This is a genomic window from Kitasatospora sp. NPDC058162, assembly GCF_042884005.1.
In the GTDB taxonomy this organism is placed as follows: domain Bacteria; phylum Actinomycetota; class Actinomycetes; order Streptomycetales; family Streptomycetaceae; genus Kitasatospora.
Genome location: NZ_JBHVUS010000023.1, coordinates 57,672 through 148,646 on the forward strand (window position 1 = coordinate 57,672; position 90,975 = coordinate 148,646).

Consider the following 90,975-nt stretch of genomic DNA (forward strand, 5'->3'; position numbering starts at 1 on the left):
GGGATCCGGGCGCGCCCGACCGCGGCTATCTGGTCGCCCTCCGGGGCGAGGGGCTGGTGGGGGTCACGCTCCGCGCGCCGAACGTCCGGCGCAGCCTGACCAAGACCAATGTGTGCTCGCTCTGCATCACCATCCACGGCGGCAGCGGGGTGGCCCTGCTCTCCGCCCGGCGGGCCGGCGCCGCCGGGCGCGAGGGGAACACCGTCGGCACCTACATCTGCGCGGACCTGGGCTGTTCGCTGTACGTGCGCGGCAAGCGCCGCTCGGCCTCGGTGAGCCGGCCCGAGGAGTCGCTGACGCTGGAGGAGCAGGTCGCGCGCACGGTCGCCAACCTGGACGCGTTCGTGGCCCAGGTGCTGCGGGCGGCCTGACCGCCGGCGGGCGCGCCGGCCCCGCGGGTGCGCGGGGCCGGGCGGGGCTCTCAGCCCGCCGTGGGGCCGTCCTTGAGCACCCGGGCCACGATGGCGACGGCGGCGGTGACGTCCTCGGCGCTCACCCCGTGGTGCACCACCGCGCGGATCCGGCCGTGGCCGAACTCGGTGACCGCCAGGCCGTGTCGCGCCACCGAGCCGACGAAGCTGCGCCAGTCGAACCGCTCGTCGGTGACCTCGAAGATCACGATGTTGGTCTCGACGGTGTCCACGTCCAGCTCCACGCCGGGGAGCAGCGCCAGCCCCTCGGCCAGCCGCCGGGCGTTGGCGTGGTCCTCTGCCAGCCGGGCCCGGGTGTCCAGCGCGACCAGGCCGGCCGCCGCCAGCAGCCCGACCTGGCGCATCCCGCCGCCGAGCATCTTGCGCAGCCGGCGGACCTTCTCGACGAACTCCGCGCTGCCCGCCACCATCGAGCCGACCGGTGCGCCGAGGCCCTTGGAGAGGCAGAACTGCACCGAGTCGACGTGCGCGGTGATCTCCGCGACCGCCACCCCGGCGGCGATCGCCGCGTTGACCACCCGGGCGCCGTCCAGGTGCACCGCGACGCCGCGCTCGTCCGCGAAGCGGCGCACCTCGGCCAGGTAGTCGAGCGGCAGCACCACGCCGCCGCAGCGGTTGTGGGTGTTCTCCAGGCAGATCAGCGCGGGCAGCGCGAACTGCGGGTCGTCCGGGTCGCTCGGGAAGGCGGCGGCCAGGTCGGCCAGCGCGATGGTGCCGTCGGGCCGGTTCGGCAGCGGCTCGTAGACGACCCCGCCGCAGACCGCGGCGCCGCCCGCCTCGTACAGCCAGATGTCGCTCTCGGCGCCGACCAGGGCCTTGGAGCCGCGCGGGGCGTGGGCCATGATCGAGGCGAGGTTGGCCATGGTGCCGCTGGGGAAGAAGCAGGCGGCCTGCTTGCCGGTCAACTCGGCGGTGCGGCGCTCCAGTTCGTTGACCGTCGGGTCCTCGCCGTAGACGTCGTCGCCGAGCTCCGCCTCGGTCATCGCGGTGAGCATCTCGGGCGTCGGCAGTGTGAAGGTGTCACTGCGCATCTCGATCACGGCAGGAAGGTCCTCTCGTTCCGGGTGGTGCGGGGTGGTGCGGGGTGGTGCGGGGTGGTGCGAGGGTGGTTCAGCTCGCGTCCCGGGCGAGCTGCCGGTCGGCGCCGGGGCGCAGCCGGGCGGTCACCGGGAGGTGCTTGATCCCGGCGATGAAGTTGGAGGCCAGGTGCTCGACCGGGCCGGCCGGTTCGAACCGCTCCACCAGCTCGGTGACCTCGGTGAAGAACTCGGCCAGGGCGATCCGGGCCAACGGGGCGCCGACGCAGTAGTGCGGGCCGAAGCCGAAGGCGAGGTGCCGGTTGGGGGTGCGGGCCAGGTCGAAGCGGTACGGGTCGTCGAAGACCGTCTCGTCCCGGTTGGCCGAGCCCAGCCAGGCGACCACCGCCTCGCCGGCCCGTACCGGTTCGCCGCCGAGGACGGTGTCCTCGGCGGCGTAGCGCATCGCGTGGGTGGCCGGGGAGGCCCAGCGCAGGCCCTCCTCGACGGCGGACGCGACGGTGGCCCCGCCGTCGAGCAGCCTCCGGTACTGCTCCGGGTGCTCCAGCAGGGCGTTGACGGTGGTCGCGATGACGTGCGGCGCGGTGACGTTGGCGCCGAGCAGCACGTTGTAGCAGTTGTAGATGACCTCGTCGAGCCGGATCGTCCGGTCCCCGACGGTGAGCTGCTGGAGCAGACCGACCAGGTCATCCCGCGGGGTGCGGTCGGCGGCCACCTCGGCGAAGTAGTCGAAGAGTTCGTGGTGGGCGGAGACCAGCTGGTGGCCGCCGGAGTCGTCCCGGGAGGACGGGTCGGCGGGGGCGATCGCGACGGTGGTGAGCCGGGTCAGTTCGGGCCAGTCGGCCTCCGGCAGGCCCATCAGGGCGCCGGTGAACATCATCGGGAAGGCGGTCATCGCGGCTGCCAGGTCCCAGGGTTCGCCGCTCGCCAGCGGTGCGAGCAGCAGCCGGGCCATCCGGCGGATGGCCGGGCGGCGGGCGGCGAGTTCGCGGGCGGACAGCGCCTGGGCGACGGGGCGGCGCAGGTAGCCGTGGACCGGCGGGTCGCTGGCGACCATCATCCGGTCGGCCGCCGGGTCCTGTTCGCCGAGGACGGAGAGCATGTTGCCGCGCCGGGAGGTGTAGAGCGCGTGGTCGCGCAGCACGGTGCCCGTCTCGGCGTGCGCGGTGACGGAGACGTAGCCGCGGCCGCTCGGCACGGTGAGCCGGGTGACCGGGGCCTTGTGGCGGTAGTGCCGCCAGACCGCGTGGGGGTCGCCGGTGGCGTAGAAGTGCGGGTCGCTCAGGTCGACGCGTTCGGGGTCCTGCTCCGGTTCCGGGTCGTCGCCGGAGACGGTGGCGCCGGGGACGGTGATCCTCACTGCGCGGCCTCGGTCGGGGCGGCGGCAGTCGGCGCCGCGACCGGCCGCTTGGCCCTGATGTGCTCGGCCAGTCCGGCGACGGTGGGGTTGAGGTAGAAGGCCCGGGCCCGGATCACCGTCTCGAACTCGGCGGTGATCTCGCGGGTGATCCGGCTGGCGGTCAGCGAGTGGCCGCCGAGGTCGAAGAAGTCGTCGTCGACGCCGACCGGTTCGACGTCGAGGATCTCCTGCCAGAGCACGGTGAGGCGGCGCTCGACCTGGTCGGCGGGCCCCCGGTAGGGCACCTCACTGTCCGGGCGGGTCCGGCCGCGGCGGGCGGCCAGGGCGTCCCGGTCGACCTTGCCGTTGGCCTTGAGCGGCAGCCGGTCGACCCAGACCAGGGCGGAGGGGATCATGGCGGCCGGGAGGTCCTCGGCCAGGGACCGGCGCAGTTCCACCGAAGAGACGGCGTACGGGCCGCTGTAGAAGGCGACCAGCCGGCGGTCGCCGGGGCCGTGGTCCTGGAGGACGACGGCGGCGTCCTGGACGTCGGGGTGGCGGCGCAGCCGGGCCTCGATGTCGTCGGACTCGATCCGGACGCCGTTGACCTTGAGCTGGCCGTCGGCGCGCCCGGCGAACTCGTAGGCGCCGTCGGGGCCGCGCCGGGCGAGGTCGCCGGTGTCGTACATCCGGGTGCCGGGGGCGGTCGCGTACGGGTCGGGGAGGAAGCGGTCCGCGGTGAGGCCGGGTTGCCTGAGGTAGCCGTGGGCGAGGCCGCTGCCGTTGACGAAGAGCCGGCCGACGGTGCCGTCGGGCACCCGGTCCAGCCGCTCGTCGAGGACGGCCATGCCGGTGCCGTCGATCGGTCCGCCGATCGGGACGCCGCGGTCGCCGAGCGGTCCACGGACGGGGTGGGTGCTGGTGAAGGTGGTGTTCTCGGTGGGGCCGTAGGCCGCCGAGACGAGGGTGCCGGGCAGCGCGGCGGCCGCGCGGTCGACGTGTTCGGCCGAGAGCACCTCGCCGCCGGTGAGCAGCAGGCGCAGGGCGGGCAGGTCGCCCAGGCCCGCCTCCACCGCCTGGTGGAACAGGGCGGTGGTGAGGAACAGCACGGTGGTGCCGGTGTCGCGGACGGCCTTGACGATCTCGGCCGGTCCGAGCCGGCCGGCCGGGGCGAGGGCCAGGCAGCCGCCGTTCAGCAGCGCGCCCCAGATCTCCAGGGTGGAGGCGTCGAAGGCGACCGGGGCGAGTTGGAGGAAGACGTCGTCGGGGCGGGCGCCGAGGTAGCCGGCGTCCAGCACCAGGCGCAGCACGGCGCGGTGCGGTACGCAGACGCCCTTGGGGCGGCCGGTGGAGCCGGAAGTGTAGGCGACGTAGGCGAGGTCCTCGGGGGTCTGCCCGACCGGCAGCGCGGAGGCGTCGGCGGGTGCGGGCCCAGTACCCGCATCGAGCACGTCGAGGTGCTCGAACTCCCCGTCGAGCTTGGGACGTTGGGCCTCGTCGGTGACCACCAGCGGCACCTCGGCGTCGCCGAGGATGGTCCGCAGCCGGGCGATCGGGTCCCCCGGGTCGACGGCCACGTACGCGGCGCCCGCCTTGAGGATGCCGAGCAGCGCGACGACCAGCCGGGGCGAGCGCTCCAGCAGCACGCCGACCCGGTCGCCGCGGCGCACCCCGCGGCCGCGCAGCCGGGCGGCGAGGGCGGTCGCGGCGGCGTCGAGTCCTGCGTAGTCGAGGTCGCCGGCCTCGCTGCGGACCGCGGTCGCGGTCGGGGCGGCCGCCGCGACGGCGGCGAAACGGCTCGCAAGGGTCCACCCCGACAGGGGATCCGACTCGGTCATGCCCGGTGATTCCAACATGGTGCGGTCGCGGATCCCTTCGCGCGAAACCTTGCCCTTGTCAGTGCCCTGGTCAGTTCTTGACGAGAAGTCAGTGAATGGAGTTCGGATACCCGGTGACGAACTCTTTTGCCGAGTCGATGACTTGGGGTACGGCTATGCCCCCACCTCGAACGCTTCGGATGCTATTCAGCGTGACGACACGCCGTCAAGAGTGGATCGGATCCCTTCTCCACGACAACGCCAACTCACCACCGGTGATCGGGATTTTCCCCTTTTGCTTGCACAGCCGGTGGGGCAGCTCCTACTGTCATGGAGTGATCAGGAGCCGCGGCAACGTGCTGCCCTGAACACCGTCATCGGTCGACCGGACTCGACGTCGACCCAGACAGGCCATCCCCAAAAGGGAGAGAGCAGGGAAGTCCGTGGGAGAGCGGCAACGTTCCGGCGTGGTCGCCGGAACCGGCATCGTCGACGTGGCCGGAATCGGCTTCGGCCCCTCGAATCTGGCCCTCGCGGCCGCCATTGCGGAGATCGCCGACGGAGCGCCGGTCACCGCGCGCTTCTTCGAGGCCCAGCCGCGCTTCGGCTGGCACCGGGGCATGCTGATCGAGGGCGCGACCATGCAGGTCTCGTACCTCAAGGACCTCGTGACCATGCGGAACCCGACCAGTCCGTACTCCTTCCTGTGCTATCTGCAGGCCAAGGGCCGGCTGGCGGACTTCATCAACACCAAGTCCTTCTACCCGCTGCGGGTGGAGTTCCACGACTACCTGGAGTGGGTCGCGGAGAGCTTCGCGGACCTCGTCTCCTACGGTTCCCGGGTGGTGTCGGTCGAGCCGGTCGCCGGCGAACAGGGGGTCGAGTTCCTCGACCTGGTGTACGTCGGCCCCGACGGCGCCCGGCAGGTCCAACGTGCCCGCAACCTGGTGGTCGCCGCCGGGATCGAGCCGCGGCTGCCCGCCGAACTGCCCCACTCCCCGCGGATCTGGCACACCTCCCGGTTCCTGTCGGAGGTCGCGCGGATCGAGCCGCAGGACCCCCGCTCCTTCGTGGTGCTGGGCTCGGGCCAGAGCGCGGCGGAGGTGATCGAGCACCTGCACGCGCGCTTCCCGCGGGCGCAGGTGCACTCGGTGCACGCCCGCTACGGGTTCAGCGTCGCCGACGACAGTCCGTTCGCCAACCAGGTGTTCAACCCCGAGGCGGTGGACCGTTTCCACACCGCGCCGGACGAGGTCCGACAGCGCCTGATCGATTATCACGCCGGCACCAACTACTCGGTGGTGGACTCCGATCTGCTGCAGTCGCTGTTCCGGCAGGCGTATCTGGAAAAGGTGGCCGGAAATCCCCGGCTGAATTTCCACAACGTCTCCCGGGTGCGCGAAGTGACGGAAACTCCGGACGGCCTGCGGGTCGACGTCGAATCGCTCTCCTCCGGCACCAGCACCCTCATCGAGGCCCAGGCGCTGGTCTGCGCGACCGGCTACACCCGCACCGACCCGGCCAGCCTCCTGGACGGCCTGCTGCCGTACTGCGGGCTCGACGACCAGGGCCGGCTGCGGCTCGACCGGGAGCACCGGGTGGTGACCGACGAGAGCGTGCGGTGCGGGATCTACGTCCAGGGCTTCGGCGAGCACAGCCACGGCCTCTCCGAGACCCTGCTGTCCCTCTCCGCCGTCCGCGCCGGGGAGATCGGCGACATGCTCGTCAAGGCGCTGTCCGGCTGACCCGCCCGAACGCCTGCCGCCGGGGGCAGACGCCGCTGCGCCGCACCACCGATACCGAGGAGAACGAGTGTTCACGCCGAAGCTCTACCAGGTGGACGGGGACGACTGGCCGCTGGGGGTCATCGAACGGCACCCGCTCGCCGTGCTGACCAGCAACGGGGACCCGACCCCCCACGCCACCCACGTCCCGGTGATCGCGCCGCCCGACGCCGCCGGCGACCCGCTGCTCGGCATGCGGCTGTGGACCCACATGACCCGGGTGAACCCGCACTGGCAGCAGCTCCTCGCCGACGGCGGCGGCCCGGCGAAGCTGGTCTTCCACGGCCCGAACGGCTACGTCACCCCGACCCTCTACTCGGCCCCGATGGTCGCGCCGACCTGGAACTACGTGGCCGTCCACCTGGAGGGCGTGATCGGGCTCGCGCAGGACGACGAGACCCTGACGATCGTCCACACCACCGCCCAGACGCTGGAGGACCGGTTCGGGGACGGCATGCCGCTCGCCCCCTCGCTGGAGTACCACCGGCAGATCGTCGGCGCGGTGGGCGGGATCCACTTCACCGTGACCAAGGTCGAGGTGATGTTCAAGCTGAGCCAGGAGAAGGACCCCGAGGTCCAGCAGCGGGTGATCGACCGCTTCGCCGGCAGCGGCTCCGGGCTGCACCGGGAGGTGGCCGACACCATGCGGGCCCTGCGACTGGGCGCCGACGAGCGCTGAGCTTCGAAGGTCCGGAACGCCGGAGGCCCGGGGCGATACCACCGCCCCGGGCCTCCGGCGTTCCCGCCGAGCCGGTCAGCCCTGGCCGGCGTCCATGGCGCGCCGCAGGCTGAGCGGGCGCATGTCGCTCCACACCTCGGCCACGTGCGCCAGGCACTCCTCGCGGGTCCCCGCGAAGCCCTCGGCCCGCCAGCCCGCCGGGACGTCCCGGTCGGCCGGCCAGACGGAGTACTGCTCCTCGTCGTTGAGGACCACCAGGTACCGGCGGTCGTCGTCGAGCTCACTCATCTGCGGTTTCCTTCCGGAAGGGGCGGGCGGCTAGCTGGTTGCGTAGCCGGGCAGGGGGAACTTGGCCGCCAGCTCGGCGACTTGGGAGGACACCGCGTAGCGGACGTCGTCGGAGAGCTGGTAGCTGCGCGGCCCGAGCGCGGTGACGGCGGACAGCACGGTGTCGATCAGCTCGGCGCAGCGCGACGCCTCCGCCCCGGCCATCCCGCGGTGCGCGGCGCTGTTGGAGCCCAGCCGCACGCCGCCGCCGACCAGCGGCGGAGTGGTGTCGCCGGGCACCCGGTTCTTGTTGACCACGATCCCGCACTCCTCCAGCGCCTCCTCGGCCACCAGCCCGCTGAGGCCGCGAGCCCGCAGGTCGACCAGGACGGTGTGGTTGTCCGTCCCGCCGGAGACGATCGGGTAGCCACGCTGGCCGAGTTCGGCGGCCATGCCGCGAGAGAAGGAGACGATCCGCTCGGTGGTGGCCGCGAAGGCCGGGGTGGCCACGATCGCCAGCGCGCGGGCCTTGGCGGCGATGCTGTTGAGCGCCGGGGCGCCCTGGTAGTACGGGAAGATCGCGCGCTGCAGGAAGGCGCTGAGGTCGCCGTTGCCCTTCGGCGCCGGGGCGTCGTGGTCCCGGCCGACCAGGATCAGGCCGCCGCGCGGGCCGAACAGCTGCTTGTGGGTGCAGGCGGTGGTGATGTGGGCGTGGTCGACCGGGCTCGGGTGCAGGCCGGTCGCGACCAGTCCGGCGACGTGCGAGATGTCGGCCAGCAGGTAGGCGCCGACCTCGTCGGCGATGACCCGGAAGCGGGCGAAGTCGACGATCCGGCTGTACGCGGTGGCCCCGCAGATGATCACCCGGGGGCGGTGCTCCCGGGCCAGCTCGGCCACCTGGCCGTAGTCGATCAGCCCGTCCGCGTCCAGCCCGTACCCGACGGCGTCGAAGTACTGCCCGGCGTACGCGGCCGGGCTGCCGTGGGTGAGGTGGCCGCCCTCGGCCAGGGTCATCCCCAGCAGGGTGTCCCCGGGGTTCAACAGGGCGGACAGCACCGCGTAGTTGGCGGTGGTCGCCGAGTGCGCCTGGACGTTGGCGTAGCGGGCGCCGAAGACGCTCTTGGCGCGGTCGATCGCCAGGCTCTCGATGTCGTCGATGACACCGCAGCCGGCGTGGTAGCGGCGGCCCGGGTAGCCCTCCGCGGTCACGTTCACCGCGGTCGAGGCCTGGGCGGCCAGCACCGAGGGGTCGACCACGCTGGAGGAGGCCACCAGCGACAGGGTGGCGTTCTGCCGGGCCTGCTCGCGGGCCAGCACCCGGTGGAGCTCCGGGTCGTCGGCGGCGAGCCGCTCGGCGCCCGCGACCAGCAGGTCGCGCACGGTGTCCTCGGTGTCCTCGGCGTCCTCCGGGGCGCGGCCGGGGGCGGGTGAAACTGACATGGGACCGTCCTTCGTCAGAGCGGCCGGGCGAGTTCACGTGCCAACTCGGCCACGGTGGGGAAGTCGAACAGGGTCCAGACGTCGAGGTCCACTCCGAGCGCGGCCCGGATCCGGGTCGCCAGCTTCACGGCGGCCAGCGAGTGGCCGCCCAATTCGAAGTAGTCCTCGTGGAGGCCGACCTCGGCGACGCCCAGCGACTGGGCGAACAGCGCGCGCAGGGTCGTCTCCAGGTCGGGCCCGATGTCCTCGGTGTCCTCGGCGTTCCCGGCGTTCCCGGCGTTCCCGGCTTCGTCGGCGGGGGCGGGCACGGAGGCGGGAGCGGGAGCGGGGGTGGCCCGGGCCGGATCGGCCGGGCGGGCCGGGCGGGCGAGCTCGGCCAGCGCACGCCGGTCGAGCTTGCCGTTCGTCGAGGTGGGCAGCGCCTCGAGGGCCGTGAACTGCTTCGGCACCATGTAGGCGGGCAGCGCCCGGGCCAGCGCGGCCCGGCAGGCCTCCGGGTCGAACGCACCCGGATCGAAGGCGCCCGGGTCGATGGCGCCCGGCCGGTCGGGCACCACGAAGGCGGCCAGCCGCCGGGCGCCGTCCTCGCCGACCGGGAGCACGGCGGCCTGCCCGACCCCGGGCAGTCCGCGCAGCACGGTCTCGATCTCGCCCGGTTCGATCCGGAAGCCGCTGATCTTGACCTGGTCGTCGAGCCGCCCGAGGTACTCGATCTGCCCGTCGGTGCGGTACCGGGCGAGGTCGCCGGTGCGGTACAGCCGCCCGCCCGGGGTGAAGGGGTCGGCGACGAACCGCTCCCGGGTCAGCTCCGGCTGCCGGTGGTAGCCGAGGGCGACCTGGACGCCGCCGATGCACAGCTCGCCCGCCACCCCGACCGGCACCGGCTCCAACTGCTCGTCGACCACGTACAGCCCGGTGTTGGCGATCGGCCGGCCGATCGGCACGTCCCGCCCGGCGAAGTCCGGCGCGGCCTGCCAGTGCGAGACCTCGATGGAGGCCTCGGTGGGGCCGTAGAGGTTGTGCAGTTCACAGTCCAGCTCACGGAAGAAGGCCCGGACGGTGGGCGGGGCGAGCGCCTCGCCGCTGGCGAAGACCAGCCGCAGGCTCCCGCAGTGCCCGGCCAGGTCGTCCTCCTCCAGGAAGGCGTCCAGCATGGAGGGCACGAAGTGGACGACGGTGACGCCCCGGTCGCGGATGGTCCGCTTGAGGTAGCGGGTGTCCCGGTGGCCGCCGGGGCGGGCGACCACCAGGCAGGCACCGGAGACCAGCGGCCAGAGGAACTCCCAGGCGGAGACGTCGAATCCGAACGGGGTCTTCTGCAGCACCCGGTCGGCCGGGCCGAGCGGGAAGCGCCGCCGCCGCCAGTGGACGGTGTTGAACACGCCCGCGTGGCGGTTCAGCACGCCCTTGGGGCGGCCGGTGGAGCCGGAGGTGTAGATCAGGTAGACCGGGGTGTCGCCGGTGATCTCCGGGCGCTCCGACTGCTCCCCCGACTCCTCCCCCGGTTCCTCGACGGCCTGTTCGACGGTCAGCGCGACAACTCCCGGGCGGGACAGGGCCTCGACGTCCTCCGGGCGGCACAGCACGGTGGCGGCGCCGGAGTCCTCGACCATGTACCGGACCCGGTCGGCGGGCAGTTCGGGATCGAGCGGCACGTAGGCGAGCCCGGCCTTGAGCACCCCGAGGATCGCCACCACCAGCTCGACCGAGCGCTCCAGGTGGATCCCGACGAAGCCGGAGCCCGCCGTCGCGTTCAGCCGGCGGCTCACCAGCCCGGCGCGCCGGTCGAGTTCGGCGTAGCCGATCACCTCGCCCTCGAACTCCACGGCGGGGGCGGCCGGGGTCGCCCGCACCTGCTCCTCGAAGGCGGCCACCACGGTCGAGTCCGGGTACGGCGTGCGGGTGCCGTTCCAGTCCGCGAGGATCCGCTCGCGCTCCTCCGCCGAGCCGAACCGGGCCAGCCGGGCCGGTCCTTCGGGGTCGGTGACCAGCGCGGCCAGCAGCCGGGCGGCGTGCTCCAGGACCCGGGCGGCGGTGGGCTCGTCCAGCAGCGCCGGGTCGTACGCGGCCTCCAGCAGGGCGCCGGGCCCGGCGTCGGCCGGGCGCAGCCGGATCGTCAGCGGGGCCTCGGCCTCTGAATCGGAATCGGCCACCCCGCCTTCGCCCAGCGCCACTTGACGCCCCAGCTGCTGCCGGATCCGCCGCAGGTCGGCGCCGTCGTCGACGGTGACGCGCACCGGCTCGGGCCCGCCCAGCGTCAACTGGACGTCCTGCTGGCCCGCGTAGTGGTGCAGCAGCACCGCGAGCACGGCCGCGAGCACCGCGTCCGGCCCGCCGTCGGGTTCCTCCGCTTCCTCCGCGAGGCGCAGGAATCGGGCCAGGACCGGTTCCGGAACCGGATGCGTACGCGAACTGCCGCGATTGACGGGCTGATTGGCGAGCCACCGATCGCACGGCAACCGCACCAGGCCCACGGCCGCCGTCGTGACGAGGCCGCCGGCCACGTGTGTGCCGGTCATTCGCGACTCCCGGGAAGTGAGCATGCACCGGACAGGTTCGAGATCAAGGGATACCGCACCCGCCGATGTATGACAACCAACTCCTTTTCCCGCTGGAGTTTTCCGGCCCACCCACGGGGAGGATCTTCCGCAGAGTGCGTACGGCTGACAGACTGGACCGTGATCGCCCGCCGGCCGGCGCAACTCCTTCCCGGCGCGGGCCGGGATTCCCGGGCACCGATGTCCCGATCCCGTCCGACGTCCCCGGCCCCTTCGGACGTCCCGACCTCTCCAGCGAAGCGATGGGAGCACGATGCCCGGTTCCGTCGGCGCGACCGACCCGGCCGAGCGGTACGAACTGTCCTCCGGTCAGGAGGCGTTGTGGATGTTCGAGCAGCTGGCCCCCGGCACCGCCGCCTACCACGTCCCGCTCGCCTTCCGGCTGCGCGGCCCGCTGCGGGCCGACCTGCTGCGGGCCGCGCTGACCCTGGTGGTGCGCCGCCAGGAGGTGCTGCGCACCGCCTTCCGCGAGGACGACGGCGACCCGTACCAGCTGGTCCTCCCGCCCGCCGAGGCCGATTTGCCGCTGCACGAGGTCGCCGACGGGGCCGAACTCGCGGACGCGCTGCACCGGGAGGCCCGCGAGCCGTTCGACCTCGCGGCGGGCCGACCGTTCCGGCTGCGGCTGTTCCGGCTCGGGCCCGAGGAACACGTGCTCAGCCTGGTGATGCATCACATCGCCACCGACGGCTGGTCGTTGCGATTGCTCATCGACGAACTCTCCGCCGGGTACGCCGCGCTGCTGGCCGGCAAAGACCCGGAGACGGTGCTGCCCGAACTGCCGGTCCCGTACCAGCGGTACGCCCGGTGGCAGCGGGAGTGCTTCCAGGGGCCCGAGCTGGAGGAGCTGCTCGGCCACTGGGCGCAGGAGCTGCGGGACCTCCCGGCCGTCGACCTCGCGCCCGGGCGCAGCCGCCGCGGGCGGCCGTCCTTCGCCGCCGACCGCCTGGTGGTACGGCTCGACCCGGGGCTGCACAGCGCGCTCACCCAACTGGCCCGGGCCGCCGGGGTGTCGCTGTTCTCCCTGCTCGGCGCGGCCTTCGCCCTCGCCCTGACCGAGCGCACCGGACGCCGCGACACCGCCTTCGCCACCCTCCTCGCCGGCCGCGGCGAGCCGGAACTCGAACCGCTGATCGGCTACTTCGTCAACATGGTGGTGCTGCGCGCCGACCTCTCCGACGACCCGGCCTTCTACGAGGTGTCCGCCCGGCTGAACGCCGCCACCCTGCGGGCCATCGACTACGAGGTGCCCTTCGGCACCGTGGTGCGCCGGCTCGCCCCCGCGCGCCGGCCCGGGCGCAACCCGCTGGCCCAGGTCACCATGCAGCTGCGCACCGGCGGCAGCGCTCCGGGCCGCCCGGAGCTGCCGGGCGTGACCAGCGAGGACATCGACCTGTACCCCGGGCAGCACGCCTTCGACGCCACGGTGACCTTCATCGAGGACGGCCCGGACTTCCTGCTCAGCATCGAGTACTCGACCGAGGCCTTCGACGCGCCGTGGGCCGCCGGTCTGGCCGACCAGCTGCGGGGACTGCTCCGGATAGTCGTGGACCGTCCCGGCACCCGCGCCCGCAAGCTGCTCGCCGCCGTCGCCCGCCCCCCTCACGAACCCGACCAGGGAGCCTCCTGATGACCGAGCACGCCGATCCCGTCCTCCCGGTGCTGTGGAGCGACCGCACCGACGCCGTCGAGTCCGAGCCGCTGACCGGCCTGCGGGCGGCCGCCCCGGCGGACCTCGCCGCCGCGTTGGGCGCGCTGGTGCTGCGCTACGGCGGCCTGCGGCCGGTCACCGTGTGGGGCCGCGCCGACGGGCAGCGGGAGTGGACGGCCTGGCGGCTCGAACCCGCAGAACTGGCCGGAACCGGATCCTCCACCCCCACGCTCGGGGACTGCCGGGCCGCCTTCGCCGGGCGCGCGGTGACGTCCGGGGACGGCGTGGAGCTGTCGGTCGACCCGCAGACCTCGCCCGCCGTGTTCGCCCTCTCCCCGGCCGCCGACGGCGGCTGGACGCTGCGCGTGCGCTCCGCCGCCCGGCCGGACGACGAGCGGGCGCTGGACCGGGTCGCCGCCCACCTGGCCGCCTACCTCGGCGCCCCCGACGAGCAGCGGATCGACCTGGTCGAGCACCTCACCGCTGCCGAACGCGAGCTGGTCGCGGAGGTGAACCGGCCGGGGCCGGCCCTGGCCGAGCCGGTCTGCCTGCACCGTCGGGTGGAGCAGCAGGCGGCCGCCGCCCCGGAGCGGATCGCCGTGGTCCAGGGCGCGCTCAGCCTGACCTACGGCGAACTCGACGCCCGGGCCGAGGCCCTGGCCGCCCGGATCGCCGGGCTCGGGGTGGGCGTCGGCGGCCGGGTCGGCGTGGCGGCGACCCGCAGCGCGGAGCTGGTGGTGGCGGCGTACGCGGCGCTGAAGACCGGCGCGGCCTTCGTCCCGCTGGACCCGATGCTGCCCGCCCACCGCCGCGAGGTGCTGCACCGGCTCGGCCGGGTGGACGTGGTGGTCGCCGACGCGCTGGGCGCGGAGAACACGGCCACGGACGTACCGGTGATCGCCCTCGGCCCGGCCGGGGGACTGCCGACCGCCCCGAGCGCCCCACTGGTCGACGTTCAGGTGACCGGCCGGGACCTCGCCTACGTGATCTTCACCTCCGGCTCCTCCGGCGAGCCGAAGGGCGCGCTGCTCGACCACGTCGGCCGGACCAGCATGATCCTCGACCTCAGCGCCCGCTACGACCTCGGCCCCGGCGACCGGATCCTCGGCGTCTCCTCGCCGAGCTTCGACATGACGGTCTACGACATGTTCGCCGCGCTGATGACCGGCGCCACCCTCGTCCTGCCGGAGCGCGGCCGGGAGAACGACGTCGAGCACTGGGCCGAGCTGGTCGAGCACGCCGGGATCACCGTCTGGCACTCCGTGCCGTCCTCGCTGGCCCAGTTCCTGCGCACCTGGGGCACCGGCCGCACCGGCGCGCTGCGGGCCTTCCTGCTGGGCGGGGACTGGATCCCGCTGGCCCAGCCGGAGGCCGTCCGCAAGGCCTTCCCGCAGGCCCGCTTCATCAGCCTGGGCGGCGCCACCGAGGTCTCGGTGGACAGCACCTACTACGACGTCGCGGCCGTCGACCCGCGCTGGCGCTCCGTCCCCTACGGGCGGCCGATGACCAACCAGAGCGCCTACGTGCTGGACGCCTTCGGCGCACCGGCCGCGGTGGACCAGCTCGGCGAGCTGTTCCTCGGCGGGCTCGGCGTCGGCTGGGGCTACCAGGACCGGCCCGCCTTCACCGCCGAGCGCTTCCTGCCCGACCCGTTCTCCGCCACCCCCGGCGCCCGGCTGTACCGCACCGGCGACCTGGCCCGGCTGCGGGCGGACGGCGAGCTGGAGCTGATCGGCCGGGTCGACCACCAGGTGAAGATCGGCGGGGTGCGGATCGAGCTCGGCGAGATCCAGTCCTGCCTGCGGGAGCACCCGGCGGTGGCGGACGCCGTCGTGGTGCCGGTGCGCGACTCGGCGGGCATCGCCCAGTCGCTGGCCGCCTACGTGTCGGTGACGGGCGAGGCCTCCGTCGAGGAACTGCGCACCCACCTGCGCGAGCGCCTGCCCGAAAGCATGGTCCCGGCCCGGGTCTTCGCCCTCGCCGAGCTGCCGGTCAACCAGAACGGCAAGATCGCCCGCCCCGAACTGGAACGCCTCGCCGCCGAGGCCGCCGCCCCGCTACCCGATTTCGACCCGGCCGTCCGCACCGCCGTCGGCGAGACCTGGCACGAGGTGCTGGGCCTGCCCGAACTCCCCGGCGCCGCAGATTCGTTCATCGACCTCGGCGGCAACTCCCTCGCCGCCATCCAGGTCGTAGGCCGGCTGAACCGCCGCTTCGGCACCGCACTAAAGGTCGCCGACCTGATCACGGCGGACACCGTAGCCGCAGTCGCCGCCATCGTCACCCAACGCCGCGGCACCAGCAAGCGGCCCTCGCTGCGCTAATGACGGAGGCCCGCCTCACTGAGGCGGGTCTCCGTTCTCCCTGAATCAGCGCAGGTAGGTCTCCCGCCACTCCAGCGTCGTCATGGTCAGCGCCGCCTCCGCCAGGGCCTGCGCGGACGCCGTCTTCAACTTGGCCAGGCTGGAATCGATCCACGACTGAACGTGGGGGTATCCGGACTCCCGGTACTCCACGGCCTGCACCAGACACTCCAGCTTGTCCGCATCGTGGGCGCAGATCACTTCCAGGCTGTCGCCCTGCTCGTACTCCTCCACGATCCGCTGCACCCCTGCCCGCACCGCCGGATGCGCGGTCGCCACCTGGTCGGCAGTGACCGTCTCGTTGGGGGACGCCGAGAGATACCGCCGACCGATGTGCGGAATGTCCCCGATCCGGGTCTCCTGGCTGTCATGAAACGTCGCCAACAGCGCGGCCTTCCCCGGATCGGCGCCTTCCATCATCGCCAGCACCGCCGCAATCACCGACGTGCGCCACGAGTGCTCAGCGATCGACTCCGGATCCCGCACCCCCGCATGCCACCAGCCGGTACGGCGCACCCGCTTGAGCACCCCCATCTCCGCCACGAAGGTCGCCGTGCCGGCCGCGTCCTCCGCGGTGATGTCCTCTGCCATCAGGTACTCCTTCGTACGGATTGCTCGTGCACAGCGTTGGCATCCTCCCCACCCTGAAGGACGGGGACTCCTCCGCCCGTTCAGGCCTCCGCCCTCGCCTCCTGGCCGTTCTGGTCGCCCTCGAGGGTCGGGGAGAGCCGCAGGTGAATCGCCAGGACGCCGAGCGCTTCCTTCTCCGGCGGATAGATCTCACGGCAGGCCGCGAGCAGTTCGAGCCGGTCCATGCCCTCGCTGCCGATCGCCTCGTTGTCCTCGGCATCGAGCATCTCCTCGAAGGACTCGTACTCGGCCACCTTGACCACCTGGGTGCGGCAGCGGGTGTCAGCGGACTCGAAAACGAGCGCCTGGCCAGGGTGGATCCTGCGCATGCTCGGGTAGCCGACACGAACCTCGATCGTCTTGGTGCCGTCCACGATCAGGTCGAGGTAGGGACGGCGGATCTGGATGACGCGGTCATGCTCTGGCACGGGGATCTCCTTCGACCCAGGCCTGCCCGGGCGTGTAGTCGGCGGCCAGCCCGAGTTGGATCGGGCCCGTGGACAGGAGGCGGCACAGCAGGTCCTGGTACTCCCGGCTCAACGCCCTTGCCCGCCTCCCGGTCCTTCCAAGAGCGTTCGGTGAGCCCGACCTTGCGCAGGTTCTCCCGCTCGACCAGGTCGTGCGCCACCTGGACTGCCTCGGCGATGATCCAGCTCATCGCCATCCGGAAGGCCTTCAGCGGGCGGTGGCCGCAGTGCGCCGCGATCTCGTGGGCGGGGTCACCGTCCGGACGGCCCTACGCCGAAAGTTCGCCCTCACGGACGGCCGCTACGAAGGCCGCCCACGCGGTGGCCGAGAAAACGAGGGCCGGACCGTGCGGGTCCTTGGAGTCACGTACGGGGACGAGGCCGGGGAATCCGGGGGCCACCTCGATGCAGTCGCCGCCGTTCGTACCGCTGTAGCTGCTCTTGAGCCAGCTGGCCGCATCGAGCTCGTTGCTCATCATCTCTGAACCCCTCCAGCGCCTCGGCGATCAGCGCAAGCGATTCGGCCGCCGTGAGCGCATCGCCACGCAGCCGATCATAGCGCCGCCGGTGCCCGGACACGATGGCCGGATCGTCGCTGGGACTCCCCATGTCAAGGCTCTCGGAGTACACCGAGTGTCGCCCATCCGGCATCTCCAGAAGAACCATTGACGTGTTGATAATCGTCGCCCGAGCCGCGAACGGCACCACCTGGATGACGATGTTCCCTCGCTGGGCGACGCGCAGCAGGTGCTGCATCTGATGCGCCATCACTCGCGGTCCGCCAACCACCGACCGGATGGCACTTTCATCCAGGAGGACGACCAACTGCGGCCCACCCTCCGCGAGGAACCGCTCCTGCCTCGCAAGCCTCGCCTCGACTCGCTCCTCGATCACTTCAGGGCGTTCATCAGTACCGCCCGCCTCGAACATCGCCCTGGCGTACTCCCTGCACTGCAGCAGCCCATGCATGTAGTTGGCCTGGAACGCCTGGAGCCCAACCGCCTCGGCCTCCGTATCCGCATGGGTCTGGAACCAATCCGGATGCTCCACGCCGGCGTTCCAGTCCACCCGGTCCCAGAGTCGCTTGAGCGACCCGCCGGTATCGAGCAGCACATCGGCTTGCTTGACCATCTCCGGCGGCATGCGCCTCTGGCCCGACTCGTACCTGGTGACATTCGGCCGAGTGCAGTGCAGAAGCTTCGCCAACTGCGCCTGCGTGTAGCCGGCCAGCTCCCGGTAGAACCGGAGCTCTTCGCCGAACATCCTCGCCGAACTAGCCGTCACTTCGCTCTTGAGTCGCCGGTGTGCCATGCCAGACCCCCTGACGTACCACGTGTGCCTGGTACCAGATTTCGGCCATCACCGTACCTCTGCAGCCCCGATGATTGACACCAGAACGCAATCATTTGCATGCATAGCGTGATTGCGCACTACTCCCGCACTCCCCCATCCGCCCCCCGAGGAACTCCCCCATGCCCATCTCCCGCCGCCCCCGCGCGTTCGCCGCCCGCCTCGACTCCCGCGTCGAATCCACCCCCCTGGCCCGGCACTTGCTCCGCGCCTACCTCGCCGCCCTCCCCGCCGGCGACCGCTACCGCGACATCGCCGAACTCCTCCTCGGCGAACTCTTCGCCAACGCCGTCCAGCACACCGACGCCCCCGACGACCGCCTCATCGAAATCCGCTTCGCCCTCACCAACGGCCTCCTCCTCCGTCTCGAAGTCCACGACGCCGGAAGCGGCCGCCCCACCCTCAACTCCCCCGCTTTCGATGACGAACACGGGCGCGGGCTGTTCCTCGTCAACGAGCTCTCCGCCCGGTGGGGCTGCTGCCCCCGCGCCGGCGGCATCGGCAAGTTCGTCTGGGCCCTCATCGCCCCCACCCCCTTCCCCCTCGCCGCCTGAAAGCCACCCCATGCACCTGCCCACCCTCGCCCGCCAGACCCTCTCCTCCGGCCGCACCCCCGCCGAGACCTACGCCCTCCTCGTCCGCCGCACCGGCCAGCCCCTGCCCTCCGCCCGCGCCGTCTGCGAAGCCCTCGACATCCCCACCGCCGAAGCCACCATCCGCCTCAACGACTGCTACGACGCCCTCCTCGCCAACCCCCGCCCCGGAACCGAGACCGACACCGGCGAACTCCTCGAAGCCCTCGGCGTCTTCGACACCCCCAAGCAGCTCACCCCCACCGAACTCGCCATCGTCGACCACTTCCTCACCGCCATCGACGCCCACGGCGGCATCCGCGCCGGCCACCAACACGGCCTCACCCGCTGGTTCACCACCGGCAACCTCACCACCGCCTACCTCTCCCTCACCGCCACCCACCCCAACCCCACCACCGGCAACCCCACCCAGTACTGGACCACCCTCATCACCGCCGGCGAACTCCTCACCACCACCCCCGCCCCCGACCCCCGCATCAAACCCGCCCTCGCTCACTGCCGCACCCAAGCAGCCCGAGCCGCTCCCGCATAGGAAGTCGACCCCGCCGACTTCCTATGCAACACCCCCCGCTATCCGCGCCACCGACTGCCGCCTGCGGCACATCCCCCTCACCGGCGTCGAACCTGGCCACCCCTGGTGAACGGGGTCTGTGGGCGAAGCCTCCAGGAACTCTCTGTTCCCTCATCTCAGCGGAGCTGCTCAGGTCCTGTTGAGGCGGGCGGCGGCCGAGGAGACTGGTCCATCGCCGCCCCGCTTCGGGCTGGTCTTCGGTGCTTTCGACTTCGCGGTGGACCAGCAGGGTCGATGGTGGTTCCTGGAGTGCAATCCGTCCGGCCAGTGGTACTGGCTGGAGCCCGAGACCGGCCTGCCGATGCTCACGGCGATGGCCGACCTGCTGGAGAGGAAGACCGGATGACCCGGATCGACGGCGACAGCGCCCACGTGCGCCGGGCACTCGCCGACAGCCTGGTCGAGCGCGGGGTCCTGCGGACCGAGCCGTGGCGCGAGGCGGTGGAGGCCGTGCCCCGTGAGGCGTTCCTGCGCGGCGGATGGTTCGATGCCGTCCCCGGCTCCGCGCCGACGGCCTGGCGTCCCGTCATGCCCGGCTCGCCGGATTGGCTTGAGCAGTGCTACCGGGACGAGTCCCTGGTCACGCAGGTCGCCGGGACGATCGTGCCCGGCGACCTGCGGGGCGAGATCATGCGGACCCCGACGTCCTCCAGCACCATGCCGGGACCTGGTGGTGCGCATGTGGGAGGACCTACAGGTCGAGGACGGCCACCGGGTCCTCGAAGCGGGCACCGGCACCGGCTACTCGACCGCGCTGGGCTGCCACCGGCTGGGCGAGGACCAGATCGTCTCCATGCGTCGGCACGCACGGTCTTCCACTCGGGTCACGGGGCGTAGAGAACTCCATGATCTTGGAAGCCGTGCCTGCCTTCTTCACACACGCCGCTTCGCGCCCGCGTACGATCACCAGCCGTCGCCGATGAAGTGAGGCTGGATCGATGCCCCGTACCCCAACGCCGATACACCTGACCGCTGTCACCCTGGCCTTGACCGCTCTGCTGGCTTGCGCAGCCTGCGCTGGACAGACGAATGTCGTGTCGTCCGCTCCCGTGTCGTCCGCTCTCGTCCCGTCCGCTCCCGTGCCGACGAGTGCCGCCGCGTCCGCCGTCGCCGCAAGCCCGCCGTCGAGCTCGGGCCGACCGGATCAGCAGCAGCTGGACACGGCCGCGGATGCGGTCTCACACCTCGGCGGCTCCTACCAGGATGTCTTCACTGGCCTGATGGTGGACGTTCCGGGCGGTTGCGTCATCGTCTACCGGAAGAGGGGCGGTGGCGGCTTCGACGCCGCCCTCGCCCACCTGGGTCTGGGCGTGCGCGTGGACCTGCGCGACGCGCCGCGCTCGATCAGCGAGCTGGCCGCCACCCGCAACCGGGTCGCGGCACTCATAGGGCACACGAGCGACTACAGCATCGTCAGTGTGGGCGACGGCTCGGAGGTGAGCTTCACTCGCGGCGTGGTGGAGGTCGGCGTCAGCGGAAATCTGGCCAGCGCCCAGGCAGACCTGCGCGGCCGCTTCGGTGACCGGGTCACTGTCTCAGTCGCCCAACCGCTCTACGGCTGACCGGACCCTCCGCCCCGCGTTCGGCTGTCAGAGCTGCACTCCTCGGCCCTCTGGTGATCACAAACCGGACGCCATCCGACTACGCCGAAGCCCTGGGCCGGAACTGGGTACGGTTTGCCGCATGACGAATCGTGACTTCATCGTCGTTTCGACCACCCATGATGCCGAGCACAAGGCACGGGAGCTGGCTGCCCTGGTGGTCCGCCAGCGGCTGGCGGCCTGCGCGCAGGTGTACCCGGTGCGGTCGGTGTACTGGTGGGACGGCGAGGTGCAGGACGCGGAGGAGTGGCGGGTCGATCTCAAGACCCGCGCTGATCTCGCCGACAAGCTGGCCGAGTTCATCGGCGAGAACCACAGCTACGACACCCCGGAGATCATCGGCGTACCGGTGGTCACCGGCTCGACCGCCTACCTGGACTGGGTGAACACGGAGACGCGCACCGGCTGAGTGGCTACGCGACGCTAGCCCTGAACTCTTCTCGTTGTCCCGACCAGGTCCAAGGCCCCTGTCCCGCGCCAACACATAACGCCCCAAGGGGGTTTCCTGTGTACGTCGCAGCACCCGCACTACGCACTCTGTCCGAGATCATCGTCAGCCCGAACGTCGGCGCCGTACACCTTCGCCGGGTAGGCGAGGTTCTGGTCGCCTGGGCCGAGATGAACGAGAGAATCCTCGGCACGGACAAGAGCCCGATCCGGGGTGATGATCTCGATGAGCTGCTGTTCAGTATCGCCGACATAGAAGACGCCTACGTCGAGGCATGGCACGCGTGCGAAGAAGGAACCAACGACTGGCGTACAGCCGAGGGCCTGTCCGCATTGGAGGCCACACTGAGACGTGCCGCCGAATACTTCCTCGAAGTCGCGTCGCGGCGCGGCTGAATTCCTTCCCGGCCGGCCGTTCAGCGGAACAGCCGGCCGGATCACCCAGGGTTCAGCGTTGCTCGGCGAGCGTCCGGGCCACCGCGTCCCGGTCGACCTTGCCGCTGTGGGTGCGGGGCAGGGTGGCGACGGTGGTGAAGGTGCGGGGGATGTACGGGTCCGGGAGGTGGCGGCGGAGTTCGTCCGCCGCGCGGGCCGGGTCGAGTGGGGCGGCGCCCGCGTCCACGGTCACCGCGCAGTGGAGGGAGCGGGAGCCCTGGCCGTCGTCCAGGGCGACGCAGACGGCGGCGGAGACGGTCGGCAGGTCCAGCAGGCGGACCTCTATCTCCAGCAGGTTGACCCGGTAGCCGCGGATCTTCACGTCCTTGTCCCGGCGGGCCAGGAAGGTCACCGCGCCGTCCTCCAGCCGGACCAGGTCCCCGGTACGGAAGGCCGCGGTGTGCCCGTGCGGGGTCGGGTCGACGGTGACGAAGCGCTTGGCGTTCAGCTCCGGCTGGTTGAGGTAGCCGGGCGACAGCGGCGCCCCGGCCACCAGCAGTTCTCCGACGTTCGGCTCGGCCGCGTCCAGCGGGTCGATCAGCAGCTCGCAGCCCGGCAGCGGCACCCCGATCGGCGGCAGCGCGGGCCAGGAGTCGCTGGGGCCGGTCAGGGTGTGAGCCGTCACCATCGCGGACTCGCTCTGCCCGTAGTGGTTGTTCAGGCGGCACTGCGGCAGCCGGGCGAACAGCTCGCGGATGTCGGGCGTGCAGACCAGCTGCTCGCCGGCCGCGTTGACCTCGGCCAGCGCCAGGTGGTCCAGCGACTCCTCCTCGGCGGCCGCCACGGCGAGCATCTGCAGGGCGACGTACGGCAGGAACAGCCGCTCGATCCGGTGCTCCGCCAGCCACTCCAGCAGCTCGAAGGGGTCCTGCCGCAGCTCCTCCGGCACCACGACCAGCGTGCCACCGCCGCACAGCGTACCCAGCACCTCCTGGAAGGAGACGTCGAAGTTGAGCGGGGCGAACTGGGCGGTGCGCAGGTCCCGGCGGACGGAGTGGTCGCGCTGCCAGTCGGCCATGGTGTCCAGGCAGCTGTGCGGCACGGACACGCCCTTGGGCAGGCCGGTGGAGCCGGAGGTGTAGATGATGTACGTCCACAGCTCGGGGCGGCAGTCCACCTTCGCGGCCGTGCCGGTGGTCGGCAAGCCGGCGATCGGCAGGCTCGGCACCGGCACCTCGAACTCCGGCGGCGCGTCCGCGTACAGCACCAGGCCAGCGCCGCTGTCCTTGAGCATGTGGGCGAGCCGGGCCGCCGGGTACTCGCGGTCCAGCGGGAGGTAGGTGGCACCCGCCCACATGGTGCCGAGCAGCGCGGCCACCACCGCGGCGCTGCGCCGCCCGGTGACCGCGACCCGGTCCTCGGGGCCGATCCCGGCCGCGGCCAGGCCGTCGGCGATGCCCTTGACCCGGGCCAGCAGCTCGCCGTAGGTCAGGCTCAGCTCGCCGTCGACCACGGCGGTCGCGCCGGGCGTGGCGAGGGCCTGCTCCTCGAACGCGGCCAGCAGGCAGGGCGGGTGGGACTCGCCGCCCCAGAGCGAGAGTGGAGCGGGACTCATGCGGTTCCTCCAGATAAGGGGGTCAGAACTGGTCGTCCTCGTCGAAGTCCTCGTCAAGGAAGTCGTCGTCGAAGAGTTCGTCGATGGAGAGCATCCCGGCGACGACGGCGAAGTAGCGGCCGGTCAGTTCGGGGGACGCGCCGATGGTGCGCAGCAGCTCCAGCCGGGTCGGCGTGACGGTGAGCCTGGCCAGCTCCAGGGTGCTCTGGTACGGCTCGGTCAGCTCCTCGTCCCGGCGACGGGTGAACCGGGCCAGGGCGGCGTCCAGTCGGGCCCGGTCGGCCGTCCCCGCCGTCAACTCCTCGGCCAGGAAGGCGGCCTGGAGCAGGGCGTTGGTGATGCCGCGGGCGCTGATGGTGTCCAGGTGGTGCCCGGCGTCGCCGACCAGCACCCAGCCGGGGCCGTGGGCGCGGCGGAAGTAGTTCTGCTGGTCGCCGGTCCCGACGATCGCCTCGATCTGGTCCGCCTCGTCGACCTGCTGGTACAGCTCGGGCGCGGTGGAGCGGACGGCCGCCAGGTGGTGGCGGAACGGGTCCTGCTTGATCTCGGCGAAGCGGTCCTGCGGGAAGTAGGTGGAGATCAGGGTGACGTCGTCGTGGGTGGGGATCCGGACGATCCAGTTGCCGGGGCTCTCGTGGAAGCCGAAGCCGGTGCTGATGCCCGTCCAGCCGGTGTAGTACACGCAGCTGGCCCGCGGATCGCTCACCTCCAGTGGCGCGTCCACGAGTTGGGCCACCCGGGAGCGCATCCCGTCGGCCCCGACCACCAGCCGGGCGTGCTCGGTGCGCAGGCCGGCCGCGGTGCGGAAGCGGACGCCGGTGACCCGTCCGTCGGAGTGCACCAGCTCCTGGAGGTTGGCCCGGTCGACGAACTCGACGCCCGCCTTCACCGCCGCGTCGACCAGCAGCCGGTCCAACACCTGGCGGCGCGGGGCGAAGGCGGCCGGGGCGCCAGGCATCACCGGTGCCGGGGCGGCCAGCCGGACGCCGCCGACCTCGTAGCTGATGGTGTCCAGCGCGGGGCAGCCGGAGTCCAGCAGCGCCGGGAGCACGCCCCACTCGGAGAGCTTGGCCACGCCGGGCTGGTGGATGAACAGGGTGGACATGGTGTCCGAGGGGAAGGCGGCCCGGTCGATCAGCAGCACCTTGTGGCCGGCCCGGGCGAGCAGCAGCGCGGTGGCGGCGCCCGCGACCCGGGCGCCCACCACCACGGTGTCCCAGCCGCCGGTCACGCCTGAGCCTCCACCGGCGTCGCGTCGGCCGCCGGGCTCTCGGCCGCCAGCTTCTCGGCGACCAGCTCCTCCAGCGTCCGCGCCGTGGCCCGTACCGTCGGCTCCGAGTAGAGCGTGACCAGCGGGAACTCCACGCCCAGCCGCTGGCGCACCCGCGCGGTGAACCGGGTGGCGATCAGCGAGTGCCCGCCGAGCGTGAAGAAGCCGTCCTCGGCACCGATCCGCTCGACGCCGAGCAGCTCCCGCCACACCCCGGCGACGAACTGCTCGGAGGGCGTCCTCGGCGCCTCGCCGCCGGAGGCCTGCGAACCGGCCGGTGGCGCGGGTACCTTGAGCGCCTTGCGGTCCACCTTGCCATTGGCGTTCAGCGGGAAGGCCCGTTCGACCACCAGCTGGGCGGGGATCATGTACTGCGGCAGCCACTCCTTGGCGTGCTCGCGGACCGCGTCCAGGGTCGGCGGGTCGGCCGGGTCGGCGGCGGTGACGAAGGCCACCAGCCGCTGGTCCTGGCCCTCCGCCGCGATCACCACCACGGCCTCCCGCACCTGCGGGTGGCCGTGCAACGCCGTCTCGATCTCGCCGAGTTCGACCCGCATGCCGCGGATCTTGACCTGGTGGTCGCTGCGCCCGACGAAGCGGAAGCCGCCGTCGGGGTGCAGCAGGCCCTGGTCTCCGGTGCGGTAGAGCCGCGCGCCGGGGCGGAACGGGTCGGGCAGGAAGGCGCCGGCGGTGCGGGCCGGGTCGTTGAGGTACCCGCGGGCCAGGCCGAGGCCGCCGATGTACAGGTCGCCGACCACGCCGACCGGCACCGGCCGCAGCTCGTCGTCCAGCACGTGCACGGTGTTGTTGTCGAACGGGCGGCCCAGGTCGACCGGTCCGGCGGCGGTCTCGTCAGCCGGGCCGCAGGTGTGGCAGGTCGAGTCGATCGACACCTCGGTGGCGCCCCAGGTGTTGTGCAGCGCGCCCGGCATCAGCCGGTGGAAGCGCTCGACGGTCGCCGCGGTGAGCGCCTCGCCGCTGGAGGTGGTGTTGCGCAGCAGCGGCGGGACCCGCTCGGGTGCCTGCTCCACCAGGTCGAGCACCGCGTTCAGCATGCTGGGGACGACCTGGAGGTACACCGACTCGTAGCGGGTGGCGGCCTCCAGCACCGCCACCGGGTCCCGGTGGCGGCCCGGCTCGAGGACGGCCACCCGGCCGCCGACCGACAGCGGCCAGAAGATCTCCAGGGCGGAGTCGTCGAAGGTCAGCGTGGTCTTGTGCAGCACCGTCTCGCCCCGGGCCAGCCGGTGTCGGCGCTGCATCCAGACCATCCGGTTCACCCAGCCGCGGTGCCGGCTCGCCACGCCCTTGGGCATGCCGGTGGAGCCGGAGGTGTAGTAGACGGAGACCAGGTTCTCGGGGTGCGGGCGCAGGCCCTCTCCCGCACCGGCCGCTCCCGCACCGGCCGGACCGACGGCCGTGAGGTCGAGGTCTGCGGGGTCGACAGTCACCGTGCCCACCGAGGCGGCGTCGATCTCCTCGGCCAGGGCCCGGTCGGCCAGCAGCACCGGCGCGGCGGCGTCGTCCAGGATCTGCCGGATCCGGGCCGGCGGGCTGGCCGGGTCCAGCGGCAGGTAGGCGCCGCCCGCCTTGAGGATGCCGAGCAGCCCCACCACCAGCTCCACCGAGCGTTCCAGGCAGATGCCGACCGCCCGCTCGGGGCCGACGCCCCGGGCCCGCAGCTCCCGGGCCAGCGCACCGGCCCGCTCGTCCAGTTCGCGGTAGCTGAGCCGGGCCGTCCCGGAGACCACCGCGACGTCGTCCGGGGTGCGCGCCGCCTGGGCCTCGAACAGCTCGTGCAGACAGGCGTCGGCCGGGAACTCAGCCTCGGTCGCGTTCACCTCGCGGTCGATGAGGATTTCCGCCGCGGAACGCAGTTCGATTCGAGCCAGCGGTGTCTGCGGATCGGCCAACGCCCCCTCCAGCAAGGCGTGGTAATTCGCGCCGAGCCGGGCGATCGTCGCCTCGTCGAACAGGTCGCTGTCATAGGCGATGACGCCGCTCACGGAACCGTCCGCGGCCCGTGCGAGGTCGAACTCCAGGTCCGTCTGGACGAATCCGGTCGGCACGTTCCAGCGGCTCGTCCGCAGGCCGTCCAACGGGAGGGGGGCCGGGGACTCCTGGTGGTATCCGAATACCGCCTGGACCAACGGGGAGTGGCCGAGCGAACCCTGACTGTCCGTCACCTTGACGATTTCATCGAAAGGCACCGACTGGTTGCGGAATCCCCCGATGAAGGTGGATCGGCAGCGCTGGAGATACTCCGAGAAGCTCTCCCCGCGACGGCTCCGGCTGCGCAGCGGCAGGATGTTGACGAAGAATCCGACGGTCTCGTCGAGGGCGGAGTCGTCCCGGTTGGTGACGGGTGCGCCCACCACCACGTCGCGCTCGCCGCTGTAGATGTGCATCAGCAGGGCGAAGGCGGCCAGCAGCACCACGTAGTCCGTGGTCCGGTGGCGGGCCGCGGTCCGGCGCACCAGCTCGACCAGGTCGGCGTCGAGCGTGAAGTCCAGCAGTTCGCCGCGGAAGCGCTGACGGGCCGGGCGGGGCCGGTCCAGCGGGAGTCGCAGCAGGTCGGGGGCGCCGGCGAGGTGCTCGGCCCAGTAGGCGAGTTGGCGCTCCGCCAGGCCGCCGGCCAGCCGCTCCGCCAGGGCGGCGCCGTACGCGGCGTAGTCGCCGGCCTCCCCCTGGGCGGCCTCCTCGGCGCCGGGCGGGCGGCCGGCCAGCGCCTCCGCGTAGCCCCGGCCGATCTCGGCGGCGATCACGCCGTTCGACCAGCCGTCGGTGATGATGTGATGCAGGTTCAGCAGCAGCGTCCACTCCGTGTCCGCCGAACGGAACAGCCGGAAGTCGAAGACCCCGGGGCGTTCCAGGTCGAACGGCGCCGCGGCGGCCTCGCGCACCCGGGCCCGGAGGGAATCGGGATCCCCCCTCAGGTCGTGCACGGGAAGGCTGAACTCCAGCCGGTCGACGACCACTTGTACGGGCTGGTCGTCGACCACGGAAAAACCGGTCCGCAGGGCGGCGTGCCGGGATATCAGTGCACGGATTGACTGTTCCAGCGCCGGGACATCGAGTTCCCCCCGGATCTCGTGCGCCACCGGGCCGTTGTAGAGCGGGAGTCGCGGATGCAGACTGTGCAGGAGCCACAGCCTGCGCTGTTGCGGCGAGATCGGAACGACACGCTCGGGCATGGGTTGATCCCCCGCTCTCATCACTGCAAGACGCCGCGAGACTACCCTACTCGATGCGATCATGACAGAGGTCAAATCCCTTACGGACGAGGCAAGATCTCCCCCTTGCCGTGGCATTTCCCGCCTGTATGCTGACGTTCCCGGGGACCCGGTGGTGTCTCCGTACCCAGGAGGAAAGGCGTCTACGAGCCGTGGACATCGAGTTCCCCGCACAATCGGACGCAGCGGACGACGATTCGTTCCCGGCGTCGAAGGTCCAGGAGCAACTCTTCCTCGCACAGCAGACCGTGGGCGACGCACCCGCCTTTCACATCCCGTGCTTCTGGGAAGTCCGCGGGCCGGTCGACATCCCCGCGCTCCGGAATGCCGTGACCGCCGTGCTGGCACGGCACGAGGCACTGCGCACCACTTTCCGCATTCACGAACAAGGGCTCCTCCAGGTCGTCCATCCGGAACCCCGGCTGGATTGGCGCCTGGCCACCTGCCGGGACGCGGAGGAGCGCGACGAGCGGATGGCGCGCGCCTCCCGCGCCCCCTTCGACCTGGAGCGCGGCCCGCTTGTACGGGCGGGCCTGCTGCGCTGCGCCGACGGCAGCCACGTGGTCATGCTCTGCTGCCACCACGCGGTCTTCGACGGCTGGTCGGCCAAGCTGGTGCGCGACGAACTCGCCGCCCACTACGCGGCGTTCAGCACCGGGACGGAACCCGGGCTGCCCGAGGTCGAGTACCAGTACGGCGACTACTCGCTCTGGCACGACGAGTGGCTGGCGAGCCCGGCCGGCGAGCGCGCCCGGCGCGCGTGGACCGAGCTGCTCGCCGGAGAACTGCCGGTACTGGAACTGCCCGGGGACCTCCAACCGTCCGACCCGGCCGACCCGACCGCCCCCGGCGGCACCGCCGACGTCCCGCTGCCCGGCCCGGTGGTCGAACAACTCGCAGCACTGGCAAGCGAGTTACGGACCACCCTGTTCACCGTGCTGCTGGCCGCCTACGACCTGCTGCTCGCCGACCGCACCGGGCTGCGCGACATCATCGTCGGCACCCCCGCGCTCAACCGCAGCCGGACCGAGTTCCAGCGGACGGTCGGCTGCTTCGTCAACATGGTCGCCGTCCGCACCGACCTCACCGGCCCCCGCACCTTCCGCGAGCTGGTGGAGCGGGTGCGCGCCGCCGTCCTCCGGGCCCAGGACCTCCAGGCGGTGCCCTTCGAGACGGTGGTCAAGGAGGTCCGGCCGCCCCGGCACCCCGGACACCCGCCGGTCTTCCAGGTCGCCTTCACCGTCGGCGAGGACTTCTTCGAGCCGGTCCGGGCCGGGGAGTTGGAGTTCCGCCCGGTCGAGGTCCCGTCGGTCACCGCCAAGTACCAGCTCGCCCTCCAGGTCAACCGGACCGGGGCCGGGCCGGTCGCCGAGTTCGAGTACCGGGCCGACCGGTTCTCGCCCGCATGGATCGCCGACTTCGCGGCGCGCTACGCCCGGGTGCTGGAGCTCGCCGCCGAGCGGCCGGACCGCCCGCTGACCGACTTCCTGACCGACTTCCTGGCCGCCGACGCCCCACCGGTCGCCGTCCGCGCCGTCGCGGCCGAGCCTGCGGAGACCGAGCCCGCCACCACGTCCGGCCCCACCGCCGACACCGCCCCCCGCGACGACACCGAGCGGGTGCTCACCGAGGTCTGGGCCGAGGTGCTGGGCCGCCCCGCCGTCGGCATCGACGACAACTTCTTCGAGCTCGGCGGCGACTCCATCAGCAGCGTGCAGATCGTCGCCCGGGCCGCCGCCCGCGGCCTCGGCTTCCGGGTCCGCGACCTGCTCCGCAACCAGACCGTCCGCGAACTGGCCCCGCTGGTCCGGGCCGTGGGGCCCGCCGCCGAGCCGGCCGCCACCGGACCGTTCGAGCTGGTCCCGGCCGAGGACCGGCCGCGGCTGCCCGCCGACGCCGTCGCCGCCTACCCGCTGACCGCCCTGCAGTCCGGCATGCTCTACCGCAGCGGCCAGCAGGCGCACACCGCGATGTACCACGACGTGCTGCTGACCAGGCTGCGGGTGGCGTTCTCCGCCGAGGCCTGGCGCACCGCCGTGTCCCGACTGTTGGAGCGCCACGAGCTGTTGCGCACCTCCTTCGCGCCCGGCGGCTTCTCCGAGCCGCTCCAGGTGGTGCACCGGCGGATCGCCCACCCGCCGGTCGGCTTCGAGGACCTGCGCGGCGTGCCGGAGCCGGAGCAGCGGGCCCTGATCGACCAGCGCACCGACTGGGAGGCCCGCAACCTCTTCGACTGGGAGCACCCACCGCTGATCCGCTACCACCTCGCCCGACTGGCCGAGGACGAGGTCCAGTTGTGGACGGTGGTCCACCACGCCGTGATCGACGGCTGGAGCGAGCGGATCCTGTTCGGCGAGCTGCTCTCGCTCTACCTCGCCGCCCTCGGCGGCGGCCCGGCCGCCCTGGCGCCGCCGCCCCGCGCCCACTACCGCTCCTTCGTCGCCCTGGAGCGCGCCGCTGTGCGCGACCCGCAGCAACTCGCCTTCTGGCAGGCCCAGCTCGACGGCCTGGCGCTCGGCTCCGTCCCGGCCGCCCCTGGCACCGGGGTGCCGGACATGGCCGTGGTGCCGCGCACGCTGCCCGCCGAACTGTCCGCCGGGCTGGTCGCGTTGGCCGCCCGCTTGCGGGTCCCGGTGCGGATCGTGCTGCTCACCGCGCACCTGCGGGTGATCGCGCTGCTGACCGGCAGCGCGGATGTGGTCTCGGGCGCCGTCTACAACGGCCGGATAGCCGAGCCGGACGGGGACCGGGTGGTCGGCCTGTTCCTGAACACCCTCCCGGTCCGCTGCCGGACGGCCGCCGAGAGCTGGTCCGCGCTGATCCGGCAGGTCGCCGCGACCGACCTCGCCATCCAGCCGCACCGGCGCTTCCCGATGCCGGAGCTGCGCGGCCGGGTGGCGGGTGCGGCCGCCTTCGAGACCTTCTTCAACTACACCCACTTCCGCAACGAATCGGACGTCCCCACCGGCGAGTTGGAGGTGCTGGACGAGGACAGCCGCACCCCCACCGACTTCCTGCTCGGCTCGGAGTTCTCCCGCGACACCGCGACCGACCTGATCGGGCTCGGCCTGCGCTACGACGCCGACCGGATCACCGCCGCCGACGCCGACCGCTACTTCGGCTACCACGAGGCCGTGCTCCGGGCCATGCTGGCCGATCCGGCCGCCTCCCCCGCCGCCGCCCCGCTGCTGGCCGCCGCCGAACTCGCCGAACTGCGGGAGTGGAACCGGACGGAGCGCGCGTACCCCGGCCCGCACCTGCTGCACGCCGCGATCGCCCTTCGGGCCGCGGACGCCCCGGAGGCGCCCGCCGTGCTGTTCCGCGACCGGGTGCTGAGCTACGCCGAACTGGACGGCCGGGCCGACGCGCTGGCGCACCGGCTGGCCGCCCTCGGGGTGCGGCCCGGCGACCACGTCGGGATCGTCCAGGAGCGCTCACCGGAACTGGTGGTCTCGCTGCTCGCCGTGCTCAAGGCCGGCGGCGCCTACGTCCCGCTGGACCCGGCCGATCCGGCCGAGCGCACGGCCGACCTGCTCGCCGAGTCCGGCTGCCGGGTGGTGCTGACCGCCGCCGGCACCGAGAGCGTCGAACTCGCCGACGTCCAGGTCGAGTTCGTCCCGGACGACCTCGCGGTGAGCGCCCGTCCCCCGCAGGTCGAGGTCCGACCGGGCGACCCGGCGTACGTCATCCACACCTCCGGCTCCACCGGTCGACCCAAGGCCGTCGTGGTCTCCCACCGGGCGATCGCCAACCGGCTGGACTGGATGGCAGAGGAGTTCCGGCTGACCGCCGGGGACCGGGTGCTGCAGAAGACGCCGTACACCTTCGACGTCTCGGTGTGGGAGTTCTTCTGGCCGCTGCGCGAGGGCGCCCTGCTGGTGGTCGCCGAGCCCGGCGGCCACTGGGACCCGGGCTACCTCGAACAGGTGCTGGCCCGGCAGGCCATCACCGTGGCGCACTTCGTCCCCTCGATGCTGCGGGCCTTCCTGGACGCCGCCGACCTCTCCGCGGCCACCGCGCTGCGCCAGGTCGTGTGCAGCGGCGAGGCGCTGCCGGCCGACCTCGCCCGGGACTTCCTGGACCGCTCCAAGGCCGCCCTGGCCAACCTGTACGGCCCCACCGAGGCGGCCGTGGACGTGACGTACTGGCACTGCGCGCGCGACGGCGCGGACACCGTGCCGATCGGCCGGCCGATCGCCAACACCCGGATCCACCTGCTCGACCCGGCCGGCCACCCCGTCCCGGTCGGCACGGCCGGCGAACTGCACGTCGGCGGCACCGGCCTGGCCGAGGGCTACCACGGCCGGCCGGCCCTCACCGCCGAGCGCTTCGTCGCACACCACTGGCCGGACGGCACGGTGGAACGCCTCTACCGCACCGGGGACCTCGCCCGGCGCCGCCCGGACGGCGCGATCGAGTACCTGGGGCGGACCGACGCCCAGGTGAAGATCCGCGGCATGCGGGTCGAGCCCGGTGAGGTCGAGGCCGTGCTGTCCGCACACCCGGACTGCGGCGCGGCCGCGGTGGCCTTCGACGGCGAGCGGCTGATCGGCTACTACACCGCCCGGCCCGGCGCCGAACTGCCCGCCGGGGAGCTGCGCCGGCACGCCGAACGGCTGCTCCCCGGGCACCTGGTGCCCGCCGCCTGGGTGCCGCTCGCCGAACTGCCGCTGACCGTCAGCGGCAAGGTCGACCGCAAGCGGCTGCCCGCCCCCGGCCGCACCGTCCGCCGCACCGCGCCCGCCCGGGCGCTCGACGCGGCCGAACGCCTGGTCGCGGCCGCCTGGACGGACGTGCTGGGCAGCGCGGACTTCGCCGTCGACGAGGGCTTCTTCCGGGTCGGCGGGCACTCGCTGGCCGCCGTCCGGCTGATCGGGCGGCTGCGCCGGGACTTCGACCGCCGGCTGACCGTGGCCGAGCTGTTCACCCACGACACGGTGGAACGGCTGGCCGCCCTGCTGACGGCGCCCGCCCCGGAGGCGGCCGGGAACGGCTGGGCGGTGCTGCCCCTGCGCCCCGCCGACGGCGCGCCGCTGTGGCTGTTCCCGCCGGTCGGCGGCAGCGCCCTGGGCTACCTGGCGCTGGCCGGCGCGCTCGACCCCCGGCTGGCCGTACACGGGCTGGACTGCGCCGAACCGGCCGGGAGCACCGTCGAGGAGCTGGCCGCGGCCGCCGTGGCGCGGATCGCCCGGGAGCACCCGACCGGGCCGCTCCACCTGGCCGGCTGGTCCTTCGGCGCGGTGCTGGCCTTCGAGGCCGCCGGCCGGCTGACCGCGGCCGGACGGGAGGTGACGCTCGGCATGGTCGACGCCGCCTTCCCCGCACCGGAACAGCTCTACGGCCTGGACGACGACCGGACCACCGCAGCGCTCCTCCAGGACACCCTGGCCCTCACCGGCGCCCCGCCGGACGCGTCCGACAGCGAGGCCTGGCAGGCCCGCCACCGGGTCTTCGCCACCAACCTCCGGGCGCACCACGCCTACCGGCCGCGCCGCCACCCCGGCGACGTGGTCTACCTGGAGAGCCGGGACGGCCGGGCGCTGGGCAGCGCCGAGGCCTGGCGGGCGGTGGTGGCCGGCTCCTTCCGGCTGCACCGGTTCGACACCGACCACTACGGCCTGGTCCGCCGGCCGCACGTACAGGCCGTCGCGGACGCCCTCGGCGCCGCGGCACTCAACAACTGACCGGCCGCGCCCCCAGCACCGCCCCACACACCGCCCCACCACCGATCCGACGGGAACAAGGAGTTCACGGCGCCATGCAGACCGACGCGGGCAAATGGCTGTTCCGCCCACCATCCGAGGACGCCCCGGCACGGATCTTCCTCTTCCCGTACTCGGGCACCGGTGCCTCGATGTACCGCGCCTGGCCCGAGCGGATCGGCGAGGTCGAGGTGTGCCTGGTGCAGCTGCCCGCGCGGGAGAACCGGCTGCGCGAGCCGCACCCGGTCACCTACCAGAACCTGGCGGTAGCAGCGGCGGCGGCGCTGGCCCCGCTGGTGGACCGTCCGACCGGCTTCTTCGGGCACTGCGGCGGCGCGCTCTCCGCCTTCGCCACCGCGCTCGAACTGGAGCGGGTGCACGGCCGGGAGCTGACCGCGCTCTTCATGTCCTCCCAACTCGCCCCCGACGAGGACCCGTTCGGCCGCTGGCTGTGGCTCGGCCGGGACGACCTCGCGGTCGAGCTGAACGTCCTCGCCGAGGCGGCCGGGACCAGGATGGACCCGGACTTCCTCGACGTGGCGCTGGACGTATTGGAGGAGGACCTCGCGGCCCAGCGCCGCTACCGGCTCGACGCCCCCGAACCGCTGGCCTGCGCGGTGCACGCGGTCGGCTGGGAGCACGACGTGGAGATCCGCCCGGAGCAACTCGGCGGCTGGAGCCGGTACGTGCCGCCGGCCCGCCACCACGAGCACCTGCTGGACGGCGGGCACCACGCCTTCCTCGGCGCCCCGCAGCCGCTGCTCGACCTGATGGGCCGCGCGATGACGCAGGAAGGACCGGCGGCATGAAGCTCACCGGACTGTGGGACCACCCGGACTTCCGCCGGCTCTGGGCCGGCCAGACGCTCTCCATGCTGGGCACCAACATGGTGGCGGTGGCCGTCCCGCTGATCGCCTCGGTCAGCCTGGGCGCCTCGGTGTTCCAGATGGGCCTGCTGCTGGCCACCGAGTTCCTGCCCTACCTGCTGATCAGCCTGTTCGTCGGGGTCTGGCTGGACCGCCGACCGAAGAAGATGATCATCGTGGCGGCGGACGCCGTCCGCTCGCTGATCCTGCTCTCGGTGCCGCTGCTGTCCTGGGCGGACCTGCTGAGCGTCCCGCTGCTGTTGGCCGTGGTGTTCGGCACCGGCGCCTGCAGCACCGTCTCGGACATCGGCAACGCCTCCATCCTGCCCGCCCTGGTCGAGCGCGAGGACCTGGTCGAGGGCAACAGCAAGCTGGAGATGAGCAGTTCGGTCTCCAACATCGGCGGCCGGACCTTCGGCGGCCTGCTGGTGCAGTTGCTCACCGGCCCGGTGGTCATCATGGTCAACGTCTTCGCCTTCGGGCTGGCGGCCGCCTGCACCCTGCGGATCCGCAAGAAGGAGCCGGTGCCGGAGCGGCCCGCCGACGGCGAGCCGTCCTCGATGTGGAAGGAGATCGGCGAGGGGCTCGGCTTCATCTTCGGCAACCCGACCCTGCGCACCCTGGTGCTGGTCACCTTCCTGATCAACTTCTCCGCCATAGCGATCGACCCGGTGTTCCTGGTGTTCATCACCCGCACCCTGGACCTGCCCGGCATCCTGGTCGGCGCGCTGCTGGCCGGCACCGGCGTGGGCTCGCTGATGGGCGCCCTGTTCGCGGCCCGGCTGGGCAAGCTGCTGCCCTTCGGCCGGATGGTGATCTGGACGACGGTGGCGATGACCGGCGTCGAGCTGGTCATCCCCGCCGCGACGGTGATGCCCACCGGCGTCGCCTTCGCGATGCTGATGTTCGTCCAGGTCGCCTATGCCGTGCTGGTGATCGCCAGCGCCGTCAACATCCGCAGCTACCGGTCGGCGATCACCCCGGACGCCATGCAGGGCCGGATGAACGCCTCCACCCGGATGATCGTGATGGCCGGCACGCCGTTCGGCGCGATGGCCGGCGGCGCGCTCGGCTCCCTGCTGGGCACCCAGTGGGCGATCGTGGTCTGCGCCGGCGGCATCGGGATCTCCGCGGTCCTGCTGGCCCTGTCCCCGGTCCGCAGGGCGACCGGCATCCCCACCGAAGTCCCCACCCCGGCCGTCGCCCCGGCCTGATCTGACGGTCAGTCAGAACCAGTCAGAACCGCACCCACCGCAAGCCCCCACGAACCAGGAAGGCCAGGAAGGGTCACGTGAACGACACCGACGCGGTCGGCCGCGCCGCACTGGACGCCGTCTTCGCCCGCGCACTGGCGGAGGAGGCGGACCCCGCCGCCCCCGCGCCCGCCGCCGCCCCGGCCGCCCGCCCGGGCGACGGGCGGGAGCCCGCGTCGCTGGCGCAGAAGCGGCTCTGGTTCCTGGAGCAGCTGAACGGCCCCAACAGCACCTACAACGTCCCGTTCCGGCTCCGGCTGGCCGGCGCGCTCGACACCGAGGCGCTGCGCCTCGCCGTCGGCGACCTGGTGGCCCGGCACGAGGGTCTGCGCACCACCTTCGCCGGGGACGAGGACGAGGTCTTCCAACTGCTCCTCGACCCGGACGAACTGCCGTGGGAGCAGCTGGACCTGACCGAGCTCGGCGAGCCGGCCGTGATCGCGCTGATCGACGAGGAGAGCCGGATCCCGTTCGCCCTGGCCGGCCGGCCGCTGTTCCGGGCGAAGCTGATCCGGGCCGGTGTCCAGGGACCGGCGGCGGTGCCCGTCCACCACCTGGCCGTCACCATGCACCACGCGATCACCGACGGCTGGTCGGAGGGCCTGTTCTTCCGGGAGCTGGGCGCCTGCTACACCGCCCGGGTCGGCGGCCCGCCGGCCGACCTGGCGCCGCTCCCGGTGCGCTACGCCGACTACTCGGCGTGGGAGGCCGAGCCGGCCACCGTGGAGCTCTACCGCGGCCAGCTCGCCTTCTGGCGCGAGCAGTTGGCCCGGCTGCCGGAGGAGGCCGGGCTCCCGGCCGACCTGCCGCGGCCGGTGCTGCTCAGCGGTGCGGGCGCGACCGTGACGGTGCCCGTCCCGGCGGACCTCCAGCGGCGGCTGGCCGCCTGGGGCGCGGGCCACGAGGCCTCGCTGTTCGCCACCGCGGTGACGGTGCTCGCCGCGCTGCTGCACCGGTACAACGGCGAGGAGCGGGTGGTCGTCGGCGTGCCGGTGGCCAACCGGCCGCAGGCCGAGTGGGAGCCGGTGATCGGCTACTTCGCCAACACCCTGGCGCTGCCGGTCGACCTCGCCGGTGATCCGACCCTGCGCCAACTGCTGGGCCAGGTACGGACGGTGGCGGCGGAGGCACTGTCGCACCAGAACGTCCCGTTCGACCGGGTGGTGGAGGCGCTCGGCGTGGTCCGGGACCCGTCCCGCAACCCGGTGTTCCAGGTGATGTGCAGCGTCAACCAGGTGGTGCCGCCGCCGGAACTGCCCGGCCTGGCGGTCGAGATCGTCGAGATGCGCAACGACTCCGCCAAGTTCGACCTGGAGCTCGCGGTGAGCTACACCGCGGACGAGGTCGGCTTCGCCTTCGACTACGCCACCGACCTGTTCGAGCGGGAGACGGTGGAGCGGCTCGCCGCCGACTACCTGGCCCTGCTGGAGGCCTTCCTGGCCGAGGGCACGGCGGGCGTCGGCGCGGCGAGCGTCGGCGCGGTGGCGCTGGGTGCGCACGGCCCCGCCGAGGCGGACGGCGCCGAGGCGGAGGTCCGCGACCGCTACGGCAACCGGGCGCCCACCGGGGTGTACGGCGAGCTGCTGCTGGCGGGCGCGCCGAGCGGGCGCCGGGCCCGGGTGCTGGCCGACGGCCGGGTCGAGCACGCCGCCGAGCACGCCGCTGAGCACGCCGCCGGGCCTCGGTCCCGGGCCGAGCGGTCCCGCCCCGCCGCCGACGGTCCGGCCGCCCCCGCCACCGCCACCGAGCGCGCCCTCGCGGCGATCTGGTCCCGGCTGCTGGGCACCGAGTCGGTCGGCCGGGACACCGACTTCCTGCGCGACGGCGGGGACTCGCTGCTGGCCACCCGGCTGGTCGCCCGGATCCGCCGCCAGTGGTCGGTCAAGCTGTCCGTCCGCCACATCCTCAAGACCCCCGTCCTCGCCGACCTGGCCAAGCTGCTGGACGAGACCGCCGCGGCCACCGCCGAGGCCCCCGCCCGCAGCGCGATACCGGCCGCCGCCGGGCGGCCCGAGGTCCTGCCGCTGTCCATGGCCCAGCGCGGGATCTGGATCGTCAACCGGCTCGGACAGCAACAGGCCTTCTACCACATGCCGTTGGCGGTGCGGATCGAGGGCGGACTGGACCTCGACGTGCTCGCCGCCGCCGCCGCGGACCTGGGCCGCCGGCACGAGATCCTGCGGACGGTCTTCCCCGCCGACACGGGCGCGCCGCGCCAGTCGGTGCAGCCGCCGGAGGCCGTGGCCCGGGTGGTCCGGGCGAGCGCCATCCACCCGAACGGCCTCCAGCAGGCGCTGCGCGAGGCGCTGGAGACCCCGTTCGACCTGACCACCGAAGTCCCGCTGCGGCTGCACGTGTTCAGCACCGGCCCGCGCTCCCACGTGCTGCTGGTGGACGTCCACCACATCGCCTGCGACGGCCTCTCGCTGGCCCCGCTCTGCCGCGACCTGGCCGCCGCCTACGCCGCCCGGTCCGCCGGGCGCGCCCCCGACTGGCACGAACTGCCCATCCAGTATGCCGACTTCGCACTCTGGCAGGCCCAGCAGCTGGGCCGGGCGGAGGATCCGGGCAGCCAGTTCGGCCGGAGCCTGGAGTTCTGGACCAAGGCGCTGGCCGGACTGCCCGAGGAGCTCGCCCTGCCGGGGGCCCGCCCGCGCCCGGCCGCGCCGACCTTCCGCGGCCTGCCCACCCGGGTCGAGGCCGGCCCCGAGCTGTACCGGCGGATCACCGCGGCCGCCCACGAGCACGGCGCCAGTGTGTTCATCGTGCTGCAGGCCGCGCTCGCCGCGATGCTCACCCGCCTCGGCGCCGGCACCGACATCCCGCTCGGCACCCCCACCGCGGGGCGCTCCGACCAGGCGCTGGACGACCTGATCGGCTGCTTCATCAACACCGCCGTACTGCGCGCCGACACCTCGGGCGACCCGAGCTTCCGCACCCTGATCGCCCGGGTCCGGGAGACCAACCTGACCGCGCACGACCACCTGGACCTGCCCTTCGACGAGCTCGTCACCGCCCTCAACCCGCCCCGCCAGTCCGGCCGCAACCCGCTGTTCCAGGTGATGGCCAGCCTCAACGGCGAGCCCGAGCCGGTGCCCGCGCTCGGCGGACTGCCCACCGAGCCGTTCGACCTCGGCACCCCCGCCACCCCGTTCGACATCACCGTGGAGCTGACCGAGGACCGCGCCCGCGCCACCATCAGCGGCGTGCTGACGGTCAGCGCCGACCTCTTCGACGAGGCCGCCGGGGCGGCCCTGGCCCGGCGGCTGCTGCTCGCACTCGACCTCGCGACCGACCGGCCCGACCTGCCGATCTCCCAGTGGGAGCTGCTGCTCCCGGGCGAGCGCGAGGCCGTCCTCGACACCTGGGGCACCGGCGCCCCCGCCCCCGGCGCGGCCACCTTCGCCGAGCTGTTCGAGCAGGCGGTGGCCGCCGCGCCGGACGCCCCGGCCCTGGAGACGGACGACGACCTCACCCTGACCTACGCCGAACTGGACGAGCAGGCCAACCGGCTGGCCGCCGAACTGGTCGCCCGCGGCGTCGGACCGGAGAGCGTCGTGGCGCTCGCCCTGCCGCGCAGCGGGGAGCTGGTGCTCGCCGTCCTGGCGGTCGCCAAGGCCGGCGGCGCGTTCCTGCCGCTGGACGTCCGGTTCCCGGTCGAGCGGCTGTCCTTCATCCTCGCCGACGCCCGGGCCGCGCTGGTGGTCACCGACTCGGACGGCGCCGCCGCCCTGCCCGTCGACGCCCCGCCGACCCTGCTGCTGGACGACCCCGACCTGCTGGACGCACTCGGCGAGCACACCGGCGACCGCCCGGCCACCGCCCCGGTGCACCCGGCGAACGCCGCGTACCTGCTGTACACCTCCGGCTCCACCGGGCAGCCCAAGGGCGTCGTGGTCACCCACACCGGACTCGCCCCGCTGGCCGAGCAGTTGCAGCGGAGCGTGATGGCGGACGGGGACGGGGAGCAGCCCCGGATGCTCCAGCAGGTGTCCCCCACCTTCGACATGTACGTCATGGAACTCCTGACGGCCTTCCGGGCCCGGGCCGTCCTGGTCGTGGCGCCCGCCCACCCGGTGCTGGGCGAGGAGCTGGCCGTCCTGCTCGAACAGCGGCGGATCAGCCACGCCGTGCTGACCCCGACCGCCCTGGCCGCGCTGCCCGCCCGCCCCTACCCCGCGCTGCGCGCGATCGTCAGCGGCGGCGAGGCGATCGGCGCCGACCTGGTGGCCCAGTGGGGGCGCGGGCGCCGGCTGCACAACGCCTACGGGCCGACCGAGACCACCGTGCTCGGCACGCTCTCCGGCCCGCTGCGCCCGGCGGCCGGCCCGCCGCTCGGCGAGCCGATCGCCGGCTCCCGGCTGTTCGTGCTGGACGAGGAGCTGCGCCCCGTCCCGCCGGGCGTCACCGGCGAGCTGTACCTCGCCGGGCCCAGCCTGGCCCGCGGCTACCTGGGCCGCCCCGACCTGACCGCGGACCGCTTCCTGCCGTGCCCGTACGGCGCGCCGGGCGAGCCGATGTACCGCACCGGCGACCTGGCCCGGTGGACGGTCGACGGCGAGCTGCAGTACCTGGGGCGGAGCGACGGCCAGGTGAAGATCCACGGGGTGCGGATCGAGCTCGGCGAGATCGAGTCCGTCCTCGGGGCGCACCGCAAGGTCGCCGACTCGGCGGTGGTGGTGGACCGTTCGGCGGCCACCGGACCACGGCTGGTCGCCTTCGTCACCCCGGTGGATCCGGCCGACCCGGCCGCCCGGCCCACCCCGGCCGAACTGCGGGCGCACTGCACCCGCTCGCTGCCCCGGGCCATGACGCCCGCCCGGTTCGTGGTGGTCGGCGCGATGCCGACGCTGCCGTCCGGCAAGACCGACCGCAAGGCGCTGCGGATCCCGCCGGAGGAGGGCGCCGCGGGCTTCCGCACCCCGCCGGGCACCGCCACCGAACGGGCGCTGGTCGCGATCTGGCAGCAGCTGTTCGAGACCGAGCGGATCGGGGTGGATGACGACTTCTTCGTCCTCGGCGGCCACTCGCTGGCGGCGATCCGGATGCTCGCCGAGATCCAGCACGGCCTCGGCGTCGAACTGCCGCTGAGCGCCTGCTTCGAGCACCCGACGATCGCGGCGCTGGCGGCCCTGATCGACCGGACGCCCCGGCCGGACGCCGCGGAGCCGCCCGTGGTGCGCCGGCGCCGTCCGGCTCCGGGGGCCTGACGGGCGGGAGCGCCGGCGGACCACTCAATTCGGTCCGTCGGCGCTCCCCCACCCGCGCTACTGCCCCGTTGCGACCACGACCGCCAGTTCGGCGATTGCCGCGTCCAGGGCCTCGACCACCTGCTCGGGGCCGTCCCCCACCGCGATCACGTGCCCCAGCCGGTCGTACGCCTCCCGGACCGGCCGCACCGCGCGCCCGGCGGCCGCCGTCACGGTGACCCGCTCCACCCCGGCGACCGCGGCCGCCCGCTCGACGCCCTCGACGGCCGTCAGCCGGCCCTCCTCGGCGGCGATCAGGAAGCGGATCCCGGCGGAGCGGGAGCGCTCCGGGGTCAGGTTCAGCGGCAGCCCGGCGGCGGCGCGGATCTGCTGGTCCAGCAGGTCGATGCCGGTTGCGGGCCGGATCAGCTCCGGGATCATGCCGCCGGCCAGCCGGGCGTTGATCTCGATCACGGCCGGGCCGTCGGCGGTCAGCCGCAGCTCGACGTGGGCCGGGCCGCGCTCCAGGCCGACCGCCGCCAGGGCGCGCCGGGCGGTGTCGGCCATCGCGGCCGCCGTCTCCTCGGGCAGCACCGCCGGGAACAGGTGCCCGGTCTCCACGAAGTACGGCAGCTCGCTGACGGTGCGCTGGGTGACGCCGACGCAGTGCGTCCGGCCGTCCGCCCGGAACATCTCGGCGCTGAACTCCGGCCCGTCCAGGAACTCCTCCACCAGCACCGTCCGGGCGCTGGCCTGGCCGCGCACGTTGCGGGTGACGGCCAGCAGCTTCCGGACCTGCTCGGTGACGGTGGCTACGTCCGCGCACCACAGCACCTCGTGCGAGCCGGACTCGTCGACCGGCTTCACCACGCAGGGCAGGCCCACCGCCGCGACCGCCGCCCCGACCCCGTCCGGGTCGCGGACCTCGGCGAACCGGGGCTGGCGCACCCCGTGCTCGAGCAGCGTGCGCCGGGTCGCCGACTTGTCCCGGCAGGCCGCCAGCGCCGCCGCCGGGTTGGCCGCCACGCCCAGCGCCTCGGCCAGCGCGGCCGACTGGACCAGGTAGTACTCGCTGGTCGTCGTCACGCCCGCCACCGCGCGGTCGCCGGCCGCCACCTCGGCGGCCTTGCGCAGCGCCTGCGGGTCGTCGGTGTCGCAGACCACCACCCGGGCGCCGGTCTCCGCCAGGCCCTGGTAGCGGGCCGGGTCCACCACGAACAGCACCGGCTCCAGCCCGAGCCGCACCGCCGTGGTCAGCGCGAGCATGCCGGTGCCGGTGGTGTTGGACTCCACGAAGAACAGCAGCGGCCGCTCCCGGCGGGATATCCGCGCGTACGACCAGCCGCTGACCAGCTCGCCGTAGCGGACGGCGGCGGGCTCGGTCGCCACGGGGGCCTCGGGCGCCCCGGTGTCGGCGAACACGGTGTCCACGTAGCGGTCGCCGCGGTCCGGCATGATGCCGACCAGCCGGGTGCCGGGCGCGGCGTGCGCCGCCAGGTGGGTGAGCACCCGGTAGACCGAGCCGGAGGTGTTCCCGGCGAAGATCTTCTGCTCCCGGGCCAGCGCCCGGGTCGCGGCGAAGGCCTCGTCGTCGGAGAGCCAGTGCACCTCGTCGATCAGCCGGTAGTCGATGTTGTCCGGGTAGAGGCTGTTGCCGAGGCCGGACTGGCGCCGGGTCGGCACGTCGGGCTGGCCGAACAGCACGCTGCCGACGGCGTCCACGCCGACCACCGTCAGCTCGGGGAACCGTTCCAGCAGCGCCCGGGACGTCCCGCACAGCGAACCGCCGCTGCCCACCGAGCCCACCACCACGTCCACCGTGCCGAGGTCGGCGGCCAGTTCCTCGGCCAGACCGCGGTAGGCCGCCGGGTTCTGCGGGTTGGAGTACTGCTGCGGCCAGAACGCCCCCGGCAGACCGGTCATCAGCTCGGCCAGCAGGTCCAGCCGGGCCGACTGCCAGCCCTGGTCGCCCATCGCCGACACCACGTGCACCTCGCAGCCCAGGGTGCGCAGCTTGGCCAGCGTGATCGGGTCGATCCGCGGATCGGTGACGATGTGCACCGGGTGCCCGAGGTGGGTGCCCACCAGCGCCAGGCCCAGCGCCATCGTCCCCGAGGAGCTCTCCACGATCGGCGCCCCGGGCTTCAGCGCCCCCGAGCGACGGGCCTCGGTGACGACCTGCCGGGCCACCCGGTCCTTCATCGCGAAGGCGTTCGCCAGCTCCAGCTTGGCGTACACCTCGACCCCCTCCGGCGCGGGCACCCGCAGCCGGACCAGTGGCGTGTGGCCGATGGCGTCGACGATCGATTCATGCCGCATCAGAAAGCTCCATGTCCTGAAGGGTGAGCGCCCGGACCGTGGTGGTGGTGCCGGGCAGGGTCGAGCAGGCCGCCAGGGCGGCGGCGAGCCGGGGCCCGTGGTCGGCGTCGTTCTCGTCCAGCAGGACGCCCAGCAGGGTGCCGCTGTGCGCGCACACCACCCCCGCGGCGCCGACCCGCTCGGCGATCGCCAGCACCGCGTCGAGGTTGCGCTTGGGCGCCAGGCGCTGGTTCAGCACCGCGCTGCGGGTCGTCACCGTCCCCACCCGGGCGAGGTCCCCGGCCCGCACCGCCGCGCCGAGTTCCGCCAGCAGCTCCGCGTACTCGGCGCGCTGCGCCGGGGAGAACGCCTTCGGCATCCGGTTGAACGCCACGGTGTCCAGCAGCCCTCCCTCGTCCACCCCGACCACGGTCGCCGCCGGGAGGCCGCCCAGGCGCTCGCGCAGCCGCACCTCGCGGTGGTCGAAGGCCACCACCCCGGGGTGCATCACCCCGTCGGTCGGCTCGATCGGGCGCAGCCAGCGCTCCACCTCGGCGGGCGAGGTGTCCAGGCCCACCGCGGCGCCGACCGCCCGTACGGTGGCCACCAGGTCGGCCGAGGAGCTGGCCATCCCCTTGCCGACCGGCAGGTCGCCGTCCAGCAGCAGCACCCCGCCGGCCGGGCGCCCGCAGGCGGCGAGCATCGCCTCGGCCACCCGCCGGGTCTTGGTCTTGTGCGAGGGGAACACCCGCAGCGGGCCGCCCGGGTCGAGCCGGAAGCGGGCCCGCGCCCAGCGGTCGACCGGCAGCGTCACCAGGAACTCCGGGCCGCCGGGCAGGGCGCCCTGGAGCAGCTCGCCGAAGGTGCCGAAGGCGCGGGCCGTGCCGGTCCGCAGGTCGACGCCGGGGCGGGGGGAGGCCGGGGACGGCCGGCGCGGCGACTGGGCGCCGCTGCCGGGCGAGGGCACCGCCACCGCCGGGGCCGGGCGCGCGGCGGGCAGCGCGGTCACCGTTCCGCCGGGGCGTCCGCCGCCGGGGCGTCCTTCGGCGCGAGGAGCGCCGCGACCCGGTCGGCGGCCGCCCGTGCGGCCGTGCCGCGCTCCGCCCAGCCCTCGGTCAACCGCTCCTGCTCGGCGCCGAGTTCGGCGAGCACGGCCCGGACCTGGTCGGGGTGGGTCGAGCCGACCGAGGTCTTGGCGCGCAGGCCCGCCTCGACGCTCAACGAGGCCGCCAGCAGCGCCTCCGGCCCGGCCAGCCGGTGCCCGGCCTCCTCGGCGACCGCCGCGAGCAGCTCCGCGTCCCCGTCGGCCGGGGCCAGGCCCTTGTCCAGCGCGGCCTTGATGTAGCGGCCCGCGATGACCTGCGCCGTCCGCCACGGCACGCCCTCGTCCAGGGTCAGCCGGTTGGCCAGGGTGAAGCCGCCGAGGTACTCGCCCTCGCAGGCCGCCCGCATCCGGTCGGTGCGGAACACCAGCCCGGTGACGACGGCGTGCGCCAGCCGCAGCGTCGAGCGCAGCGCCTCGGTCTGCACCCGCAGATGGGCGCCGGCCTCCTTGGAGACCTCGACGGTGTTGGTGTACGGGGTGTTGCGCTGCGCCGCCGCCAGTTCGGCCGCGCTGCCCGCCACCAGCGCGCAGCGGCCGCGGATCCGCTCCAGTACGGGGAAGTTCTTCTTCTGCGGCATCGCGGCGGAGATCCCGGAGAGCTCGTCCGGGAGGTCCAGGAAGCCGTGGGCGCTGCCGCCCCAGGCCATCAGGTCGGTGGTGAAGCGGCTCAGTGCGACGGCGAAGTTCGCCGCCTCGGCCGCGATCGCCAGCGCCCAGCCGCGCGAGGCGACGGCCACCAGGGCGTGCGGCTGCGGGCGGGCGAAACCGAGCAGCCCGGCCATCCGGGAGCGGTCCCAGTCGAGTTCCTGCCCGGCCATGCTGCCGGCGCCCAGCGGGCAGGCGTCGATCTCGTCGTAGGCGGCCAGCAGTCGGCGCACGGCGGTCAGCGTCTCGCTGGACAGGGCGGCCAGGTAGAAGCCGGGGCTGATCACCTGGGCGGCCTGGGCGTGGGTGTAGCCGGGCATCGGCACCTCGACCGCGCCCGCCGCGAGCGCGCGGACCGCCGCGTCGAAGGCCAGCAGGTCGGCGGCCAGCGCCCGGACCTGCTCGCGGGCGGACAGCAGCTGGGCGCACACCTGGAGGTCGTTGCGGCTGCGGTCGACGTGCCAGGCCGCGAACGGCGCGACCGGGCCGGCCGCGACGTGCCGCTCCAGGGCGAAGGAGATGTCCGACATGTTCTCGCGCGGGTTCGCGCGGACGGTGCCCGAGTCCACCCCGTCCAGCCGGGCGGCGATCGCGGCGGTGCCGGCGTCGTCGACCAGCTCCATCCGCCGGTACTCCAGCAGCAGCACCTTCTCGATCGCCACGTAGTGCCGCAGCAGGTGCTCGGCCTCGTAGGCGAACTGCGGTGCCAGCACCTCCTCGTGCCACACCTCGCTCGGGATGCCGTCGATCCGACCGGTCACCGTCATTGCGTGCTCCTCAGTAGAACCGATGGGGCGGACCGGCCCTCGCGCGGACCCTCCGGCTCGGACGGTCCGCGGCTGCCGGCGGGGAAACTCTCGGCCCGGCCGTCCCGGGCCGCTACGGGCGGCCGGCCGGCGGCGGCCCCGGGCGGCGGGGACAGCAGCCGGGACAGCGGCGCGGCCGGATCGGCGAGGCCGGCGGCGAGCAGCGCCAGGTAGTCGTCGAGCAGGCCGCGCGCGGTGGCGGGGGCGAACAGCTCGGTGTCGTACACCAACCGGGCGGCGTGGTCGGCGACTTCGAGCAGCAGCTCGTCCTCGGCGTAGCCGCACGGGGCGCCGGGCTCGCGGCCCTCCGTCAGGTTGAAGGCCGGCTGGTGCGCCCACTCGGCGGTCGGCTCCACGGGCTCCGGGAACGGCTGGTCCTGGTGCTCCCAGGCCGCCGAGGCGACGTCCTGGACGCGGTCGACGAGGGCGGCGAAGGACGGGTCGCCGGAGGTGTCCAGCCGCAGCACCAGCCGGCCGGCCAGGGCTCCGACCAGCGCCAGCGTCTCGGGCCGGCGCCGGCCCGAGACGGGCACCCCGATCAGGTGGTCGGTCCGGCCGGAACGGTCGTGCAGCAGCGCCGCGTAGCCGGCCAGCAGCACCGGTAACGGCGATCCGGCGAGCCGCTCGGCACCCGGCCGCGGCTCGGCGCCCGCCCGCGGCTCGATGCCCGCCCGCAGTGCGGCCGCCAGGCCGGCCGGGAACGCGGACCGGACCTCGGCGCCCGCGCCCGCCCGGACGGCCGGGCGCGGGTGGTCCAGCGGGAGGCCGTGCCCGGACGGCCGTCCGACCAGCCGGGACCGCCAGAACTCGGCGGCCCGCGCCCGGAGTTCAGAGCCCTCCGGACCGTGCTGCCGGTCCGCGTGGTCGGCGAAGTCCGGTGCCGGCTCGGCCAGCTCCGGGGCCCGGCCCTGTTCCTCGGCGGCGCACAGCTCGGCGAGTTCGGCGTTCAGCAGGAACAACGAGGCCGGGTCGCAGACCAGTTGGTGGGCGACCAGCACCACCGCCCAGTCCGCCTCGCCGAGCCGGACGGCGACCGCCCGCCAGAGCGGCGCCCGGGCCGGGTCGAAGGGCAGCGCCGCCGCCTGGTCGGCGAGTTCGGCCAGCCGCTCGGCGCGCTTGCCGTCGTCCGCCCCGCCGAGGTCGGCGAACTCCACCGGCAGCTCGATCCCCGGGTGCACCACCTGTCGCAGCCCGCCGTCCAGCACCCGCAGCGAGGTGCGCAGCGCGGTGTGCCGGGCGGTCAGGGCGGCCAGCGCCGAGCGGACCTGCCCCTCGTCGATCGCGGCGCCCAACCGGAAGGTGTCGGCCACGTGTTGGAGCAGCAGGCCCCCGGAGCGGCGGCCGGTCCGCCAGACCAGTTCCTGGCCGTGGGCCGCCCGGGCGATCCGCTCCCCGCCCGCGCCGGGCACGGCCGACCCGGTGGTTCCATCCGCCATCACAGTTCCTGACTCCGTCGTTCCAACCGTGGGGACCGGCGCCCGCCCGCCTCGTGGACCCCTGCCGGGGCCCGCGGCCTCAGGACACGGGGCTCCCGATCCCGGCACGAACGGCCCGGCCGATGGCGTCCAGGTTGTCGTCGAGGAAGAAGTGGCCGCCCGGCACGACGTGCCGGACGAACGGTCCGGTGGTGTGCGCGGCCCAGCCGGCCGCGTCCTCGGGTCGGGCCGAGGCGTCCTCGGAGCCGACGAAGGCGGTGATCGGCACCGGCACCGGCGGCTCGTCGCCGCAGTCGTACGCGTCCAGCCAGCCGAAGTCGGCCCGGCAGACGGGCAGGACGAGTTCCAGCAGCTCCGGCTCGTCCAGCACGAAGGCTGGCAGGCCGCCGCCGCGGACCAGCCGCTCCAGCATCGCGTCGTCGGGGAGGGCGGACAGGCCGTCGAAGACGTCGTCGCCCCGCGGGTGGTCGGGCCGCGGGCAGCCCGACACGAAGAGGTGGACGGGCAGTTCGGCCCCGGTCCGGCGCAGCCACCGGACCACCTCGAACGCCAGCAGTGCGCCCATCGAGTGGCCGAACAGCGCGTACGGCCGGTCGGCGGTGGCCGCGACGGCCTCGGCGATCCGCTCCACCTCGACGGCCGCGGGCTCACCGAGGCGGCGCTCCCGGCCCGGCAGGGCCAGCGCGGCGACCTCGACCTCGGGGCCGAGTGCGGCCGGCCAGCGGGTGTACACGGCCGTGCCGCCGCCCGCATAGGGGAAGCAGACGAGCCTGACCGGCGCCTCCGGACGCAATTCTCGGGAAACGAACCATTTGTCGGGGAGTATCTGGCCGTTCACGGGCGCCATCCAGGAAGTCCGGCTTTTGGCCCGAGGTCGTCCGGAAAGTCCATGGCTCCGAAGCGGCCTTTCTGGAAAAGATGTCAGAACTCATTCGACCCGTCACTGGATCGCCGCTCTGCGGAGGCCGGTTGTGCCGCCTGGTCGGTTCTGCCATCGAGGATGATGAATAGTGTGCCGATCAACCGCTGATGACTGTACCTCAGCTGAGTGAGCACGCTCAATAGTTGGCGATAACCGGCCAGCGTACGGCGGCAACCCCCCTGCCGAATGGGCCGATTCGACAACCCGCCCACCGCACCCGGGAATCGGGGCGCAACTCGCGGGGAACTCGCATTGGCTAATCCGCCGAGGGCTCGCGCGGCTGCGGCCCGCACCCGGCCCTCACGCGGTCGGGCAAGGGTCGGGTGCGGGCCGCAGCCGGCGGGGCGGTCGGTCCACGACCCGAACGCCCGGGCCCGGCACCCCGCTTCAGCCCCCGGCCAGCGGGGCCGGGAGCGGCCGGGCGTGGAGGAGGTCCAGCCGGGACACCGCCCGGGTCAGCACCACGTACAGCCGGTGCAGCCCGCGCGGCTCGGCCTCGACGATGGCCGCCGGTTCCAGCACGATCACGTGGTCGTACTCCAGGCCCTTGGCCAGGGAGGCCGGCAGCAGCGTGACCCGGGCCGCCCCCGCGGCCTCCTCCTCGGCCGGGGTGCTCGGGATCCCGGCCGTACGGAGTGCGGCGGCGGCCCGCTCCACCGCCCCGTCGGCGCCGATCACCGCGATCGAGCCGTCCCGGTCCAACGCGGCGCGCACCGCGGTGACCAGCGCCGCGTCGAGGTCGGGCACCGGCCGGACGGTCACCTCGCCGTCCCGGCGCAGCGAGACCGCCGGCGGCACGTCCACGTCCAGGGCGGGCAGCAGCCGGTTGGCCAGGGCCATCACGGCGGCCGGCACCCGGTAGCCGGTGGTCAGCGGCACCAGGGCGGCCCGCGGCTTGCCCAGGTGGGCCAGCTGGTCGGCCCAACCGCGGGCCGACCAGGGCGCGGTGGCCTGGGCGAGGTCGCCCAGGACGGTGAGCGAGCCGAAGGCGCTGCGCCGGGCGATCGCCCGGCACTGCATCGGGGAGAGGTCCTGGGCCTCGTCGACCACCACGTGGCCGAAGCTCGCCGGCCGCTCGATCAGCCCGGCCAGCTCGTCCAGGAGCAGCAGGTCGTGCTCGGACCACTTGGCGCTCTTCTCGGAGCGCGGCGGCCGGTGCCACCGGAGCGCGGCCTGCTCCTCGGCGTCGAGCACACCGTCGGCCGCCTCGGCCAGGACGGCGGGGTCGCCGAGCAGCCCGGCCAGTACGGCCTCCGGGCGCGGGGCGGGCCAGGCCGCCTCCAGGAAGGCCGCGACCGGCCGGCTGCGGCCGACCTTCTGCTGCCAGGTGGCGTTCTTGACGTCGGTCCGGCGCTCGGCCTGCGCCTGGAGCAGGGCCACCACCCGGGCGCGGACGTTCTCCCGTCCGATCGCGTACGGCGGTGCCTGGTCGCGGACTTCGGCGACCAGCCGGTCGAGCCGCTCGCCGGGCACCCGCCAGCGGTAGGAACCCTCCGGGACGGCCAGCGGCTCGGCGCCGACGGCCCGGATCCGGCCGTACAGCGCGCGGCGCAGCACCACCGCCATCCGGGCATCGTGCTTGAGCGCGGCAGCCCGCTCCCCGTCCACCGCGGTGACCGGGCGGGTGGCGACCAGGTCCTGCACGGTGCACTGGGAGACGTCGAGTTCGCCGAGCGCGGGGAGGACTTCGGCGATGTACCGCAGGAAGGTCCGGTTGGGGCCGATGACCAGCAGGCCGCTGCGCCGGAGCCGCTGGGGGAAGCTGTAGAGCAGGTAGGCGGCGCGGTGCAGGCCGACGGCGGTCTTGCCGCTGCCGGGCGCGCCTTGGACGCAGACGGACTCGGCCAGTTCGCCGCGCACGAGTGCGTCCTGCTCGGGCTGGATGGTGGCGACGATGTCGCGCATCGGCCCGGTGCGCGGGCGCTCGATCTCGGCGGCGAGGAGGCCGCCGGGGCCGTCCGCCGGCTGCCCGTCGGCTGTCCGTCCACCGGCCGTCCGTCCATCGGCTGTCCGTGCGTCAGTGCCGCCGAGGTGTTCGTCTTCCAGTCCGGTCAGGTCCTGCGGCAGGCCCCGGCTCGACGGTGCCCAGCCGAAGCGCCGCCGCCGGGCGAGCCCGAGCGGGTCGTGGGCGCTCGCCCGGTAGAACGCCCGGGAGACCGGCGCCCGCCAGTCGATCACCAGCGGCGGCACCGTCGGGTCCTCGGAGATCCGCTGCCGACCGACGTAGTAGCGCTGCCCCCGGTGGTCGCCGGCGGCGGGCACCTCGTCGAAGTCGAGGCGGCCGAAGAAGGCCGGGCTCTCCGGCAGCTCGCGCATCCGCTTGGCGCGGGTCCGCAGGTACCGGCCCAGCGCCTCGGCGCTGGCGCCGTCGCCCGAGACGTCCTCCCCGGCGACGACCTGGTGCGCGGCGTCCTCGACCTGCCGGGCCATCGCCGCCCGGCAGGCCCCGACGTAGGCCCGCTCACGCACCAGCTCGCCGTCGAGACCCAGGGTTTCCGACGTCATCGCTTCCTCCGCACTCGACTCGACTGCTGTCCGGAGGAGTCAGCTTAACTTAACTCGGTAATGTTTCTGACCAGGTCAGCTCGGCTGACGGCTCAGGACACCAGCGGCCCCTCCGCGACCTCCGTCAGCGTCACCGTGCACAGCCCGCCGCGCTCGGCCCGTACGTCCGTGACCTCCAGCTGGGTGCCGGGCAGCAGGATGTACTCCTCCTCGCCCGTGAACGCCGAGAAGCGCTGGATCCCCGTGGCGCGCAGCGGCCGCACCTCGAACAGCGTCCGCTTGCCCCGGCTGCCGAGGAAGGCCTTCGCCACCCCCAGCTCGGAGGTGCAGGAGGACACGCCCCACCACGTCACCGTCCGCCCGAGCGGGTACTGCTTGCGCAGGTCCAGCGCCACCCCGCGCCAGAGCGGCTCGGTCCGCACCGGCAGCTGCGAGACCGCCGCGAACAGCAGCCGCAGGTACGGCAGGTACGGCACCAGCCGGGACCGGTCCGGGGAGCGCAGCACCGCGTTGATCTCGCGGTAGAACGCGGACTCGCAGGTGTAGAGGTACAGCGCGGCGATCGCGTCCGCGGACAGCCCGCCGGCCGCCCCTTCACCCGCACCCTGACCCGCCCGCTCGTCCGCCCGCCGCTTGCCGAACTCGTGCGAGAGGGTGACGTGCCGGTCCAGCCCGCGCAGCAGCTCGGCCACCGGGGCCACGGCATCCCGGAAGTCCATCAGCGGCGTGTCGAACACCCCTCCGATGGCCGGGAGTTCGAGGCCCTCGTCCTTCACGCCGGCCAGCCGGTCCAGGTACAGCTGGTGCAGCTCCATGGTGGAGGCGATGAACGCGCCCATCCGCTCGGCGACGCAGCCGTCCGCGCCCTCGCCACCCGCCGCTCCGGCGTTCCAGCCCTTGCTCGGCAGCCAGTCGATCCCGTCCGCGCCGAGCGAGGCGAGCGCGGCGTTCACCGCGGCGAAGTGCTCGTTGTCGCAGAAGATGTCGCCCTGGGCCGCCGGGTTGGCGTGGTCGATGTGCCGGACCTCGACCTCCGGGTACTTCTTCTCCAGCCGCTGCACCACGCTCTTCAGGCTGCGCGCGTGCGCGCCCCACCAGGCGAAGACGACACCCCGGTCCTCCTCCCCCGCCTGCTGCTTGGCCCGCAGGATCTCCTCGACGATCCGCTCGGCCACCGGCCGCCAGAACCCGGTGTGCTGGTCCGGGCCCATCGCGCCGTCGGCACTGGCGGTCAGCGCCGCGTTCAGCAGCAGCACGCCCTGGGTCAGCATCGCCTGGAACCACTCCGGCGGCTGGACCGTCTCCTCCTTCTTCAACAGCGCGCGGATGTCCGCGATCGGCGTCTTCTTGGGTATGCCGTACTTCCACATCGCCGCGGCCTTGATGATGCAGCGGATGCTGATCACCCGGCCGAACTGGCTGTCCTTCCAGTCGTGGAAGGCGTTGTCGAACATCGCGATGCCGGTGGCGCTCTCTGGCCGCGGGTACGGGTTCTGGCCGAAGACCACCACCTTCCACTGGTGCGGGGCGTGCGGCTTGAGCGCCTGGAAGGTCAGCTCGCGGACCGGCACCACCTCCGGGCTGCGCCCCGGCCCGATGAACGCGGCCGCGGCGGGCTGCGCCTCGATCACCGGCTTGAGCAGCGGGAGCCACGGCTCGCCGCCGCCCTGGAAGAGTTCCGCGAGGGCCAGCGGGTCGTTCGGGTCGTTCGCGTCGGGCTGGGCGGCGGCGGAGGTGTCGGCAGCGTTCACGGTGGTACTCCGGCTGGTCGGATCGCGGAAGAGGGTCGACTGACTGTCCGTCAGCTCCCCGGCGGACAGCACATTCCTAACAGCCGGCACCGACAGTCCCGCCCGCCCCGACGGAGACGGACGGAGGCGGACGGATTGTCAGAGGTGCCCGCTAACGTCGGGACCGACAACGAGATCCCCCCGCCGTACGACAGGAGTCGCAACATGACCACGGACCGCGCCCAGTCCCCGCTCAGGGTGGTGCTGACGGACCTCAACGCGTCGGTGGTCGAGTCGTGGCGGGCCGCCTTCGCCGACACCCCCGGCATCGAGATACGGCAGGGCTCGATCCTCGACGAGCAGGTCGACGCCTGGGTCAGCCCGACCAACTCCAAGGGCCGGATGGACGGCGGGACGGACGCCGCCGTCAAGCGGTACCTGGGTGCGGGCATCCAGCTGAAGGTGCAGCGGAAGATCCGCGACACGTACGCGGGCACCCTGCCGGTGGGCAGCGCGGTCTGCGTGCCCTCCGGCGCGGTCAACCCGAGGTTCCTGATCTCGGCGCCCACCATGCAGAGCTCCTCGCAGAACGTGAGCGAGACGCTGAACGTCGCCCTCGCCTGCGCCGCCGCCTTCCAGGCCGTCCACCGGCAGAACCGGCTGGCCCCGGGCAGCATCCGCTCGGTGGCCCTGGTCGGCATGGGCGCCCAGACCGGCCGGGTGCCGGCCCGGGTGTGCGCCAACCTGATGTGGACGGGCTACACCCTCTTCCACGACCACCACTTCGAGGACGACGACGAGCTGCGCGCCACCATGCTCGCCCAGCTGAACGACCTGGAGCAGGCGCCCGCCACCACCCGGGTCCGCATCACGGCACCGCCGGCCCGCAACCGCTCCCGGCGGTAAATCGTTTCCGAACGGCCGCCCGTCCGCCCTAGATTGGAACCTCGACCCGGATGACCGCATCCGGCCGACCACGCCCGACCGGCAGGAGAGCGCCATGGCAGACGACGTGCAGGAACTGAGCGGGGTGAAGGTGCTCGTGTGCGACGCGGCCGGGCCCGCGATCGCCACCGTGCAGGACGCACTCGATCTCATCGGCGCCACCTACCTCGGCGCCGAGGCCGTCGCCGTGCCCGCCGACCGGCTGGACGACAGCTTCTTCGTGCTGAGCACCGGATTCGCCGGCGAGGTCATGCAGAAGTTCGTCAACTACCACCTCCGGCTGGTCATCCTCGGCGACATCTCCCGCCACTTGGAGGCCAGTTCGGCCCTGCGCTCGCTCGTCCACGAGTCGAACAGGGGCCGCCACATCTGGTTCCTCCCGGACACCGGGGCCCTCGCCGCCCGCCTGGCGGAGTCGGCCTGACCTGAGCGGCCGAGGGCCGGTCCGCCTCCCGTCGCGTCGCGCGACCGGCCCCGGACCGGCCGTCGGCCACCGCTCAGCCGTCTGCCACCCCTCAGCCGCCGACGAGCGCCCCTCTGATCCAGCGCTCCGCCTCGGCCGTCGCCGTCGCCACGTCGAAGGCCTCCGGAGCGGCCGCCGCCTGCACCACCAGCCCCTTGAGCAGCCCGACGAAGGCGAAGGCGAAGGCCCGGGCGTCCACCCCGGCCCGCACCTCCCCCTCCGCCGCGCCCTGGCCGACCACGTCCGCGGCCCAGCCGCGCGTCCGGGCGTCCAGCTCCGCCACCGCGGCCGTCAGCTCGGAGGCTCCCGCGAGCGCCTCCGCCCCCAGCACCACGAAGGCCCGGCCCAGATCGGTCGGGTTCCGCACCCCGTCGAGCACCCCCCGGGCGAAGCCGCACAGCTCCTCCGCCGCCCCGGCGCCGCTGCGCTCGGGCGCGGCCGCCGCCATCGCCTCCGCCAGCGCCTCCTCCTGCAGCCGGGCGAGCAGCGCGGCCTTGGAGCCGAAGTAGTGGGTGGCCAGGCCCCGACTGAAGCCCGCCTCCTCCCCCACCCTGGCGAGGGTGACCCCGGTGCTGCCGTGCTCGGCGATCAGCCGGGCGGCGGCGGCCAACAGCGCGGCCTCGGCATGCGCGCGCCGTTCGGCCTGGGTACGGCGCTCGGCCTGGGCAGGGCGCTCGGACTGGGTACGGCGAGGCTGCGGCTGGTCGGCCTGCGGAGCGCTCGCGCGGGCAGTCGCGTCGGTGGCCGGGTCATCGTGCGTGGGCATGGCACCATGCTAGGGTGAATTTGCTTGTTGGATAGCAAGCAAGTTTGGGGTGGCGGGACACTCCCCCCGGTCCCGCCGCCCCCGGCAGAAGGGAAGTCCCGATGACCGCCACCATGCTCGCCGGCCGCCTCGACGTCACCAAGGGCACGTTCGCCGTCGAGGAGGTGCCCGTCCCGGCACCCGGCCCGGGCGAGGTGCTGATCAAGGTCGAGGCCGCCGGCGTCTGCCTCTCCGACGTCCACCTCATCGACGGCACCCTCAAGCCGTTCCTCCTCAAGGGCGACAAGGTCACCCTCGGCCACGAGGTCGCGGGCACCGTGCACACCCTCGGCGAAGGCGTGACCGGCACCGCCGTCGGCGACCGGGTGCTGCTCCAGGCCGGTGAGACCCGCGACGGCCGGGTGCACACCCGCGGCGTGGACTACGACGGCGGCTGGGCCGAGTACGCCCTCGCCACGGCCACCACCCTCGTCCCGATACCCGACGAACTCCCCTTCGAGCAGGCCTGCTTCATCCCCGACGCGGTCTCCACCCCCTGGGCCGCCATCACCACCACCGGTGCCGTCCGCCCCGCCGAGCCCGTCGGCGTCTGGGGCGTCGGCGGACTCGGCGCCCACGGCGTCCAACTGCTGCGCGCCATCGGCGCCTTCCCGATCGTCGCCGTCGACCCGCTGCCCGCCGCCCGCGAACGCGCCCTCGCCTTCGGCGCCGACACCGCCCTCGACCCCGCCGACCCGCAGTTCGCCGACCACCTGCGCGCCGCCACCGGCGGCCGCCCCCTCGCCGCCGCCTTCGACTTCGCCGGCGTCGCCCCCGTCCGCGAACAGGCCATGGCCACCCTCGGCGAACGCGGCCGCCTGGTCCTCGTCGGCCTCACCGACCAGCCGCTGACCATCACCAAGGGCACCATGGTCAGCTACCTGCGCCAGCAGATCCTCGGCCACTACGGCTCCGACGGCAAGGACGTCATCGACCTGGTCAACCTGGTCCGCGGCGGCCGCCTCGACTTCACCCGCTCCGTCAGCGGCACCTTCCCCCTCGCCGACGCCCCCCGCGCCGTCGAGGCCCTGGAACGCAAGGAGGGCAACCCCATCCGCCTCATCCTCAAGCCCTGACCGACCCCTCCGAACCTGCCCGACTGAGCCGGGCACGGCACCCGGGTCGGCAGCCGCCCCCACGGCTGCCGACCCGCACGCAGTCCGCCGACCAGCAGCAGCGCACCGAGCACCTGCACAGCACCGGCCGACCCCCTACTCCAGCAGGCTGCCCATGTGCCCGTCGTCGATCCGCAGCGGCCAGAAGTGCTCCTCGCTGGCGAACGCCTCCGGGTCGATCGCCCGCAACGCCTCCTCCGCCGCCCCGTCGAAGAGCTCGCACGGGTCGAACACCGACCACGACGCCGAATCCGCCGCCTGGTCCGCCTCCTCCCGCGCGGCGCGCAGCCGGTGGAAGGTCCAGAGCGTGTACAGCAGCGCGGACAGGTCGCGGTGCAGATAGGCGGCCGGCTCCCCGTCGTCCCACAGGTCGGGGAGTTCGACCCGCCCGGTCGCGCCGTCGAGCAGCACCACGAAGTCGTACATCCACCCGCCGAGCTCCAGGAACCCGCGCTGGTACGCCCGGTCCCCGGGCTCCTCCTCGTCCTCCTCCGGCTGGTAGCCCTCCAGCGGCTCCTCCGCGTCGACGGAGAGCACGCAGTCCTCGGACACCGGCAGCCCGGCCTCGACCAGCAGCAGCCGGGTCGGACCGTGCGTCACGCTCTCCGACAACTCCGCTTCCCGGAACCGGCGGACGCTGCCCTCCCCCTCCGCCGTCGCGAGGTCCTCCACCAACGCCGGAGTGACGGCATACGCCAGCCCGCCCGGTCCATCCGCCTCGGCACCCCAGGCCAGGGCACGGACCGTCAGCGCCGTCTCCCAGTGCGCGGGCCGACCATCCGTCCGCCGGTACAGCTCCGGATCGGCCTCCCGCAGCAACCGCCGCCCGGCCTCCTCGACCCCGGCAACCCCCGCCGGCCCGTACTCCCGCCCCGCACCGGGCGCCTCGATCACCCGCGCCAGCGCGACCAGGCATTCCACACTGCTGGCCAGCAAGTCCCGTTGCAGCACCCCGTCATCATCCGGCCGCCCGAGGAACACCTCCCCGCTCGCCCCGTCCAACAGCACCGCCACCGGCCCCTCCCAGGCCTCGTAGCACGCCTCCCCCAGCAGGTGCAGCCCCTCGACCACCCGCAGCGGCTCCTCCCCCGAGGCCTCCAGGTCCAGGTGCGCCCGCTCCCAGCACGCCTCCCCCGCAGCCAGCAGCTCCCGCCCCACCCCGTCCACCACAGCCACCACAACCCCCTGCCCCGCCACCACACGACGGAAAAGATCACCCAACTACCGCGAGCGACCCTAACCGACCCCGCCGACAGCCGGATCGGCGCACTACGGAAGCTGCTTCAACCAGTCACCCCTGAAGCGGTAGGACCGGCCGTCACCGACCTGCTTCATTCCGCCAGGAACAACGTCATCGTGGTACGGGTACTGCTCCGTCACCGCCGCCAGCAGGAACTCCAGAAAGCCGCCCTCGAACAGGTCCCACTCCAGCATCGAGTCGAACTTGGCGGCGACCGGCCACCGGGCCGGGTCCGGGCCCCGCATCAACCAGAAGAACTGGTCGGAGTTATAATTGTTCCCCCATTTCAGCAGCCCGCCCTCGGCCGGGAACAGCGGATACGGGCACTCGTCGTAGTCCCCGTCCTCGTAGGCCTGGGCCAGCATGGCGGTGTATCCATAAGGATCCGTCGTGAAGTACACGAACCCCTCGAAGCCTGGCGGCTGCCCGACCTTGGGACTGGGCGCCGCCGACGGTGCGAAGACGTGCAGTTCGTCACTGATGCTGACCATCCCGTACCGGTCGACGAACGCCCGGTAGTCCGCGGGCAGCTGGAAACCGATCTCCTCAGGCCCGAGCTCCCACGGCACCGGAACCACCCCCTCCAGCGGCGGCCCGATCACCGCGCCGAGCCGGTCCAGCATCTCCTCGACCTGCACGTCCACTCCCATCAGCCGCCCGTTCGCCGGTTGGTGTCGGCCCCCCGCCGGCGCCGCCCGGAGCCGGCCCCGGGAACGGCGCAAAAGCTAGAGGACCCGGGAGCGTAGCCAGCTCCCGGGCCCCTGTTTGCCGCCCAATTGCGCACACCGGCACGTTTAAGGGTCGCGGATCAGATTGAAATCGACGCGTTCTGCCTTTGAACTACCGTGCCACGGAGCGGCACAGACAGGACTTGAACCTGCATTCGTCGATATTCGTCCGCACCCGGTCGATCCGGTGTTCGGCGGCGAATGCTGAGACTGGAGCGAGAGTCTGAGATTCACGGGGCCTGCCTCTTCCTGGCTTGGGCTACCCCGGCCGGTGGTGCCGGGGGGAGGATTCGAACCTCCACTGTGACCCCTGGTCAGCTTCAACATCAGTGTCAGCTTTTCGCACCGCGCAGCGCACCCGCCCGGCTTCCCGGAGCGGAGTCGGCGCGCTCGGTGCACCCACCCGGCTCCCCGGGCGGGCGATCGTGGGGCTACCGGAACAGGTAGCCGAAGACGGCGTCGCCGACCCGCTGGTCGGTGACCTCGACGGCGTTGGCCTCCTCGCGGGCGAACTTGACCGCCTGCTGGAGCTTCTCCACCCGCTCGGCGAGCTCGTTCACCCGGCGGGCCGGCAGCGCGCCGGAGAACTTGACCGTGGTCCAGTAGCCGACCGGGATGTCCTCGTAGTAGACCTCGACCTGGGCCGGGTGCTTCTCGGTGGCCTCGGCCTTGACGTGGTTGCGCGGCACCTTCTTGGTGCGGATGGTGCGCACCGGCTCGGTCTTCCAGGAGTCGGTGGACGGGTCCAGGTTCCAGGACTCGGAGGCGTCCAGCACCGGGAGCTTCTTCACGAAGGTGAACAGGTCGGTGAGCTGCTTCTCCAGGAAGAGCAGGTACGGGACCGGCACCTGGGCGAGGAGCACCTGACCGTCCACCACCACATCTGCGCTGGCGCCGATGTTGGCCCAGTCCTTGGTGGCCGTCACGTCGAACAGCCGGGTGAGGGTGCTCGCGGTGGAGCGCAGGATGTCCTCGGCCTTCAGCTGCACCCGGGTCGACTCCGGCGGCAGCTGCTCGCCCTCCTCGTCCTTGGGCTGGTAGGTCCGGGAGATCCCGGCCAGCAGCGCGGGCTTCTGCAGGTCCTGGTGGGCCTGGGTCAGCTCCTGGAAGGACTTGGACTTGACGCCCTTTTCAACGGCGATGATCTGGTTCAGCTTTGCCACGTCGAGGACGCTACCAGTCTCGAACTGATCGGCGACATTGAATTGTTGATCGAGTAGCTGCCCCCGTAGGTCTTTCAGTGCAGCGGCGGGTCGAGGCCCGGGGCGAAATGGCATGCACGGTACTAGCCAACCGTCCAGTAGCGCCCCTACCGTCGACTCCCCGTGGCTTCGACGGAGGAGCTCGCCATGCCCCCACGCACACGCCCCCGCCCCCTCCGGTCCGCGGCCGTCGCACTCGCGTCGGCCCTGTTCGTCACCGCCGCCCTGACCGCCCCCACGGCCGCGACGGCGAACACGACCACCGCCGCCCCCGACTACTGCGGCGGCCACTGCACCGACATCCTCCCGCCCGGCGAGAACGGCAACGCCACCCTCGCCGAGATCCTGCTCAACCGGGCGTTCGGCAGCCGCCCCGCCCACACCGACGACCAGCTCGGCCCGTACTCGGCCCTCGCCTCCGGCTACCCGGGGCTCACCGAGGCCGGGTTGCGGAGCTTCTTCAACGACGCCTCCTTCGGCGTCCCCGCCGACCAGGTGGCCAGCACCGTCAACCCGCGCCCGGACGTGACGATCGTGCGCGACAAGGCGACCGGCGTCCCGCACATCAGCGGCACCACCCGGTACGGCACCGAGTTCGGCGCGGGCTACGCGGCCGCGCAGGACCGGCTGTGGGTGATGGACCTGTTCCGGCACGTCGGCCGCGGCGAACTGTCCGGCTTCGCGGGCGGCGCGGCCGCCAACCGGCAACTGGAGCAGAGCTTCTGGCAGGCCGCGCCGTACACCGAGGCCGAGTTGCAGCAGCAGATCGACGCCCTCGCCGCCCGCGGCGGCCGGGCCACCCAGGCGCTGGCGGACGCCAACGCCTACCTGGACGGCATCAACCAGTACGCGTCCCAGGCCTACAACGGCCGCACCTTCCCCGGCGAGTACGACCTGACCGGCCACATCGACCCGATCACCAACGCCGGTTCGATCGAGCCCTTCAAGCTGACCGACCTGGTCGCCCTGGCCTCCGTGGTCGGCGCGCTGTTCGGCGCGGGCGGCGGTGGTGAACTCGCCTCCGCCCAGGTCAAGTCGGCCGCCGAGGCCCGGTACGGGAAGGACGCCGGGGACGCGGTGTGGAAGTCGCTGCGCGAGTCCGACGACCCGGAGGCCGTCCGCACCCTGCACGACGGGCAGAGCTTCCCGTACGCGACGGTGCCGGACGACCCGCAGGGCCAGGCCCTGCCGGACCCGGGCTCGGTGGTGCCCGAGCGGATGGTCTACGACGCCAGCGGCTCGGCGAACACCGCGACCACGAAGGCGAACGGCGTGCTGCCCGGCAACCTGCTCACCGCCAAGCACGGCATGTCCAACGCCCTGCTGGTCTCCGGCGCGCACACCGACACCGGCCACCCGGTCGCCGTGTTCGGCCCCCAAACCGGCTACTTCGCCCCGCAGTTGCTGATGCTGGAGGAGATCCAGGGCCCCGGGATCAGCGCCCGCGGCGCGGCCTTCGCGGGCCTCAGCTTCTACGTGCAGCTCGGCCGCGGCCAGGACTACGCCTGGAGCGCGACCTCGGCCGGGCAGGACATCACCGACACCTACGCCGTCCCGCTCTGCACCACCGACGGCTCCCCGGTCACCACCGCCGCCAACTCCTACCTCTGGCACGGGCAGTGCCTGCCCTTCGACCGGCTGGAGCGCAAGGACGCCTGGAACCCGACCACCGGCGACTCCACCCCGGCCGGCTCCTACACCCTGGTGATGTACCGCTCGAACTACGGGCTGGTGACGGCCCGCGGCACGGTCGGCGGCGCGCCCGTCGCCTTCACCTCGCTGCGCTCCACCTACCGGCACGAGGCCGATTCCATCATCGGCTTCCAGGAGTTGAACGACCCCGGCGCGGTGCACGACGCGCCGAGCTTCCAGCAGGCGGCGCAGGACATCAACTACACCTTCAACTGGTTCTACGCCGACTCCCGCGACATCGCGTACTACAACTCCGGCAGCAACCCGGTGCGCGCCCCCGGCGTCGACGCCGGACTGCCCGTGCTCGCCCAACCCGCCTACGAGTGGGCCGACTTCGACCCGGCCACCAACACCGCCCGGTACACCCCGCCGGCCGAGCACCCGCAGTCCGTGAACCAGGACTACTACGTCTCCTGGAACAACAAGCAGGCGAGCGGGTACACCGCGGCCGGCTTCGGCAACGGCTCGGTGCACCGCGCCAACCTGCTCGACGACCGGGTCAAGGCGCTGCTCCAGGGCGGCGGAAAGGCGAGCCGGGTCACCCTCACCCAGGCGATGGAGGGCGCCGCCCTGGCCGACCTGCGGGCCGAGGACGTGCTGCCCGACCTGATCCGGGTGCTGCGCAGCGCGCCCGTCACCGACCCGGCCGCCGCCACCGCCCTCCAGCAGCTGGAGGCCTGGCTCGCCGACGGCGCCCAGCGCAAGGAGACCTCGCCGGGCAGCCACGCCTACGCGGACGCGGCCGCGATCCGGGTGCTGGACGCCTGGTGGCCGCTGGTCGCCGACGGCGTCATGCGACCCGGGCTCGGGGATCAGCTGTTCGCCGCGCTGACCGGCGCGCTGCAGATCAACGAGTCGCCCTCCGGCGGCCAGACCGGCGCCGCCGGCGGCGGCCCGGTGAGCGCCAACGAGGCCATCCCGCACAAGGGTTCGGCCTTCCAGTACGGCTGGTGGAGCTACCTGGACAAGGACCTGCGGGCCGTCCTCGGCGACCCGGTCGCCGGCCCGCTGGCCCGGCCCTTCTGCGGCGGCGGCGACCTCCCGGCCTGCCGCACCGTGCTGCTGACCACCCTGACGCAGGCCGCCGCCCAGACCCCCGCCCAGGTCTACCCGGGCGACGCCGACTGCACGGCGGGCGACCAGTGGTGCGCCGACACCATCATCCAGCGCCCGCTGGGCGGGGTGACGGACGACAAGACCACCTGGCAGAACCGCCCGACCTACCAGCAGGTGGTGCAGTTCACCGGCCACCGCTGAGCCACCCGGGCAACCTGCCGGTGCCCCCTCACGCGAAGGGGGCACCGGCAGCTGTCATCCGGCGCGCTTGGCCGCATCGTGCCGATCGCCGCTCAGATTGGCGGCCTCTCTCTCCAGGCGCCGGGCCGCCCTGGCGTACGTCTTGCAGGTGTCCCGGCTCACCACCCGATCGCCGACGGCATCCGCCAGGTCCCCCGCGGCCTTCACCAGCGCAGCGAGCGCCCCGAGCAGCTCGGCGTCCTCTCCCTCCGGGATCCGGTCCCGCCCGGCCTCCTTCGCCTTCGGCAGCGCGTTCTCCCGCAGCTGCCGCCTCGCCTCGTCGACCGCGTCGACCATCGCCCGTATGCCGCTGTCCATCTCGCCTCCCGGCTCCCGTCCGACCTCGGACGCCCGACGCCCGAGGTTCGGCGCCTCGTGAGTGTCCCCCGCCGACCAAGATTCAAAAACCCGCCCGGTAGCACCCGAAACCCCCCTAGGCTGCTTACATGGCAACCTCCGACTCCCTCGCAACCGGCCAGCGCTCGCTCGGCGACCCCACCCTCGACTACCCCCTCTGGCCCCCGCTGACCTCGGGCTGCCCGCGCACCAGCACGGAGGACGTCTCCTACCCCGTCGAGGTCGACTACGCCTACGACAAGGCCGACCCCGACGCCCTGTTCGCCCCCGTGAAGGCCCGCGGCGGCCTGGAGCGGTGGGCGCCGCTGCTGCCCCCGCTGCTCGCCCCCGGCCTCGGCGAGGGCGCCACCCCGCTGGTGGAGCTCGGTCCGGGCGTGTACGTCAAGGATGAGTCCCGCAACCCGACCTGGAGCCACAAGGACCGGCTCAACCGCTGCACCACCAGCGCCGCCGTCGGCGTCGGCGCGCCCGGCATCGCGGTCGCCTCCTCGGGCAACCACGGCGCCTCGGCGGCCGCGTACGCCGCCCGCGCCGGGCTGCCCTGCGTGGTGTTCACCGGCCCGGACACCCCGCCCGCCGTGGACGCCTTCCTCAACGCCTACGGCGCCGTGGTGCTGCCCGTCCCGTGGGAGGCCCGCTGGCCGCTGCTGCGCCGCGTGGTCGAGCGCTTCGGCCTGCACCCGGTCAGCAACCTGACGACCACCCACACCGGCCACGCCTTCGGCCCCGAGGGCTACAAGACCGTCGCGTACGAGATCTTCCAGGACGTCGGCGTGCCGAGCGCGGTGTTCGTCCCCACCGGGTACGGCGAGCTGCTCTACGGCGTCTGGAAGGGCTTCGCCGAGCTGCGCCGGCTGGGCCTCGCCGACCGGGTGCCGCGGATCTTCGCCTGCGAGTCGGCGGCCTCCGGCCCGCTGCACCGGGCGATCGCCGAGGACGTCCCGGCCGCGCACGTGACGGTCGGCCCGAGCGACGCGTACTCGATCGGCTCCCCGGTGAGCGGCTACCGGGGCGTGCTGGCGGTGCGCGGGAGCGGCGGCGCCGCGCTGACCGTGGACGACCGTCAACTCGCCGACGCCCAGCGCGAACTGGCCCGCGCCGGGCTGTGGGCCGAGCTGTCCGCGGCGGCCGGCCTGGCGGGGCTGCGCAGTCTCGGCGCCGACGCCCCGGAAGACGGCCCGGTGGTCTGCGTCTCCACCTCCAGCGGCTTCAAGGACAAGGGCATGGGCGACCGCCGGACCGCCCCGGTCCCCCCGACCTGGGAGGAGGTCGAGCGCCGCCTGCGCGCGGCCGGGATCACCGGCTAGCAGCGCTCATGGGACGGCCCGGCGGCCCGGTACCGGAAGCCTGCTGTTCGTCGTACCGTTCGCTGACGTAGGGTCGGCGTTCGCCCACGCACAGCAGGCTGACCCCACGCCAACTCCCGTACGCCGAACCCGCGTCGAAGGGCCGTCACCGTGATCCGTTCCCCCCGCCGTCTGCTGCCGCTGGCCGTCGCCGTCGCGGCGGTGCCCGTGCTCGCCCTCCCGGCGGTGCCGGCCGCCGCCGCCTCGTACGGCACCCCGACGATCACCTTCTCGGCCGGGTACCTGTCCGGCGCGGTGGGCGCCACCGGCGACCCGACGGTGGGCGTCACGGTCGCCCAGAGCGGCGCCGCTGCCTCGGCGTTGACGGTCGCGGCCTCGGCCACCACCAGGGCCTCGGTCGCCCGGACCGGCGACGTGACGGTGACCGGCAGCGGCGCCACCCGCACCCTGGCGGTCGCCGCCCAGGGCGTCGGCTACACCGACCTGACCGTCAAGGTGACCGGCCTGGGCGGCAGGACCGCCACCCGCACGCTGCACTACGCCGCCTCCCCCGCCGTCCGGGACTCCGCCGCGAGCCGCTACCTCACCGGCGCCAGCGACGCCTCGGCCGCCGTGGACGCGGGCGGCGGCTACCTCCTGGTCGGCGACGACGAGTCCAACACCCTGCGGCTCTACGACCGCGCCAACTCCGGTGCGCCGGTGCGCAGCTGGGACTTCAGCACGGCACTCGGCGTCGCCAAGGAGATCGACATCGAGGCCGCCGCCCGGGTCGGCGACACGATCTACTGGACCGGCTCGCTCGGCAACAACAAGGACGGCAAGGTCAAGCCCGACCGGCACACCCTGTTCACCACCAGGGTGACCGGCTCGGGCCCCGACACCCAGCTGTCGCTGACCGGTTCGTACCAGGGCCTGCGCGACGACCTGATCGCCTGGGACTCCGCCCACGGCGACCGCTACGGCTTCGCGGCCGGCGCCGCCGAGGGCCAGGCCCCCAAGCAGATCGACGGGTTCAACGTCGAGGGCCTGGAGTTCGCCCCGGGCAGCTCCACCACCGCCTACGTGGGCTTCCGCGCCCCGCTCACCCCGGCGGTCACCGGCGGCCGGGCGCTGCTCGTGCCGGTCACCGGCTTCCCCTCCCTGTTCGACGGTTCGGGCGCCCACGCCACCATCGGCGAGCCGATCGAGCTGGACCTCGGCGGCCTGTCCGTCCGTGAGCTGCGCCGCAACGCGCTCGGCCAGTACCTGATCGTGGCGGGCTCCTGGGCGGCCGAGGACAACTCCGCCCCGTACGCGCTCTACCGCTGGGACGGCCGGCCGACGTCCAAGCCGGTCAAACTGATCGACCTGCCGACCAGCGACGCCGGCGCCTGGGAGGCCCTCCCGGACGTACCCGACCTGGACGCCCCCGGCGCCCGCGTCCAGCTGATCACCGACAACGGCTCCGCCGACCTCTACGGCGACGGCACGGCCGCCAAGGACCTCACCCACCCGGAGTGGAAGAAGTCCCGCAGCACCTGGTTCACCCTGGGCTGAACCCGACCCCGGACCAGCCCCTCGGCCCCGCCAGACCGAGGGGCCCTCCCCCGTGAACGGGCCTGCTCACAGCTCGACCAGCACCTTCCCCCGGTTCGCCGAACGGTCGACGTAGAGGCTGCGGTAGGCGGCCGGGATGCTGTCGAACCCCCGGTGGACGGTCTGCTGGTAGCGCAGCTCCCCGCTGCGCACCAGGGCGCCCAGGTCCCGCCGCAGCGCGGCCCAGTTCTCCTCGGTGAACCACTCCAGGGCGAAGATGCCGCGGATCACGGTGCGCGGGAACATGATCATCGGCAGCAGCCGGGGGCCCGCCCAGGCCCCGCCGACCTGGCTGCCCCACTGCCAGCAGACCGCCACCCGGCTGTCCACCGAGAGCATCCCGAAGACCGTGTCGGTGAGGGTGCCGCCCAGGCTGTCGAAGTAGCGGTCGATGCCGTCCGGGGCGAGCTGGGCCAGCTCCTTCGCCAGCCGCTCCGGGTCGTCGCCGTCGCGGTACTCCAGCACCGCGTCGAAGCCCAGCTCCCGCAGCCGGTCGGCCTTGGCCGGGGTCGCCGTGGTGCCGATGACCCGGGCGCCGCGGTGCCGGGCCAGCTGGCCGACCACCGAGCCGACGGCGCCGCTGGCCCCGCTGACCAGCACCGTCAGCCCGGGGCGCACGTCCAGGAACTTCTCCACCGTCCCCCAGGCGGTCATCCCGGGCCCGCCCAGCAGGCCGAGCGCGGTGGTGATCGGCAGCTGCTCGTCGTAGTCCGCGCGGTCCAGCCGGCGGAAGGCCGGGAAGACCATCGGGAAGGTGCCGGTCTGCCAGAGCCAGGACGCGCCGTTGCCGATCACGTGGCTGCGCCAGCCGCCGAAGCCCTGCACCAGGTCGCCGACCGCGAACCGCGCGGCGGGACCGGCCTGCACCACCTCCATGATCGAGTCGGCGCCCATATGGTCCCCGACCGGGGTGTCCAGCGCGATCCCCTGGAGGTACGGGTCCACCGACACCCAGCGCGTGCGCAGCAGCATCTCGTCCTCGCCGAGCCGGACGTCCACCTCCTCCACGACCTTCTCGTACATCCGCTCCACGTCCGGCACCCCGTCCACATGGGCGCGGACGATCCACTTCTCGATCCGCACCCTCTCGGCGGTCATCACGGACTCTGCGGTCCTCACGGACTGGCTCACGAGGTGACTCCAAACTGCCGGTCGTCGGGCCCGACCGGGTCGGTGATCAGGGTGGGCGGCGGTGCGTGGTCGTCCACCTCGGCGGTGAACGGGCGGGCGTCGTCGCGGCAGATGAACTGCACGACGTGGCGGCCGGCGGCGGCCGCGCGGATCAGGCCGCCGGTGGTCGCCCAGACGCCGGAGAGGTAGAAGTTGGCCAGGCCCGGCAGTCCCGGGCCGTTGCGCTTGATCTCCTCCTCCAGGGTCTCCCCGCCCTCCACGAAGGGCTGCCAGCCGAGCACGGTGCCGTCGTAGTTGCCGGTGTAGCGGACCTGGGTGAGCGGGGTGGAGACGTCCTTGACGGCCACCGCGTCCCGCAGCCCGGGGTGGTGGCCGTCCAGGAACTCGATGACGGCGTCGCGCACCCGGCGCTTCTCCCGCTGGTACTCCCGCCCCCGGCCGACCGGCAGGGTGTGCAGCTCCTCGCCGCGCCGCAGCCGGGGGGCCTGCTCGGGGCCGGTGCTCAGGGCCCGCCAGGGGGCGATGTCGCAGAAGTAGCTGGCGTAGACGACGGTGGTCCCGGCGGGCGACAGTTCGGGGTAGTGGCGGCTGCGGAACTGGATGTTGATGCTGGGGTGCCGGATGCCGGTGAGCCGGGCCGCGAACTCCTCCTCCAGCAGGTAGGTGGTGCACGGGTCGCCCGCCGGGAAGGGCGTGCGCAGGCCGAGGAAGACGGTGAGGTACCCGGGGAAAACCATGCCCGGCTCGGTGAGCGTCTCGGTGTACAGCCGCCGGTAGGTGTCGTTGAGGTAGCGGCCCTTGAGCAGGTCCAGCATCGTGGTGCGGCCGTCGCAGGCGGCCACCACGATGTCCGCCCGGACCTCGCGCCCGTCGCTCAGCCGCACCCCGACGGCGGTGTCCCGCTCGACCAGGATCTCGGTCACCTTGGCGTTGTACGTGATCTCGCCGCCGAGCCGACGGTAGCGCTGCTCGACCGAGCGGGCCAGGCCGAGCGAGCCGCCCTCCGGCACCCCGGCGGACTGCCCGGCGTGCGAGGCGAGTTGGAAGTACGTGGGCAGCACCGGGAAGTTGGGGTGCTTCTCGTACAGGACAAAGTTGAACGCCTCGCGCAGCAGCGGGCTGCGGAAGCGCGCCGAGTAGTCGCTCATCAGCACCGAGATGGAGCGCCGGATCACGTTGAAGTACGGCAGGAAGGAGGCGAGCATCCGCCAGCGCTCCCGCCGGCCCATCAGTCCGACCGGCTTGAGGAAGGGGTAACGGGCCAGCGCCAAGCGGAACTTGCGCAGGCCGGCGCAGAACTGCCGGATCTGCCGGGCGTCCTCGGGGGCGAGGTCCAGCAGGTGGGCCTCCAGCCGGTCCGGGTCGGAGTAGAAGTGGACCGCCCGGCCGTCCCGGGTGCGCACCACGTTGAACACGTCGAAGTTGCGCATCCGCTTGCCCTGGAGGGCGCCGAGTTCGAGCCAGATCCGGTGCATCTCGTTGCCGGGGCCGCTGCCCAGCAGCCAGCTGACGCAGCAGTCGAAGGTGAACTCGCCGCGGTCCCAGGCGGTGCAGCAGCCGCCGGGCAGTTCGTGCATCTCCAGGACCTGGGTCCGGTAGCCGTTCATCTGCCCGTAGCAGCCGGTGGACAGGCCGCCGAGGCCGCCGCCGATGATGACCATGCTCTGCCTGCCGCTCATCCGGCCGCTCCCGGGTCCGTTGCTCCGACGGTGGCCCGGTCGAGTTGCGGCAGTCGGCCCCACTTGCCCGGGTGCCAGGGTCCCCGCCCGTCGCTGGGCCAGGCCCGGAAGGGCCGGCCGAGTTCCCGGCAGAGGTACTGGGCGGCGTACCGGCCGCTGGTGGCGGCCCGGATCAGGCCGCCGAGCGAGGCCCACTGCCCGGCCATCGAGAAGCCGCTGAGGCCGGGCAGCCGCATCCGGTCCCGGTTGACCAGCCGGTTGGCGGTGTCCTCGGCCTCGGAGAAGGCCTGCCAGGCGAGGATGGAGCCGTAGGTGTTGCCGGTGAACCGCTCGGTGGTCACCGGTGAGGCGACGTCGACCAGTTCGATCCGGGCGCCGAGCCCGGGGTGGGTGCGCTCCAGGAACTCCCGGACGAACGCGGCGACTTCCTGCTTGCGCGCCCGGTAGGCCCGGCGATCGCGGATCCGCAGCTCCTTCCAGGAGCGGTAGTCGCTGAAGTAGGTGCAGTGCAGCACCGACTTGCCGGGCGGCGCGAAGCCCTCGGCGTAGTTCGAGCGCAGCTGCACCACCAGGCTGTGCTGGAGCGAGCCGGGCAGCCGGGCGGCGTCCCGGGGCGTCAACAGGTAGGTGGTGCTGTGCGGTTCGCCCGCCGGCAGCGGCCCGTCGACGCCGACGAAGGCGGAGACCACCGCCGGGTAGAGGTTGCCGGGCTTCTCCAGCAGTTCGCCGTACAGCCGGTCGGTGGCGGGGCTGGAGTAGCGTCCGCGCAGCAGCCGGTCCAGTACCGTCGGGCCGTCGCAGGCGGCCACCACGTGGTCGGAGAAGTACCGGGTGCCGTCGCGCAGTTCGACGCCGACGGCGCGGTCGTCCTCGATCAGGACCCGGTCGACCCGGCAGCGGTAGCCGATCGTGCCGCCGAGCCCGGTGTAGCGCTCCTCGACCGAGCGGGCCAGCCCCAGTGAACCGCCCTGCGGGAAGCCCGCGTTGCCGGTGTGGGCGGCCGCCAGGGTGTACAGGTAGGGAAGCAGCGGGAAGCCGGTCGGCTCCTGGAGGAACATGGTGGGGAAGGCCCGGCGCAGCAGCGGGTCCTGGAAGCGCTCGGCGAAGCGGCTCATCGGGGTGGCCGCGGTGCGCCAGAACAGCCGGAAGGCGGGCAGTACGGCGCGCAGGGTGCGCAGTCGCTCGGCGGTGGTCCGCAGCGGGGGCGGGGTGAGTTCCCAGGGCAGGTCGAGGGCGGCGAAGCGGCGCAGGTCGCGGCAGAAGGCGCGGATCGGCGCGGCGTCGCCGGGAGCGAGGGCCAGCAGGTGGGCCTCCAGCCGGTCCGGGTCGGTGTGGAAGGTGACGGCCCGGCCGTGCTCGTCCACGACCCGGTTGAAGGTGTCGAAGTGGGTCACCGACTTGCCGTCCAGGGCGCCGAGTTCGCGCCAGACCTGGTGGGCGCCGGTGCCCTCGGCGGTGCCGATCAGCCAGTCGATGCAGTAGTCGAACAGGTAGCCCTGCCGGGACCACGCGGTGCAGCAGCCGCCGGGCAGCACGTGCTTCTCGAAGATCCGGGTCTCCAGCCCGCTCATCTGGGCGTAGCAGCCGGTGGCCAGGCCGGCCAGGCCGGCCCCGATCACGATCACCCGGGGCGGGCCGGCGTCGGCCCGCCCCCGGCGGGGCCAGTCCGGCCCGCGGTCAGCGGCGGTCATCGGCAGTGCCTCCGGCCAAAGCGTCTTCCGCCAACGCGTCGCCAGCCGGGGAGCCTCCGGCCAGGACGGCCGCGGCCAGTTCGGCGTTGCGCGCGGCGAACTCGCCGTCCAGCATCTCGGCGTGGCTGCCGTGGCCGGCGTGCACGGCGGTGCCGGTGCCGGAGGCGCCGTGCCAGGAGCCCGGCTCGCCGCCGAGGTGGACGGCGAGGCGGTCGCGCTCGCAGACCACGTCCAGCCGGGCCCGGACGGTGCCGGTGTTGGGCGTTCTGCTGCAGAACTCCAGGTAGTCCCTGGCCTGTTGCAGGGTCTCCTGGGCGACGATCCGCGAGCCGGTGTGGCGGTGCAGGTGGTCCCGGAGCTCCCGTTCGAAGACGGCCACGTGCTCCTCGCCCAGGTCGAAGGCGTCCAGCACCCGGTAGGCGTCCACCAGCAGCACCGAGTCGACGGTGCGGCCGCGCCGTTCCAGCTCCTTGGCCACCTCGAAGGCGAGGTTGCCGCCGAGCGAGTAGCCGAGCAGCCGGTACGGCCCGGCCGGGTGCAGTTCCTCGACCAGGTCGGCGTAGCGCTCGGTCTTGTCGTCGCCGGTCAGGTAGTTGAAGGCGGCGATCCGGTGCCCGGGCAGGGCGGCGGCGAGCTGCCGGTAGACCAGGCCGTGGCCGCCGGCGGGCGGGAAGCAGAAGACCGTACGGCCTTCGGGCGCCTCGGCGTTGAACCACAGGTGGGGTTGGCCGCCTGCCACCTCGCCGGTGATGATCTGCTCGACGGTGCGGGCCATGCCGTGCAGGGTGGTGACCTTGAACAGCAGGCCGACCGGGATGCCGATGTTGAACTCGGTCTGCAGGTGGTGGATCAGTTCGATCAGCCGGATGGAGCTGCCGCCGAGCTCGAAGAAGTCGTGCTGGAGGCCGACTTCGGCCACGCCGAGCAGGTTCTGCCAGTGGGCGGCGACCCGCTGTTCGTAGAGGGTGGCGGGCGGTTCGTGGGGCGCGCCGCCGGTGTCGGCGGCGGGCTCGGGCAGGGCGGCGAGGTCGACCTTGCCGTTCGGGGTGAGCGGCAGGGCGGGCAGTTCGGTGAGGTAGGAGGGGATCATCACGGTGGGCAGGTGTTCGGCGAGGTGGCGGCGCAGTTCGCGGCGGTCCAGTGCGACGCCCTCGGCGGGCACCAGGTAGGCGGCCAGCGCCGCTTCGCCCGCGCTGTCCTGGCGGATCGTCACGCAGGCCTCGGCGACCTCGGGCCGGGCGGTGAGGTGGGCCTCGATCTCGCCCGGTTCGATCCGGTGGCCGCGCACCTTGACCTGGTTGTCGATCCGGCCGAGCAGGTGCGCGGTGCCGGCCGTGTCCCAGCGGCCGAGGTCGCCGGTGCGGTAGAGCCGCCGTGGCCCGCCGTCCAGGTCCACGACCCGGAAGCGCTGTTCGGTCTGGGCCGGGTCGTTCGGGTAGCCGGCCGCGACGCCCGCGCCGCCGATCCACAGTTCGCCGGGCACCCCGGCGGGGACGGGCTCGCCGTAGCGGTCGAGGACGTACAGCGCGCTGTTCGGGAAGGGCCGCCCGATCGGGACCATCCGGCCGGCCTCCAGGCCGTCGGCGTCGCCCTCGTAGTAGCTGCTGTCCACGGTGGCCTCGGTGAGGCCGTAGGAGTTGACCAGCCGGGTGTCCGGGCCGCACAGGGCGCGCAGCCGGCGGTGTTCGGCGGCCTTCCAGGAGTCGGAGCCGACCACCAGCAGCCGCAGGAAGTCCAGCCGCAGGCCGTCGCGTTCGCAGTGCGCCAGCAGGGCGCGGGCCACGGCGGGCACGAACTCGCCGCAGTCCACCGCTTCTTCGCGCATCACCCGGTACAGCCGGGCGGTGTCGAAGAGCAGTTCGCGGTCGACCAGGACGAGGGTGCCGCCGGTGCCGAGGGCCCGGGCGAGGTCGCCGGAGAAGACGTCGAAGGCGGTGCCGGCCATCTGCAGGTGCACCCGGGCCTCGGTGTCCAGACGGTACTCGGCCCGCCAGCCGGCCGTCGCGGCGGCCAGGTTCCGGTGGTGGACCAGGACCCCCTTGGGCCGGCCGGTGGAGCCGGAGGTGTGGATCAGGTAGGCGGGCCGGTCGGGGTCGGCTGCGGGCAGGGGTGCGGAGGTCTCGGCGGAGCGGTCCAGTTCGGCCAGGGTGACCGGCCGGGCGGGCAGTTCGGCCGCGGCCTGGTACCGCTCGTCCACCACGACCAGCGCCGCACCGGCGTCGGCCAGCTGGTGGGCCAGCCGGTCGGCCGGGTGCCCGGGGTCGAGCGGCAGGTAGGCGGCGCCGGCCCGCCAGACCGCCAGCAGGGTGGTGATCAGCTCGGGCGACTTGTCCAGGCAGACCGCGACCACCGAGCCCTCGGCGACCCCGAGTTCGCGCAGCCGGGCGGCAGCGCGCTGGGAGCGCCGATCCAGTTCGCCGTAGCTCAGCCGCCGGACGGCGTCCCGGCCCGGGGCGACCACCGCGACCGCCTCCGGGTGCTCGGCGGCGGCCTTGGCGATCAGCTCGGGCAGCGGCACGTCGTGGTCGATCCGCCGCCCGGCGCCGCTGAACTCCTCCAGGACGAGCCGGCGTTCGGCCTGGTCCAGCATCCGCAGCCGGCCGACCGGCTCGCCCTCGGCGGCCCGGGTCATGGCGTCCAGCAGGTTGCGGTAGTGGGTGGCGAGGCGCCGTACGGTGGCGGGCTCGAAGAGGTCGGAGTTGTACTTGAGGACGCAGTGGAAGGAGTTGTCCGCGCGGTCCTCGTAGGCGGACAGGGTGAGGTCGAACTGCCCTTCCTCCTCGGGGAGTTCGATGTACTCCAGGCGGTAGCCGAAACGCTCCACGGCGACCTTGTGGGTGAGCAGGATGAACATCGCCTGGAACACCGCGGAGCGGCTCGGGTCGTGCTGGAGGCCCAGCTGCTCGACCAGCAGCGGGAACGGGTACTCCTGGTTGTCCAGCCCGCCGAGCACGCTCTCCCGCACCCGGGCCAGCAGTTCGGTGACGGTCGGCTCCCCGGCCAGGCTCACGTGCAGCGGCAGCGGGTTGACGAAGTAGCCGTAGACGGAGGCGAACTCCTCCTGGGTGCGGCCGGTGACGGGGCTGCCGACCACGATCTCCGACTGGCCGGACCACCGGTGCAGCAGCAGGTAGTAGGCGCCGAGCAGCACCATGAACGGGGTGGCGCCGTGCGCCCGGGCCAACTCGTGTACCCGGGCGGTCAGTTCCTCGTCGATCCGGAAGAACTCGGAGGCCCCGTTGTGGGTCTGCACCGCCGGGCGCGGCTTGTCGGTGGGCAGGGCCAGCACCGGCACCCCGGCGGGCAGGTGGCCGCGCCAGTAGTCGAGCATCCGCTGCGCCTGCGGCCCGGCCAGGAAGCGGTTCTGGTGGTTGAGGAAGTCCAGGTAGCGGGCGGCCACCGGGGGCAGTTCGGGGGTGCGGCCCAGGCGCAGCGCCTGGTAGACCTCGAACAGCTCCTCGATGAAGGTGAAGGTGGAGATCGCGTCCGAGACGATGTGGTGGACGGCCTTCATCAGCACCCAGCGGTCCGGCCCGCGCCGGAACAGCCGCAGCCGCACCAGCGGGTCCTCGGCCAGGTCGTACGGCCGCCGGTACTCGCGGACGATCAGCGCGTGGATCTCCTCCCAGGGGCGGCCCTCGACGTCGAACAGCCCGGTGTCGGCGACCGCCTCGGAGCGGATCCGCTGGACGGGGCGGCCCGCCTCGGCGGTGAAGGCGGCCCGCAGTCCGGGGTGCCGGGCGACCAGGAAGGCGAAGGCGGTGAAGACCAGCTCCGGGTCGAGCTCGGCACGCACCTCGACCGCGCCGCCGATGTTGTACGCGAAGCCGTCCGGGTGCAGCTGGCGCAGGAACCACAGCGCCTGCTGGTTGTGGGTGAGCGGGTAGCGGGCCTCGTCGGTGTGCAGTTCGACCTCGGCCCGCGCCGGGCCGCCCTCGGTGGCGAGTTGTTCGGCCAGGCCGGCGGTGAGCAGCTCGACCAGGTCGGCGACGCTGCCGTTGCTGAGCAGCGCCACCACCGGGAGGGCGACGCCGAGTTCGGCGTGCATCCGGGCGCGCAGCTCCATCGCGAGCAGCGAGTCCAGGCCGTGGGCGCCGAGCCTGGTGTCGGGGGTGATCCGCTCGGCGGCGGTGCGCAGCACGGCGGCGGCGGCCGCGGTGAACCGTTCGGTGACCAGCTGCCCGCGGGCCTGCGGGTCGGCCGCGCGGTAGCCGTCGAGGAAGCCGCCGGTCTCGGCCGGGGCCTGTTCGGCGGCGCTCGCCGCCAGGTCGGCGACCAGCGGCGGCGGGACGGGGTACCAGGCGAGGAAGGTCGGCCAGTCGACGACGGTGGCGACCAGCAGCTGGGCGCGGTCCTGCCCGAGGACGCGTTCCAGGACGGCGGTGCCGGCCTCCGGGGGCAGCGAGCTCATGCCGCGGGCGTCGCGGTAGTGGGCGACCAGGCCGAGTTCCTCGATCATGCCGGTGGCCCAGGGGCCCCAGTCCAGGCTGAGCGCGGGCCGGCCATCGGCCCGGCGGTGGTGGGCGAGGGCGTCCAGGAAGGCGTTGCCGGCGGCGTAGTTGGTCTGCCCGGCGGTGGTGAGCAGCGAGGCGACGGAGGCGAACAGCACGAAGTGGTCGAGCGGTTCGTCGGCGAGCAGCCGGTGCAGCTGGAGGGCGCCGGCCACCTTGGGGGCGTACCCGGCGTCGAAGGCGGGGCGGTCCATCTGCGCCAGCAGGGTGTCCCTGACCTGCCCGGCGAGGTGGAACACGCCGCGCACGGGCGGGAGTTGCCGCTGCCGGTGGTCGGCGAGCCAGGCCGCGAGGGCGGTGCCGTCGGTGACGTCCACCGCGGCGAGCAGGGGTTCGGCGCCGAGCGCCTCCAGTTCGCGCAGGAAGGCGATCCGCTCCCCGGCGGGCGTCGCGGGGTCGACGGCGTGCCAGTCGGCGCGCGGCCGCACGGCGGTGCGGCCGACCAGGACCAGCCGCCGGGCGCCGCGCCGCACCAGGGTGCGGCAGAGCAGCCGGCCGAGTGCGCCGAACGCGCCGGTGACCAGGTAGCAGCCGTCGGGGCGCAGCACCGGCGGCAGCGGCCGGGTGAGGCCCTCGGCGGGGCGCAGCCGACTGGTGAGCCGGCGGCCGGCCCGCAGGGCGAGCTCCTGCTCGGCGTCGGCCGGGAGGTCGGCGATTCCGGAGGCCGGTCCGGCGGCGGGTCCGGCAGCAGGTCCGGCGGGGAGTCCGGTGGCGAGTTCGGCGAGCAGCGCCTCGGCCTGGTCGGCGGCCGGGAGGGCCGGGTCCAGGTCGATCAGGCTGCCGCGCTGGGCGACGAGTTCCTGCTGCCAGAGCACCCGTCCGATGCCCCAGGCGGGGGCGCCGAGCGGTTCGACCCGGTCCTGGGGGCCGGTGGCCTGGGTGCCGCGGGTGACGATGTGCAGCCGGCCGTCGGGGCGGCCGGCGGGCAGCGCCCGGGCGAGGGTGATCAGCGAGTAGGCGCCGTGGGTGGCGAGCCGGTCGAGCTGCCCGGGGTCGTCGGGGCCGAGGTCGCACAGCTCGGGCAGGTCGAGGTTCCAGAGGTGGACGACGGTCCGGTGCGCCGGGTCCAGCTCGGCGAGGAGCCGCTGGAGGTCCTCGGCGGAGTCGGGCCGTACGGTGGTCTCCCCGTCCCCGGTCGCGTACGAGCTCCCGGGCCGGACCAGGTGGCTGCGGGCGCCGCGCTCGGCGGCCAGGGCGGCCAGTCGCTCCGCCAGTCCCCCGCCGTCGGCGAACAGCAGCAGGTCGCCGACCGACCGGCCGATCGGCGCCGCCGGGGCGTCCTGCCAGGCGAGTTCGGTGAGCCAGCCGTCGATGGTGGCCAGGCCGACCGAGGCGGCGGCCCGGGCGACGTCGGCGGCCCTGAAGCCGGTGATCCGGCCGAGCGGGGTGCCGTCCTCGGCGTACAGGGCGAGGTCGCCGACGAGTTCCTCGCCGGTGTCCCGGGTGACGGTGGCGTGCACCCAGAGCGGCCGGTCGCCGATCGCGTCGAGCCGGACCTCCTCGATCCCGACCGGCAGCCGGACGCTGCCGCCCTCGGGGGCGTGCAGCCGGGTGGTGAGCAGGGTCTGGAAGCAGGCGTCGAGCAGCACCGGGTGCAGGTGGTGGTCGGCGGCGCCGGGGCCGAGCCCCTCGGTGGGGCGGATCCGGGCGAGCGCCTCGCCCGGCCCGGCCCAGACCTCGGCGACGGCCCGGAAGGCGGGCCCGTAGTCGTAGCCGCGCTCGGCCAGGCGCCGGTAGCAGTCGGGGCCGTCGAGGCGCTGTCCGCGGCCGCGCAGCGCGTCGAGGTCGGCGGCGGGCCCGTACGAGCGGCGCTGGCCGGTGCGGACCCGGCCGCTCGCGTGCACGGCGGGTTCGCCGCCGGCCGGGGTGGCGGCGATGGTGAAGCGGGCGTCCTCGGGGGCGTAGCCGAGTTGGACGGGCACCGGTTCGGTGTCGGAGAGGAACAGCGCCCGCTGCAGCTCGACCTCGGCCAGCACCACATGCGTTCCGCCGGTCAGCGCGCGGACGGCCTGGGCGGCCATCTCCAGGTACCCGGCGGCCGGGAAGACCACCCGGCCCTCGATCCGGTGGTCGTCCAGGTAGGGCAGCCGCTCGGGGTCGAGGGCGGTGGTCCAGGTGGGCTGGGCGGCGGCGGTGCGGCGGCCGAGCAGCGGGTGGTCGACCTGCCCGAGCCGGACCTGCTCGACCGGCTTCGGCTCGACCCAGTGCCGTTCGCGCCGCCACGGGTAGCCCGGCAGCGGCACGGGGCGCCCGGCCGGCTGCAGCGTGTGCCAGTCCAACTCGACGCCGAGGGTGTGGAGTTCGGCGAGTGTCCGGGCGATGCGCTCGGGTTCGTCCTGCTGCCGGCGGATCGACGGCAGGGTGTGGGCCTGCTCGGCGCACTCGCGGATCGCGTGTCCGAGCACCGGGTGCGGGCCGAGCTCCAGGAACAGCCGGTGCCCGTCCTCGGCCATCCGCTCGACGGCGGCCCGGAAGCGCACCGGGTGGCGGACGTTCTCCCACCAGTACCCGGCGTCCAGTTCGGGCCCCCGGGCCAGCCCCTCGCGGGCGGTCAGGTGGAGCGGCAGCCGGGCCCGCTGCGGCTTGATCCCGGCCAGGGCGGCGGTCAGCTCCTCCCGGATCGGGTCCATCCGCACGCTGTGGTACGGGACTTCGACGTCCAGGAGGCGGGCGAAGACGCCCTGCCGTTCGAGCTCGGCGGCCAGTTCGCTCAGCGCCTCGGTGTCCCCGGCGAGGGTCACGGCGGAGGGGCTGTTGACGGCGCCGAGCGAGACCCGGTCGCGGTACGGGCGGATCCGCCGCTCCGCCTCGGCCTCGGGCAGGCCGACGGCGAGCATCGAGCCCGTCCCGGCCAGCCGCTGCTGGAGCGAGCTGCGGGCGAGCACCACCCGGACGGCGTCGGCCAGGTCGTAGACCCCGGCCTCGTGGAAGGCGGCGACCTCGCCGGTGCTGTGGCCCACCACCCCGTCGGGGCGCACGCCGTGACTGCGCCAGAGCGCCGAAAGTCCCAGCTGGACGGCGAAGTTGGCGGGCTGGGCGAGCCACGTCGCAGCCATCCGGGAGTCGGCCTCGTCGCGGTCGAGCTCCGCCAGCAGGGACCAGCCGGCCTGGGCGCGGATCTCCGCGTCCACGGCCCGGACGGCCTCCCGGTAGACCGGCTCGGCCTCGTACAGGCCCCGGCCCATCCCCCACCACTGCGGACCCATGCCGGTGAACACCCAGGCCAGGCGCCGCTGTTGACGCTCCCGGGCGCGGCCCTGGACGACCCCAGGGTGGGCTTCGCCGCGCTCGTAGGCGGCCAGCGCCGCCGCCAGGTCGGCGGGCCCGGTGTGGACCACGGCGAGCCGCTCGGGCAGGTGCTCGCGGCGGTGCGCCAGGGTGTGGCCGAGGTCCGCGGGGCACACCCCGGCGGCGAGCTCCTGCCGTACGGCGGCGGCGAGTTCGGGCAGTCCGGCGACGTCCCGGGTGCTCAGCGGCAGCACTGTGACGGCCGGTCGTGGCGTCGCGGCGACGGGCGCGGGCGGCGGCGCTTCCTCCAGCAGGACGTGGGCGTTGGTGCCGCCGAAGCCGAAGGAGTTGACGCCCGCGCGGGCCGGCCCCCGGTGCTCGGGCCAGTCGACGGGGGCGGTCGGGATGTCGAAGGGCAGCGCGGCCAGGTCGATGGCGGGGTTGGGCCGCTCCAGGTTGAGGTGCGGCGGGATCCGCCGGTGCCGCAGGGCGAGCGCCGTCTTGATCAGCCCGGCGACCCCGGCGGCGGCCTCGGTGTGCCCGATGTTGGTCTTCACCGAGCCGACGTAGCAGCGCTCCCCCGCGCGGCGGCCGATGCCGAGCACCCGGCCGAGCGCGGCCGCCTCGATCGGGTCGCCGACCGGGGTGGAGGTGCCGTGCGCCTCGACGTACTGGAGGCTGCCGGGCGCCACCCCGGCCTCGGCGCAGACCCGCTCGATCAGCGCGGCCTGGGCGTCCGCGCTGGGGACGGTGATGCCGTTGGTGCGGCCGTCCTGGTTGACGCCGCTGCCGAGGATCACGGCGTGCACCTGGTCCCCGTCGCGCAGCGCGTCGGAGAGCCGCTTGAGCACCACCACGCCGACCCCCTCGGCCCGCACGTAGCCGTCGGCGGAGGCGTCGAAGGCGCGCGAGCGGCCGTCGGCGGAGAGGAAGCCGCCCTTGGTCTCGGCGATCGTGTACTGCGGCGCCATGTGCAGCAACGCACCGCCGGCCAGGGCGAGTTCGGTCTCACCGCGGAGCAGGCTCTGGCAGGCGAGGTGGACCGCGACCAGGGAGGAGCTGCAGGCGGTGTCGATCGAGACGCTGGGGCCGCGGAAGTCGAAGCAGTGCGAGATCCGGTTCGACACCATCGTCATCATGGTGCCGGTGGCGGTGTGCGCGGCGATGGTGGCGAAGTCCAGGTCGGCGAACTGGAGGATCTTCCAGTCCAGGGTGAAGGCGCCCATGTAGACGCCGACGTCCCGCCCGGCCAGCGCGCCGGGGCGCAGCCCGCCGTCCTCCAGCGCCTCCCAGCTCACCTCCAGGAGCTTGCGCTGCTGCGGGTCCATGTGGGCGGCCTCGCGGGGGCTGATCCCGAAGAAGGCCGGGTCGAAGGTGTCGAAGCCGTCGATGTAGCCGCCCCGGCCGCCGATCAGCCGCCCCGGCTTGGCCCGGTCCCGGCTGCCCAGGGTGCCGGTGTCGTACCGGTCGGCGGGGGTGTCGGTGAGACAGTCCCGGCCCTCGATCAGGTTGCGCCAGTAGGTCCGGTGGTCGTTGGCGTGTCCCGGCAGGCGGCAGCCGATGCCGGTGATCGCGATCCGTTCGCAGGGCACGGCGAAGGGCGAGGTGGTCATGGTCCAATCCGGGGGTGGTGGCGGGGACGGCGCGGGCACGGGCGGGGCACGGGCGGGGACTCGTCGGGCCGGCCTGACGGGGGCTCGTCGGGCGGCCGGCGGGCCGGGGTGTCAGACGGACTGCTCGGTGGTCTTCATCCGGCGCCAGGGGTGCAGCAGGGTGGCGCCGAGCTCTCCGGTGGTCGGGAACGCGGCCGGGTCGGTGAGGCCGACGGCTTCCGGGATCCGCCCGGGCCGCCAGGTGAAGCTCCCGAACACGTGGTCCCACAGCGACAGGTCGGAGGCGTAGTGGCCGGCTTCGGCGAGGTCGGTGCTGTGGTGGAGGCGGTGGAGTTCCGGGCCGGCCAGGACGTGGCCGAGCCAGCCGATCCGGACCTCGATGTTGGCGTGGACGAAATACCCCTGCGCCATCACGAATATTCCGACCACGAACACCGAATCCGCCGAGAATCCGATCATCGCCAGCAGGAGTTGGACCACGGACTGGGCGAAGAGCACGTCGAGGAAATGGTTGACGCCGTTGTTGGCGACGTTCACCTTGTCCGGAACGTGGTGCACGCCGTGCAGTCGCCACAGCCACCGGTTGCGGTGCGAGAAGCGGTGCACCAGGTAGTCCCCGAGCGAGCCGATCAGCAGGGCGAGCGGGATCTCCAGCGCGAAGGGCAGCGCCGGGCGGGCCGACCCGAGCGTCTCCACCAGGGCGGTCACCAGCCCCTGGGCCAGTCCGCCACCGATCATGCTCAGCACGAAGTACACGCCGTACCAGCGCAGTTCACGGCCGCTCGGGTGCCAGTCGGTCCGGTACGGGATCACCCGCTCCAGCACCGCCAGGTAGCAGATGACGGCGATCAGCACGAGCGGGGAGACCTTGTCGGGCGCCCAGTGGAAGCGCAGTGTCGCGATGGCCGTGCACAGCACCCCCAGGAGCAGCAGCGGATGGGCGAGCCGGCGTGCGATGGCTGACAGCACGCTCCCCCTTGTTCTTCGCGGACTAACGAACGGAAACGTCAGAGACTCTAGCGGGAGGCGAAGGCGGGGTCAGTCATTCGACGTGTTAACGCCATGAATAACCCGATCGGCGGAAGATCCGCGCACGAAGTTGACAAATGAGCGGCGTGAACGGGGCGCATTTCCACGGCGGGACGGGCGGTGGCGGAGTGCGGTGCGCACGATGCCCAGACGGCCCGCCGTACGCGCCCCCCGGCGCGGCCCACGCCCTCACCCGCGCCCGTACAGCCCAGCCGCGGCCGCCGCGGCCTCAGGACGGGGCCGGCTCCACCAGCCGCCCGGCGGCCCGCGGCCCGTACCGCGCGAGCCGCTCGCGCAGGCCGCGCAGCTCGTGCCCGACCAGCGCGGGCAGCGCGGTCACCGGCACCGCCTCCAGCGCGGGCCCCAGCAGTTCGACGGCCGCCCGCGGATCGTGCGCGCAGGCGTGGCAGTCGGCCGCCCGGACGGTGAACAGCAGCCGACTGGCGGGCAGTTGGGTCGGCCCGAGCAGGCCGAGCGCGGTCTCGGTGGCGGCCAGCGCCCGCCGGGCCAGCCGGGGGTCGTCCACCGCGGCGGCGAGGTCGCGCAGCGCGGCGGCCGCGGCGGACTCCACCCGCAGCCGCATCGAGGCGATCGACAGCCACGGCACGTCCGCCTCGTCCCGGGCGTCGATGTGCTCCAGGTGCGCCCGGGCCAGCGCGATGTCCCGGACGGTGCCGCGCACGTCCCCGGTCAGCGCCCGCGCCCGGGCCCGGCTGATCCGGTCCATCGCTCCGGCCCAGGGCCGCCCGGGGGCGACCCGGTCGATCTCCCGGGCGTAGCCGAGCGCGGCCAGCGGGTCCCCGTCGAGGCGGGCCAGGATGCTGAGGTCGCTGAGCGTGCCCACCTGGGTGGCCCGGTCCCCGGCCAGCTCGGCCCAGGTGAGCGCCCGGTCGAAACAGGCCATCGCGGTGGCGTTGCGGCCGTCCTGCATCCGCAGCGCCCCGGCGGCGTGGGCGTGTTCGGCGGCCAGTCGGGCCAGCGGGCGGCGCTGGGCGGCCGGTGCGACGGCCAGCCGGGCCAGCACCACGTGCAGGGTCCGCTCGACGGCGGCGACCAGGCCCGGGAGGGGCGCGGTCTCGCCCGCCCGCAGCTGGGCGGCGAGCAGTCCGGCCAGGGCGTGCGCCGTGGCGGCGTCCAGCGGCGGCGCCGTGGCCGGGTCGGCGGTGCAGAACTCGGCGTACAGGGCGGCGAGTTCACCCGGCTCGGGCACCCGGCAGCCCTCCGCGTCGTGCAGCGGGCAGAGCAGCCCGTAGTCCGGCAGCCGGGCCGGGGCGATGAAGGCCGGTTCGCCGACCCCGCCCGAGCCCCCGCCACCGGGCAGCGGCGGCCGGAGCAGGCCGGGGCCGAAGGGGGCGAGCAGCGGCAGTCCGGCGGTCTCGGCGCGCAGACAGGCCGCCACCAGCTCCCCGCCGGCGTCCAGGAGCGCGTCGATCCGCTCGGCGACCCTCGGGGCGACCCGGCGCGAGCCGTGCTCGATCTTGCTGACCGCGGTGTGGTCGTAGCCGATCCCCGCGCCGAGCTGCGCCTGGGTGAGCCCGGCCCGGCGCCGCCAGTGCCGCAGCCGGGCGCCGAACTCCCGCCAGGCGCCGGGCTGCTGGCCGTCCGGCGGCGCGGCCGGGGCCGAACGGTTCCGGTGCACGGCTGCCTCCCCCGGTACGGGCCCCGGCGCGGGGCCCTGGGACGGGTCCGACGAGGAGGACGGTACTCGACGGACTCCCCTCCCGTACATGACGTGGTCTCAACCACTGACGAGAAAGCCCAGCTTGACGCGAAACGGCACCCGCACCTTGACGGAATTTGCCAACCCTATGCAGAGCCTGCACCAGCCATTGACCCGGGCATGACGCCATGTGAGTGTTCGGGCACCCGAGCGCGGACGGCCCGCACGGCCGTCCCCCCAGACACGGCCCGCGGTGCGCCACCAGCCTTTCCGTCCGCGGTCGAGGACCCCCACTCGCGAGGAGCCTCGATGCAACGCAGAGTTTCCCCAGGACGGTTGCTCACCACCGCGACCACCCTGGCCGTGCTGGCCGGCCTGGTCGGCGCCACCGCCGGGGCGGCCACCGCCGCACCCGCACCCACCCCCGCACCGCCCAGCGCCCTGGCCGCCGCCGTCAGCGCCGCCGACGCGGCCGCCGCGGCCGGTGCCGACGCCCTGGCCAAGGGGCCGGGCGAGACCTACGAGCGCAAGACCGTCACCCCCTGGCTGAACGGCCTCTACTCCGTCTCCTACGAACGCAGTTACCGCGGCCTGCCGGTGGTCGGCGGCGACGCCGTGGTGCTCGCCGACGGGCAGGGCAAGGTCCGCGGCCTCCAGTCCGCCGCCACCGGCCCGGTCGGCGGCTCGACCACCCCGCAGGTCAGCGCGGAGGACGCGGAGCGGACCGCGCGCACCAAGCTGCCCACCGTGGACACGGTGGAGTCCCGCCGCCTGGTCGTCCGGGTCAAGGACGGCGCCGGCCGGCTCTCCTGGGAGACCGTGCTCAAGGGCCGCACCGAGAGCGCGCCGAGCCACCTGCACGTCTTCGTCGACGCCGCCAGCGGCGAGGTGGTCGACAGCTACGACGACGTCGAGGCCGGCACCGTCAACAGCAAGTGGAACGGCCCCGGCCCGCTGACCGTCAGCACCACCAACTCCGGCGGCTCCTACTCCCTGCGCGACCCCAACCGGCCCGGGCTGTCCTGCTCCGACAACGACACCGGCCAGGTGTTCAGCAAGTCCTCCGACTCCTGGGGCAACGGCGACCCGTCCAGCCGGGAGACCGGCTGCGGCGACGCCATGTGGGCGGCCCAGAAGGAATGGGACATGCTCCGCGACTGGCTCGGCCGCAACGGGCACGACGGCAACGGCGGCAGCTGGCCGATCAAGATGGGCCTCAACGACGTCAACGCCTACTGGGACGGCAGCTCCGTCTCCATCGGCCACAACCAGGCCGGCGAGTGGATAGGCGCGCAGGACGTCGTCGGCCACGAGTTCGGCCACGGCATCGACCAGTACACCCCCGGCGGCGCCAACAACGAGAACGGCCTCGGCGAGGGCACCGGCGACATCTTCGGCGCGCTCACCAAGGAGTACAACAACGAGCCCGCGCCGTACGACTACCCGGACTACCAGGTCGGCCGCATGATCAACCTGGTCGGCCAGGGCCCGATCCGCAACCTCTACCAGCCCTCGCTGGTCAACAACGACCCGAACTGCTACTCCTCCTCGATCCCGAACACCGAGGTGCACGCGGCCGCCGGACCGCTGAACCACTGGTTCTACCTGCTGTCCAACGGCTCCAACCCGGGCGGCGGCAAGCCCACCAGCCCGACCTGCAACAACTCGAGCGTCACCGGCATCGGCGTCAAGCAGGCCGGCCAGGTCTGGTACGGCGGCATGCTGCTCAAGACCAGCGGCATGACCTACAAGCGCTACCGCACCACCACCCTGACCGCAGCCAAGAACCTCGACCCGAGCTGCACCTTCTACAACCGCACCAAGGCCGCCTGGGACGCCGTCAGCGTGCCCGCGCAGAGCGGTGACCCGAGCTGCACGCCGTCCGGCAACAACGACTTCTCGCTCGCCCTCGGCCCGGCCGCCGGCTCGGTCCAGCCCGGCTCGTCGACCACCGCGACGGTCTCCACCGCCCTCACCTCCGGCACCGCCCAGACCGTCGCCCTGACCGCCACCGGCGCCCCGACCGGGGTCACCGCGACGCTCAGCCCCTCCTCCGTGCAGACGGGCTCGTCCTCGACGCTGACCCTGTCCGCCTCCTCCGGCGCCCCCGCCGGCACCTACGTGATCACCGTGACCGGCACCGCCGGCCCGGCCACCCACACCGCCCAGTACACCCTGACCGTCGGCGGCGGCACACCCGGCGGGCCCGCGCCGGACATCGACGTGGCCAAGATCCAGGCCGACCTGGCGCAGCTGAACACCATCGCCAACCAGAACGGCGGCAACCGCCGGGCGGGCAGCGCCGGCCACAGCCAGTCCGTGGCCTACCTCAAGGGCAAGCTGCAGGCCGCCGGCTTCCAGGTCAGCGAGCAGACCTGCACCTCCTGCACCTACCAGTCCAACAACCTGATCGCCGACTGGCCCGGCGGCCCGTCCGACCAGGTCACCATGCTCGGCGCCCACCTGGACAGCGTCTCGGCCGGCCCCGGCATCAACGACAACGGCTCCGGCTCCGCCGTCCTGCTGGAGAACGCCCTCGCGCTCGCCCAGCAGAACCCCACCCTCACCCGGCACGTCCGGTTCGCCTGGTGGACCGGCGAGGAGCAGGGCCTCCAGGGCTCCCAGTACTACGTCGGCCAGCTGAGCTCCGCCCAGCGCTCCGCGCTCAAGGCCTACTACAACTTCGACATGGTCGGCTCGCCCAACGCCGGCTACTTCATCAACAACCTCACCGCCGCGGCCTCCGCGCCGATGAAGGCCTACTGGGACTCGCTCAACCTCCAGCCCGAGGAGAACGTCGAGGGCGTGGGCCGCTCCGACGACTACTCCTTCCAGCAGGCCGGCGTCCCGACCTCCGGCTACGCGGCCGGCGCCAGCGCCGTCAAGACCTCCGCGCAGGCCGCCAAGTGGGGCGGCTCGGCCGGGCAGTCCTACGACTCCTGCTACCACCAGTCCTGCGACACCACCGCCAACGTCGACGCCACCGTGCTCAAGCGCAACGCCAACGGCGTGGCCTACACCATCTGGAAGACCTCCGTCGGCGGCACCACCCCCGCCAACGACTTCTCCCTCTCGGTGAACCCGGCCACCGCGACCGTCAAGCCCGGCGCCTCCGCCACGGCCACCGTCGCCACCGCCACCACCTCCGGCTCCGCCCAGACGGTCAACCTGACCGCCACCGGCGCCCCGGCCGGCGTCACCGTCTCCTTCAGCCCCTCCTCCGTGCAGTCCGGCGCCTCCGCCACGATGACCGTCGCCACCGCGGCGAACACCGCGGCCGGCACCTACGGCATCACCGTCACCGGAACCGGCTCGGCCACCCACACCACCAGCTTCACCCTGGTCGTGGGCAGCGGAACCCCCAACCCCGGCAACGCCTGGACCCCCGGCACCACCTACCAGGCGGGCGACGTCGTCACCTACAACGGCGTCAGCTACCGCTGCATCCAGGGCCACACCGCCCAGGTCGGCTGGGAGCCGCCGATCGTCCCCGCCCTCTGGGAGCAGGTGTGACCCGCCCGGGTCGACCTGACTGACACCCCCTGAACGCTGCGCCGCGATCCGTCGAGGGGGACGGACCGCGGCGCAGCCGCGTGCGGCGGCCCGCGGGGCGGGCGGTGAGTGACCAGGTGTCACCGCGCGGCGACACGGCTGACGTAGAGTCGGGCGCCGGGGCGGGTGGGCCGCCCCGCCGCCCTGCCGCCCCGCCGTTCGTCGTGCGCCGTTCGTCGGCCGAGTCGAGGAGAACCCTGGTGACCACGGACACCGTGCCCGTGCCGGAACTGGCCCCCGAGGCCGTCGAACAGTGGCGGGCCGAGGAGGCCGAGCTGGTCGAGCTGCTCGGCCGGGCGCAGCGCGGCGTCGGCGGGATCGCCGCGTTCCGGCTCGGGCCGACGCCGACCGTGCTGGTGACCGACCCGGGCGCGGTGCAGCACGTGCTGGGGCGGCACCCCGACCGGTACGTCAAGCGCTCGCACCGGGCCCGGATGCTGGTCGGCGACGGCGTGCTGTCCGCCACCGGCGAGCCGTGGAAGCGCCAACGGCGGCTGCTGCAGTCCCAGTTCACCGGCACCGGGATGCGCCGCTACGAGCAGCGGATCGCCGCCGCGGCGCGCCGCACCGCCGAGCGCTGGGAGGGCTACCGGCGCAGCGGGGAGACCTTCGACGTGGGCGAGGAGATGCGCGGCTTCGCCCTGGACACCGTCTGGCGGGCGCTCACCGGCCTGCAGCTGGACGACCGGACGGACGCCGAACTGCGGTCGGTGGAACGGGTGGTGGCCGCGATGCCGACCCTGCCGAGCAACGCCGCCGACGCCCGGGACGCCGTCGCCGAGGACCTCGCCCGGATCGACGCCGTCGCCCAGGCCGCGATCGACGCGGCCCGCACCGCCGCCGACCTCCCCGAACCGGGCGTGCTGCGGGTGCTGCTCGACGCCGCCGCCGAACACCCCGAGTACACCGACCGGTTGATCCGCGACGAACTGGTCACCCTGCTGGTCGCCGGCCACGAGACCACCGCCACCACCCTCACCTGGCTGTTCCTGCTGCTCGACCGCAACCCCGAGGCCCGCCACGCCGACCCGCAGGCCCTGGTCAGCGAGACCCTCCGGCTCTACCCCTCCGCCTGGCTGCTCCCCCGGCACGCCGTCGAGGACGACGTGATCGACGGCCACCGCATCGCCGCCGGGACGGACGTCCTGGTCTGCCCGTACCTCACCCACCGCGACCCGGCCCTGTGGCCCGAGCCGGAGCGCTTCGACCCCGCCCGCTTCGCGCCCGGCGCCACCCGCCCCGCCCAGCTCGGCGCCTACCTGCCCTTCGGCCTCGGCGCCCGCGCCTGCCTGGGCACCCAGTTCGCCGTCCGGGAGACCACCGCACTGCTGGAACTCCTGCTCCCGCTCGGCCCGTTGGAGTTCCGATCCCGCCCGGAGGGCGCGGCGTACAGCATCACCGTCCGACCGAACGGGCCGACGCCCGCGGCATTCCGACGGTAGCCCGCTCTCACCTCAACCGTCGGGTGGAGCAGAGTGGTTGAAACTCCGCACCGACCGCCTCCCCGGCTGACGCGCGAGCGCCCCTCCCCCCGGAACGAGGGAAGGGGCGCTCTTGCAGGCAATGAGCAGGTGTCACATCCGGGATCAGAACCCGAAGACGTCCCCGGTGTACTTGGTCAGCGTGCTGCCATTGGTGTAAGTGTGCGACCAGTTGACGGCGGTGGCGCCCCAACTGCCCTGCGCGGCGGCGGTGACCGGCGCGTGCTGGGCCGTGGGCAGCCAGGTCGGGTGCACCAGCAGCTTGCTGAAGTCGCCGTTGACGGAGGCCAGTTCATTGCAAGCGGCGGTCGGGTCGGTGACGGTGCCCGTGCCGGTGATGACCGTTAAGCCGGAGCCGTCCTGCGCGGCGGAACAGGACAGGTCCGCCGAGGTGGTGTTGCCGGCGGCGTCGGTCTTGGTCAGGTGGACCGAGCCGAGCTGCGTCGCGTCCGAGGTGAGCGCCTGGGCGGTACCGGCCGTGAGGATCGCCGTGGCCGCGCCGGCCGCCAGCAGTCCGGTGACCGCGATTGCGATGCGTCGCATGAGCAGTGCCTTTCCTTGATGCTGCCCGGACCTTCGTTACCCGGGCAGGCCGTGAGCACCACCCAACCAGCCGCAGGTGTGCGAGGGGTGAAGATCACGCGAACTGCAGTGTCAGGTTCACGCCAAACATTTCGGCCACCCCGGCCGGACCCACGCCGCGCTATCGAATCACACCGGCCCGGACAGCTGAGTGATGGACCGTCAGGGTGATCGCGGCGGGGTGCTCCGGCGGCGCGGGGGCGGCTGTCGGGGTGCCTCGCTGACCGGCTGCGACGATGGCGCCCACATCGAGCGGTCCGCCCCTGCGCAGCCGCGCGTCGGACGGGACCGTCGAACGGCAGCACGGCCCGGCTCGGAGGACGCCCCCGACGGGGCCCGGGCCCGGGTCGGCGGAACGAGGAAGCCATGCGACCCACAGCACTCACGCGTCTCCTGCTCGCCCTCCCCCTGCTGGTCGGCCTGGCCGGCATCGCCGCGCCCGCGCAGGCCGCCGGACCGGCCGGGGGCCTCGCCCGGCAGTACGACCCCCCGCCGGTGACGGCCCAACGCGCCTGTGAACCGGCCGCGCCCGTCGCGGCGGGCGCCCCGACCGTTCCGCTCACCGACCCGTCCGGTGCGGTGGTCCAGGTGCCGGCGGAGCTGCGCGGGCCCTGCCTCGCGCTGATCCGCACCGACCTGCCCCGGCTGCGGCGGCTCCAGCCGGACGCCGAGCCGCCGGGCCTCGGCCCGCGCGACCTCCAGTCCGCCTACAACCTGCCCCGCAACGGCGGCGGGGACCGGACGGTCGCCATCGTGGTGGCCTTCGACGACCGCACCGCCGAGAGCGACCTCGCGGTCTACCGCGAGCAGTTCCACCTGCCGCCGTGCACCACCGCCAACGGCTGCTTCCGCAAGATCAACCAGAACGGCGGTTCCACCCCGCCCCCGACCACCGACCCCGGCTGGGTGACCGAGACCGCCACCGACCTCGCCTCCGTCAGCGCCACCTGCCCGGACTGCCACCTCCTGCTGGTCGAGGCCGACAACGAGCTGCTCTCCAACGAGATCCACGCGGTCGGCCAGGCCTTCCAGCAGGGCGCCACGTTCATCTCGATGAGCTTCGGCGCCCCGGAGTTCGCCAACCAGACCATCCTCGACTCGTTCTTCCTCCACCGCGGCATCGCCTTCGTCGCCGCCAGTGGCGACAACGGCTACCCCAACCCGATCTGGCCGGCCGCCTCCCAGTTCGTCACCGCCGCCGGCGGCACCAGCCTGCACCGGACCCGGCCCCCCTTCCTGCCGTTCAACCGCCCGGGCTGGTCCGAGACCGCGTGGGTCGGCTCCGGCTCCGGCTGCTCGCTCTTCGACCCGAAGCCGTCCTGGCAGCACGACCCCGGCTGCGCCAACCGCACCATCGCCGACATCTCCGCCGTCGCCGACCCCGGCACCGGCGTCGCCGTCTACCTCACCGACCCCACCGACGGCGCCGGCTGGCAGGTCATCGGCGGCACCAGCGTCGCCGCCCCGCTGATCGCCGGCATGTACGCCGTGGCGGGCACCCCGGGCGCCAACGACTTCGCCGCCTCCTACCCGTACGCCCACCCGCGGGCCTTCAACGACATCACCGTCGGCTCCAACGGCTCCTGCGGCGGCTCCTACCTCTGCACGGCCGGCCCCGGCTACGACGGCCCGACCGGCCTCGGCACCCCGCACGGCGTCCGCGGCCTGCGCCCCTGAGCCCATCCCCGCACACGGCGGCGCACCGGAAGCCCCCCGGCCTCCGGTGCGCCGTCGCGCCAGCCGGGCATCGGGGCCTCAGGCTCCGAGGGCGTGGCCGGTCGTCGCGTCGACGTGGTCCGGGACGGCCTCGTGGCGGTCGCCCACCGTCGGCGTCCCGGTCGGCTCGAACATGAGGATGGCGGCGCCGGCGGGGGCGGACGGCTTGTGCTCGGTGCCGCGCGGGACGGTGAAGACCGCCCCCTGCTGCAGCACGACGGTGCGCTCGCCCTCGGGCTCGCGCAGGGCGATGGTCAACTCCCCTTCGAGCACCAGGAAGAACTCGTCGGTGTCGTCGTGGGCGTGCCAGAGGTGTTCGCCGTGGACCTTGGCGATGCGGACGTCGTAGTCGTTGACCCGGGTGACGATGCGGGGGCTCCACAGGGCGTCGAAGGTGGCCAGGGCCTGGTTCAGGGCGATCGGTTCGTTGTGCATGCCGCCCATCCTGGGGCGTGCCGCCCGCCTCGTGTGAGTGCTAGAAATGGCGCATGTCGCAAGGATCCTCGCACGCACCGCACGTACGGCAGGCACCGCGCCCACCGGAGTCACCGCACCCGGCGGCGGGCGGCGTCCACCGGGTGGTCGTGATCGTCGACGCGAACTCGAACCCCTTCGAACTCGGCTGCGCCACCGAGGTGTTCGGCCTGCGCCGGCCGGAGGTCGGCCGTGAGCTGTACGACTTCCGGCTCTGCTCCCCCGAGCCCCGCACCCTGATGCGGGACGGGTTCTTCACCCTCACCGGGGTCGCCGGCCTGGAGGCGGCCGACACGGCGGACACCCTGATCGTCCCGAACCGCCCCGACGTCGAGGTGCCCCGCCGCCCGGCCGTGCTCGACGCCGTCCGGCGGGCGCACGAGCGCGGCGCGCGGCTGGTCGGGTTCTGCAGCGGCGCCTTCACGATGGCCGAGGCCGGGGTCCTGGACGGGCGCCGGGCCACCGCGCACTGGCAGTGGGCGGACTCCTTCCGGGCGCGCTTCCCGGCCGTCCGGCTCGAACCGGACGTGCTGTTCGTGGACGACGGCGACATCCTGACCGCCGCGGGCAGTGCGGCGGCGCTCGACCTCGGGCTGCACATCGTCCGCCGCGACTACGGCGCGGAGATCGCCAACGCGGTGAGCCGCCGACTGGTCTTCGCGGCCCACCGGGACGGCGGCCAGCGGCAGTTCGTGGACCGGCCGGTGCCCGACCGGCCGGACGAGTCCCTGGCGCCCGTCCTGGCCTGGGCGCAGGAGCGGCTGGACGCACCGCTCACGGTGGCCGAGCTGGCGGCGCGCGCGGCGGTCAGCCCGGCGACGCTGCACCGCCGCTTCCGCGCCCAGTTGGGCACCACCCCGTTGGCGTGGCTCACGGGGGAACGGGTGGCCCTGGCGTGCCGGCTGATCGAGCGGGGCGAGTCCCGGATGGAGGTGGTCGCGCGCCGCAGCGGGCTCGGCACGGCCGCCAACCTGCGCGTACTGGTGCGCCGGGAGACGGGCATCTCGCCGTCGGCGTACCGGCAGCGGTTCGGGCAGGAGGCTCGGCCGAGCTGACGGTGGGGCGTCGGGCGCCTTCCTGAAATCGACATGGACATGATGATGGCTGATTCTCCGCATTGACGCTACGGAACGTCGCCGGAAGACTCCGTCCAGTCAGCAATCCACTGCTGCGAACACCACTCTGACGAGGAGTCGCCCGATGCGATCCAGGATCACGGTGTTACTGAGCGCTGCCCTCCTGGCCTTCTTCACAGCCCTGGTCGGCGGCGGCCAGGCCACCGCGGCCCCCGGCGCCGCCGCCTTCACCGCCCAGGCCCGAGCGGCCGGACTGACCACCGACCAGGCCGCCTCCCTCCAGGAGAAGGCGGACTCGTACCTCTCCACCACCGGCGGCACCCAAGTCGCCCCCAACCGCATCCAACTCGACGGTGCCACCCTCTACTTGACCGTGCCCGGCGAGGACCACCCGCGCGACCTCGCCGGTGCCGGGGCCCTCGCCTACGACCCGTGTGCGGGCGGCGGCGCCGACTACAAGCACATGTGCGCCTACCGCGGCACCTGGTACTCCGGTGACGAGGTCGACATGTACAACTGCGGCCGTTACTACTTCAGCACCTGGTCCGGCCCCGGCTCCTGGGACAACAATCAGTCCACCGGCACCGTCGCCCGCATGTACGGCCCCAGCGGCGCCCGGGTGTTCTCGACCGACCCCGCCCACAGCCAGGATCCGAACGGCAACTGGTCCCCGGTCCACAGCGTCGTCAACTGCTGACACGTGACCGCTCGGGCGCGCCGCCACCGCGGCCCGGTCGTACCGGGCCACGGTCCGCCGCCTGAGAAAGTGTTGGGTAATTGATCAACTGCATGGCGTGAGTTGCTGGGGGTGATCTTCGCGGGCGTCTCGGCCGCGAAGATCACCGTCATGTG

General features: G+C 73.5%; 59 protein-coding genes and 1 pseudogene (1 of these 60 cut by a window edge). 27 read left to right on the top strand and 33 right to left on the bottom strand.

The window, feature by feature from the left end:
- A protein-coding gene (locus ACFVXG_RS31315; RefSeq protein ID WP_387932249.1) for an FBP domain-containing protein crosses the window boundary here: on the top strand, window positions 1-371 show its 3' portion. It extends 130 nt beyond the left edge of the window; 371 of the gene's 501 nt are visible here — the last part of the coding sequence; its start codon lies off the left edge, out of view; it ends in the stop codon at window positions 369-371.
- Window positions 372-421: 50 nt separating this feature from the next.
- Here ACFVXG_RS31315 and ACFVXG_RS31320 read toward each other — a convergent pair whose 3' ends face one another.
- The 3 genes from ACFVXG_RS31320 to ACFVXG_RS31330 form a co-directional block, all read right to left on the bottom strand.
- Window positions 422-1,462, bottom strand: a complete 1,041-nt coding sequence (locus ACFVXG_RS31320) for a GntG family PLP-dependent aldolase (protein ID WP_387932251.1) — start codon at window positions 1,460-1,462, stop codon at window positions 422-424.
- Between the two features lie 79 nt (window positions 1,463-1,541).
- Window positions 1,542-2,828 (bottom strand): cytochrome P450, encoded by a 1,287-nt coding sequence (locus ACFVXG_RS31325; RefSeq protein WP_387932253.1) that lies wholly within the window; start codon window positions 2,826-2,828, stop codon window positions 1,542-1,544.
- Complete coding sequence (locus ACFVXG_RS31330) at window positions 2,825-4,645, bottom strand: amino acid adenylation domain-containing protein (RefSeq protein WP_387932255.1); 1,821 nt, start codon at window positions 4,643-4,645, stop codon at window positions 2,825-2,827. The genes ACFVXG_RS31325 and ACFVXG_RS31330 overlap by 4 nt, the downstream gene beginning before the upstream one ends.
- 446 nt (window positions 4,646-5,091) lie before the next feature.
- Here ACFVXG_RS31330 and ACFVXG_RS31335 point away from each other — a divergent pair, with 446 nt between their 5' ends.
- Both ACFVXG_RS31335 and ACFVXG_RS31340 read left to right on the top strand, forming a co-directional pair.
- Window positions 5,092-6,369: a lysine N(6)-hydroxylase/L-ornithine N(5)-oxygenase family protein gene (locus ACFVXG_RS31335; protein ID WP_387932257.1), complete on the top strand. Its 1,278-nt coding sequence runs from the start codon at window positions 5,092-5,094 to the stop codon at window positions 6,367-6,369.
- Between the two features lie 67 nt (window positions 6,370-6,436).
- Window positions 6,437-7,087 (top strand): FMN-binding negative transcriptional regulator, encoded by a 651-nt coding sequence (locus tag ACFVXG_RS31340; protein WP_387932258.1) that lies wholly within the window; start codon window positions 6,437-6,439, stop codon window positions 7,085-7,087.
- A gap of 75 nt (window positions 7,088-7,162) precedes the next feature.
- On the opposite strand, the gene ACFVXG_RS31345 is transcribed toward ACFVXG_RS31340, so the two are convergent.
- From ACFVXG_RS31345 to ACFVXG_RS31355, 3 genes are read right to left on the bottom strand one after another with little or no spacing between them, the layout of a single operon-like run.
- Entirely contained in the window at window positions 7,163-7,375 is a 213-nt protein-coding gene (locus tag ACFVXG_RS31345) for an MbtH family protein (RefSeq protein ID WP_387932260.1), read from the bottom strand.
- Between the two features lie 30 nt (window positions 7,376-7,405).
- Complete coding sequence (glyA, locus tag ACFVXG_RS31350) at window positions 7,406-8,794, bottom strand: serine hydroxymethyltransferase (protein ID WP_387932262.1); 1,389 nt, start codon at window positions 8,792-8,794, stop codon at window positions 7,406-7,408.
- Window positions 8,795-8,808: 14 nt separating this feature from the next.
- Window positions 8,809-11,313 (bottom strand): amino acid adenylation domain-containing protein, encoded by a 2,505-nt coding sequence (locus ACFVXG_RS31355; RefSeq protein ID WP_387932264.1) that lies wholly within the window; start codon window positions 11,311-11,313, stop codon window positions 8,809-8,811.
- Window positions 11,314-11,605: 292 nt separating this feature from the next.
- On the opposite strand from ACFVXG_RS31355, the gene ACFVXG_RS31360 reads away from it, so the two are divergent.
- Entirely contained in the window at window positions 11,606-12,982 is a 1,377-nt protein-coding gene (locus ACFVXG_RS31360) for a condensation domain-containing protein (RefSeq protein WP_387932266.1), read from the top strand.
- Complete coding sequence (locus ACFVXG_RS31365; protein WP_387932267.1) at window positions 12,982-15,327, top strand: non-ribosomal peptide synthetase; 2,346 nt, start codon at window positions 12,982-12,984, stop codon at window positions 15,325-15,327. The genes ACFVXG_RS31360 and ACFVXG_RS31365 overlap by 1 nt, the downstream gene beginning before the upstream one ends.
- 45 nt (window positions 15,328-15,372) lie before the next feature.
- Here ACFVXG_RS31365 and ACFVXG_RS31370 read toward each other — a convergent pair whose 3' ends face one another.
- From ACFVXG_RS31370 to ACFVXG_RS31385, 4 genes are all read right to left on the bottom strand, one after another.
- Window positions 15,373-15,957, bottom strand: coding sequence for an HD family hydrolase (locus ACFVXG_RS31370; protein ID WP_387932268.1), 585 nt, complete (start codon window positions 15,955-15,957; stop codon window positions 15,373-15,375).
- Window positions 15,958-16,037: 80 nt separating this feature from the next.
- On the bottom strand, window positions 16,038-16,424 hold the full coding sequence (locus ACFVXG_RS31375) for an ASCH domain-containing protein (RefSeq protein WP_387932270.1): 387 nt from the start codon (window positions 16,422-16,424) through the stop codon (window positions 16,038-16,040).
- A 308-nt stretch (window positions 16,425-16,732) separates the two neighbouring features.
- Window positions 16,733-16,864 carry a DUF397 domain-containing protein gene (locus ACFVXG_RS31380; RefSeq protein ID WP_387932271.1) on the bottom strand — a complete coding sequence of 44 codons (132 nt, stop codon included), beginning with the start codon at window positions 16,862-16,864 and terminating at the stop codon, window positions 16,733-16,735.
- Entirely contained in the window at window positions 16,827-17,726 is a 900-nt protein-coding gene (locus tag ACFVXG_RS31385; protein ID WP_387932273.1) for a helix-turn-helix domain-containing protein, read from the bottom strand. Before ACFVXG_RS31385 ends, ACFVXG_RS31380 begins: the two co-directional genes overlap by 38 nt.
- Window positions 17,727-17,935: 209 nt before the next feature.
- Between ACFVXG_RS31385 and ACFVXG_RS31390 the strand changes: the two genes are divergently transcribed.
- The 7 genes and pseudogenes from ACFVXG_RS31390 to ACFVXG_RS31420 all read left to right on the top strand — a co-directional run bounded on the left by ACFVXG_RS31390 (window position 17,936) and on the right by ACFVXG_RS31420 (window position 21,421).
- On the top strand, window positions 17,936-18,367 hold the full coding sequence (locus ACFVXG_RS31390; protein WP_387932274.1) for an ATP-binding protein: 432 nt from the start codon (window positions 17,936-17,938) through the stop codon (window positions 18,365-18,367).
- 10 nt (window positions 18,368-18,377) lie between these two features.
- Window positions 18,378-18,938: a hypothetical protein gene (locus ACFVXG_RS31395; RefSeq protein WP_387932276.1), complete on the top strand. Its 561-nt coding sequence runs from the start codon at window positions 18,378-18,380 to the stop codon at window positions 18,936-18,938.
- Window positions 18,939-19,161: 223 nt separating this feature from the next.
- Window positions 19,162-19,323: pseudogene (locus tag ACFVXG_RS31400) on the top strand (ATP-grasp ribosomal peptide maturase); the annotation flags it as partial.
- Window positions 19,324-19,656: 333 nt separating this feature from the next.
- Entirely contained in the window at window positions 19,657-19,905 is a 249-nt protein-coding gene (locus ACFVXG_RS31405) for a hypothetical protein (RefSeq protein ID WP_387932347.1), read from the top strand.
- Between the two features lie 151 nt (window positions 19,906-20,056).
- Window positions 20,057-20,539: a hypothetical protein gene (locus ACFVXG_RS31410; protein WP_387932278.1), complete on the top strand. Its 483-nt coding sequence runs from the start codon at window positions 20,057-20,059 to the stop codon at window positions 20,537-20,539.
- A 121-nt stretch (window positions 20,540-20,660) separates the two neighbouring features.
- Window positions 20,661-20,987: a divalent-cation tolerance protein CutA gene (cutA, locus tag ACFVXG_RS31415; RefSeq protein ID WP_387932280.1), complete on the top strand. Its 327-nt coding sequence runs from the start codon at window positions 20,661-20,663 to the stop codon at window positions 20,985-20,987.
- Between the two features lie 98 nt (window positions 20,988-21,085).
- Window positions 21,086-21,421 carry a hypothetical protein gene (locus ACFVXG_RS31420; protein WP_387932281.1) on the top strand — a complete coding sequence of 112 codons (336 nt, stop codon included), beginning with the start codon at window positions 21,086-21,088 and terminating at the stop codon, window positions 21,419-21,421.
- A gap of 52 nt (window positions 21,422-21,473) precedes the next feature.
- Here the strand turns inward: ACFVXG_RS31420 and ACFVXG_RS31425 are convergent, their stop codons facing one another.
- Genes ACFVXG_RS31425 through ACFVXG_RS31435 form a run of 3 tightly spaced genes read right to left on the bottom strand, consistent with a single transcriptional unit; the run spans window position 21,474 to window position 27,479 of the window.
- Complete coding sequence (locus ACFVXG_RS31425) at window positions 21,474-23,015, bottom strand: AMP-binding protein (RefSeq protein ID WP_387932283.1); 1,542 nt, start codon at window positions 23,013-23,015, stop codon at window positions 21,474-21,476.
- Window positions 23,016-23,037: 22 nt separating this feature from the next.
- Window positions 23,038-24,246, bottom strand: coding sequence for an NAD(P)/FAD-dependent oxidoreductase (locus ACFVXG_RS31430; protein ID WP_387932284.1), 1,209 nt, complete (start codon window positions 24,244-24,246; stop codon window positions 23,038-23,040).
- Complete coding sequence (locus ACFVXG_RS31435; protein WP_387932285.1) at window positions 24,243-27,479, bottom strand: amino acid adenylation domain-containing protein; 3,237 nt, start codon at window positions 27,477-27,479, stop codon at window positions 24,243-24,245. Before ACFVXG_RS31435 ends, ACFVXG_RS31430 begins: the two co-directional genes overlap by 4 nt.
- Before the next feature lie 191 nt (window positions 27,480-27,670).
- Between ACFVXG_RS31435 and ACFVXG_RS31440 the strand changes: the two genes are divergently transcribed.
- From ACFVXG_RS31440 to ACFVXG_RS31455, 4 genes are all read left to right on the top strand, one after another.
- Complete coding sequence (locus ACFVXG_RS31440) at window positions 27,671-33,202, top strand: amino acid adenylation domain-containing protein (protein ID WP_387932286.1); 5,532 nt, start codon at window positions 27,671-27,673, stop codon at window positions 33,200-33,202.
- A gap of 74 nt (window positions 33,203-33,276) precedes the next feature.
- Window positions 33,277-34,029 carry a thioesterase II family protein gene (locus ACFVXG_RS31445; RefSeq protein ID WP_387932288.1) on the top strand — a complete coding sequence of 251 codons (753 nt, stop codon included), beginning with the start codon at window positions 33,277-33,279 and terminating at the stop codon, window positions 34,027-34,029.
- On the top strand, window positions 34,026-35,300 hold the full coding sequence (locus tag ACFVXG_RS31450; protein ID WP_387932290.1) for an MFS transporter: 1,275 nt from the start codon (window positions 34,026-34,028) through the stop codon (window positions 35,298-35,300). Before ACFVXG_RS31445 ends, ACFVXG_RS31450 begins: the two co-directional genes overlap by 4 nt.
- A 77-nt stretch (window positions 35,301-35,377) precedes the next feature.
- A complete protein-coding gene (locus tag ACFVXG_RS31455; RefSeq protein ID WP_387932291.1) occupies window positions 35,378-40,549 on the top strand; it encodes an amino acid adenylation domain-containing protein in 5,172 nt (1,723 codons plus the stop codon).
- Between the two features lie 57 nt (window positions 40,550-40,606).
- Here the strand turns inward: ACFVXG_RS31455 and ACFVXG_RS31460 are convergent, their stop codons facing one another.
- The 7 genes from ACFVXG_RS31460 to ACFVXG_RS31490 form a co-directional block, all read right to left on the bottom strand.
- Window positions 40,607-42,847 carry a pyridoxal-phosphate dependent enzyme gene (locus tag ACFVXG_RS31460; RefSeq protein ID WP_387932293.1) on the bottom strand — a complete coding sequence of 747 codons (2,241 nt, stop codon included), beginning with the start codon at window positions 42,845-42,847 and terminating at the stop codon, window positions 40,607-40,609.
- Window positions 42,837-43,835: a kinase gene (locus ACFVXG_RS31465; protein ID WP_387932295.1), complete on the bottom strand. Its 999-nt coding sequence runs from the start codon at window positions 43,833-43,835 to the stop codon at window positions 42,837-42,839. The genes ACFVXG_RS31460 and ACFVXG_RS31465 overlap by 11 nt, the downstream gene beginning before the upstream one ends.
- A complete protein-coding gene (locus tag ACFVXG_RS31470) occupies window positions 43,832-45,343 on the bottom strand; it encodes a lyase family protein (protein WP_387932297.1) in 1,512 nt (503 codons plus the stop codon). Before ACFVXG_RS31470 ends, ACFVXG_RS31465 begins: the two co-directional genes overlap by 4 nt.
- The gene (locus ACFVXG_RS31475; protein WP_387932299.1) at window positions 45,340-46,818 is read right to left on the bottom strand and encodes a condensation domain-containing protein; all 1,479 of its coding nucleotides are present in this window, start codon (window positions 46,816-46,818) and stop codon (window positions 45,340-45,342) included. Before ACFVXG_RS31475 ends, ACFVXG_RS31470 begins: the two co-directional genes overlap by 4 nt.
- 79 nt (window positions 46,819-46,897) lie before the next feature.
- On the bottom strand, window positions 46,898-47,665 hold the full coding sequence (locus ACFVXG_RS31480) for a thioesterase II family protein (protein ID WP_387932301.1): 768 nt from the start codon (window positions 47,663-47,665) through the stop codon (window positions 46,898-46,900).
- 462 nt (window positions 47,666-48,127) lie between these two features.
- The gene (locus ACFVXG_RS31485; RefSeq protein WP_387932303.1) at window positions 48,128-50,245 is read right to left on the bottom strand and encodes a HelD family protein; all 2,118 of its coding nucleotides are present in this window, start codon (window positions 50,243-50,245) and stop codon (window positions 48,128-48,130) included.
- A gap of 92 nt (window positions 50,246-50,337) precedes the next feature.
- Window positions 50,338-51,996, bottom strand: a complete 1,659-nt coding sequence (locus ACFVXG_RS31490) for an ADP-ribosyltransferase domain-containing protein (RefSeq protein ID WP_387932305.1) — start codon at window positions 51,994-51,996, stop codon at window positions 50,338-50,340.
- A gap of 204 nt (window positions 51,997-52,200) precedes the next feature.
- Here ACFVXG_RS31490 and ACFVXG_RS31495 point away from each other — a divergent pair, with 204 nt between their 5' ends.
- Together ACFVXG_RS31495 and ACFVXG_RS31500 are read left to right on the top strand one after the other, a co-directional pair.
- Window positions 52,201-52,881, top strand: a complete 681-nt coding sequence (locus tag ACFVXG_RS31495; RefSeq protein ID WP_387932307.1) for a macro domain-containing protein — start codon at window positions 52,201-52,203, stop codon at window positions 52,879-52,881.
- Window positions 52,882-52,975: 94 nt separating this feature from the next.
- Window positions 52,976-53,344 carry a DUF4180 domain-containing protein gene (locus ACFVXG_RS31500; protein WP_387932309.1) on the top strand — a complete coding sequence of 123 codons (369 nt, stop codon included), beginning with the start codon at window positions 52,976-52,978 and terminating at the stop codon, window positions 53,342-53,344.
- A 91-nt stretch (window positions 53,345-53,435) separates the two neighbouring features.
- On the opposite strand, the gene ACFVXG_RS31505 is transcribed toward ACFVXG_RS31500, so the two are convergent.
- Complete coding sequence (locus ACFVXG_RS31505; RefSeq protein ID WP_387932311.1) at window positions 53,436-54,149, bottom strand: TetR/AcrR family transcriptional regulator; 714 nt, start codon at window positions 54,147-54,149, stop codon at window positions 53,436-53,438.
- 101 nt (window positions 54,150-54,250) lie between these two features.
- On the opposite strand from ACFVXG_RS31505, the gene ACFVXG_RS31510 reads away from it, so the two are divergent.
- The gene (locus ACFVXG_RS31510) at window positions 54,251-55,264 is read left to right on the top strand and encodes a zinc-binding dehydrogenase (protein ID WP_387932313.1); all 1,014 of its coding nucleotides are present in this window, start codon (window positions 54,251-54,253) and stop codon (window positions 55,262-55,264) included.
- Between the two features lie 135 nt (window positions 55,265-55,399).
- On the opposite strand, the gene ACFVXG_RS31515 is transcribed toward ACFVXG_RS31510, so the two are convergent.
- The 3 genes from ACFVXG_RS31515 to ACFVXG_RS31525 form a co-directional block, all read right to left on the bottom strand.
- Window positions 55,400-56,479 (bottom strand): SUKH-4 family immunity protein, encoded by a 1,080-nt coding sequence (locus ACFVXG_RS31515; RefSeq protein WP_387932315.1) that lies wholly within the window; start codon window positions 56,477-56,479, stop codon window positions 55,400-55,402.
- A gap of 93 nt (window positions 56,480-56,572) precedes the next feature.
- Complete coding sequence (locus ACFVXG_RS31520; RefSeq protein WP_387932317.1) at window positions 56,573-57,193, bottom strand: hypothetical protein; 621 nt, start codon at window positions 57,191-57,193, stop codon at window positions 56,573-56,575.
- Between the two features lie 509 nt (window positions 57,194-57,702).
- A complete protein-coding gene (locus tag ACFVXG_RS31525; RefSeq protein WP_387932319.1) occupies window positions 57,703-58,434 on the bottom strand; it encodes a hypothetical protein in 732 nt (243 codons plus the stop codon).
- Window positions 58,435-58,620: 186 nt separating this feature from the next.
- On the opposite strand from ACFVXG_RS31525, the gene ACFVXG_RS31530 reads away from it, so the two are divergent.
- Complete coding sequence (locus ACFVXG_RS31530; protein ID WP_387932321.1) at window positions 58,621-61,422, top strand: penicillin acylase family protein; 2,802 nt, start codon at window positions 58,621-58,623, stop codon at window positions 61,420-61,422.
- A 54-nt stretch (window positions 61,423-61,476) separates the two neighbouring features.
- On the opposite strand, the gene ACFVXG_RS31535 is transcribed toward ACFVXG_RS31530, so the two are convergent.
- Window positions 61,477-61,779, bottom strand: coding sequence for a hypothetical protein (locus ACFVXG_RS31535; RefSeq protein WP_387932323.1), 303 nt, complete (start codon window positions 61,777-61,779; stop codon window positions 61,477-61,479).
- Window positions 61,780-61,907: 128 nt separating this feature from the next.
- On the opposite strand from ACFVXG_RS31535, the gene ACFVXG_RS31540 reads away from it, so the two are divergent.
- Both ACFVXG_RS31540 and ACFVXG_RS31545 read left to right on the top strand, forming a co-directional pair.
- Window positions 61,908-63,125: a pyridoxal-phosphate dependent enzyme gene (locus tag ACFVXG_RS31540; RefSeq protein ID WP_387932325.1), complete on the top strand. Its 1,218-nt coding sequence runs from the start codon at window positions 61,908-61,910 to the stop codon at window positions 63,123-63,125.
- Window positions 63,126-63,326: 201 nt separating this feature from the next.
- Window positions 63,327-64,661, top strand: coding sequence for a hypothetical protein (locus tag ACFVXG_RS31545; protein WP_387932349.1), 1,335 nt, complete (start codon window positions 63,327-63,329; stop codon window positions 64,659-64,661).
- A 66-nt stretch (window positions 64,662-64,727) separates the two neighbouring features.
- Here the strand turns inward: ACFVXG_RS31545 and ACFVXG_RS31550 are convergent, their stop codons facing one another.
- From ACFVXG_RS31550 to ACFVXG_RS31575, 6 genes are all read right to left on the bottom strand, one after another.
- Window positions 64,728-65,783, bottom strand: coding sequence for a zinc-binding dehydrogenase (locus tag ACFVXG_RS31550; RefSeq protein ID WP_387932351.1), 1,056 nt, complete (start codon window positions 65,781-65,783; stop codon window positions 64,728-64,730).
- Window positions 65,784-65,827: 44 nt separating this feature from the next.
- Window positions 65,828-67,492, bottom strand: a complete 1,665-nt coding sequence (locus tag ACFVXG_RS31555; RefSeq protein ID WP_387932353.1) for a phytoene desaturase family protein — start codon at window positions 67,490-67,492, stop codon at window positions 65,828-65,830.
- A 14-nt stretch (window positions 67,493-67,506) separates the two neighbouring features.
- Entirely contained in the window at window positions 67,507-69,201 is a 1,695-nt protein-coding gene (locus tag ACFVXG_RS31560) for a phytoene desaturase family protein (protein ID WP_387932329.1), read from the bottom strand.
- Entirely contained in the window at window positions 69,188-78,553 is a 9,366-nt protein-coding gene (locus ACFVXG_RS31565) for an amino acid adenylation domain-containing protein (RefSeq protein ID WP_387932331.1), read from the bottom strand. The genes ACFVXG_RS31560 and ACFVXG_RS31565 overlap by 14 nt, the downstream gene beginning before the upstream one ends.
- Before the next feature lie 111 nt (window positions 78,554-78,664).
- Complete coding sequence (locus tag ACFVXG_RS31570; protein ID WP_387932332.1) at window positions 78,665-79,522, bottom strand: sterol desaturase family protein; 858 nt, start codon at window positions 79,520-79,522, stop codon at window positions 78,665-78,667.
- 289 nt (window positions 79,523-79,811) lie between these two features.
- Window positions 79,812-81,221 carry a helix-turn-helix domain-containing protein gene (locus ACFVXG_RS31575; RefSeq protein ID WP_387932334.1) on the bottom strand — a complete coding sequence of 470 codons (1,410 nt, stop codon included), beginning with the start codon at window positions 81,219-81,221 and terminating at the stop codon, window positions 79,812-79,814.
- Window positions 81,222-81,551: 330 nt separating this feature from the next.
- Here ACFVXG_RS31575 and ACFVXG_RS31580 point away from each other — a divergent pair, with 330 nt between their 5' ends.
- Window positions 81,552-84,755, top strand: coding sequence for a M28 family peptidase (locus ACFVXG_RS31580; RefSeq protein ID WP_387932336.1), 3,204 nt, complete (start codon window positions 81,552-81,554; stop codon window positions 84,753-84,755).
- Window positions 84,756-84,991: 236 nt separating this feature from the next.
- Window positions 84,992-86,236 (top strand): cytochrome P450, encoded by a 1,245-nt coding sequence (locus tag ACFVXG_RS31585; RefSeq protein ID WP_387932355.1) that lies wholly within the window; start codon window positions 84,992-84,994, stop codon window positions 86,234-86,236.
- A gap of 144 nt (window positions 86,237-86,380) precedes the next feature.
- On the opposite strand, the gene ACFVXG_RS31590 is transcribed toward ACFVXG_RS31585, so the two are convergent.
- Complete coding sequence (locus ACFVXG_RS31590; RefSeq protein WP_387932338.1) at window positions 86,381-86,818, bottom strand: SSI family serine proteinase inhibitor; 438 nt, start codon at window positions 86,816-86,818, stop codon at window positions 86,381-86,383.
- A 405-nt stretch (window positions 86,819-87,223) separates the two neighbouring features.
- Here ACFVXG_RS31590 and ACFVXG_RS31595 point away from each other — a divergent pair, with 405 nt between their 5' ends.
- Window positions 87,224-88,534: a S8 family serine peptidase gene (locus ACFVXG_RS31595; protein WP_387932340.1), complete on the top strand. Its 1,311-nt coding sequence runs from the start codon at window positions 87,224-87,226 to the stop codon at window positions 88,532-88,534.
- Window positions 88,535-88,612: 78 nt separating this feature from the next.
- On the opposite strand, the gene ACFVXG_RS31600 is transcribed toward ACFVXG_RS31595, so the two are convergent.
- Window positions 88,613-89,008, bottom strand: a complete 396-nt coding sequence (locus ACFVXG_RS31600) for a cupin domain-containing protein (RefSeq protein WP_387932342.1) — start codon at window positions 89,006-89,008, stop codon at window positions 88,613-88,615.
- 53 nt (window positions 89,009-89,061) lie between these two features.
- On the opposite strand from ACFVXG_RS31600, the gene ACFVXG_RS31605 reads away from it, so the two are divergent.
- Both ACFVXG_RS31605 and ACFVXG_RS31610 read left to right on the top strand, forming a co-directional pair.
- Window positions 89,062-90,102 (top strand): GlxA family transcriptional regulator, encoded by a 1,041-nt coding sequence (locus ACFVXG_RS31605; RefSeq protein ID WP_387932344.1) that lies wholly within the window; start codon window positions 89,062-89,064, stop codon window positions 90,100-90,102.
- 145 nt (window positions 90,103-90,247) lie between these two features.
- Window positions 90,248-90,820, top strand: coding sequence for a hypothetical protein (locus tag ACFVXG_RS31610; protein ID WP_387932345.1), 573 nt, complete (start codon window positions 90,248-90,250; stop codon window positions 90,818-90,820).
- The last annotated feature ends 155 nt before the right edge of the window (window positions 90,821-90,975 follow it).

What these genes read in the sequence shown, in the direction of transcription:
- ACFVXG_RS31600 (WP_387932342.1), bottom strand. Translation starts at nt 89,008, where the DNA reads ATGCACAACGAACCGATCGCCCTGAACCAGGCCCTGGCCACCTTCGAC.
- ACFVXG_RS31500 (WP_387932309.1), top strand. Translation starts at nt 52,976, where the DNA reads ATGGCAGACGACGTGCAGGAACTGAGCGGGGTGAAGGTGCTCGTGTGC.
- cutA (WP_387932280.1), top strand. Translation starts at nt 20,661, where the DNA reads ATGACGAATCGTGACTTCATCGTCGTTTCGACCACCCATGATGCCGAG.
- ACFVXG_RS31435 (WP_387932285.1), bottom strand. Translation starts at nt 27,479, where the DNA reads ATGCCCGAGCGTGTCGTTCCGATCTCGCCGCAACAGCGCAGGCTGTGG.
- ACFVXG_RS31320 (WP_387932251.1), bottom strand. Translation starts at nt 1,462, where the DNA reads ATGCGCAGTGACACCTTCACACTGCCGACGCCCGAGATGCTCACCGCG.
- ACFVXG_RS31595 (WP_387932340.1), top strand. Translation starts at nt 87,224, where the DNA reads ATGCGACCCACAGCACTCACGCGTCTCCTGCTCGCCCTCCCCCTGCTG.
- ACFVXG_RS31385 (WP_387932273.1), bottom strand. Translation starts at nt 17,726, where the DNA reads ATGTTCGGCGAAGAGCTCCGGTTCTACCGGGAGCTGGCCGGCTACACG.
- ACFVXG_RS31330 (WP_387932255.1), bottom strand. Translation starts at nt 4,645, where the DNA reads ATGACCGAGTCGGATCCCCTGTCGGGGTGGACCCTTGCGAGCCGTTTC.
- ACFVXG_RS31450 (WP_387932290.1), top strand. Translation starts at nt 34,026, where the DNA reads ATGAAGCTCACCGGACTGTGGGACCACCCGGACTTCCGCCGGCTCTGG.
- ACFVXG_RS31355 (WP_387932264.1), bottom strand. Translation starts at nt 11,313, where the DNA reads ATGACCGGCACACACGTGGCCGGCGGCCTCGTCACGACGGCGGCCGTG.
- ACFVXG_RS31535 (WP_387932323.1), bottom strand. Translation starts at nt 61,779, where the DNA reads ATGGACAGCGGCATACGGGCGATGGTCGACGCGGTCGACGAGGCGAGG.
- ACFVXG_RS31475 (WP_387932299.1), bottom strand. Translation starts at nt 46,818, where the DNA reads ATGGCGGATGGAACCACCGGGTCGGCCGTGCCCGGCGCGGGCGGGGAG.
- ACFVXG_RS31610 (WP_387932345.1), top strand. Translation starts at nt 90,248, where the DNA reads ATGCGATCCAGGATCACGGTGTTACTGAGCGCTGCCCTCCTGGCCTTC.
- ACFVXG_RS31555 (WP_387932353.1), bottom strand. Translation starts at nt 67,492, where the DNA reads ATGGTCATCATCGGCGGCGGCCTCGGCGGCCTGTCCACCGGCTGCTAC.
- ACFVXG_RS31480 (WP_387932301.1), bottom strand. Translation starts at nt 47,665, where the DNA reads ATGGCGCCCGTGAACGGCCAGATACTCCCCGACAAATGGTTCGTTTCC.
- ACFVXG_RS31395 (WP_387932276.1), top strand. Translation starts at nt 18,378, where the DNA reads ATGCACCTGCCCACCCTCGCCCGCCAGACCCTCTCCTCCGGCCGCACC.
- ACFVXG_RS31345 (WP_387932260.1), bottom strand. Translation starts at nt 7,375, where the DNA reads ATGAGTGAGCTCGACGACGACCGCCGGTACCTGGTGGTCCTCAACGAC.
- ACFVXG_RS31560 (WP_387932329.1), bottom strand. Translation starts at nt 69,201, where the DNA reads ATGACCGCCGCTGACCGCGGGCCGGACTGGCCCCGCCGGGGGCGGGCC.
- ACFVXG_RS31365 (WP_387932267.1), top strand. Translation starts at nt 12,982, where the DNA reads ATGACCGAGCACGCCGATCCCGTCCTCCCGGTGCTGTGGAGCGACCGC.
- ACFVXG_RS31510 (WP_387932313.1), top strand. Translation starts at nt 54,251, where the DNA reads ATGACCGCCACCATGCTCGCCGGCCGCCTCGACGTCACCAAGGGCACG.
- ACFVXG_RS31370 (WP_387932268.1), bottom strand. Translation starts at nt 15,957, where the DNA reads ATGGCAGAGGACATCACCGCGGAGGACGCGGCCGGCACGGCGACCTTC.
- ACFVXG_RS31565 (WP_387932331.1), bottom strand. Translation starts at nt 78,553, where the DNA reads ATGACCACCTCGCCCTTCGCCGTGCCCTGCGAACGGATCGCGATCACC.
- ACFVXG_RS31520 (WP_387932317.1), bottom strand. Translation starts at nt 57,193, where the DNA reads ATGGGAGTGGACGTGCAGGTCGAGGAGATGCTGGACCGGCTCGGCGCG.
- ACFVXG_RS31360 (WP_387932266.1), top strand. Translation starts at nt 11,606, where the DNA reads ATGCCCGGTTCCGTCGGCGCGACCGACCCGGCCGAGCGGTACGAACTG.
- ACFVXG_RS31390 (WP_387932274.1), top strand. Translation starts at nt 17,936, where the DNA reads ATGCCCATCTCCCGCCGCCCCCGCGCGTTCGCCGCCCGCCTCGACTCC.
- ACFVXG_RS31485 (WP_387932303.1), bottom strand. Translation starts at nt 50,245, where the DNA reads ATGACGTCGGAAACCCTGGGTCTCGACGGCGAGCTGGTGCGTGAGCGG.
- glyA (WP_387932262.1), bottom strand. Translation starts at nt 8,794, where the DNA reads ATGTCAGTTTCACCCGCCCCCGGCCGCGCCCCGGAGGACGCCGAGGAC.
- ACFVXG_RS31425 (WP_387932283.1), bottom strand. Translation starts at nt 23,015, where the DNA reads ATGAGTCCCGCTCCACTCTCGCTCTGGGGCGGCGAGTCCCACCCGCCC.
- ACFVXG_RS31405 (WP_387932347.1), top strand. Translation starts at nt 19,657, where the DNA reads ATGTGGGAGGACCTACAGGTCGAGGACGGCCACCGGGTCCTCGAAGCG.
- ACFVXG_RS31460 (WP_387932293.1), bottom strand. Translation starts at nt 42,847, where the DNA reads ATGCGGCATGAATCGATCGTCGACGCCATCGGCCACACGCCACTGGTC.
- ACFVXG_RS31470 (WP_387932297.1), bottom strand. Translation starts at nt 45,343, where the DNA reads ATGACGGTGACCGGTCGGATCGACGGCATCCCGAGCGAGGTGTGGCAC.
- ACFVXG_RS31445 (WP_387932288.1), top strand. Translation starts at nt 33,277, where the DNA reads ATGCAGACCGACGCGGGCAAATGGCTGTTCCGCCCACCATCCGAGGAC.
- ACFVXG_RS31495 (WP_387932307.1), top strand. Translation starts at nt 52,201, where the DNA reads ATGACCACGGACCGCGCCCAGTCCCCGCTCAGGGTGGTGCTGACGGAC.
- ACFVXG_RS31590 (WP_387932338.1), bottom strand. Translation starts at nt 86,818, where the DNA reads ATGCGACGCATCGCAATCGCGGTCACCGGACTGCTGGCGGCCGGCGCG.
- ACFVXG_RS31505 (WP_387932311.1), bottom strand. Translation starts at nt 54,149, where the DNA reads ATGCCCACGCACGATGACCCGGCCACCGACGCGACTGCCCGCGCGAGC.
- ACFVXG_RS31580 (WP_387932336.1), top strand. Translation starts at nt 81,552, where the DNA reads ATGCAACGCAGAGTTTCCCCAGGACGGTTGCTCACCACCGCGACCACC.
- ACFVXG_RS31530 (WP_387932321.1), top strand. Translation starts at nt 58,621, where the DNA reads ATGCCCCCACGCACACGCCCCCGCCCCCTCCGGTCCGCGGCCGTCGCA.
- ACFVXG_RS31540 (WP_387932325.1), top strand. Translation starts at nt 61,908, where the DNA reads ATGGCAACCTCCGACTCCCTCGCAACCGGCCAGCGCTCGCTCGGCGAC.
- ACFVXG_RS31605 (WP_387932344.1), top strand. Translation starts at nt 89,062, where the DNA reads ATGTCGCAAGGATCCTCGCACGCACCGCACGTACGGCAGGCACCGCGC.